Origin of the sequence: Massilia phyllostachyos, from assembly GCF_021044825.1 — a bacterium.
Lineage (GTDB): Bacteria > Pseudomonadota > Gammaproteobacteria > Burkholderiales > Burkholderiaceae_D > Telluria > Telluria phyllostachyos.
Genome location: NZ_JAJNOC010000010.1, coordinates 113448 through 219164, shown reverse-complemented (window position 1 = coordinate 219164; position 105717 = coordinate 113448). Strand labels below are relative to the sequence as shown.

At 68.5% G+C, this 105717-nt stretch carries 85 protein-coding genes and 1 pseudogene (1 of these 86 cut by a window edge); 53 read left to right on the top strand and 33 right to left on the bottom strand.

Annotated elements, in window-relative coordinates; translation table 11 throughout:
• The 3 genes from LQ564_RS22830 to LQ564_RS26060 form a co-directional block, all read right to left on the bottom strand.
• The coding region (locus LQ564_RS22830) for a helix-turn-helix domain-containing protein (protein WP_231060414.1) at positions 1–184 on the bottom strand (184 nt) is incomplete at its 3' end.
• Positions 178–801: an IS607 family transposase gene (locus tag LQ564_RS22825; RefSeq protein ID WP_231060413.1), complete on the bottom strand. Its 624-nt coding sequence runs from the start codon at positions 799–801 to the stop codon at positions 178–180. The genes LQ564_RS22830 and LQ564_RS22825, both read right to left, overlap by 7 nt.
• A gap of 36 nt (positions 802–837) precedes the next feature.
• Positions 838–1056, bottom strand: coding sequence for a hypothetical protein (locus tag LQ564_RS26060; protein WP_371873535.1), 219 nt, complete (start codon positions 1054–1056; stop codon positions 838–840).
• On the opposite strand from LQ564_RS26060, the gene LQ564_RS22815 reads away from it, so the two are divergent.
• The 7 genes from LQ564_RS22815 (at position 1055) to LQ564_RS22785 (ending at position 7017) form a co-directional block, all read left to right on the top strand.
• Positions 1055–1465 (top strand): secondary thiamine-phosphate synthase enzyme YjbQ, encoded by a 411-nt coding sequence (locus tag LQ564_RS22815; protein ID WP_231060412.1) that lies wholly within the window; start codon positions 1055–1057, stop codon positions 1463–1465. The two genes, LQ564_RS26060 and LQ564_RS22815, sit on opposite strands and share 2 nt — an antisense overlap.
• An 86-nt stretch (positions 1466–1551) precedes the next feature.
• The gene (locus tag LQ564_RS22810; RefSeq protein ID WP_231060411.1) at positions 1552–2169 is read left to right on the top strand and encodes an amidohydrolase family protein; all 618 of its coding nucleotides are present in this window, start codon (positions 1552–1554) and stop codon (positions 2167–2169) included.
• Positions 2170–2187: 18 nt separating this feature from the next.
• Positions 2188–3330 carry a DUF3616 domain-containing protein gene (locus tag LQ564_RS22805; protein WP_231060410.1) on the top strand — a complete coding sequence of 381 codons (1143 nt, stop codon included), beginning with the start codon at positions 2188–2190 and terminating at the stop codon, positions 3328–3330.
• Between the two features lie 150 nt (positions 3331–3480).
• Positions 3481–4146 carry a CPBP family intramembrane glutamic endopeptidase gene (locus LQ564_RS22800; RefSeq protein WP_231060409.1) on the top strand — a complete coding sequence of 222 codons (666 nt, stop codon included), beginning with the start codon at positions 3481–3483 and terminating at the stop codon, positions 4144–4146.
• A gap of 2 nt (positions 4147–4148) precedes the next feature.
• Positions 4149–4874, top strand: a complete 726-nt coding sequence (locus LQ564_RS22795; RefSeq protein WP_231060408.1) for an AAA family ATPase — start codon at positions 4149–4151, stop codon at positions 4872–4874.
• Between the two features lie 131 nt (positions 4875–5005).
• Complete coding sequence (locus LQ564_RS22790; protein ID WP_231060407.1) at positions 5006–5359, top strand: hypothetical protein; 354 nt, start codon at positions 5006–5008, stop codon at positions 5357–5359.
• Between the two features lie 290 nt (positions 5360–5649).
• Positions 5650–7017, top strand: a complete 1368-nt coding sequence (locus LQ564_RS22785; protein WP_231060406.1) for an amino acid permease — start codon at positions 5650–5652, stop codon at positions 7015–7017.
• On the opposite strand, the gene LQ564_RS22780 is transcribed toward LQ564_RS22785, so the two are convergent.
• Positions 6993–7229 (bottom strand): hypothetical protein, encoded by a 237-nt coding sequence (locus LQ564_RS22780; RefSeq protein WP_231060405.1) that lies wholly within the window; start codon positions 7227–7229, stop codon positions 6993–6995. The two genes, LQ564_RS22785 and LQ564_RS22780, sit on opposite strands and share 25 nt — an antisense overlap.
• A 254-nt stretch (positions 7230–7483) precedes the next feature.
• Between LQ564_RS22780 and LQ564_RS22775 the strand changes: the two genes are divergently transcribed.
• From LQ564_RS22775 to LQ564_RS22730, 10 genes are all read left to right on the top strand, one after another.
• Positions 7484–9376 (top strand): CocE/NonD family hydrolase, encoded by a 1893-nt coding sequence (locus LQ564_RS22775; protein ID WP_231060404.1) that lies wholly within the window; start codon positions 7484–7486, stop codon positions 9374–9376.
• A 261-nt stretch (positions 9377–9637) separates the two neighbouring features.
• Complete coding sequence (locus LQ564_RS22770; protein ID WP_231060403.1) at positions 9638–10501, top strand: PEP-CTERM sorting domain-containing protein; 864 nt, start codon at positions 9638–9640, stop codon at positions 10499–10501.
• 227 nt (positions 10502–10728) lie between these two features.
• The gene (locus tag LQ564_RS22765) at positions 10729–10944 is read left to right on the top strand and encodes a hypothetical protein (RefSeq protein WP_231060402.1); all 216 of its coding nucleotides are present in this window, start codon (positions 10729–10731) and stop codon (positions 10942–10944) included.
• Entirely contained in the window at positions 10941–11945 is a 1005-nt protein-coding gene (locus tag LQ564_RS22760; protein WP_231060401.1) for a Csu type fimbrial protein, read from the top strand. The genes LQ564_RS22765 and LQ564_RS22760 overlap by 4 nt, the downstream gene beginning before the upstream one ends.
• A 291-nt stretch (positions 11946–12236) precedes the next feature.
• Positions 12237–13469: a 3-methyl-2-oxobutanoate dehydrogenase (2-methylpropanoyl-transferring) subunit alpha gene (locus LQ564_RS22755; protein WP_231060400.1), complete on the top strand. Its 1233-nt coding sequence runs from the start codon at positions 12237–12239 to the stop codon at positions 13467–13469.
• A gap of 38 nt (positions 13470–13507) precedes the next feature.
• Positions 13508–14518, top strand: a complete 1011-nt coding sequence (locus LQ564_RS22750) for an alpha-ketoacid dehydrogenase subunit beta (protein ID WP_231060417.1) — start codon at positions 13508–13510, stop codon at positions 14516–14518.
• 4 nt (positions 14519–14522) lie between these two features.
• On the top strand, positions 14523–15854 hold the full coding sequence (locus LQ564_RS22745) for a dihydrolipoamide acetyltransferase family protein (protein WP_231060399.1): 1332 nt from the start codon (positions 14523–14525) through the stop codon (positions 15852–15854).
• A gap of 4 nt (positions 15855–15858) precedes the next feature.
• Positions 15859–17265 carry a dihydrolipoyl dehydrogenase gene (gene lpdA, locus LQ564_RS22740; protein ID WP_231060398.1) on the top strand — a complete coding sequence of 469 codons (1407 nt, stop codon included), beginning with the start codon at positions 15859–15861 and terminating at the stop codon, positions 17263–17265.
• Between the two features lie 229 nt (positions 17266–17494).
• Positions 17495–17989 carry an outer membrane beta-barrel protein gene (locus LQ564_RS22735; RefSeq protein WP_231060397.1) on the top strand — a complete coding sequence of 165 codons (495 nt, stop codon included), beginning with the start codon at positions 17495–17497 and terminating at the stop codon, positions 17987–17989.
• Positions 17990–18169: 180 nt separating this feature from the next.
• Positions 18170–18676: an outer membrane beta-barrel protein gene (locus LQ564_RS22730; RefSeq protein WP_231060396.1), complete on the top strand. Its 507-nt coding sequence runs from the start codon at positions 18170–18172 to the stop codon at positions 18674–18676.
• A 72-nt stretch (positions 18677–18748) separates the two neighbouring features.
• Here the strand turns inward: LQ564_RS22730 and LQ564_RS22725 are convergent, their stop codons facing one another.
• Positions 18749–19366, bottom strand: a complete 618-nt coding sequence (locus tag LQ564_RS22725) for a TetR/AcrR family transcriptional regulator (RefSeq protein WP_371873533.1) — start codon at positions 19364–19366, stop codon at positions 18749–18751.
• An 83-nt stretch (positions 19367–19449) separates the two neighbouring features.
• Here LQ564_RS22725 and LQ564_RS22720 point away from each other — a divergent pair, with 83 nt between their 5' ends.
• The 3 genes from LQ564_RS22720 to LQ564_RS22710 are packed head-to-tail and all read left to right on the top strand — an operon-like array spanning position 19450 to position 22783.
• On the top strand, positions 19450–20961 hold the full coding sequence (locus tag LQ564_RS22720; protein ID WP_231060394.1) for a flavin-containing monooxygenase: 1512 nt from the start codon (positions 19450–19452) through the stop codon (positions 20959–20961).
• Complete coding sequence (locus tag LQ564_RS22715) at positions 20958–21767, top strand: SDR family NAD(P)-dependent oxidoreductase (RefSeq protein ID WP_231060393.1); 810 nt, start codon at positions 20958–20960, stop codon at positions 21765–21767. The genes LQ564_RS22720 and LQ564_RS22715 overlap by 4 nt, the downstream gene beginning before the upstream one ends.
• A complete protein-coding gene (locus LQ564_RS22710) occupies positions 21764–22783 on the top strand; it encodes an alpha/beta fold hydrolase (RefSeq protein ID WP_231060392.1) in 1020 nt (339 codons plus the stop codon). Before LQ564_RS22715 ends, LQ564_RS22710 begins: the two co-directional genes overlap by 4 nt.
• Here the strand turns inward: LQ564_RS22710 and LQ564_RS22705 are convergent.
• Positions 22756–23163: a hypothetical protein gene (locus tag LQ564_RS22705; RefSeq protein WP_231060391.1), complete on the bottom strand. Its 408-nt coding sequence runs from the start codon at positions 23161–23163 to the stop codon at positions 22756–22758. The two genes, LQ564_RS22710 and LQ564_RS22705, sit on opposite strands and share 28 nt — an antisense overlap.
• Before the next feature lie 96 nt (positions 23164–23259).
• A complete protein-coding gene (locus LQ564_RS22700) occupies positions 23260–26499 on the bottom strand; it encodes a hybrid sensor histidine kinase/response regulator (protein ID WP_231060390.1) in 3240 nt (1079 codons plus the stop codon).
• Between the two features lie 147 nt (positions 26500–26646).
• Here LQ564_RS22700 and LQ564_RS22695 point away from each other — a divergent pair, with 147 nt between their 5' ends.
• From LQ564_RS22695 to LQ564_RS22685, 3 genes are all read left to right on the top strand, one after another.
• Positions 26647–27198, top strand: a complete 552-nt coding sequence (locus LQ564_RS22695) for an NAD(P)H-dependent oxidoreductase (RefSeq protein ID WP_231060389.1) — start codon at positions 26647–26649, stop codon at positions 27196–27198.
• Positions 27188–28996 (top strand): glutathione-regulated potassium-efflux system protein KefC, encoded by a 1809-nt coding sequence (gene kefC / locus LQ564_RS22690; protein WP_231060388.1) that lies wholly within the window; start codon positions 27188–27190, stop codon positions 28994–28996. Before LQ564_RS22695 ends, kefC begins: the two co-directional genes overlap by 11 nt.
• Positions 28997–29142: 146 nt before the next feature.
• Positions 29143–31950, top strand: coding sequence for a bifunctional diguanylate cyclase/phosphodiesterase (locus LQ564_RS22685; protein WP_231060387.1), 2808 nt, complete (start codon positions 29143–29145; stop codon positions 31948–31950).
• 194 nt (positions 31951–32144) lie between these two features.
• Here the strand turns inward: LQ564_RS22685 and LQ564_RS22680 are convergent, their stop codons facing one another.
• Positions 32145–33026 carry a GlxA family transcriptional regulator gene (locus tag LQ564_RS22680; RefSeq protein ID WP_231060386.1) on the bottom strand — a complete coding sequence of 294 codons (882 nt, stop codon included), beginning with the start codon at positions 33024–33026 and terminating at the stop codon, positions 32145–32147.
• A gap of 85 nt (positions 33027–33111) precedes the next feature.
• Here LQ564_RS22680 and LQ564_RS22675 point away from each other — a divergent pair, with 85 nt between their 5' ends.
• Positions 33112–33627 (top strand): serine hydrolase domain-containing protein, encoded by a 516-nt coding sequence (locus tag LQ564_RS22675; RefSeq protein ID WP_231060385.1) that lies wholly within the window; start codon positions 33112–33114, stop codon positions 33625–33627.
• Between the two features lie 3 nt (positions 33628–33630).
• Here the strand turns inward: LQ564_RS22675 and LQ564_RS22670 are convergent, their stop codons facing one another.
• On the bottom strand, positions 33631–34224 hold the full coding sequence (locus tag LQ564_RS22670) for a hypothetical protein (protein ID WP_231060384.1): 594 nt from the start codon (positions 34222–34224) through the stop codon (positions 33631–33633).
• Between the two features lie 241 nt (positions 34225–34465).
• On the opposite strand from LQ564_RS22670, the gene LQ564_RS22665 reads away from it, so the two are divergent.
• The gene (locus tag LQ564_RS22665) at positions 34466–35413 is read left to right on the top strand and encodes a 2-hydroxyacid dehydrogenase (RefSeq protein WP_231060383.1); all 948 of its coding nucleotides are present in this window, start codon (positions 34466–34468) and stop codon (positions 35411–35413) included.
• A 3-nt stretch (positions 35414–35416) separates the two neighbouring features.
• Positions 35417–36397 (top strand): alpha/beta hydrolase, encoded by a 981-nt coding sequence (locus tag LQ564_RS22660; RefSeq protein WP_231060382.1) that lies wholly within the window; start codon positions 35417–35419, stop codon positions 36395–36397.
• Here LQ564_RS22660 and LQ564_RS22655 read toward each other — a convergent pair.
• The 8 genes from LQ564_RS22655 to LQ564_RS22620 all read right to left on the bottom strand — a co-directional run bounded on the left by LQ564_RS22655 (position 36377) and on the right by LQ564_RS22620 (position 47469).
• Entirely contained in the window at positions 36377–37345 is a 969-nt protein-coding gene (locus tag LQ564_RS22655; RefSeq protein WP_231060381.1) for a glycoside hydrolase family 43 protein, read from the bottom strand. The two genes, LQ564_RS22660 and LQ564_RS22655, sit on opposite strands and share 21 nt — an antisense overlap.
• A gap of 11 nt (positions 37346–37356) precedes the next feature.
• Complete coding sequence (locus LQ564_RS22650; protein ID WP_231060380.1) at positions 37357–40182, bottom strand: TonB-dependent receptor; 2826 nt, start codon at positions 40180–40182, stop codon at positions 37357–37359.
• A gap of 148 nt (positions 40183–40330) precedes the next feature.
• Positions 40331–41338, bottom strand: coding sequence for a LacI family DNA-binding transcriptional regulator (locus LQ564_RS22645; RefSeq protein ID WP_231060379.1), 1008 nt, complete (start codon positions 41336–41338; stop codon positions 40331–40333).
• Between the two features lie 35 nt (positions 41339–41373).
• On the bottom strand, positions 41374–42480 hold the full coding sequence (locus LQ564_RS22640; RefSeq protein WP_231060378.1) for an ABC transporter ATP-binding protein: 1107 nt from the start codon (positions 42478–42480) through the stop codon (positions 41374–41376).
• A 34-nt stretch (positions 42481–42514) separates the two neighbouring features.
• Positions 42515–43348, bottom strand: coding sequence for a carbohydrate ABC transporter permease (locus LQ564_RS22635; RefSeq protein WP_231060377.1), 834 nt, complete (start codon positions 43346–43348; stop codon positions 42515–42517).
• Positions 43345–44205, bottom strand: coding sequence for a carbohydrate ABC transporter permease (locus tag LQ564_RS22630; protein WP_231060376.1), 861 nt, complete (start codon positions 44203–44205; stop codon positions 43345–43347). The genes LQ564_RS22635 and LQ564_RS22630 overlap by 4 nt, the downstream gene beginning before the upstream one ends.
• 30 nt (positions 44206–44235) lie before the next feature.
• Complete coding sequence (locus LQ564_RS22625; protein ID WP_231060375.1) at positions 44236–45537, bottom strand: extracellular solute-binding protein; 1302 nt, start codon at positions 45535–45537, stop codon at positions 44236–44238.
• A gap of 99 nt (positions 45538–45636) precedes the next feature.
• Entirely contained in the window at positions 45637–47469 is a 1833-nt protein-coding gene (locus tag LQ564_RS22620; RefSeq protein ID WP_231060374.1) for a family 43 glycosylhydrolase, read from the bottom strand.
• A 406-nt stretch (positions 47470–47875) separates the two neighbouring features.
• Between LQ564_RS22620 and LQ564_RS22615 the strand changes: the two genes are divergently transcribed.
• The 6 genes from LQ564_RS22615 (at position 47876) to LQ564_RS22590 (ending at position 60379) form a co-directional block, all read left to right on the top strand.
• Positions 47876–50059, top strand: coding sequence for a TonB-dependent receptor (locus LQ564_RS22615; RefSeq protein ID WP_231060373.1), 2184 nt, complete (start codon positions 47876–47878; stop codon positions 50057–50059).
• Positions 50060–50132: 73 nt separating this feature from the next.
• Positions 50133–51485, top strand: a complete 1353-nt coding sequence (locus LQ564_RS22610) for an oxygenase MpaB family protein (protein ID WP_231060372.1) — start codon at positions 50133–50135, stop codon at positions 51483–51485.
• Entirely contained in the window at positions 51482–54949 is a 3468-nt protein-coding gene (locus tag LQ564_RS22605; RefSeq protein WP_231060371.1) for a hybrid sensor histidine kinase/response regulator family protein, read from the top strand. The genes LQ564_RS22610 and LQ564_RS22605 overlap by 4 nt, the downstream gene beginning before the upstream one ends.
• Positions 54946–55860 carry a diguanylate cyclase domain-containing protein gene (locus LQ564_RS22600; RefSeq protein WP_231060370.1) on the top strand — a complete coding sequence of 305 codons (915 nt, stop codon included), beginning with the start codon at positions 54946–54948 and terminating at the stop codon, positions 55858–55860. Before LQ564_RS22605 ends, LQ564_RS22600 begins: the two co-directional genes overlap by 4 nt.
• 110 nt (positions 55861–55970) lie before the next feature.
• On the top strand, positions 55971–59471 hold the full coding sequence (locus LQ564_RS22595; RefSeq protein ID WP_231060369.1) for a hybrid sensor histidine kinase/response regulator: 3501 nt from the start codon (positions 55971–55973) through the stop codon (positions 59469–59471).
• Positions 59468–60379, top strand: coding sequence for a diguanylate cyclase domain-containing protein (locus LQ564_RS22590; RefSeq protein ID WP_231060368.1), 912 nt, complete (start codon positions 59468–59470; stop codon positions 60377–60379). The genes LQ564_RS22595 and LQ564_RS22590 overlap by 4 nt, the downstream gene beginning before the upstream one ends.
• Here the strand turns inward: LQ564_RS22590 and LQ564_RS22585 are convergent.
• The gene (locus LQ564_RS22585) at positions 60376–61362 is read right to left on the bottom strand and encodes a hypothetical protein (protein WP_231060367.1); all 987 of its coding nucleotides are present in this window, start codon (positions 61360–61362) and stop codon (positions 60376–60378) included. The genes LQ564_RS22590 and LQ564_RS22585 overlap by 4 nt on opposite strands.
• Before the next feature lie 98 nt (positions 61363–61460).
• A complete protein-coding gene (locus LQ564_RS22580) occupies positions 61461–62066 on the bottom strand; it encodes a DedA family protein (protein ID WP_231060366.1) in 606 nt (201 codons plus the stop codon).
• A gap of 142 nt (positions 62067–62208) precedes the next feature.
• On the opposite strand from LQ564_RS22580, the gene LQ564_RS22575 reads away from it, so the two are divergent.
• Positions 62209–63159, top strand: coding sequence for a LysR substrate-binding domain-containing protein (locus LQ564_RS22575; RefSeq protein ID WP_231060365.1), 951 nt, complete (start codon positions 62209–62211; stop codon positions 63157–63159).
• On the opposite strand, the gene LQ564_RS22570 is transcribed toward LQ564_RS22575, so the two are convergent.
• The 3 genes from LQ564_RS22570 to LQ564_RS22560 form a co-directional block, all read right to left on the bottom strand.
• Positions 63138–64088, bottom strand: coding sequence for a class I SAM-dependent methyltransferase (locus LQ564_RS22570; RefSeq protein ID WP_231060364.1), 951 nt, complete (start codon positions 64086–64088; stop codon positions 63138–63140). The two genes, LQ564_RS22575 and LQ564_RS22570, sit on opposite strands and share 22 nt — an antisense overlap.
• 112 nt (positions 64089–64200) lie before the next feature.
• Positions 64201–64584 carry an OsmC family protein gene (locus LQ564_RS22565; protein WP_231060363.1) on the bottom strand — a complete coding sequence of 128 codons (384 nt, stop codon included), beginning with the start codon at positions 64582–64584 and terminating at the stop codon, positions 64201–64203.
• 49 nt (positions 64585–64633) lie between these two features.
• Positions 64634–65335, bottom strand: coding sequence for a pirin family protein (locus tag LQ564_RS22560; RefSeq protein WP_231060362.1), 702 nt, complete (start codon positions 65333–65335; stop codon positions 64634–64636).
• Between the two features lie 212 nt (positions 65336–65547).
• Between LQ564_RS22560 and LQ564_RS22555 the strand changes: the two genes are divergently transcribed.
• The 3 genes from LQ564_RS22555 to LQ564_RS22545 all read left to right on the top strand — a co-directional run bounded on the left by LQ564_RS22555 (position 65548) and on the right by LQ564_RS22545 (position 68569).
• Complete coding sequence (locus tag LQ564_RS22555; protein ID WP_231060361.1) at positions 65548–66108, top strand: ankyrin repeat domain-containing protein; 561 nt, start codon at positions 65548–65550, stop codon at positions 66106–66108.
• Between the two features lie 98 nt (positions 66109–66206).
• Positions 66207–68108 carry a putative bifunctional diguanylate cyclase/phosphodiesterase gene (locus tag LQ564_RS22550; RefSeq protein ID WP_231060360.1) on the top strand — a complete coding sequence of 634 codons (1902 nt, stop codon included), beginning with the start codon at positions 66207–66209 and terminating at the stop codon, positions 68106–68108.
• Between the two features lie 32 nt (positions 68109–68140).
• Positions 68141–68569 carry a hypothetical protein gene (locus LQ564_RS22545; RefSeq protein ID WP_231060359.1) on the top strand — a complete coding sequence of 143 codons (429 nt, stop codon included), beginning with the start codon at positions 68141–68143 and terminating at the stop codon, positions 68567–68569.
• Positions 68570–68660: 91 nt separating this feature from the next.
• Here the strand turns inward: LQ564_RS22545 and LQ564_RS22540 are convergent, their stop codons facing one another.
• Positions 68661–69200, bottom strand: a complete 540-nt coding sequence (locus tag LQ564_RS22540) for a GNAT family N-acetyltransferase (RefSeq protein WP_231060358.1) — start codon at positions 69198–69200, stop codon at positions 68661–68663.
• A gap of 142 nt (positions 69201–69342) precedes the next feature.
• Between LQ564_RS22540 and LQ564_RS22535 the strand changes: the two genes are divergently transcribed.
• The 7 genes from LQ564_RS22535 to LQ564_RS22510 all read left to right on the top strand — a co-directional run bounded on the left by LQ564_RS22535 (position 69343) and on the right by LQ564_RS22510 (position 74410).
• Positions 69343–70569, top strand: coding sequence for a sensor histidine kinase (locus LQ564_RS22535; RefSeq protein WP_231060357.1), 1227 nt, complete (start codon positions 69343–69345; stop codon positions 70567–70569).
• Positions 70566–71312, top strand: coding sequence for a LytR/AlgR family response regulator transcription factor (locus tag LQ564_RS22530; RefSeq protein WP_231060356.1), 747 nt, complete (start codon positions 70566–70568; stop codon positions 71310–71312). The genes LQ564_RS22535 and LQ564_RS22530 overlap by 4 nt, the downstream gene beginning before the upstream one ends.
• Positions 71313–71317: 5 nt before the next feature.
• Positions 71318–71446 (top strand): hypothetical protein, encoded by a 129-nt coding sequence (locus LQ564_RS25875; RefSeq protein ID WP_269143650.1) that lies wholly within the window; start codon positions 71318–71320, stop codon positions 71444–71446.
• Between the two features lie 188 nt (positions 71447–71634).
• Entirely contained in the window at positions 71635–72528 is an 894-nt protein-coding gene (purU, locus tag LQ564_RS22525; RefSeq protein WP_231060355.1) for a formyltetrahydrofolate deformylase, read from the top strand.
• 127 nt (positions 72529–72655) lie between these two features.
• On the top strand, positions 72656–73051 hold the full coding sequence (locus LQ564_RS22520) for a hypothetical protein (RefSeq protein ID WP_231060354.1): 396 nt from the start codon (positions 72656–72658) through the stop codon (positions 73049–73051).
• Positions 73051–73839 (top strand): DUF2145 domain-containing protein, encoded by a 789-nt coding sequence (locus LQ564_RS22515; protein WP_231060353.1) that lies wholly within the window; start codon positions 73051–73053, stop codon positions 73837–73839. The genes LQ564_RS22520 and LQ564_RS22515 overlap by 1 nt, the downstream gene beginning before the upstream one ends.
• Positions 73840–73843: 4 nt before the next feature.
• Positions 73844–74410, top strand: a complete 567-nt coding sequence (locus tag LQ564_RS22510; RefSeq protein ID WP_231060418.1) for a hypothetical protein — start codon at positions 73844–73846, stop codon at positions 74408–74410.
• Positions 74411–74479: 69 nt separating this feature from the next.
• Here the strand turns inward: LQ564_RS22510 and LQ564_RS22505 are convergent.
• From LQ564_RS22505 to LQ564_RS22495, 3 genes and pseudogenes are all read right to left on the bottom strand, one after another.
• Positions 74480–74989 (bottom strand): annotated as a pseudogene (locus LQ564_RS22505) (DUF1294 domain-containing protein); the annotation flags it as partial.
• Between the two features lie 13 nt (positions 74990–75002).
• Complete coding sequence (locus tag LQ564_RS22500; protein ID WP_231060352.1) at positions 75003–77837, bottom strand: M16 family metallopeptidase; 2835 nt, start codon at positions 77835–77837, stop codon at positions 75003–75005.
• Between the two features lie 106 nt (positions 77838–77943).
• Positions 77944–79395 (bottom strand): ankyrin repeat domain-containing protein, encoded by a 1452-nt coding sequence (locus LQ564_RS22495; protein WP_231060351.1) that lies wholly within the window; start codon positions 79393–79395, stop codon positions 77944–77946.
• A gap of 170 nt (positions 79396–79565) precedes the next feature.
• Between LQ564_RS22495 and LQ564_RS22490 the strand changes: the two genes are divergently transcribed.
• From LQ564_RS22490 to LQ564_RS22480, 3 genes are read left to right on the top strand one after another with little or no spacing between them, the layout of a single operon-like run.
• Positions 79566–80099 (top strand): (2Fe-2S)-binding protein, encoded by a 534-nt coding sequence (locus tag LQ564_RS22490; protein WP_231060350.1) that lies wholly within the window; start codon positions 79566–79568, stop codon positions 80097–80099.
• Positions 80096–81103, top strand: coding sequence for an FAD binding domain-containing protein (locus LQ564_RS22485; RefSeq protein ID WP_231060349.1), 1008 nt, complete (start codon positions 80096–80098; stop codon positions 81101–81103). Before LQ564_RS22490 ends, LQ564_RS22485 begins: the two co-directional genes overlap by 4 nt.
• The gene (locus LQ564_RS22480; RefSeq protein WP_231060348.1) at positions 81100–83421 is read left to right on the top strand and encodes a xanthine dehydrogenase family protein molybdopterin-binding subunit; all 2322 of its coding nucleotides are present in this window, start codon (positions 81100–81102) and stop codon (positions 83419–83421) included. The genes LQ564_RS22485 and LQ564_RS22480 overlap by 4 nt, the downstream gene beginning before the upstream one ends.
• A gap of 118 nt (positions 83422–83539) precedes the next feature.
• Here the strand turns inward: LQ564_RS22480 and pbpC are convergent, their stop codons facing one another.
• Both pbpC and LQ564_RS22470 read right to left on the bottom strand, forming a co-directional pair.
• Entirely contained in the window at positions 83540–85618 is a 2079-nt protein-coding gene (gene pbpC, locus LQ564_RS22475; RefSeq protein ID WP_231060347.1) for a penicillin-binding protein 1C, read from the bottom strand.
• A complete protein-coding gene (locus LQ564_RS22470; RefSeq protein ID WP_231060346.1) occupies positions 85618–91197 on the bottom strand; it encodes an alpha-2-macroglobulin family protein in 5580 nt (1859 codons plus the stop codon). Before LQ564_RS22470 ends, pbpC begins: the two co-directional genes overlap by 1 nt.
• A 332-nt stretch (positions 91198–91529) precedes the next feature.
• Here LQ564_RS22470 and LQ564_RS22465 point away from each other — a divergent pair, with 332 nt between their 5' ends.
• From LQ564_RS22465 to LQ564_RS22435, 7 genes are all read left to right on the top strand, one after another.
• Positions 91530–92507 (top strand): tripartite tricarboxylate transporter substrate binding protein BugD, encoded by a 978-nt coding sequence (locus LQ564_RS22465; RefSeq protein WP_231060345.1) that lies wholly within the window; start codon positions 91530–91532, stop codon positions 92505–92507.
• An 87-nt stretch (positions 92508–92594) separates the two neighbouring features.
• Positions 92595–93059 (top strand): tripartite tricarboxylate transporter TctB family protein, encoded by a 465-nt coding sequence (locus tag LQ564_RS22460; RefSeq protein ID WP_231060344.1) that lies wholly within the window; start codon positions 92595–92597, stop codon positions 93057–93059.
• Positions 93060–93065: 6 nt separating this feature from the next.
• A complete protein-coding gene (locus tag LQ564_RS22455) occupies positions 93066–94568 on the top strand; it encodes a tripartite tricarboxylate transporter permease (RefSeq protein ID WP_231060343.1) in 1503 nt (500 codons plus the stop codon).
• A 272-nt stretch (positions 94569–94840) separates the two neighbouring features.
• Complete coding sequence (locus LQ564_RS22450; protein WP_231060342.1) at positions 94841–95476, top strand: response regulator; 636 nt, start codon at positions 94841–94843, stop codon at positions 95474–95476.
• 56 nt (positions 95477–95532) lie between these two features.
• Positions 95533–97080, top strand: a complete 1548-nt coding sequence (locus tag LQ564_RS22445) for a sensor histidine kinase (RefSeq protein ID WP_231060341.1) — start codon at positions 95533–95535, stop codon at positions 97078–97080.
• Positions 97077–97445, top strand: coding sequence for a response regulator (locus LQ564_RS22440; protein WP_231060340.1), 369 nt, complete (start codon positions 97077–97079; stop codon positions 97443–97445). Before LQ564_RS22445 ends, LQ564_RS22440 begins: the two co-directional genes overlap by 4 nt.
• Positions 97446–97745: 300 nt before the next feature.
• Entirely contained in the window at positions 97746–97997 is a 252-nt protein-coding gene (locus tag LQ564_RS22435) for a hypothetical protein (protein ID WP_231060339.1), read from the top strand.
• 82 nt (positions 97998–98079) lie between these two features.
• On the opposite strand, the gene LQ564_RS22430 is transcribed toward LQ564_RS22435, so the two are convergent.
• From LQ564_RS22430 to LQ564_RS22410, 5 genes are all read right to left on the bottom strand, one after another.
• A complete protein-coding gene (locus tag LQ564_RS22430) occupies positions 98080–100425 on the bottom strand; it encodes a fimbria/pilus outer membrane usher protein (RefSeq protein WP_231060338.1) in 2346 nt (781 codons plus the stop codon).
• A gap of 15 nt (positions 100426–100440) precedes the next feature.
• Entirely contained in the window at positions 100441–101187 is a 747-nt protein-coding gene (locus LQ564_RS22425; protein ID WP_231060337.1) for a fimbrial biogenesis chaperone, read from the bottom strand.
• Positions 101188–101198: 11 nt separating this feature from the next.
• Positions 101199–101720 (bottom strand): Csu type fimbrial protein, encoded by a 522-nt coding sequence (locus tag LQ564_RS22420; protein WP_231060336.1) that lies wholly within the window; start codon positions 101718–101720, stop codon positions 101199–101201.
• A 199-nt stretch (positions 101721–101919) separates the two neighbouring features.
• Positions 101920–104226 carry a sensor histidine kinase gene (locus LQ564_RS22415; protein ID WP_231060335.1) on the bottom strand — a complete coding sequence of 769 codons (2307 nt, stop codon included), beginning with the start codon at positions 104224–104226 and terminating at the stop codon, positions 101920–101922.
• Between the two features lie 120 nt (positions 104227–104346).
• Positions 104347–105717 carry the 3' portion of a DNA polymerase II gene (locus LQ564_RS22410; RefSeq protein ID WP_231060334.1) on the bottom strand. Its footprint extends 1020 nt past the window's final position, so the window shows 1371 of its 2391 coding nt (coding positions 1021–2391); its start codon lies off the right edge, out of view — the gene reads right to left on this strand; its stop codon occupies positions 104347–104349.

Below are 105717 nucleotides of genomic sequence, written 5' to 3'. Positions count from 1 at the left end.
GCTGACGCCGGAGCGCAGCTTCGTTCGGCGTCGGCAGTTTCGGGTCAAGCAGGTGCGCCTGATACTGGCGGGTCCATTCTTCCAGCGCCCAGTTATAGGCAAAGCGGGCAGTCCCCGCCGCTCGTGCTAAATACCTTGCCTGCACATTGTTCGGATCGAGCCGGATCTGGTGGGCAGTCAGCATTGCGCATCCTTTATTGAGGCTTTCACACCATCGATCAGCTTCTGATTCTTGTGTCTGCGGCTACCGTACAATCTGGCCGATAACACCTTGATGATCTTCAGGACGTCGGTGGCCAGTTCCTCTTCAAAACTCCGGTCTTCGCCCTGGTTGATGATCACGACCTCGACCTGTTTCGCCTGGCAGATGGCGAACACTAGTTCAGCCCCGAAACGCAGCAATCGGTCTTGATGGACAAGGACCAGGCGGCCAATGTTCCCGTCAAGGATCTCACCCAGCAGCTTTCTCAATCCTTTCTTGTGGTAGTTCATGCTCGAACCGAGATCGGTAATGATCTCGAAGGGCCAACCTTGGGCTGCGCAGTACAATTCCAGCACATGCTCCTGTCGCTCCAAGTCTCCTTTCTGGTCGTTACTGGAGACACGTGCATAGGCGACGGTCCTACGCGCTAGCGGTGCGCTGTGGTAGCGCTCAGGATGCATCGATGCGAGATCGTAGCGGCGTTGACCACCTTTGGTCCGGTTGGGGATGAGCTTGCCGGTCGCCTCCCAGCGTCTCAGCGTGCTGGCCGAAACGCCAAGCGCTTGCGCGGCAGCGGTGATGGACAAAAACTTGTTCATATGAGTATGACTACTTAAAAATGAATAAGTTCCAAACTAACTGTTAAAACCCTTCGCCAGCGAGGGCGGGCGCAACAGCCACTGGGTGGCGGTCGGGCGCGACATCACCGAGCGCCGCAACGCGGCCGGGCGATCCACCGCCTCGCCTTCCACGACGTGCTCACCGGCCTGCCCAACCGGCGCCTCCTGATGGAGCGCCTGGACGCCCTGGTCGCGGCGCGCGTGCTGGCGCAAACCTGCTAAGCTGCGCCGCATGGCACACCAGACCATCCTCGAATTTTCCACCCGCGGGCGCGGCACGCGCGACATCACGCTTGACGTCGCGCAGGCCGTGGCGGACGCCGGCGCGGGCGCCGGCCTGGCCCACGTCTTCGTCCAGCACACCAGCTGTTCGCTCATCATCACCGAGAACGCCGACGCCGACGTGCGGCGCGACCTCGACACCATCCTCGCGCGCCTGGCCCCGGACGGCGACCCGGCCTACCACCACGACGCCGAGGGCCCCGACGACATGGCCGCCCACGTGCGCAACATGCTCACCGGCTCCAGCGTGACGGTGCCGGTGGACGCTGGCCGCCTGCTGCTCGGCACCTGGCAGGGCATTTATTTGTACGAACACCGCACCACGCCGCACCGGCGCCGGGTGGTGGTGACTGTCCTCTAGCCGCGGCGTATGCATCGGCAATCCGTGGACAAGGAGTGCGTGCGGTCTGAGGCTGGCGTCACATTCCCATCGACGGAGGCGCCGCCATGTTCCGCCTGTTCCGCCGCCTGTGCCTGGCGGCCGCGCTGTCCCTTCCCCTTGCCGCGTCGGCGGTCGCGCCGGCCGCCGACCACCACCAGCACCTGTTCAGCCCCGCCATCATCGCCCTGCTGGACCCCAAACCGGGGCCGGACGCGCTGCGAGAATTGACAGCCGGGGAACTCATCGGCTACCTGGACGGCGCCGGGATCCGGCGCGCCACGGTGCTGTCGGTCGCCTACATGTTCGGCAGCCCTTCCCGTCAGGTGGAGGACGACTACGCGAAGGTGAAAGCGGAAAACGACTGGACCGCGGCGCAGGCGGCGAAGTATCCGGACCGGCTGCGCGCCTTGTGCGGCTTCAATCCGCTGAAAGACTATGCGCTGCGGGAGCTGGAGCGCTGCGCCGCCCACCCCGTCCTGCGCCACGGGATCAAGATGCACTTCGGGAATTCCGACGTCCAGCTCGAGAACCCGGCCCACATCGCGCGCCTGCAGGACGTGTTCCGCGCCGCCACGCCGGGTAGAATGAAACCCGCCGCGGCATGGGCGGCCTTGCGCGCCCTGCCCCTGACGCCCGCGGAAGTCGAGCGCATCGCCCGCAACGTCGCCCCCTATCTACGCTAGACCGGCATACACCCGACCATGCACCCATCGAACATCGTCCTGCTCGAATTCCACCCCGAACGCGACGACCTCAGCCCCGGCAAGGAATTGCGCGACGGCCTGTCGGTGGCCCTGCGCATGGGCCACACGCTGTGGCTGGCCAACGACGAATCGGTCAGCATCGAGCGCCTGACCGTGTGCGAGCCCGACGGCACCGGCCAGAGCAGCTTCGCGCGCGAACACCGCCAGTACGCGCTGCACGACTACCTGCCGCTGCCGCTGCCGGCGCATGGCGAGACGGTCGAGGACATCAACGAGGCCGACATCGAAGGCCTGGCCTGCGACGGCAAGTACCTGTGGATCGCCGGCTCGCACAGCCTGCGCCGGCGCCAGCCGAAGGGAGAGGACGGCGTGCGCAAGGCGCACAAGCGCCTGGCCAGCGTCAGCGCCGACGGCAACCGCTACCTGCTCGGGCGCATCCCGGTAGTCGAGGAGGACGGCGGCTACGGCCTGGCGCGCGAATACCAGGGCAAGAACAAGACCCGCCGCGCCGCCATGCTGCGCGGCGACGCCCACGGCAACGAGCTGACCGCGCTGCTGAAGGACGACCCCCACCTCGGCCCTTTTCTTGCCATCCCCGGCAAGGACAACGGCTTCGACATCGAGGGGCTGGCGGTGGCCGGCGACCATTTGCTGCTCGGCCTGCGCGGCCCCGTGCTGCGCGGCTGGGCGCTGGTGATCGAAGTCGCCCTGGCCGACGACGAAGAGCAAGCCCTCCTGCGCCTGGCGCCGCTCGACAAGGACGGCGCGCTGTACCGCAAGCATTTCCTCGACCTGCACGGCCTCGGCATCCGCGACCTGTGCGTGCAGGGCAAGGACATCCTGGTGCTGGCCGGGCCGACCATGGACCTGGACGGCCCGGTGCGGGTGCTGCGCTGGCGCGGCGCCGCGGCGCCAGCGGGCGAACGCGTGGTGCACGCGCAGGAACTCGAAACCGTGCTGGAACTGCCCTTTGGCCAAGGGGTCGATCATCCCGAAGGCATGAGTCTCTTCCCCGGCAAGGACGGCAAGGAAACCGAGCTGCTGATCGTGCACGACAGCGCCTCGCCCGGTCGCCAGATCGGCGACAGCACGCTGGTGGCGGACGTCTACACGATTCCGCGCAAGCGCAGGCGGGATTGACCGGGAGCGCAGCCGGCGCCGTCCGGCGGTGAGATTGCGCGCATTTTGGGGTACGTCAGCGCTGCTATGCTACGGCGTCGACATCCAACCATGCCCCATGCCAGTCAGTCCCGGTTCTCCCACATCACCGCGCCCGCTCGCCGGCATCCGATGAGCGCCAATCCCGACGAACTGGGCGCCGCGCCCCACGCGACGCCGCTCGAAGCCCTGACCATCGTCCTGATCTGCTTCGGCCTCTTCATCGCTGCCTCGCTCGACACCGCGTCCAGCTGGCGGCCGGGCGCAGCGAACGGTTTTTCGGATGCGGGTTTCGATCATCTCGTGCGCCTCGAACTGATCCTGGCGGCGATCGCCCTGTTCCTGCTGCGCGGCCGCGCGTATCCGCTGCGCACACTCGTCCCCCAGCCATCATTGCGCGGGATGGTCGAGGGCGCGCTGCTGTGCGCCGCCGTCTTCCTGCTGGACGGCGTGGTCGCACTCATGATGCCCTCTTTCGGCACCACCGCCATCGACGAGATGCTGGCCGCCACCATGGTCACCTGGTCGAGCACCATTCCCGCCATGGTCGTGAACGGCCTGTACGAGGAAGTGTTCCTGATGGGCTACCTGACGCGCGGCATGCGCCGCTACGGCGCCTCGACCGCGATCGGCGTCACGCTGTTCGTGCGCGTGCTGTACCATTCCTACCAGGGTCCGGTCGGGGTCGTGTCGGTGCTGCTGTGCGGCCTCCTGTTCGGGCTTTACTTCCAGCGTACCAACCGCCTGTTCCCGCTGGTGTTCGCCCACATCGTCATCGACCTGATCGCCTTTCTCTGACCATGAACCTGTTCGGCAAACCGTACCTGCGCTCGGTGTCGGTCGATCCGCGCGCCGACATCGACCTCGACACCTATCCCTTCACCATCCCCGCGGTCAGGGACATGGGCGTGATCGACATGCATCCGGACGTCACCTTTTTCGTCGGCGAGAACGGGGCCGGCAAGTCGACCGTGCTGGAAGCGATCGCCGTCGCCCTCGGCTTGCCGGCCGAAGGCGGGCCGCGCAGCGTGCACCGGCCGCAGCAGGAAGTCTCTCCGCTGGAGCGGCACCTGAAGCTGGTCAAGGGCGCGCGCCAGTCGCGCCATGCCTGGTTCCTGCGCGCGGAAAGCATGTTCAATGTGTTCAGCTACATGGACGAGGTAGGCGGCGAACGGCGCAACGGCGGCGGCCTGCACCGGCGCTCGCACGGCGAAGCCTTCGCCGAGCTGCTGCAAAACTTCCAGCCCGGCGGCCTCTACCTGCTCGATGAGCCGGAGGCGGCGCTGTCGCCGAACCGCCAGCTCGGCGCCCTGTGCATCATCGACGAGCTGGTCAAGAAGGATGCACAGTTCATCATCGCCACCCACTCGCCCATCCTGCTGGCCTATCCGCGCGCGGCCATCCTCAGCTTCGACGATACGGGCATCACGCCGGTCGCCTACCAGGACACCGAGCACTACGCGACCACGCGCGACTTCCTCAACCACTATCCGCGCCGCCTGCAGCAACTGTTCGACGACGAGTGAAGCGCCTGCATTACCCGCCGCGCATGAATCGCTGGATTTGCCGTTTTTGTGAGAATTGTTGAATTTCGTGGGTGATGCCCGGTGCTATTCTCGCGGCCTTTCGCAGTCCGGGTTTGTGCATGACACCAAAAATGATTCTGTGGGCGCTGCTGGCGCTCATGCTGGCCAGCGGCATGACTGAGGCGCAGTATGCCGCCGAACACATGGTGATACCTCCCTGGTGGGTCCTGCTGTCGGGATTTCTGTCAAATTTCCTCCCCTATTACTGGTACCGCCTGGACAGCGAGCGGCGCCAGTTCCTGCCGCCGGCATGGATGACCAGCGCCGTCGTGGTCTTCGCGCCGCTCGGGATTCCCGCCTACCTCGCGCGCAGTCGCCCGCCGCGGGCCCGGCTGCCGGCGATCGGCCGCATGTGCCTGCACGTCGGGAAAATGCTGCTGGCATTCGTTGCCGGTGTGTTCGCCTATCACGTGATGCCGGGCTGACCATGCTTGCGCCGCGTCGCCGGCGTTCTTGCTAAGCTGGCGGCATTCCCAACCCACCCATGAATGGAGCTTACGATGCGCAAGATGATCATGATGGCGATTGCCGGCCTGCTGTGGAAGAAATTCGGCGGCAAGTACGCGCGCCGCTCGGCCTATGGCCGCAACTACCGCGGCTTCTGAGCCCGCCGGGGGCGGCAGCGGCAGGCAATAATCGCGCCGCCGCCGTCCACGGCCGAGTTCCATGCAGTAGAATCGCTGGCTTTAAGGCAACCTTTTCCTTAAGGCCGACGATGGACAACCCGCAGCACCCGCCCGCGCACGAGCTCAAGCGCGGACTCAAGAACCGCCACATCCAGCTGATCGCCCTCGGCGGCGCCATCGGCACCGGCCTGTTCCTGGGCGTGGCCCAGACCATCCAGCAAGCCGGCCCCGCCGCCCTGCTCGGCTATGCGGTCGCCGGCCTGATCGCCTTCCTCATCATGCGCCAGATGGGCGAGATGATCGTCGACGAGCCCGTCGCCGGTTCCTTCGGCTACTTCGCCAGCAAGTACGGCAGCCCGCTGGCCGGCTTCGCCTCCGGCTGGAACTACTGGGTCATGTACATCCTCGTCAGCATGGCCGAACTGTCGGCGCTCGGCATCTACGTCCAGTACTGGTTCCCCGAGGTCCCGACCTGGGTCTCGGCGCTGGGCTTCTTCGTCGTCGTCAACGCCCTCAGCCTGCTCAATGTGCGCGCCTTCGGCGAACTGGAATTCTGGTTCTCGATCATCAAGGTGGCCGCCGTGGTCGGGATGATCGTGTTCGGCATCTACCTGCTGGCGAGCGACAGCGCCGGCCCGCAGGCGGGCGTGTCCAACCTGTGGCGCCACGGCGGCTTCTTCCCGAACGGCTTCACCGGCCTGGCCCTGTCGATGGCGGTGATCATGTTCTCCTTCGGCGGCCTGGAAATGATCGGCATCACCGCCGCCGAGGCGGACAACCCGGGCCGCACCATCCCGCGCGCCATCAACCAGGCAATCTGGCGCATCGCCATCTTCTACGTCGGCGCGCTGGCCGTGCTGCTGATGCTCTACCCGTGGTCCAAGGTCGCCCTCGGCGGCAGCCCCTTCGTCCTGATCTTCGCCGCGCTCGACAGCAATGCGGTCGCCAACGTCCTGAACCTGGTGGTCCTGACCGCCGCGCTGTCGGTCTACAACGGCTGCGTCTACGCCAACAGCCGCATGCTGTTCGGCCTGGCCGAACAGGGCAACGCGCCGCGCGCCCTGCTGAAGGTATCGAAACGCGGCGTGCCCTTGGCGGCGCTGGCCGTGTCGGCGGTGGCCACCGGGATCTGCATCTGCATCAATTACTTCCTGCCGAAGGAAGCCTTCGGCATGCTGATGGGGCTGGCCGTGTCGGCGCTGGTCATCAACTGGGGCATGATCTGCTGGAGCCACCTGCGCTTTCGTCGCCAGAAGACGGCCTCCAGCCAGGCCACCGCCTTCCGCAGCCCCCTCTTCCCGCTCACGAATTACCTGTGCCTGGTCTTCCTGGCCGGCATCATCGTCGTGATGTACCTGACCCCCGGCCTGCGGCTGTCGGTCTGGATGATCCCGGCCTGGCTGGCCCTGCTCGCCGTGGCCTATGGGCTGCGTCAGGCGCGCAGCGCCGTCGTGTAGCCGGGCTCCAGCGGAATCGCCAGCGTGACGGTGATGCCGCCGTCGTCGCTGTCGATGCGCAGTCTGGCGCCGATCCGGGCCGCGCGCGCATCCCTTGCTGGCCGAAGTGGCCGGGTTTGCCCCCGGCGAAACCCTCCAGACACCGGCCGCCGCGGCAGGCTGCAGGGAACGACGCTGCGCCCGACAAGCAGGAGACGTTGCACGATACGCATCTTCACATCGTGGCCCCGCTGCCGGCTTCGTCCAGATACCGATGCCACGCTTGGGGGGAGCATTTGCGGCTCATTCGGACGCTCGCAAATACCTTGTAAAGACGCCAATAAACATCACATCGCTCGCGATGGCGCCGACCGCGTTTAAAAAGTCATGGCGCGCTCGCCGCAGCCGGGCTTTATTGTTACAGTGTCCAGGTTGCAATAAATAGGGCCCAAGAGCCGACCTTTCACACTACACCAGGGGGAAGACTTTGAAGAAGATTACCGCCAGCCTCGTCGCACTTGCACTGTTCTCCGGCGACGCCGCCAGGTTCGCCGCCGCCCAGGATTACACCCGCTACAGCCCGGAAGCCCAGGACCGCGAGATCGCGCAGATCGCCACCTCGCGCCTGTCGGTCATGGTGCGCATGCGCGACGGCGTCTCGCTGTCGACCGACATCTACATGCCGAAGAACGTCAGCGGCAAGCTCCCCGTGATCCTGTGGAAGACGCCGTACAACGAAGGCAAGCTCAAGGGCGGCACGATGCGCTACGCGCTCGAATCGGTCAAGCGCGGCTACATTTTCATCGTCCAGAACGAACGCGGCCGCTATTTCTCCGAAGGTAAATGGGAAATCCTCGGCAATCCGCAGACCGACGGCTACGACACCCTGAGCTGGATCGCCGAGCAACCCTGGTCGAACGGCAAGGTCGGCACCCTGGGCTGCTCGTCCTCGGCCGAATGGCAGCTGGCCCTGGCCGGCCTGAACCACCCGGCCCACGCGGCGATGGTGCCGATGGCCTCCGGCGCCGGCATCGGCAAGGTCGGCCGCTTCCAGGAGCAGGGCAACTGGTACACCGGCGGCGTGCCGCGCAACCTGTTCTTCGTCTGGCTGTACGGCGTCGACAATCCGCTGCGCGCCCAGTTGCCGGCGATCGCCGACGAGAAGATGCGCGCCCGCATCCGGTCCTATGACGACCTCGACCCGGCCAAGCCGAAGGTGGACTGGAACAAGCAGATCAAGCACCTGCCGGTCGACCAGTTGCTGAGCTCGCTCGGCGAACCGGCCGGCACCTTCGAGGAACTCATTAAACGTTCCCCGGCCGACCCTGCCTGGAACAAGGGCGGCCTCTACCACGAAGGCATGGGCTGGGGCGTGCCGGCGCTGTGGTTCAACAGCTGGTACGACGTCTCCATCGGCCCCAACCTGGAACTGTTCAACCACGCACGCGCCGCCGGCACCGACAAGGAAGCCAGCAATAACCAGTATGCCGTGGTGGCGCCGGTGCCGCACTGCCAGTTCGCGCGCCTGGGCCCGAACACGGTGGTGGGCGAGCGCTCGATGGGCGACACCAGTTTCGACGTCGACGGCGCCGTCTATGGCTGGTTCGACCGCTGGCTGAAAGGTGACAGCAAAGCATTCCCCTCGACCACCCCGAAGGTGCGCTACTACGAGATGGGCGCCAACAAGTGGCAGAACGCCGGCGCCTGGCCGCCGGAGAACGTCAAGCCGATGCGCCTTTACCTGCGTTCCGGCGGCCGCGCGAATTCGCTGTACGGTGACGGCCGCCTGGCAAGCGAGGCGCCGGCCGCGAACGAGGCGGCGGACCGCTACCGCTACGACCCGATGAACCCGACCCAGACCGTGGGCGGCGGCGACTGCTGCAACGGCGGCATCGTGATCCCCGGCGCCTTCGACCAGCGTCCGGTCGAGGCGCGCAACGACGTGCTGGTCTACACCAGCGACCCGCTGCCCAAGCCGGTCAGCGTGGCCGGCTTCGTCGACGCGGTCCTGAAAGTGTCGTCGAACGCCAAGGACACCGACTTCGCGGTGAAACTGGTCGACGTGGCGCCGGACGGCACCGCCTGGATCATCGGCGACACCATCTTCCGCGCCCGCTACCGCAATGGCTACGACAAGCCGGAAATGCTCAAGAGCGGTGAAGTCGTGACGATCCGCCCGACCCCGATCGCCACCGCGATCCAGTTCGGCGCCGGCCACCGCATCCGCGTCGAAGTGAGCTCGTCGAACTTCCCGAAATTCGTGCGCAACCTGAACACCGGCGGCGCGAACGAGAGCGAGAAGACCGGCGTGATCGCGGACAACGCGGTGCACCACGACAGCGCGAACCAGAGCTACATCGAGCTGCCGGTAGTCCGGTGACATCGTAGGGTGGGCGATCCCTCGCCCACGCGTTCAACGAACGGGGGGTTGCCACGGAGCGGGCCACGAGACGTAATTTGAACGCGTGGGCGGAGGCCCGCGGGGCCGCCCAGGCTCACCCTACTGTCAGAAATCTTTACAGGCGGTCTGTAACGCATACCGCAAGTCACTGATTTCAAAGGTCCCGCTTGTCGTGGAATGGTTATTGCTGCTGCATGATCGCAGCACAAATAATTATCCAAAACATACAGGGAGCCTTTCATGAACGCGATTTCTACCGCCGCAGCATTGTCTCTCGCGGCCGTCCTCGCCGCGCCTGCCGCCCATGCCGGCGTCGTCACCGCCAACAACGCCGGCGGCGATGCCTACACCAATCCGACCTCCACCAACCAGGGCCAGGCCATCGGGACCAGCGGCTGGTACTACAACAACGTGAGGAATGACACCAGCGTCGGCATCGACGCCAGCCACCCGCGCTCGGGCAACGGTTCGGTCGCCTTCAACGCCCCGAACAACGGCAAGGCCGACATCGAATACCTGCCGGGCGCCATCGCACCGACTGGCAACTACGGTTCGACCGCTTCGCTCGGCCTGTTTTCCGACCTGGTCTCGATGTCCTACGACTGGTACCGCGACGCCTCCAGCCAGGCCACCGCCCACCTGCACCCTTCGCTGCGCGTCCTGCTCGACCGCGACGGCGACCTGTCGACCGTAAACGACCGCGGCGGCTTGGTGTTCGAACGCGTCTACAACGGCCTGCCGACCTCGGTCGACCAGTGGACCAGCGACATCGTCAACGGTAACAGCTTCGTCTGGAACTTCGGCCTCGGCCTCGGCAACGAGTACGACCTGGACGGCAACGGCTATGCCTACAACAGCACCCTGGCCGACTGGCAGTCCTTCCTGTCCGGCGCCGTCATCATCGGCTTCAGCTCGGGCGTTGGCAGCGGCTGGGCGCCGTTCAGCGGCGCGGTCGACAATATCGCCTGGAACATCGGCGGCGTCGGCACCAGCACCAACTTCGAACTGGCCGCCGCCGACGTGCCGGAACCGGCCACTCTCGGCCTGCTCGCCATCGGCGCCTTCGGGCTGGCCGCGCGCCGGCGCCGCAACGGCGCGCGCTGATCCACAGCCTCGGGCTCCACCCCTGCCGGGCCGGACGCAGTATCTGTCCGCGTCCGGCCGCACCGCTTTCCACGCTTGCGCACCAGCGAGGCGGAAGCCGACAGGGAGAATCGGCCAGATGTTTCTTGATAGAAATCGGCAAAAGTGATACCATGCGATGCGGTAAAACATGAGTTGACTCGATGACCGCATCGTCGCCCTGGCCAGCCCCCTCCCGGACAGGTTTCTTGGCCAAATTACTATTGATATCCAGCCTGTTCGCCGCCATCGGCGCGCAAGCGGCCTGCACCGCGACCGGCGCCTGCGTGTCGGCCGGTGCGCGCCCGCCCAGCGTCGACCCGACCCGGAGCGCCCTGCTCGGCGCCCGGCTGTCACTGAGCGCCGTCGGCTGGGACAATGGACGTGGTCGTCCAGTAACACCGAGGACACGAGGAACACCATGATCACCAAACACCTGCGCCCGTGGCGCCGCCTGCTGCTGCTGGCCCTGCCGCTGCTGGCCCTGTGGCTGGCGCCGGCCACGGCGCGCGCCAACACCTGCAGCGCCTCGATGACCGACGTCGTGTTCGACAAGGTCAGCCCGATCGCCGGCAGCGACTACTACGCGACCGGGACGCTGACCATCAACTGCACCTACTCGCCCGGTAGCGGCCTGGCCGGCCTGCTATTGCCCAACGTATCGGTCTGCGCCACCCTGGGCGGCAACGACTACGCCCTGCGCACCATGAAGAACGGCGGGAACGCCCTGCCCTTCAACCTGTACACCGATGCCAGTTATGCGGCCGCGAAGATCTGGGGCCAGGGCGCCGCCACCGGCACCGCCGCGTTCAACGCCTCACTGACCGCCCTGCTCTCGCTCGGGACCGCCACCGGCAGCGTCACCGTATACGGCCGCATTCCTGGCAACGCCATCGGCGCCGTGCCCACCAGCGGGGGCGCCAGCACCACCTATACCGCGAGTTTCGCGGGGCTCGGCATCCTGCGCTACGCCTTCGGCACCCTGGTCGATACCGGCTGCACGAACGGCAGCATCGCGACCTTCTCGTTCCAGGCGCGCGCCAGCGTGGTGAACGACTGCTACATCAACGCCAATCCGCTGACCTTCGGCGCCACCAACGTCCTGAGCGCGGCCGTGCGTGCGCGCACCACGATCAACGTCCAGTGCACCGCCGGCAGCCCCTACCAGGTCACGCTGAATGCCGGCGCCAACGGCGCCGGCGGCGTGCGCCGCATGAAGAACCCCGTGACCGGCGAGATGGTGCGCTACACGCTCTCGGCTACCCTGGACGGTGGCAACTGGGGCGACGGCACCGTCGGCCAGCCGCTGGGCGGCACCGGCACCGGCGCGGTGCAGGCGCTCGGGGTCTTCAGCCGGGTCGATCCGCAGACCACGCCGACGCCGGGCGACTACAAGGACACGGTGACGGCCACCGTCTCGTTCTAGGCAATTGCCACGATTTCCATGATTTTTGCGGCGCTGCCGCCGGCGCGCCGCATTGCATCGCACAAAGGCTGGAAAGCCAGCTTTTATTCTTCCATTCCCTGCGTTGCGGCATAGTTTCGCGGTCGTGCCCCATCGATACTGTCGCCTTTGCGCAGATGTGGCCCGGCGCCGGATTTTGCTGCACGGCGTATGCTGCATAGCAATATGAAAATAGTTCCGCGCGAGCCCCGTGGCGGGCGCCGTTGGTCTCATAATACTTGCCGCATTTCACCTTACAAAGGGGTAGCGTTTATGAGTCAGAGTAAGCCTCTGTCACTGCATGTACCGGAGCCTACCGGCCGTCCGGGATGCAAGACCGATTTTTCGTATTTGCAATTAAGCCCTGCCGGTTCCGTCCGGCGTCCGCCCGTCGATGTCGCTCCTTTGGAGACAAGCGATATCGCAACCGGCCTGATCCGCGTCCTGGACGAGAACGGCGACGCCGTCGGTCCCTGGGACCCGAAGGCCGATCCCGAACTGCTGCGCTTCGGCCTGCGCACCATGATGAAGACCCGCATTTTCGATGCGCGCATGGTGATCGCCCAGCGCCAGAAGAAGATGTCGTTCTACATGACCTCGCTCGGCGAGGAAGCCATCGGCACCGCCCAGGCCCTGGCCCTGCAGGACGGCGACATGCACTTCCCCACCTACCGCCAGCAGAGCCTCCTGATGGCGAAACAGATTCCGCTGGTCGAGATGATCTGCCAGCTGCTGTCCAACGAGCGCGATCCGCTCAAGGGCCGCCAGCTGCCGGTGATGTACTCGGTCCGCCGCGCCGGCTTCTTCACGATTTCCGGCAACCTCGCGACCCAGTACCCGCAAGCCGTGGGCTGGGCCATGGCGTCCGCCATCAAGGGCGACACGACGATTGCTTCGGCCTGGATCGGCGACGGCGCTACCGCCGAATCCGACTTCTCGACCGCCCTGACCTTCGCCCACGTCTACCGCGCGCCGGTGATCATGAACGTGGTGAACAACCAGTGGGCGATCTCGACCTTCCAGGCGATCGCCGGCGGCGAGAGCGTCACCTTCGCCACCCGCGGCATCGGCAGCGGCATCGCCTCGCTGCGCGTGGACGGCAACGACTTCCTGGCGGTGCTCTCCGCTTCGCGCTGGGCCGCCGAACGCGCCCGCTCGAACCTGGGCCCGACCCTGATCGAATGGGTCACCTACCGCGCCGGCCCGCACTCGACTTCGGACGATCCTTCGCGCTACCGCCCGGCCGACGACTTCCAGCACTTCCCGCTGGGCGACCCGGTCGCGCGCCTGCGCCAGCACCTGACGAAGAACGGCTGGTGGTCGGACGAAGAACACGACAAGGTCCAGGCCGAACTCGAGGCCGAGATCCTCGCGGCCCAGAAAGAGGCCGAATCCTACGGCATCCTGGGCGACGAGCGCGCCCCGAGCGCCGCGACGATGTTCGAGGACGTCTATAAAGAGATGCCGGAGCACCTGCGCCGGCAGCGACAGGAATTGGGAGTATGAGCATGGCTCGCGACGATCAACCGAAAGATACGGCGACGATGCCGATGACCATGATCCAGGCGCTGCGCTCGGCGATGGACGTGATGATGGAACGCGACGGCAACGTCGTGGTGTTCGGCCAGGACGTGGGCTTCTTCGGCGGCGTGTTCCGCGTCACCGACGGCCTGCAGGCCAAGTATGGCAAGTCGCGCGTGTTCGACGCGCCGATCTCGGAAGGCGGCATCGTCGGCACCGCCGTCGGCATGGCGGCCTATGGCCTGCGCCCGGTGGTCGAGATCCAGTTCGCCGACTACTTCTATCCGGCGACCGACCAGATCGTGTCCGAAGCGGCGCGCCTGCGCTACCGCTCGGCCGGCGAGTTCACCTCGTCGATGGTGATCCGCATGCCCTGCGGCGGCGGCATCTACGGCGGCCAGACCCACAGCCAGAGCCCGGAAGCCTTCTTCACCCACGTGTGCGGCCTGCGCACCGTGATGCCGTCCAATCCCTACGACGCGAAAGGCCTCTTGATTGCCTCGATCGAGAACGACGACCCGGTGATCTTCCTGGAGCCCAAGCGTTTATATAACGGCCCGTTCGACGGCCACCACGACCGTCCGGTCGTGCCATGGTCCGGCCATGCGCTGGGCAACGTCCCGACCGGCTACTACAAGGTCGACCTGGACAAGGCGGCCATCGTCCGCCCGGGCAACGACGTCACCGTGCTGGCCTACGGCACCATGGTCTGGGTTTCGGAAGCCGCGGCGCGTGAAAGCGGCGTCGACGCCGAGGTCATCGACCTGCGCAGCATCTGGCCGCTGGACCTCGAGACCATCGTCAATTCGGTCAAGAAGACCGGCCGCTGCGTGATCGTGCACGAAGCCACCCGCACCAGCGGCTTCGGCGCCGAACTGGCGGCTCTCGTGCAGGAACACTGCTTCTACCAGCTGGAGGCGCCGATCGAGCGCGTCACCGGCTGGGACACCCCGTATCCGCATGCGCAGGAATGGGCTTACTTCCCGGGCCCCGACCGTGTCGGCGCGGCCTTGAAACGCGCGATGGAGGGTTGAACGAATGGGTATTCACGTCATTAAAATGCCGGACCTGGGCGAAGGCATCGCCGAGGTCGAAGTCGTGGCCTGGCATGTGCAGCCGGGCGACACGGTCAAGGAAGACCAGGTGCTGGCCGATGTCATGACCGACAAGGCGACGGTCGAGATTCCCTCGCCCGTCGCCGGTGTGATCACGTCGCTGGGCGGCGCCGTCGGCCAGTCGCTGGCCGTGGGCGCGGAACTGATCCGCCTCGAAGTCGAAGGCGCCGGTAACTTCTCGGGCGAGAAGGCGAAGCAGGAGCCGGTGAAGTCGGCGGCGGCTACCGCGCCGGCCGAGGAAGTCGGCGATCCGCAGCTGGAAGCGGTGGCGGCGAGCGAAGCGAAAGCGCCGGCTCCGGCCAAGGCGCCAGCCAAGCCCGCGCCAGCTCCGGCAATGCGCGCACCGCAGCATGCCGCGCCGATGCGCGCCGAAGGCGACAAGCCGCTGGCGGCGCCGGCGGTGCGCAACCGCGCCTGGGACCTCGGCATCGAGCTGCAGTTCGTGCACGGCTCCGGCCCGGCCGGCCGCATCACCCACGCCGACCTCGACGCCCACGTGTCGGGCCACCGTTCCTCGAACGGCGCGGCGCGCGGCGACAGCCGCTACGCCAGGCGCGAAGGCGAACACGCGGCGCCGGTGATCGGCCTGCGCCGCAAGATCGCCGAGAAGATGCAGGAAGCCAAGCGCAACATCCCGCACTTCACCTATGTCGAAGAGATCGACGTCACCGAACTGGAAGCCCTGCGTGCCCAGCTCAATGCGCGCTACGGCGCCGAGCGCGGCAAACTGACCCTGCTGCCGCTGCTGATGCGCGCGGTCGTGCTGGCCCTGCGCGACTATCCGATGATGAATGCGCGCTTCGACGACGACAACAACCTGCTGACCCAGTACGAGCCGGTGCACCTGGGCATCGCCGCCCAGACCGACGCCGGGCTGATGGTGCCGGTGGTGCGCCATGCCGAGTCGCTCGACCCGTGGGCCTCGGCCGCCGAAGTGCTGCGCCTGGCGGAAGCCGCGCGTACCGGCAAGGCCACGCGCGACGAGCTGACCGGTTCCACCATCACCATCACCAGCCTCGGTCCGCTGGGCGGCATCGTCACCACCCCGGTCATCAACCGTCCGGAAGTGGCGATCATCGGCACCAACCGCATCGTCGACCGTCCGGTGATCCGCGACGGCGCCATGGTGGCGCGCAAGATGATGAACCTGTCGTCCTCGTTCGACCACCGCGTCATCGATGGCCAGGTGGCGGCCAAGTTCATCCAGACCATCCGCGGCTATCTCGAAGCCCCGGCCACCATCTTCGTGGAGTAAGCGCATGGAGACCATCAATACTACCCTCCTGATCATCGGCGGCGGTCCTGGCGGCTACGTGGCCGGCATCCGCGCCGGCCAGCTGAAGGTGCCGACCGTGCTGGTCGAAGGCGCCTCGCCCGGCGGCACCTGCCTGAACATCGGCTGCATTCCATCGAAGGCGCTGATCCACGCGGCCGAGGAATTCTGCAAGGCGCGCAGCTATGCGGCGGAGACCTCGCCGCTGGGGATTTCCAGCGCCGAGCCGCGCATCGACCTGGAAAAGACCGTGGCCTGGAAGGACGGCATCGTCAAGAAGCTGACCGGCGGCGTCGGTGCGCTGTTGAAGAAGAATGGCGTCAAGCTGGTGAACGGCTGGGCCACCATCCTGGACGGCAAGACCGTCGAGGTGCGCCCGGAAGGCTCCGAGGAAGCGACCGTGCGCATCCGCTGCGAGCACATGCTGCTGGCCAGCGGTTCGGACGCGGTCGAGCTGCCCTTCATGCCCTTCGGCGAGCGCGTGATTTCCTCGACCGAGGCGCTGTCGCCCGGCGAAATCCCGCAGCGCCTGGTGGTGGTCGGCGCCGGCTACATCGGCCTGGAGCTGGGCACCGCCTACCGCAAGCTGGGCAGCCAAGTCACGGTGGTGGAAGCCGCGGACCGCATCCTGCCGGCGTACGACGCGGACCTGGTTAAACCCGTGGCGGCCGCACTCGATCGCCTGGGCGTGGACGTGCGCCTGGCGACGTCCGTGCTCGGCATGGATGAGACGGGAACGCAGGTCCGCGTGCGCGATGCTTCCGGCGTGGAAGCGCTGCTGGAAGCCGACAAGGTGCTGGTAGCGGTCGGCCGCAAGCCGAAGACCGTCGGCTGGGGCCTGGAAAACCTGATGCTGGACATGAACGGGCGCGCGGTCAAGGTCGACGACCAGTGCCGCACTTCGATGCGCAACGTCTGGGCCATCGGCGACCTGACGGGCGAACCGATGCTGGCCCACCGCGCGATGGCGCAGGGCGAGATGGTGGCCGAGATCGTCTCCGGCAAGAAGCGCCACTTCGCGCCCGCCGCGATTCCGGCGGTGTGCTTCACCGACCCGGAAATCGTGGTGGTCGGCATGTCGCCGCTGGACGCCGACAAGGCCGGCATCGAAGTCATCACCGCCAGCTTCCCCTTCAGCGCCAACGGCCGCGCCATGACCGTCGAGAGCACCGACGGATTCGTGCGCGTGGTAGCCCGCAAGAACGACCACCGCATCATCGGCTGGCAAGCCGTGGGCGGCGCGGTGTCCGAACTGGCGGCCGGCTTCACCCAGTCGATCGAACTGGGCGCCCAGCTGGAAGACATCGGCGGCACCATCCACGCCCACCCGACCCTGGGCGAAGCGGTACAGGAAGCCGCGCTGCGCGCGCTGGGCCACGCCCTGCACATCTGAGCGACCCGATCCCCTATCCGAAGCCGCCTTTCGAGGCGGCTTTTTTTACGTCAGGCGCCCATGCATATGTACGTTAGTTTGCGCACATAGGCAAAGCTCCTATGCATACTTTGTTACATCTCCAAACAATATTTGCAATTGTGCGCATGGTGCTAAATGTGTCACATGTGCAATAATCCGCTCGTGCTCGGGAATCCGCCCCAGCGCCCAAGAGAATAAGGTCCACAAAATGATCAAGAAAATCGCAGCCGTCACCGCCCTCCTCGTCGCTTCCTCGGCCGCTTTTGCCGCCCAGCCGAACACCTTCTACGCGGGCGTCGACGCCGGCAAGACCCGCGTCAGCAACGGAGACTTCAAGGAAACCAGCTACGGCGCCTTCGCCGGCTACAACATCACCCAGGGCTTCGCCGTGGAAGCCGGCTACCGCCGCCTGGGCAAGGACGAGCGTCCCGGCTACAAGGCCAGCGCTGACGCCTACACCCTGTCGGGCCTGGGCACTCTGCCGGTCGGCGAGAGCTTCAATGTGTTCGGCCGCATCGGCCTCACCCAGCTCGACGCGCGTGCACGCGTGGCCAGCTTCAAGGAATTCGACAGCACCGTGCGCGCCGTGATTGGCGTCGGCGTCGGCTACTCCTTCAACCCGAAAGTCTCGGGCCGCCTGGAATTCCAGAAGACCGGCAGCGACATCCGCAACCTGAGCGCCGGCGTGGCCTACCAGTTCTGATGCAGCGATTCGGCCGTGTAGACTCCATTCTTTATGTATGATGCATAAATGAAGGGAAGGCCGAATAATATATGCATGCGCACGATAAACGCCGAATTTGCGCTTTATCGTGCTCCTGTGCAATAATCGCGCCCCCTGCGCATTGACGCAGGCAATAACCTTCAATAACAAGGCCTCATCATGATCAAGCACATCGCCGCAGCAGCCGCCCTGCTCGCCGCATCGTCCGCATTCGCCGCCCAGCCGGGCACCCTGTACGTCGGCGCCGACGTCGGCAAGACCAAGATCGACGACGTCTCCGGCCGCGCCACCAGCGCCGGCGCCTTCATCGGCTACAACTTCCACCAGAACCTGGCAGTCGAAGCCGGCTACCGCCGCATGGGCGACTACGACGTCTACGCCGCCGGCGCCTACGGCGAAGTCGACCTGGACGCAGCCTCGCTGTCGCTGGTCGGCACCCTGCCGCTGAGCGGCGGCTTCAGCCTGCTGGGCCGCGTCGGCTACAACCGCCTGGAAGCCGACGCCAAGGTGCGCGGCTACGGCAGCGGCAAGGCCCACGATTCGGGCGCCGTGCTCGGCGTCGGCGTCGGCTACGCCTTCACCCCGAACGTCTCGACCCGCCTCGAGCTGCAGCGTCCGGGCAGCGATGCGACCAACCTGAGCGTCGGCATCTCGTACCAGTTCTAAGCTTTACCGCTCGAAAACGACAAAGCCCGGCTCGCACCGGGCTTTGTTTTTTTGGTCTGTCGATACGGCGGACTACTTCGCCAGCACGGTCCCCAGCTTCAGCGCCGAGTCGACCACCTCGTCGATCGCGGGCCGGTAGCCATCCCCGATCCAGCGCAGCGCGATATGGATCACCCCGCCCACCACGCCCGCCTGCAGCAATTCGTCCTCCACCGCCCCCGGTGGCGCCACGATGCGCGCGACTTGCTTGCCGATCGCGCGCAGCGCGGCATCGAAGGCCTGGTCCACCGCCCGGCTCACGCCGCGGATCTCGACCAGGAACACGCGCGCCGACTGCGGCTCGCGCTGGAGCGCCGCGAAGTAGGCGTGCAGCATGGCGCGCGACTTGGCGGTGCGCGCCCGGCCCGCCTCGTTCGCCGCTTGGGTGATCTCGCCGACCACCTTGTACGTCACCGCATTGAAGGAATCGATCAGCAGCGCCTCGCTGTTGGCGAAGGACTCGTAGAAGTAGCGCTCGGTAAGGCCGGCCGCTTCGCACACGGCCTTCACGGTCGCCTGGTGGTAGCCGCGTTCGCCATAGACGGCGATGGCGGCCGCGATCAAACGGACGCGCCGCTCGGCGCGCCGCTCCTCCTGCGACAGGCCCCGGTAGGACCGGGTGGGGGTGAGCTCGGCTTTCATGACCAACATTCTACACAGAAACTTGCCACCAAGATTCTGACAATGTACAGTGTCAAGTGCAACGAGATTCGGAACAGGATTACGGAGACACCATGCACGCCCCCGCTTCACCCGCGGACGGGCCGGCCCCGGCGCCAGAGCCGGTGCTGGACGTCCTGATCGTCGGCGCCGGCCTGTCCGGCATCGGCGCCGCCGCCACCCTCGGCCGGCGCTGCCCCGGCAAACGCTATGCCATCCTCGAAGCGCGCGAGGCCATGGGCGGAACCTGGGACCTGTTCCGCTATCCCGGCATCCGTTCCGACTCCGACATGTACACCCTCGGCTATGGTTTCCGGCCCTGGCGCGACCCGCAGGCGATCGCCGGCGGCCCGGCGATCCGCGCCTACATCGAGGACACCGCGCGCGCATGCGGCATCGACGAGAACATCCGCTACGGCCACCGGGTCCTGGGCGCCAGCTGGTGCAGCCGCCAGGCCCTGTGGAGCGTCGAGGCGCGCCTGCCGGACGGTTCGACCCGCCTGTTCCGCACCCGCTTCCTCTACCTGTGCAGCGGCTACTACCGCTACGACCAGGCTTACCGCCCGCGCTTCGAGGGCGAGAAAGCTTTTCGCGGCCGCATCGTGCAGCCGCAGTTCTGGCCGCGCGATTTCGACTATACCGGCAAGCGCGTGGTGGTGATCGGCAGCGGCGCCACCGCCGTCACCGTGGTCCCGGCCATGAGCGAACGGGCCGCCCATGTCACCATGCTGCAGCGCTCACCTGGCTATGTGGTGGCGCGCCCCGGACGCTACCGCTTCGCCGAGCGCATGCGCGCCCTGCTACCGGAAAGCCTGGCCTGGCGCCTGGTGCGTACCCGCGTGATCGGCGAGAGCATGTTCCTGTACTGGCTGGCGCGCAGCAAGCCGGAACTGGTCAAGCGCAAGATCGTCGAGATGGCCGCGCACGGGCTGGGCTCGAGCGAGGCCGCCGCGCAGCACTTCACGCCGCGCTACAAGCCCTGGGACCAGCGGGTCTGCGTGGCGCCCGACGGCGACCTGTTCGAGGCGGTGCGCGCGGGACGCGCGTCGGTGGTCACCGACCACATCGACCGCTTCACCCCGAACGGCATCCTGCTCCAGTCGGGCCGTGAGCTGGAAGCCGACGTGGTCGTGATGGCCACCGGCCTGACCCTGCAGCTGTTCGGCGGCGCGACGCTGGTGGTCGACGGACGCGTGGTCGACCCGAGCCGCGCGATGTCGTACAAGGGCATGATGCTGAGCGACGTCCCGAACTGCGCCCTCGCCTTCGGCTACACCAACGCATCCTGGACCCTGAAGGCCGACCTGACCGCCGAATGGGTGTGCCGCCTGCTGCGCCACATGGATGCGCGCGGCCAGGCCATGGCGGTGGCGCCGCGCGACCCGGGCGTGCCTGAAACGCCCTTCCTCGACTTCGATTCCGGCTACGTCGAGCGCGCCCGCCACCTGCTGCCGCAACAGGGCGCCGTCAAGCCCTGGCGGGTTTACCAGAACTACCTGCGCGACCTGCTCACGATCCGCTTCGGACGCATCGAGGACGGCGTGCTGCGCTTGAAGCGCCTTGATTCAGAAGGAACCCCTGCATGAACCTTGCCAATCGTGTCGCCGTGGTCACCGGCGCCGGCGGCGGCATCGGCCGCGCCACCGCGCTCGCGCTGGCGCGGCGCGGCTGCCACCTGGCCCTGGCCGACATCGACGCCGCCGCCGTCGCAGCCGTCGCCGAAGAAGCGCGTCGCCTGGGCGTACGCGCCTCGCACCACCACCTCGACGTCGCCGACCGCGGCGCCGTGCGCGCCTTCCCGGCGCAGGTGGACGCCGCCCACGGCCGCGTCGACCTGCTGGTCAACAATGCCGGCGTCGCGCTGGGCGGCACCTTCGAGCAGGTCCACGAGGACGATTTCGACTGGCTCATGGAGATCAACTTCCACGCCGTGGTGCGCATGACGCGCGCCTTTCTCCCGCGCCTGCGCGCAAGCGACGAGGCGCGGGTGGTGAACGTGTCGAGCATCTATGGCATCATCTCGCCGCCGGGCCAGAGCGCCTACGCGGCCAGCAAGTTCGCGGTGCGCGGCTTCAGCAACGCGCTGCGCCATGAGCTGGAGGGCAGCACGGTGGGCGTGAGCGTGGTGCATCCGGGCGGCGTGGCAACCGCGATCGCGAAAAATGCGCGGGTGCCGAAAGACGCACCGCAGGAGGACATCGCGCGCGGCCGCGCCATCGCCCAGCGCCTGCTGCGCATGGCGCCGCACGAAGCCGGGGAAACCATCGTGCGCGGCATCGAAGGGCGCCGCGCACGCATCCTGGTGGGAAGCGACGCGAAGATCGTGTCGGTGCTCGAGCGCCTGAGCCCCGTCCATTACTGGACACTGTTGAAGCGAGCGACCGGACGATGAACCTTGCCGCCACCCTGCTGTACGCCCTCGGCGCCATCGTGCTGCTGCTGGTCCTGCTGTACCAGTTCAGCCTACGCACCACGCGCCGCATCGAGGATGCACTGCCGCCCGCCCACCTGTTCGTCGAAGCCGACGGCGTGCGCCTGCACGTGCGCGACGAAGGCGAAGGCCCGGTCCTGCTGCTGATCCACGGCCTGAACGGCCAGCTGAACCACTTCAACTACGGCGCCGTGCGCGACCTGGCGCGGCGCTACCGCGTGGTCGCGCTCGACCGCCCCGGCGCCGGCTACTCCTCGCGTCCCGCCGGCGTGGCGGCCGACCTGTCGACCCAGGCGCGCACCATCGCGCGCCTGATCGAACGCCTGGATCTGGGCCGGCCGACCGTGGTCGGCCATTCGCTGGGCGGCGCCACCGCGCTCACCCTGGCGCTCGAGCACCCGGACAAGGTCGGCGCCCTGGCCCTGATCGCGCCGCTGACGCATACCGACGGCGCCGTGCCACCGGCCTTCCGCGCCCTGACCATCGCCTCGCCGCGGCTGCGCAGCCTGTTCGCCTGGACGCTGGCGGTCCCGCTCGGCATCCTGGGCAGCAAGTCGGTGCTGAAGCAGGTCTTCGCGCCTGAGACTCCGCCGCGCGACTTCGCCACCCGCGGCGGCGGGCTGCTCAGCCTGCGGCCGCGCCAGTTCCTCGCCGCGTCAAGCGACGTGCTGGCCCTGCGCGAGCACATGCCGCGCCTGGAGGCGCGCTACGGCGAATTGGAGACATCGGGAATTCCGGTCCACGTCCTGTTCGGCCGCGGCGACCGCCTGCTCGACTGGCGCGACAACGGTCAGGCGTTGGCCGACAAGGTAGCGGGATGCAGGCTGGAAGTCGTCGAGGGGGGCCATATGCTGCCGGTAACCCAGCCGGAGCTAACCGCCCGCTTCATCGAAGAGGCGGCCACAACGACTCGTAGGGTGGGCGGTGGACCGCCCACCCTACGAGGGCATCAGCGTTCGCGGTCCGCCGTGCCCTGATCGTACTGCGTCGGGTCGGTCTCGGCCGGATCCTGCAGATTCGCCCCCTGGCGGTTGCCACCGCCCTGCTGCTCCACCGACTGCCGGCTCGCGCCCGATTCCCCGCGGCGGGTATTGATCCCTTCCATGCCGGTCTGGATCTGGCCGCCGTCGCTGCCGCCCTGGAAGGCCTCGTCGGCCTCCTCGTGGGTGGTGCTGCCGGCGAGCAGGTCGTCGCTGCGGCTCTCGCGCTGCCGGCCGTCCTGGCCGGCGCCGCCGCCCATCGATCCGATATCGCCGGTGCCGCCGGTCCCGACGCTGGCTGCGCTGCCGGTGCCGTCCTTGGTGCTCTGGTGATAGTTGCGCCCTTTGGCGTCATTTCCTTCCGCTTGCATCGACATATGGCCTCCTGGTGTGCTGGATTCAGGCAACCATCATAGACCCGGCGCGGGCCCGCACGAATAGGCGCAGGCCCGCGCCGCCTGTAGGAGCGCGCCTCAGGCGGCCAGGACCTGCTGGCCCAGCGCCTTCACCAGGCTGGCAAGGTCGTAGGGCTTGCGCAGCACGATGGCGTCCGGCCAGTTCGCCACCTCGCCGTTGCCGGTCGCAAATACGATGCGCATGCCCGGCACCTTGCTGCGCGCCTGGGCCGCCAGGGTGTCGCCCGACATGCCGGGCAGCTGGACGTCGGTGATCAGGATGTCGGTGTCGGCCGTGATCATCGGCAGCGCTGTCTCGGCGTCGCCGGCCGCCTGCACCCGGTGGCCGAGATGCTCGAGCAGGGCCGCGGTGTTCGCGCGGATCGCGTCCTCGTCCTCGACCAGCACGATCGACAGGCCGCCAGCCTTCACGCTGGCCGCTGGCGCGGCGGCCACGGTCTCCGGCTGGCTCTTCTGCTTGGCCAGCACCTGGCGAATCCTGCGCGCCAGGCGCTCGCGCGTGTAGGGCTTGCCCAGCAGTTCCACGCCCGGATCGAGCCGCCCGCCGTGCACGATGGCGTTCTCGGTATAGCCCGAGGTGAACAGCACGGCGAGGTTCGGCAGCCGCTCGCGCGCGATGCGCGCCAGTTCCGGGCTGCGCAGGGTGCCGGGCATGACCACGTCGGTGAACAGCACGTCGATCGGCACCCCGCTTTCGATCACGGCCAGCGCGCTGGCCGCGTCCGAGGCCTTCAGCACGCGGTAGCCGAGCTGGGTCAGCATCTCGACGACCGTCGCGCGCACCGCCTCGTCGTCCTCGGCCACCAGGATGGTTTCGCTCCCGCCCACCGCGCCCTGCTGCTCCACGGGGCCGATCGGCTCTTCCGCCGCCGTGCTGCGCGGCAGGTAGATCTTGACCGAGGTGCCCTGGCCTATCTCGCTGTAGATCTTGACGTGGCCGCCCGACTGCTTGACGAAGCCGTAGACCATCGACAGGCCCAGGCCCGTGCCCTTGCCTTCTTCCTTGGTCGAGAAGAAGGGTTCGAAGGCGCGGCCCGCCACTTCGGGCGCCATGCCGGAGCCGGTGTCGGTCACGGCCAGCATCACGTACTGGCCCGGCATCACGTCGCCGTGGGCGCGGCAGTACATCTCGTCCAGCACCGCGTTGGTGGCCTCGATCGTCATGCGGCCGCTGCCATCCATGGCGTCGCGCGCGTTGATCGCCAGGTTCAGGATCGCGTTCTCGACCTGGCCGACGTCGACCGCCGTGTTCCACAGGCCGCCCGAGATCACCATCTCGATCTCGATCTCCTCGCCCAGCGCGCGGCGCAGCATGTCTTCCATGTTCGACACCAGGCGGCCGATCTTGATCACCTTCGGTTCGAGCGGCTGTCGGCGGCCGAAGGCCAGCAGGTAGCTGGCCAGCTTGGCGCCCTTTTCCACCGCCGAGCGCGCGTTCTCGATATAGCGCGCGCCGCCCTGGCGCGGATCCGGGTCGGCGTGCGCCATCTGCAGCAGCTGCAGGTTGCCGGAGATGATCTGCAGCAGGTTGTTGAAATCGTGCGCCACGCCGCCGGTCAGCTTGCCGATGGTCTCCATTTTCTGCGACTGCTGCAGCGCCAGCTCGGTGCGGCGGATCGCGTCCTGCTGCTCGCGTTCGGCGGTGATGTCGCGCCCGATCGCGTGCACGAAGCGCTCGTCCGGCGCCGCGGTCCACGACAGCAGGCACCAGCTGCCGTCCTTGCGGCGGTAGCGGTTCTCGAACTTGTTGACGTAGCCGCCCTGGCCGAGGGAGGCCATCTGGGCGATGGTGGCGCCGCGGTCGTCCGCATGCACCAGCTCCATGAAGTTGCGGCCCAGGATGTCGGTCTCGGACCAGCCCAGCAGCGCCCCGAAGGACGGGCTGACCGCCTCCACGCTGCCGTCGAAGCGCGCCACCAGCAGGATGTCCTTCGACAGGCGCCACATGCGGTCGCGCTCGGCCGTGCGCTGCGCCACCTGGCCTTGCAGGTCGTCGTTCAGGGCCGCGTAGCGCTGCGCGGTGTTCTTCTGTTCTTCGATGTCGGTATTGGTGCCGACCCAGCCGATCACTTCGCCACCCTCGCCCCCATCTGCGCGCAGCGGCACCGCGCGGTTCAGGTGCCAGCGGTAGGCGCCGTCGGCGCGGCGCAGCCGCACTTCCGACTCGAAGGGCTGGCCGGTGGCCACCGATTCGGTCCAGCGCGCGCGGATCGCCTGCAGGTCGCCGGGGTGGATCATGCGTCCCCAGCCGTCTCCCAGCAGGGCGGCGTGGTCGTAGCCGCTGTAGGCGAAGATGACATCGTTGAACCAGTTCAGGCTGCCCCTGGCGTCGGCCGACCAGACCTGGTTCGGCATCGCCTGGGCGAAGGTGCGGAAGCGCGTTTCGCTGTCGCGCAGCGCGCGTTCGGCCAGCACCCGTTCGGTGACGTCGTTCCCCTGCACGAAGATGCCGATCACGGCGCCGTCCTCGCCGCGCACCGGCTGGAACACGAAGTCGAGGTAGTGCAGGCGGCTCTCGCCATCTGCGGCCATGAGCCAGATCGCGGTGGCGACGCCGCTGTGCGGGCGCCCGCTGGCGTAGACCTCGTCGAGCAGGCGCAGGAAGCCCTGGGAAGCGACTTCGGGCAGCACCTCGCCCACCGTGCGGCCGGTGATGTCGCGCCGTTCGACCAGGCCGAGATAAGCCTCGTTGACCAGTTCGTAGCGGTGTTCGGGGCCGACCAGGGTGGCGGTGAAGCCCGGCGCCTGGGCGAACATCGCGCGCAGGCGGTCCTGTTCGCCGGCCAGGTAGCGCTTCGCGCGCACCTTGTCGGTGGTCTCGGTCACCAGGGCCAGCACGCCCACGATGGCGCCGTCGTCGCCGACGATCGGCGAATAGTCCAGGTTCAGCCAGACCTGCTCGGGCACGCCGTGGCGGCGCAGGTCGAGTTCGGCGTCGCGGTAGGACAGCGTGCCGCCGGCCAGCACCACCTTCATCACATTGTCGTTGAAGGCGGCTTCGTCGGGCCAGCTGGCGCGTACCGCGACCCCGAGCTGGGCCGGATGGCGTTCCGCCGCGATCCGGGCGTAGCCGTCGTTGTAGATCATGACGCCATCGAGGCCCCACATCGTCACCATCGGCGCCGGCGAACGCAGGATCAGTTCGACCGTGTTGCGCAGCACCGGCGACCAGCCGTCGATGGGACCGAGACTGGTGGCGCCCCAGTCGAATGCGTCGATGATCTTGCCAAGCTCACTGCCGCCCTGAGCGAAGGAGCGGGCCGGAGCCCGGTTGGTTTCCACTGCCTGTTGCGCCATGCTGGATGAATGGTTCTTTGTGAAAGCAACAATTGTAATAGCTCGCTGCCAATCCTGAAACCGGAATGTGACGGTACGTACGCCGCGAAGACACAACAGCGCCGGCCCGCGCACGGTACAATTCCTGATCCTTCCGACAACATTGACATGACCATGGAACCGCGCGCCCTCGTCGTCTTCGCCGACCCGTCGCTGCACCGCTCGCGCATCAGCCGGCGGGTGGCCGACGCCGCCGCCGGCCTGCCCGGCGTCCAGGTCCAGGACCTGTACCAGCTGTATCCCGACTTTTATATCGACGTGCGGCGCGAACGCACCCTGCTGCGCGAGGCGCCGCTGTTGGTGTTCGTGTTCCAGCTGGCCTGGTACGCGATGCCGGCCCTGCTGAAGGAGTGGTGCGATACGGTGCTCAAGCCCGAGTGGGCCGCACCCGGCGGCCGCCTGGCCGGCAAGCGCGCCTTCGCCGCCGTCGCCTGCAACAGCCGCCTGGACGACTACCGCCCGGGCGGCGCCCACGGCCGGCCGCTGGAAGACTTCCTGCTGCCGCTGGAGCAGACCGCGCGCGCCTGCGGCATGGCGTGGCTGGCGCCGCACGTGTTCTACGGCGCCGACCATCCGGACCAGGCGGCGGCCGACCGCCACGCCGACGCGCTGCGTGAGCTGCTGGCCGCGCACGCCACCGGAGACGCGCATGGAGCATGATGTCCTCGTCAACGCCCTGGTTTACCTCGGCGCCGCCGTGGTCGCGGTGCCGCTCGCCAAGCGCCTGGGCCTGGGCGCGGTGCTCGGCTACCTGCTGGCGGGGATCGCCATCGGGCCCTGGGGCCTGGGCCTGATCCGCGAGGTCGAGACCATCCTGCACTTCGCCGAGTTCGGCGTGGTGCTGCTGCTGTTCGTGATCGGGCTGGAACTCGAACCGCGCCGCCTGTGGTCGCTGCGGCGCTCGATCTTCGGCTGGGGCAGCGCCCAGGTCGCGGGGGTATCCTGTGTGCTGGCCCTTGCCGCCGTGCTGCTGGGCGTGGCCTGGCAGACCGCGCTGATCGCGGCGCTCGGCCTGTCGCTGTCCTCGACCGCGATCGCGCTCACCACCATGCAGGAGCGGAACCTGATCCCGACCCCGGCCGGCCAGGCCGGCTTCGCCATCCTGCTGTTCCAGGACATCGCCGCGATCCCGATGATCGCGCTGGTGCCGCTGCTGGGCGTGCCGGACAGCCATGCGGGCGGCGGCTGGAGCGGCGCCGTGACCGCGGTCGCGGTGATCGCTGGCCTGGTGCTGGCCGGGCGCTTCCTGGTGCGCCCGCTGCTGCGCTTCATCGCCGGTACCGGGATGCGGGAAATCTTCACCGCCTTCGCCCTGCTGCTGGTGATCTCGATTTCCCTCCTGATGTCCTACGCCGGCATGTCGATGGCGCTGGGCGCCTTCATGGCCGGGGTGCTGCTGGCCGATTCCGAATACCGGCACGCCCTGGAAACCGACATCGAGCCCTTCAAGGGCCTGCTGCTCGGCCTGTTCTTCATCGCGGTCGGGATGTCGGTCGACTTCGGCGTGTTCCTGGCGCAGCCGCTGCGCATCCTGCTGCTCGCCGCCGGCTTCCTGGCGCTGAAACTGCTGGTGCTGTGGCTGCTGGCGCGCGGCTTCGGCATGGCCGGGCGCCAGCGCGTGCTGTTCGCCTTCCTGCTGTCGCAAGGCGGGGAGTTCGCCTTCGTGGTGTTCGGCGCGGCCGCCGCGGCGCGCGTATTCGATGCAGCCACCGCCAACGTGCTGGTGCTGGTGGTGGCGCTGTCGATGGTGGCCACGCCGCTCCTGCTGATCCTCTACGACCGGGTGCTGGAGCCGCGCTGGCAAAGCCGCAAGGCCCGCGCCGCCGATGCGATCGACGGCAACGCCGGCCACGTGATCATCGCCGGCTTCGGCCGCTTCGGCCAGATCGTCGGACGCCTGCTGCACGCCAACCAGGTGCCGCTCACGATGCTCGATCACGATCCGGACAACGTCGACACCCTGCGCCGCTTCGGCTTCAAGGTGTTCTATGGCGACGCCACCCGCACCGACCTGCTGCACGCGGCCGGCGCCGGCCAGGCGCGCGCGCTGGTGCTGTCGGTCGACGGCATCGAGGACAGCCTCAAGCTGGCCGAAGCGGTGCGCGCCGAATTTCCCGACCTGCCGATCCTGGCGCGCGCCCGCAACGTCACGCATTACTACCAGCTGATGGACCTGGGCGTCACCGTGATCGAGCGCGAGACCTTCGATTCGGCCCTGATGCTGGGCCGGCGCGTGATGGAGGAACTCGGCTTCGGCGCCTATCTCGCGCGCCAGGCGGCGATGCGGTTCCGCGAACACAATATCAAGAGCGTGCTCGAGGTCTACCCGTATTACAAGGACCGCGAACAGTACGTGTCGATGGCGCGGCGCGCGCGCGAAGAGCTGCATGCGATGTTCGAACGCGACTTCGTGGCCATGCGCGGCGATCCGGACGAGGGCGACGAGGCGGGGCGCTGACGCTCGCTTGTGCAGACAAGTGTCGCAATTTCGCCTCAGATTACTGTCGAGCAGGGTTTAGTTGCCGCAAGGAAATGGATATACTTGCGGCGCACTGGCGGCCGGCCCGGCCGCCTCCACCTGCCGCGGCCGTTGCCGCCCGATTCGTGACAGATTTCGATAGTACCGACAGCACCGACAGCAACCGCGGCGCCCTGCTCGCCGACGAAAACGCCGCCCTGATCGACAATGCACTCGACCTGATGGCCGTGGTCGACGCCAGCGGCGCCATCCTGCGCGTGAACGCCGCCGCCCACGCCCTGCTCGGCTTCCGGCCCGAGGAGCTGGCCGGCCGCCATTACGAAATACTGCTCGATCCGCAGCAGCACGGCGAGGCGCGCAACATGCGCCTCAGCCTGCAGCGGGAATCGCCCGACCGCTCCGACCTGCAGCTGCGGGTGCGGCGCAAGGACGGGCGCGTGATCTCGATGTCGGTGGCGGCGCGCTGGTCCGAGGCCCACCGCCGCTTCTTCGTCACCGCGCGCGACGTCACCTCCCAGCTGCAGGCGCGCGAAGCGCTGCGGCGCTCGGAGAGCGCGCTGGGCGGCATGCTGGAGAGTATCGGCGACGCCTTTTTCGCGGTCGACGCCGAGTGGCGGCTCACCTATGCCAACACCAGGGCCGCCGCCTTCGTCGGCGTCGCGCCGGGGACCACGATCGGCAGTCCCCTGCTCGAGGCCGTGCCCGACCTGCGGCATTCGTCCTTCCTGCAGCGCTACCGTCAAGTGATGGAAACCCGCGTCGCCGCCACCTTCGAGGCCTTCTGGGAACCGCGCCAAGTCTGGGTCGAGGCGCGCGTCTATCCGGCCGGCGACGGCATCTCGGTCTACTTCCACGAGATCACCGCCCGCCGCGCGGCCGAGCAGGCGCTCAGGAAGAGCGAGCAGCGCTTCCGCAAGCTGTTCAACCAGGCCGGCGACAGCATCATGATCGTCGACGGCCAGCTGAACATCGTGTCGGTCAACGACCAGGCCTGCGCCCGCTTCGGCTACACGCGCGAGGAATTCCTGGGCCTGCGCGCCACGGACGTGAATTTCGGCCTGGCCGGCGCCGGCGCGCTGCTTTCAAGCCTGCGCGCCGGCCAGGCGCAGCTGCTTCGCATGCAGAAGCACTGCAAGGACGGCAGCAGCTTCCCGGCCGAGGTGCAGATCTCGCGCTTCGACGACGAAGGCGAGGAATTCTTCCTGGCCGTGATCCGCGACCTGAGCGCGCGCGAGGAAGCCGAACACCAGCTGCGCGAGAGCGAGCGGCGCTTCCGCGAGATCATCGAACTGACTCCGAGCGGCTACCTGCTGCTGGACGGCGACGGCGCTCTGCTGGACGTGAATCCCTCGCTGTGCCGCCTGTCCGGCCACCCGCGCGAGGCGCTGGTCGGCTCGCGCCTGGAAGCGCTGTTCCACTGCTTCAACTGGACCATCCTGGAGGACGGCCCGCCCGGCCAGACCGCGGTGCAGGGCGTGGAAGCGGTGCTGCGCCACCGCGAGGACTACCACATCCACGTGCTCTTCAACGGCAGCATCAAGCGCGGGCTCGATGGGCGCACGGTCTCGCTGACCGGCCTGATGACCGACATCACCGGCCGCAAGGCCGCCGAGCGCCGCCTGCAGGAACTGGCCACCCACGACACCCTGACCGGCCTGCCGAACCGCGCGCGGCTTGCCGAAAGGGTCCAGCAGATGCTCGACGGCTGCGGCAGCGGCGCGCTGGCGGTGATGTTCCTGGACCTCGACCGCTTCAAGGAGGTCAACGATTCCTTCGGCCACGAGATGGGCGACGTGCTGCTGTGCGAAGTCGCCGGGCGCCTGCGCAGCGTGGTCCGGCCGGGCGATGTCATCGCGCGCCTGGGCGGCGACGAATTCGTGGTGGCCGCGAGCTGCGCCGGCGGCCGGGCGGCGGCCGAGCGCATCGCGGCCCAGCTGCTCGAGGTGCTCACCGCGCCGGTGACCGTGGGCGGCATCGACGTCATCGTCGGCGCCTCGATCGGCATCAGCATGTATCCGCAGGACGCGCGCACCCGCGAGACCCTGTTCCAGACCGCCGACACCGCGATGTACCGCGCCAAGAACGCGGGCCGCAACCGCTACCGCTTCTTCGAGCCGGAGATGACGGTCGCGACCCAGGTCCGGATGGCGCTCGAAGTGTCCCTGCGCCCGGCGCTGGCGCGCGGCGAGTTCGAGCTGCACTACCAGCCGCGCATCGACCTGGCGCGCATGGCGCCGGTCGGCATGGAAGCCCTGATCCGCTGGAACCACCCGGAGCGTGGCCGCGTGCCGCCGCAGCAGTTCATCGGCATCGCCGAGGAGACCGGCCTGATCGTCCCGATCGGGCGCTGGGTGCTGCAGGAAGCCTGCGCCCGCACCCGCGCCCTGATCGACGAGTTCGGGCGCAAGATGGTGGTATCGGTGAACGTCTCGGCGCGCCAGCTCGGCAATGCGCACTTTGTGGACGAGGTGCGCGCGGTGTTATTAGAGACCGGCCTGGCGCCCGATTGCCTGGAACTGGAACTGACCGAGAGCGCGCTGATCGAGGACATCGAGCGCACCGCCGCGATGCTGAAGGACCTCAAGCGCCTCGGCGTCGCGCTTGCCGTGGACGACTTCGGCACCGGCTATTCAAGCCTGGCCTACCTGCGCCGCTTCCCGATCGACGTGCTGAAGCTGGATCGCTCCTTCCTGCTGCAGGAGGACGGGAACGTGACGACCTCCGATTTCGTCAAGGCCTTTGTCGAGATGGCGCATGCGCTGAACATGGCGGTGGTGGCGGAAGGCGTCGAGACCGAGGAGATGCTGGAGCTGCTGCGTGCAGCGCGCTGCGACCAGGCGCAAGGCTACCTGCTCGCAAAGCCGATGCCGCTCGATACATTGAGGATCGTAGGGTGGACGGCTTCGCCGTCCGCGCATTCAACTCCCGGGTGAAGCGAGGCGAACGGATTATCCCAGCACTGTTCAAACGCGCGGACGGGAAACCCGCCTCCCGTGGCCCGGTCCGCCCTACCGCCGGGTTCAGGCGAAGCGCGCCTGATACTCGCTGGGCAGCACGCCCAGCTGCGTGCTGAACGCCCGCCGCAGGTTGTATTCGCTGCCATACCCGCACTCGCGCGCCGCCTGCTTCAGCTGGCGCCCGGCCGCTCCAGCAGCCGGCAGGCGCTCTCCATCCGCAGCTGCGCCAGGACCTGCGCCGGCGTCAGGTCGACCTCCTCGCGCAAGCGCCGGTGCAGGGTGCGCACCGACAGCGCGCAGGCTTCGGCCATGTCCTCGGTCCGCACTGCGTGGCGCAGGCGCGGCCGCAGCCAGGCGGTCAGGCGCGCATGCACCCCATCGTCCTGCGACTGCGCCAGCAGCTCGGCGCTGAACTGGCGCTGTCCGCCGGGACGCTTGAGGAACAGCACCAGGCGCCGCGCCACGGCCAGCGCGCGCTTCCGGCCCAGGTCTTCCTCGACCAGGCTCAGGGCCAGGTCCATGCCGGCGCTGATGCCGGCCGAGGTGTAGAACTTGCCGTCGTGGACGTGGATCGCATTGTCCTGCACCTGCAGCGACGGGTGCTCGGCCTGCAGCGCCGCGACGTCCTGCCAGTGCGTCACCACGCGCCGCCCGTCCAGCAGGCCGGCGCGCGCCAGCACGAAGGCCCCGGTGCAGACCGCGCAGCAGCGCGATACGGCCGCGCTGGCGCCACGCACCCAGGCCAGCGCCGCGCGTCCCGCTTCGTCACCGACCGAGGGCAGGTCGCGCACCCGGCCGCCCGAGACGATCACCGTCGCGTGTTCGAGTCCCGCTTGCGGCAGCGGCTCGTCCAGCAGGCTCACGCCGGAAGACGACAGCACCGCGCCGCCGCCGGGCGCCGCGATGCGGATGCGGTACGGCGCCGGCAGGCCGGCGTCGACCGCCTCGTCGTTCGCGCTGGAGAAGACCTGCACCGGGCCGGTGGCGTCGAGCAGCAGGAAGTTGGGGAAGACGACGATCCAGACGTCGATCGGGTGGGCGGCATGTGTCATGGTGGCAGATATTCAACGATCGATGGCATTCCTGTCAATCCGCGCCTCGCTACACTGGCGGTCCCGTGAACCATCCTGAAACCGCATGCGTCCTCTTCTCCTGTTATCGGCCCTCCTCCTGGCCTGCAGCGCCCGCGCCGACCAGCTCGACGACGCCATCGAACGCGAGATGGCGCGCCGCCACGTCCCCGGCGGCGCCGTCGTCGTCCTCCAGCACGGCAAGATCGTGCGCGAGCGCGGCTACGGCCTGGCCAACGTCGAGCATGGCGTCGCGGCCACGCCGCACACGATGTTCCAGTCCGGCTCGATCGGCAAGACCTTCACCGCCGCCCTGATCCTGCTGCTGGCCGAGGATGGCAAGCTGGGGCTCGACGACCCGGTCTCGCGCCACCTGCCCGAGGCACCGCGCTGGATCGGCATCGTCGCCGAGGAAATCGGCGACGCCGGGCCACTGCAGGCCGTGGAATTGCTGGAACGGAGGGAGGATGGTGTGCTCCGCCTCGCCCGTTACCGTTTCCGCTATCGCGACGAGACCATGATCGTCTCAATGACGCTCAGCGCGGCCGGCACGATCGAGCGGCTCGGCATCGGACTGGAGTGAGTGTCAGCGAATCGGCGGCGGCGACGCCGTCGTTGGTCCGACGTAGAACAGGCCATCGAACTGCGCGGACGGTGGCGTCAGGGAGAACGGGCCGGCCGGCGCCGGTGTGATCCGGTTGACGTCCCACTGCGCCTCGCCGCAGGTAGCCGGCGTGTTGCCTCGACAAATCCAGGCGCTGCCGCCCGCGGTGCCGACCGTCAAGGAGAGCGGCTTGCGCGCGGAAAGCAGGTAGATCGCCGACTCGTACTGCGGGTCGAAGCGCTTGCCTTTCTCGCGGATCGCGTGCAGTCCGCCCACCAGGGCGACGACCTGCCGGCCTGCATTCCCATCGAGCACCGCGGCCAGATTCGCCGCCAGCAGCGCTTCGCGGGCCTTCGGCGCCCCCTCGCCGTCGATGGCCACGACCCGAATGTCCATCCCCGTGGCGCGCAGCGTCCGGATGCGGCCGAAGAGCTCGAGCATCGCGGCGCTGCTGCGCCCGTCCTGCATTGGCCGGCGCCACAGTGCCGCGTCCGTGAAGCGTGCGACGTCCTCGGTCGCGCCGCGGCTGGCGAGGAAAGCGTCGATCGCATCCTGCGCGACTGCCGGGAGCTCCATGGCAAGCGTGATGCGACGGCCCTCCTTCGCCGCTGCGCACAGGTAGCCGGCGACGAATGCAGGGACCTCGCGCGACATCGAGTCACCTGTATTGATCGAAAGCGCACAGTATAGGTAAGCGGCGCCTGCGCAATCTCACCGATCCTCACGCCTGCCTGAAGCCTGGCTTAAGCCACCGTCCATACAGGCATACGGGCGAATCGTTGTACGATGAGATTTTCTGCATGGACGGATTGGATCGATGAAACCAGAGATCGCGGTATTGGGCAGCGTGTGGACGAACGACGTCCTGGGCGCGCTGGATGGACAGTTCACCTGCCACTTCCCGGCGCGCATGGCGCAAGAAGAACGCGCGGCTTTCGAGCGCGACATCGCGCCGCGCATCCGCGCCGTGCTCACCACCGGCACCGTGGGCCTCGATGCGTCGGGGGCCGCCGTCTACCCATCGCTGGAAATCGTCTCGGTCCACGGCGTGGGCGTCGATGCCGTCGACCTCGAGGCGATGGCGGCGCGCGGCATCGTCGTCACCAACACCCCGGACGTACTGACCGAAGACGTGGCCGACCTCGCGGTCTCGCTGCTGCTGGCCGGCTCGCGCCGCATCCCACTGCTGGACCGCTACGTGCGCGCCGGCGCCTGGGAAGAAAAGCGCCCCCTGACCCCGGCGCGCAGCCTGCGCGGCAAGGTCGTGGGCATCTATGGCTACGGCCGCATCGGCCAGGCGGTGGCGCTGCGCCTGCGCGCCTTCGGCATGGAGATCCGCTATTACCAGCGCAGCGAAGGGCCGGAACCGGCGCTGCGCTGCGCCTCGCTGCTCGACCTGGCGGCGGCCAGCGACTTCCTGGTCCTGGCCACGCCGGGCGGCGCAGCGACCCGGCGCGCCGTGGATGCGGCGGTGCTCGACGCGCTCGGCCCGGAAGGCACGCTGGTGAACATCGCGCGCGGTTCGGTGGTCGACGAAGCGGCCCTGGTCGCGGCGCTGGGCGAAGGCCGGCTCGGCGCCGCCGCGCTCGACGTGTTCGAGGACGAGCCGCGCGTGCCGGGCGCCCTGCGCGCCATGGACAATGTGGTCCTCACGCCCCACGTCGGCAGCTTCACGGTGGAGACCCGGCGCGCGATGGCGCGGCTCGCGGTCGGCAACCTGGAGGCGCACTTCGCCGGACGTCCCGCCCTGACGCCGGTAGGCTGAGCCATGCCCATGCACGTCGACGCGGCGATGCTCGACGACCTGCGCCGCTTCAACCACAAACTGGCGCGCGCGCCCCGGGTACGCTACCGCGGCCCATTCGTCCCCATGCTCGGCCAGGCTCTGCTCCGCCTGTCGCAACTGGGCGCCGACGCCAGGCTGCGCCGCAAGGGCTTGCAGGTGGAGCGCCGCTTGCTCGAGCGCGACGGCGACCGCGTGCCGGTGCGCGTGCTGCGGCCTGCGGGCGCGCTGCGGGGCCTGGTGCTCGACATCCACGGCGGCGGCTGGGTGATCGGCAATCCCGAGATGAACGACGCCTTCAACGCGCCGATGGCGCGCGAATGCGGCGTCGCCGTGGTCTCGGTCGACTACGGCCTGGCGCCGCGCACGACGATCGAAGCGATGATGGACCAGTGCCTGCTGGCCGCGCGCTGGCTGCTGGAAGACGGCCTGCCAGGCGCGCAGGGACTGCCGGTGATCGTGGTGGGCGAATCCGCCGGCGGCCAGCTGGCCGCGGCCACGCTGCTGCGCCTGAAAACCTGGCCGGCGCTGTTCGAGCGGATCGCGGGCGCGGTGCTGTACTACGGCGTCTACGACATGGCCGGCAGCGACAGCGTGCGCCAGGCGGGCCCGGCGACCCTGGTGCTGGACGGACCGGCCATGCTCCCCGGCCTGCGCCTGCTCACGCCCGGCCTGGACGACGAGGGGCGCAGGCGCGCCCCGCTCTCGCCGTTGCACGGTGATCTGGACGGCATGCCCCCGGGCCTGTTGTATACCGGCCGGCGCGACCCGCTGCGCGACGATACCTTGCAGATGGCCCGGCGCTGGGGCGCCGAGGTCGAACTCAACGACCTGCCGGAAGCCCCGCACGGCTTCATCCACTTCAAGGTGGCGATGGGCCGCGCCGCCTGCGCCCACACGCGCGCCTGGATCACGGCGCGGCTGGCGCAGGCCTGCGAACCGGTGCTACGCCAGGTCGAGCCCTGACGGCGCCGCCTGGCGCGTGAAGGTCGGCCCGACGGTGGTCGGCCGGCCGTGCTCCCACACCAGCCGGTCGATGCACATGCGGCGACCGGTCATGGCCGCGTCCCACGCGTGATAGACGATCCAGTCCTGGCTTCCGTCCGGCGAGGTGGTGAACGAGTTGTGGCCGGGGCCGATCACGTTCGGCGCCCGCGAGCGCATCAGCAAGGCTTCCTCGCTGCCCTCGGGCCGCGTGAACGGCCCGAGCGGGTGATCCGCCACCACGTAGCTGACCCCGTAGTTCTCCTTTTCCCAGGCGCCGCCGCTGTAGAAGCAGTAATACTTGCCGCCGTGCGGCAGCACGAAGGCGCCTTCCACCGTGTGCCAGTCGTAGACCGCGTCGTACATGGCGCGCTGCTTCTTGAACAGGTGCCAGTCCGCGTGCGGCCGCGCGACCGTGCGCGGCTTGCCCTCCAGGCGGTCCATGCCCAGCAAGCGGTCGACCACGATGCCGGTGCCGATGCGGTGGTCGTCCTCGAACTCGAGGAAGTCGACGCAGTAGTACAGGTACCACTGGCCGTCGGCGTCGCGGAAAGGATGGGCGTCGATCGAGAACGGCTGGTCCGGCACCAGGAGCACGCCGCAGTCCTGGAACGGGCCGACCGGATCGTTCGATACCGCGACGCGCAGCTTGTGGGTCTTGCCCTCGGCGTCGCCGCGCGAGTAGTACAGCCAGAACCTGCCCTCGCTGCAGGCCACTTCCGGCGCCCAGAAGTGGTCGTCGCCCGGCTCCAGCAGCGCATAGCCGCCAGGGTGCCAGTCGACCATATCGTTCGACACCAGCACCGGGAAGCGTCCGCCGCCCGGTCCGTCGGGCGCGGTGCCGTAGGCGAAATAGCGCCCCTCGTGCCGCAGCACGAAGGGGTCCGCCATGATCTCCGGGTAGACCGGATTGCAGTAAGTCTTCTGCATTGACTATCCCCTTACATCTGGTAGCGCAGGCTGATGCCGTAGGTGGTCGGGTTGTAGCGGATGTCGCGTGGACGCTCCGGGTTGCCCAGGTAGCTCTCGTAGCGCTCCTTGGTCAGGTTGATGGCGTCGAAGTTGAGCGACAGGTTTGGCGTGAGCGCATAGCCGACGCTCAGGTCGACGTAGGTCGAGGCCTTGACCCAGCGGTCCTGGCCGTAGCGCGGCTCGGCGATCTGCTCGACGTACTTGCCGCGCCGGGTGGCGGCCAGGCGGCCGGTCCAGCCGCCGTATTCGTACAGCAGCGTGAAGTTGTAGCTCTGCTTGGCCACTTCCACCAGCGCGGTCTTGCGATACTCGCCGCTGTTGAAGTCGGTGCGGGTCTCGTTGTCGCCGTCGGTCCAGGTGTAGTTGAACTGCGCGCCCAGGCCGCTCCAGGCGCCCGGCAAGAAGTCGAAGAACTTCTGGATGCCGAATTCGGCGCCGCGCAAGGTGCCCTTGCCGGAGTTCTGCGGCCGGCTCACGCGGTAGTTCTGGCCGTTGATGACTTCGGCCAGCTCGAAGTTCTGCAGGTAGCCGTCGATATCGCGGTGGAACAGCGCCAGCTGGGCGAAGCCGTTCTTCTGGAAGTAGTACTCGATGGTGGCGTCGGTATTCACCGACTTGGTCGGCGCCAGGTTCGGGTTGCCGGCCGAGCCGGTGCCGGGTGCGTTGACGGTCGGCGGCACCAGCGACAGTGCCGGGTTCAGGCGCGAGAACTCGGGCCGGGTGATGGTCTTGCCGACGCTGACGTGCGACTGCAGGCGATCGGTCCAGTTGACCAGGGCCGAGAAGTTCGGCAGGAAGTTGGTTTCGTCGCTGTCGACGTCGATCGGGGAAATCACATTGCCGATCTGGGCCTGGCCGGAGAGCTGGCGGTCGACCTTGATCAGGCGCCCGCCGACGTTGCCGGTCACGCCGATATTGCCCAGCGCAGCCTTCCAGCGCGCGCCCAGGTGCAGGGTCGCGGTGCGTTCGCGCTGGTCGAACATGCGGTTCGGGTCTTCCGGCAGGCGCCCCGGCGCCAGGCCGTAGAAGGCGCGCACCTGGTCCGACTGGTGGAGCAGGAAGTCGCGCGAAGGCGTCATCCAGGGGCCGCCGAGGCGGTCCATGCCGGGTACCAGGGTCTGGAAGGAAGGGCCGAAGGCGGCCACCGGCGAGGGCCGCACGGCGCCCTGCAGGTCGGTCGGGCGGTCGGCGCCGTGGAATTCGACGTCGCGGCTCGACAGGCGGATGCCGCCGGTGATCGCCGTGATGAAGCCGTCGCCGAGGCGGTACACCGCATCCGTGCGGAACTGCGTCTGCTCGCCGCGCGACTCGCCCCAGTTCTGGACCAGGCCGCGCAGCACGAACTGGTTCGGGTCCTGCAACGGGTTGCTGCTGGTCGGCGTGATAATGTTGTTGAAGCCGCCGTGGCCGTCGTTGCCGTAGGTGTAGACCGAGGAGCTGGCGCCCGGGATCTGCTGGTCGACGATCACGCCGTCGCTAATGAAGTCCGAGCGGGTAAACGCCAGGTTGCTGTCGACCGACAGCGGGCCCTCGCGGTACTTCAGCGCGAAGTTCAGGTAGTGGGTGTCGGTGCTTTCCTTGAAGGCCTGGGTGCTGGTCGCGGTGTAGGGGTCCCAGTCGTAGGGGCCGCCGAACTGCGCGGCCGGGGCGCTCGCGGCGCGGATCAGGCAGATCGAGCCGTTCGGGGTCTGGCAGGCCGCCGAATCGGGCGCCAGCTGGACGTTGGTCAGGCGCGGCGCCCAGGTCGCGATGTTCATGATGTAGTCGGTCTCGCGCGTGCCGCGATACGAGGTGCCCAGGTACTGGGTCATGAATTCGGTGGACGGATTGATCTTCCACTGGAAGGCCGCGTGGATGCTGCCGCGCTCGCGGTCGCCCGCGTTGTAGACGCCGCCGATATTCGGCAGCTCGCCCAGGCGGTCGCCGGGACGCAGCGGCGCGATCGGCTGGTCGTCGTTCAGGCGGATCGCCGTGCCGTCCTGGCCGACCGAGAAGATGCGGTCCGGGCGGTCGACCCACTGGGTCGGGAAGGCCCAGTTTTCCTTGTTGTAGGCGACGTCCACCAGGAAGCCCATCTCGCCGCGGCCGGTGTTCCAGCGGTTGGTCATCAGGATGCTGCCGCCCGGGTTGGTGTCCAGGCTGGTGGCGTCGCTGCCCTCGACGTAGTTGCGGCGCGCCTCCACCTGGCCGGTGACGGTATAGCCCTTGAAGTCGAAGGGCGCGCGCAGGCGCACGTTGACGCCGCCCGCGATGCCGCCCTCGAGCTGGTTGGCGGTGGCCGATTTGTAGACGTCCAGGCCCGCGATCGACTGCACCGGCAAGTCCTGGTAGGACAGGCGCCGGCCGGTGCCGGTGAAGATCTCGTTGCCCTCGAAGGAAGTGATGACGTCGGGCAGGCCGCGGATGATCACGCTGTTGGTCTCGCCCAGGTTGCGGCCGACCTGCACCCCGGCCACGCGCTGCAGGGCGTCGCCGGCGGCGCGGTCGGGGAACTTGCCGATGTCGTCGGCGTTGATCGAATCGACCACCTGTTCGCTATCGCGCTTGATCTGCTCGGCCGAGCGGATGCTGGCGCGCAGGCCGGTCACCTGCACGGTCTGGATCGCGCCGCCGGCGGGCGCGGGGGCGGCCTGGGCGTCCGGGCCGGCCGCGGCGCGCACCGCGTCTTCGGCGGTCGGCGCGGATTGCTGGTCGGTGGATTGCGGGGCAGGGGCGGTCTGGGCTGCCGCGAAGCCGATATGGGCGCACAGCAGCATGGCTGCCGCGCAGACCGGGCGGACTTTCAAGGTCGTCATCGAGTGTCTCCTGAAAACGGTGAACGGGCCGGCGACCGCTGCGCGCGGCCGGGCCTGCCGATATTGGAATCCTTATTAGTCATAATTTATGACCAATATGACAAAAGCTAGCTGAAATTGCGCCGGGGTGGCGCACTCAAGGAAGGGGTCAGTCGGCCTTCGGGGCGGCCACGGAATCGCGTTCCACCATAGGGCAATCCATCTTCATGGAGGTGCGCCGCACCACGCCGCCGTTGACCTGGGCGATCAAACTTTCGGCAGCCCATCTGCCCATTTCGTAGTTTGGCAACAACACCGTGCTCAGCGGTGGCTGGGTATAGCGGGCGATGTCCTGGTCGTCGTAGCCGACCACCGACACGTCGCCGGGGACGTCCAGGCCAAGTTCGCGCACCGCTTCCAGCGCGCCGACCGCCATCAGGTCGTTGGCGCAGAACAGGGCCGTGGGCGGGTCCGGCAATCGCAGCAGGTGCAAGGCGTGTTCGTGGCCGCTGCTGACCTGCCAGTCGCCCTCGCGCACCAGCGCCGGCTCGAACGGGATGTCGCGCGTGGACAGCGCCTGCCGATAGCCCTTGAGGCGCTCCGCGGCCGCCTCGATCCAGCCCTCGCCGTTCACCAGGCCGATGCGGCGGTGCCCGCGCTCGAGCAGGTGCATGGTGGCCGCATAACCGCCCAGCACCTCGCTCGGCACCACCGAGGAATACAGGCGGTCGCGCGTGTGGCAGTTGAGCAGCACCGTCGGCACGTTTGCCAGCAGCGCCGGCACCGTCACCGCGCGCGTGAAGATGGTCGCGTAGACCACGCCCAGCAGGGCCGGATTTCCGAGCACGCGGCCCAGCACCGCGGTCTCGTATTCCGGGTCGCTGCGGGTGGCGAACACGGACAGCAGGCAATCGTGCTCCCAGGCCGCGTCACGGGCGCCGTCGATGGTCTGCATCGCGTGCGGGCTGGTGGACAGTTCGTCGGTGAGGTAGACGATCAGGTTGCGCCGGGCGGCGTCGACGCCGTGTCCATGGCGCTCGACCGGATAGCCGATTTCGTGGGCGATGCGCAGCACGCGCTTGCGGGTCTCGCTGGAGACCTTGGCGCCGCTCATCTGGTTGATCACCAGCGACACGGTGGACTGCGACACCCCTGCCAGCTTGGCGATGTCGGTCATGGTTGGCCGCCGCGCGCGGCCCCCGGCCCCGCCGCTCACCGCATCTGCGGCACGCGCGGCAAGGCGGCGCCGTCCGCATCGAACAGATGGCCGTCGCCGGCGTCGAAGCCGAGCCGTACTTGCGCGCCCGCAGCCACGCCGCCGCCGGCGCGGCACTTCACGGAGATCATCTCCGGCACGCCGTCGACCTGGGCATGCACGATCACGGCGTCGCCCAGGTATTCGACCAGGGCGACGGTGGCGGGAATGCCGCCGCCCTCCCCGTCCGCCAGCACCCGCAGGTGTTCCGGCCGCACGCCGAGCGTCACCGCGGCGCCCGGCGCGGCGCGCGATGCGTCGACGGCGACGTCGACCTGGACGCCACCGGCCAGGCGCACGTGGGCAACGACATCCTGCTCGCCCGCCAGCGCGCCGGGCAGGAAGTTCATGCGCGGCGAGCCGAGGAAGCCCGCCACGAAGGTATTCGCGGGGCGCTCGTACAATTGCGCCGGGGTGCCGACCTGCTCGATGTGGCCGCCGTTGAGCACCACGATCTTCTGGCCCAGGGTCATGGCCTCGACCTGGTCGTGGGTCACGTAGATCATGGTCGCCTTCAGGTCGGCATGCAGGCGCGCCAGCTCGACCCGGGTCTGGCCGCGCAGCGCGGCATCGAGGTTCGAGAGCGGCTCGTCGAACAGGAAGACCTGGGGCTTCCTCACGATCGCGCGGCCGATCGCCACCCGCTGGCGCTGGCCGCCCGACAGCGCCTTGGGACGGCGCTCGAGCAGGTGGCCGATCTGCAGGATCTCGGCGGCGCGCGCCACCCGTTCCGCGATTTCCGCGCGCGGCACGCCCGCAAGCTTGAGGGCGAATCCCATGTTCTCGGCCACCGTCATGTGCGGGTACAGTGCATAGCTCTGGAACACCATCGCGATGCCGCGCTTGGCCGGCTCGACGCCCTGGCAGGCCACGCCGCCGATCTCCACGCTGCCCGCGCTGACGTCTTCCAGGCCGGCGACGATGCGCAGCAGGGTCGACTTGCCGCAGCCCGAAGGGCCGACCAGCACGACGAACTCGCCGTCCGCGATGTCGAGGTCGATGCCCTTGAGGACCGGGTTGTCCTCGTACTGCTTGGTGATGCCGGTCAGGCGTACGGATGCCATGGGGTCTCCAGGGTGGTGCGAATCATCCTCTCGTTCATCCTTTCAGTCCGGTTGCGGCCAGGAAGCCGTGGGTCACGCGGCGCTGGAACACGACGTAGGCCAGCGCCACCGGCAGCGCGCCGATCAGGGCGGCCGCCATCAGCTGGGCGTAGCGCACGCCGAAGGCGTCGTAGGTCTGGGTCAGGCCGAGCGGGATGGTCATCATGTCGTTCGAGGTCACGATGATGAAGGGCCACAGGAAGTTATTCCAGGCGCCGATAAAGGTGACGATGGCCATCGCCCACACGATGTTGCCCGACACCGGCAGGTACACGCTCCACAGGATGCGCAGCGGCCCCGCGCCATCCATCACGGCGGCCTCGCGGAAGTCCGCCGGGATCGCGTCAAAAAACTGCTTGAACACGTAGATGACGACCGGCGCCACCACCTGCGGCAGCACGATGCCGGCATAGCTGTTGATCAGGCCGAGCTGGTTCATCATGCGAAACAGCGGCACCAGCAGCGCCTCGAAGGGCACCAGGAAGGCCAGCATGGTGATGGCGAACACCAGGCCGCGGCCGCGGAAGCGCAGCTGGGAAAAGGCGTAGGCGGCCGTCAAGCTGAGCGCCATGGTGACGACGGTGACCAGCAAGGCGACCAGCGCGCTGTTGAACAACCAGCGTCCCACGTTCCCGGCGGCCAGCACCTTGCTGAAGGCCGCCAGCGTCCAGTCCTGGGGCAGCCAGTGAAACACGGCGGACACGGTCTCGTGTTCCGGCCGCAGCGCGGTGCTCATCGCCCACAATAGCGGCGCCACCCACATGGCGGCCAACAGCAGCGCGGCGATCGCGCCGATGACGGTCCAGGCAAGGTTAGCTTGCCGCTTCATGCGTCCCTCCTCGCCAGCCAGGCCACGAACCCCGCCTGCGCCAGCGACAGCGCGATCACGATCGCGACGAAGGCCATGGCGATCGCCGCCGCATATCCGGCGTCGCTCTGGGTGAACGCGGTTTCGTACATATAGTGCAGGGTGACGCGGGTGGTGTTGAAGGGCCCGCCGGTGGTCATGATGTAGGTCTGGCCGAAGATCTTCATCGAGGCAATCAGCTGCAGCACCAGGGCCATGCCAGCCACCGGGCGCAGCGCCGGCCAGGTGATGGTGCGGAACAGCGTGAAGCCGCGCGCGCCGTCGAGCGCCGCCGCCTCGTACAGCTCGGCCGGGATGTTGCGCAGGCCCGCCAGGAACATCAGCATGTTGAAGCCGACCGTCCACCAGATGGTGCCGATCGCCACCATCGGCATGGCCCAGGTGAGGTCGGCGAACCAGGCGCGCTGCATGCCCAGCACGTAGTTCACCACGCCCGACGAAGGCTGCAGCATCCAGTCCGCGATCAGGGTCATCACCGAGATCGGCAGCACGAAGGGCAGGAAGAAGGCGCCCTGCAGCCAGCTGCTGGCGCGCGTGAAGTGGTTCACCAGCAGCGCCATCACCAGGCCGAGCACGGTGAGCGGCACCACGGTGAGCAGGGCGAAATAAAAGGTGTTGCCGACCGCGGCCCAGAACGACGGATCCTGCACCAGTGTCAGGTAGTTGTCCAGGCCGATGAAGGCGTTGGTGCGGGTCAGGCTGCTCTCCGTGAGGCTCATGTAGAAGGTGTCGAGCGCCGGGAGGAAGAAGAACAGGACGAAGGTCAGCGCGAACGGCGCCAGCAGCAGCGCCGCAGGCAGCGCATCGCCTCTCTTCACGGTGGGTCGGGTCGCGGGCATCGGCTGTACTCAATAACGCGGCGGGCGCTTCTTGATCAGGCGCGCAGCTTCGGTCTCGAACATGCGCAACGCCTGGGCCGGCGAAAGCTGGGAGGACAGCGCCGCCGGCAGGTATTTGGAGGCCATCGCCTCGAGCGGCCCGGCCGCGCCCATATACCAGGCGTCCGGGTCGTAGATCACGTGCTGCGGCACGCCGGCATAGGCGCTGTTGGGCTGCAGGGCGCGCGCCGCGTCCGATTCGGCCACGGGGCGGTAGGCCAGCACATGGCCGCCCTCGGCCCAGCCGAAGGAATTCTTGCTCACGAATGCGACGAAACGCATCACGGCGCGCGCCTTTTCCTGCGACATCGGCCGGCCCTCGTTGGCGGGAATCGCGAAGGCGTGCGAGTCGGCCCAGACGCTGTCGTTGCCGAACATGCGCGGCAGCGGCACGATGCCGTAGTCGAAGCCGAGCGTGCCCTGGCGGGTGGCGCGCACCATCTCGGGCACTTCCCACACCCCGTTGATCATGAAGCCGGCGTTCCCGCCCATGAACTGGCTGGTCGAGGCGGGATAGTCGAGGCCCGGCTGGGCATAGCCGGCCTTGAACCAGCCGGCGATGCGCGCCAGCGAGTCGACCCCGGCCTGGCCGTAGGCGAAGCGGCCGTTCTCGATCAGCGGCGCATTGCGCTGGGCCAGCATCGAGATCCACAGGCGCCAGATGGCGTAGGAGGACTGGCTGCTCTCCATCGTCATCCCGGGCCGGCCTGTGGCCTGGCGCACGGCGCGGAAGGCATTGGTGAGCGCGTCGAAGCCCTCGATGGGCAGCAAGCCGCCGGATGCATCGAGCAGGCCGGCTTTACCCACGAGCGACTTGTTGTAATACAGGACCAGCGGGTGCAGGTCGAGCGGGATCGCATAGGTCTGGCCGGCGTGCTGGGATTTCTGCCACTGGCGCGGGTAGAAATCGTTCGGGTTCAGGCCCGCGTCCTGCAGCTCGTGCGGCGCGATCGGGCGCAGCACGCCGCCGCCGGCGAGATTGGTCATGCGCGACAGGTGGACGGTGGCGATGTCAGGGCCGGCGCCGACCACCGACGAGGTGATCAGCTTGGTGTAGAAGGGTTCGCCCCATTTCAGGGTGGTGCTGACCACCCTCACCTCGCGCTGGCTGGCATTGAAGCGCTGCACCAGCTCCGCCATGCGCGCGCCGTCGCCGCCGCTGAGCAGCGTCCACATGCGGACTTCGGTTTGCGCGCGCGCGGCGATCGGTGCGCTGAGCAGCACCGACAGCAGCAGCGCCGCGCCGCCGGGACGCAATGCCAAACGGGTCAATCCTGTCTCCTGGCTGTGTTGGAATCGCGTGGATTCAATTTTATGAGGAAATACTAGCAAATAATTATTAGCCAGGGTCGTCCGGCTGAACCGGACAATCTAGCGCCCTAGCCGCATGACGCGCACCTCGCCAAAGGTGACGGCATGGCCGGCGCCGCCCATCGCCACCAGGCCCAGCTTCGCGCCGCTGCCGAGCGTATGGGTCCAGGCGCCGCCGCGCACCCAGTCCTTGCCGTCCTGGCTCGACCAGGCGGTGTAGCGCTCCTCCTGGCCCCCCGGGCCGAAGCCGCGCTCGATATCGATGCGCAGCCAGGTCCACTCGCCCGGCGTGCCCACCACGGTGTTGCCGTAGCGCGGATAGCCCTTGGCCACCGGCGCCAGCTCCTTGCCGAATTCGACCTGGCGCAGGCCCTCGTGGGCCAGCTCCACCAGCTTGAGGTAATTGTCGTCGTCGCGCATCACGACCAGGCCGGCCTGCACCGGCGTCACGCAGCATTCGAGCGGCGCGTCCAGGCGCATGCGCGCTTCGATGCGCAGGTCGCCGCCTGGCAGCGCAGAAGCCAGCACCGCGGCGCTATTGGTGTCGACGTGCAGGTCGGTGGCCTGGGTCGACATGCGCAGGCCCGGCTGGCCGCTGGCCCAGCTGCCGGCCGCCTGCGGGCGCACCCAACTCCAGCGAGAGTCGAGCTTGCCTCCCTCGAAGCGGTCAAGCCAGAGTGGGGTCGTCGACGGCGCCGTTTTGACAGGGGCCATGGCAGTCGTGCGCGCTCCGGCCTTGACCGCCGGCCGCGCCTGCGGCGTATCGGACGGGCCCTGGTCGCGGTTGGCGACCGGCCAGCCGTCGATCCAGTCGATGCGGTCCAGCAGCAGCGGACGGCGGGTCAGCTTGTCCTTCACGCTGAAGTAGCCCTGGTTGCGGTCAATCGCATGGTAGAAGGTCCACCACTGGCCGGCCGGGTCCTGGAACACCGAGTTGTGGCCGGCGCCGATCCAGCGGTTGCCGTTCTGCTGCAGCAGCGGCGTGCCGCCCACCCGGCTGGCCGCCATGTCGTTGCCCTGGCGGTCGAGGAACGGACCTTCCGGGCTCCTGGCGCGACCGACGTAGAGCGCGTAGCCGGTCAGCGGCCCGCGGCAGCAGTCGGTGCTGGAGGCGAACAGGTACCAGTAGCCGCCGTGGCGCACGACTTCGGCGCCTTCGTAGCGCTTGTCGGCGGCGATACGCACGGCGTCGCCCTCAGTCTTCAAGCCATCGCGCGCCAGGCGCTGCACATAGATGCCGCCGCCGTAGCTGCCGTAGTAGAGGAAGCGGTCGCCCTGGGCGTCCTCGACCACGTCGGGGTCGAAGGTCCAGTGGAAGTTGCAGCCGGCGCCGGCGCGGCGCGGCGGCACCACCAACTCCCTGGCGGGGGTCCAGGGACCGGAGGGCGAGGCGCTGGTGGCGACCGCGATGCCGCTGTCGGATTCGCAGCCCTTTTCCGGACTGTGGGCGTCGGCGACGTCGGTCACGGTGAAGTAGAGGTAATAGCTGCCGTTCTGGTAGACCGGCTCCGGCGCCCACAGGCCGGCCTTGGGCCCGGCAAGGCCGGCAGGGCGGGTGTCGAAGGTGTCGCGCACGAAGTACCAGTTGACCAGGTCCACCGAGCGGTACACCGGCATCATGCGGAATTTCCAGCCCTTGCCGTCGCGCTCCTTGTGGCTGACGGGGTCCATGGTGCAATACATGTACCAGACCGTGGGCGAGGTGGTGCGGTCGCGCAGCAGCGAGGGATCGGCGCAGCTTTCGGCCAGGCTGCCGTCGGCCAGGCGCAGTGGCAGCGGATTGCTGTAGGTGGCTTTACTGGCGGCTTTACTGGTGTCGTCCTCGGCCGAGGCCGTCGCCAGCGCGGCACAGGACAGGATCGTGGCCAGGCCGGCGCGTCGGAATGGCATCATGCGGTCTCCTTCATCGCGCCGCCGTGCGGCGCTCTTTATTGCGCGAAACATAAGCGAATTGTCCTGGCGGCGGCGCACGCAAGTGGTCATGCCGGGGTCACATCGACGTGCCATTATGACAAGTGCAGTGCCACCACATGTATAGACCGAATGGACAGAATGCACAAGGAACGTTGTAGCAAAGTCGGATTATTGTTCAATTACTTCAAATAGCTATTTCCTCCGATCACTACCTGCTAGACTTCGTCTCCTCAGCGTCCCACACATTTCAATACCGATAAGCACTGTGGCCGCCTACCCTACGGGGTGATGTTACAAGAACAAAATCAGGGAGTTGTTTTAGATGAAAGCAAAGCAGGTCCGACCGGCGCACTCGCTGCTGGCCGTCGCAGTCTCGAGCATGTGCATGAACCTCGTGCATGCCCAGGAACAGAATTCGCAGGACAACGCGGTACCGGAAGTCCTCGTCACCGCCCAGCGCACCACCTCCGTGGCCTCGCGCACGCCCGTCGCAATCAGCGTTGTGAGTGGCGAACAGCTGCGCGAGCTCGGGGCCGACAATCCCGCCGCCCTCGGCGCCCGCCTGCCGAACGTGCACATCGACCAGGCCTTCTCGGGCCTGCGCGTTACCATCCGCGGCATCAGCAACAACGATACCACCGACAAGGGCGACCCCTCGGCCGCCTTCATGCTGGACGGCGTCTACATCGCGCGGCCGGCCGGCCAGACCGCCAACTTCCTCGACGTCGACCGCATCGAAGTGCTGCGCGGCCCGCAAGGCACGCTGTACGGCCGCAATACCACGGCGGGCCTGGTCAACGTGATCTCGAACGCTCCAACCCGCCAGCGGGAAGGCCGCGTTACGGTCGAAGCGGGCACTTACCAGAACCGCAAGGTCGAGGGCATGGTCAACCTGCCGGTCAACGATGCGCTGGCCCTGCGCGCCGCCGTCAGCGTTCGCCGCCAGGATCCGTTCCTGAAGAACGGTCAGGGAACTTCCTTCCGTCCCGGCATGGACCGCGACGACCGCGATGCGCGCCTGAGCGCGAAACTCGCGATCGGCGGCGACGCCTCACTTCTGCTGCGTTACGACCACAGCGAAGTCAGCGACAACAACGACCGTATCGTTCCCGACACCAACTTCTACAGCGGCGTCTCCGACCGCAATCCGGTCTGGCGCGGCGCGTCGACCGGCGAGCGCCTGACCATGGCGTTCCGTCCGGCGAACATCGCCCCGGTGCAGGGCGAGCAGGAACGCCGCGCGCGCGGCCTGTCGGCAGACATGAGCTGGAACCTCGGCGCCACCACGGTCTACTATCTTGGCTCGCACCGCGAGCTCGACCAGCAGATGGTCAACAACTACTATTACCGCATCTCGCTGGCGCCCCCGGTCGCCCTCGGCGTGATCAACAGCTACGACGGCGCCAACCGCCAGGACTCGCACGAGCTGCGAATTGCCACGAATGGCGGTGGGCCGCTCGGAATCCAGGCCGGCCTGTATCACTTCGAAGAAGAGTCGGACACGAGCTACGCTTTCCAGGGCCTGCGTCCGGTCGGCCTGCCGCCCTATTATTCGTTTCCGCTGGTGACCAATGCGCGCAGCAAGGCCGTCTTCGGCCAGCTGAGCTGGCGCCTGCGCGACGACCTGCGCCTCTCGGCCGGTGCACGCCGCACTCTCGACCACAAGTGGCGCGTCGGATCCACCGACTTCCAGCAGGGCCCCGTGTTCAACCCGGCGACCGACCGCCGCCTGCTGAACGCGGCCGACCTGTCGACCGCGCGCACCACCTGGCGCCTGGGCGTGGAAGCCGACCTCGCGCCGGGCACCCTGGCCTACGCCAGCCTGGCCACCGGCTACAAGGCCGGCGCCTTCAACGACGGCTGCGTCACCGGCACCAGCGCCCTCGGCATTCCCTGCCCGGCCGCCGCCGCGGTCTCTTCCGACTTCCTCTACTACCAGCCGGAAGAGTTGCGCGCATGGGAAGCCGGCCTGAAGTCGCGCCTGCTGGGCGGGCGACTGACGGTCAATGCCTCGGCCTTCCACTACGATTACACCAACCTGCAGCTGACCGGCAACGCCATCGTCGCCGGCGCTCCGCGCCTGCTCACCACCAATGCCGGCCAGGCACGCTCGCGCGGCCTCGAGCTTGATGGCGAGCTGCGGGTCGGCAGCGGCGGCCGACTGAACTACGGCGTGACCCTGCTGGATGCGCGCTATGTCAGCTACATGCCCGCCCCGGCGGTGTCCTGGGCCGGCCGCAAGCTGGATCGCGCGCCCAGCCATGTCTACACGCTCGGCTACCAGCAGCGCGTGGCGCTTGGCGGCGGCCAGCTGACCGGCGGCGTGTTCGCGCGCGCCAGCGGCAGCTACGTGCTGGCGGTGCCGAGCCAGCTCCTGACGTACCGAGTGCCGTCGTACACCAGCACCGACGCCACCCTGTCCTGGCAACCCGACGGGGCGCGCTGGAGCGTGCTGGCCCGGGTGCGCAATATCGAGGACAAGGTGCGGCCGTCGATCATCGACAGCTTCGGCATGACCACGCCGACCGCCCCGCGCACCGCCGACCTCCGTCTCGACGTGCGCTTCTGACGCCGATCCAAGGAACCGTGCCGGGAGCGGACTCCCGGCGTTTGTGTAGACCGACCAGCTGCCAGGAGACCGTATGAAGCGCGACGCCATCCATCCGATACCATCCGTGATGCGGGCCGACCCGCCGGCCGACGACGCCGTCGCCCGCATGCTGGCAGGCGCCGACGGTCCGCATGCGATCGCCGAGCGCATCGCGGCGGTCAACCGCGAGCTCGTGCGCTGGGAAAGCAACGGCGGCCTCGCGCAGTGGCGGCCGGAACCGGGACTCGATCCGCGCGCGGCGCAAGCGCTGAAGGACTACCTGGCGATCTGCCAGGCCCTGCCCGATTGGGCCAACCCGGAGAAAATTGCCCGCGCGGAACAGCTGTTCATGGACATGAGCATGCTCTCCTGCACGCTGCTGTTCTGCGCCAGCCTTCCCGAGTGCTACGTGCTGCCCGACCTTTCCGCGGTGCTGCATGCTGCCGGCCAGCTCGAACAGCACACCGATTACCGGATCCGTTCCACAGCCGCCATGATCTTCCCGGTCATGATGCGCGGCGGCCTGACCTCGTCCGAAGGCGGCGGCGTGGCCCAGGCGCTCAAGGTGCGCCTGATCCACGCCACCATCCGCCACCTCATCCTGCGCGGGTCGCCGCCCGCGGGCGATCCGGCGGCGCTGCCGACGCTGCCGGCGATGAACCCGGCGGGGGGCGGCATGTACCACCAACTCTACGCCTACGGCTGGGACAGCGCGCGCGACGGCCTGCCCTGCAACCAGGAAGAATTGGCCTACACCCTCTTGACCTTCAACTATGTGTTCCTGCGCGGTCTGCGCCAGCTCGGCCTGGGCCTCGCGCAGGCCGACGAGGACGCCTATCTGCACGCCTGGAACGTGCTGGGCCACCTGCTTGGCATCGAACGCGGTTTGATGGCCTGGAGCATGGATGAAGCGCAACAGCAGTTCGCCGCGTTCCAGGAGCGCGGCCGGCGCCGGCTGGTGCAGCCGGATCCGCGCCCGCCGCTGGCGGCGAGCCTGATGCGGGCGATGGAGAACGAGATCCCGGTTCGTTTGCTGAAACCCTTCCCAAGGCTGCTGACCCGCTTCCTGTGCGGGCAGGACGCCGCCCGCGACCTCGGCCTGACGCAGTCCGTGCCGCTCCTGTCGCGCATGCTGTTCGCCAACGGCTTCGCCCTGGTGCGCGCCTTCGACACCGGGGTGCGCGCCTTCGTGCCCGGCTTTTCCATTACCCGCATGCTCACCCGCGTAGCCGGCTACCGCCTGGTGACGCGTTTCCTGCTGGACCAGACCCGACCACTGCGCCTGCCGCCGGCCCTCCTGGAACAGGTGAGCGAGACGGCCGCATCGTGGCGCGTCGACCCGAACGCCCCACGCTGGGTACGGCGCCTGGAAAATCGGCTGGCCGGGAAGGCGGGCCGCGCATGACACTCGCATCCTCCCTGCGCCTGCTCATCGCCGCGCCTTTGCTGGCGCTGTCCTTCTTTTGCAGCAGCGCGCTGGCTGGCAACGAGCGCCCGCTCGAGCTGACGCGCGCGGCGCGCAGCGTGGACGCCTGGCAGGCCTTGACCATCCTGCAGGACCCGCAAGCGGCGCTCGACGCACGCGGCGCCCTCGCTGCCTCCAGCCGCTTCGCCGCGCCCGAGCTGGCAGCCGGCACATTGGGCGTGCAGCAGCACCCGACCTGGATCCGCATCCCGCTGCGCACCGCGGCCGACGCGCCGCGCGACTGGGTACTACAGGTCGACTTCGCCCTGCTCGACCGCTTCGACATCTGGATCGTGGAAAACGGCGCGCTGCGCAAGCTGGCCAGCGCCGGGCGCCACCAGGACGGCGCCGGCGCCCTCGGCGGCCGGGTGCCGGCCGTGGCGCTGATCCTCGAGCCGGGGCGCGAGTACACCGTGCTGGCGCGGGTATTCGCGCGCGGCCCGCGCCTGGCGCCGGTCGCCATCATGCAGCCGGCCGCCTTCCATCATGCTTCCCTGGCGGAGCAGATGCTGCAGGGTCTGCTGTTCGGCGTGGCCGCCTGCCTGATCCTGTACAGCTTGGCGCAGAGCGTGACCCTGCGCGACACCCTGTATGCCAAGTACGCGATGTTCATCGGCGGCCTGTCGCTGTATTCGGTGTGCTGGTTCGGCCTGGGTGAGCAGTTCCTGTGGGGCGGCAATCCCTGGTTCAGCAAGCACATGATGGGCCTGTCCTCGCAGCTGGCCTCGACCGGCGCCTACCTGTTCGTCGAGCACATCCTGGCCCGTCCCGGCAAGGACCGGCGCTTCAGCCGCGTCATGCGCGGGATCGCCGCCTTCGAGGCCATGGTGGGCTTGGCCTGGGCGCTCGACCTGATCGACCACCGCCTCCTGATCCTGATCGTCGCCACCCTCGGCAACGCGCCGATGCTGCTCGGCCTGCCCGGGGCCTGGCGCAAGGTGCGCGAAGGCGATGCGATCGGCGTCTACTTCTTCCTCAGCTGGGCCTGTAGCGTGCTGGGCGCCGTGGTGCAGACCCTGGTCATCGCCGGCAAGATCCCGGCCACCTTCTGGACCGTGCACTCGCTGCAGTTCGGCGTGACGCTCGACATGCTGATGTTCATCCGCATGATCAGCCTGCGCCATAAGGCGACCCAGGAAGCCATGCTGCGCGCCGAAGCGGAGGCGCGCATGAAGACCGAGTTCCTGGCCAACATGAGCCACGAAATCCGCACCCCGATGAACGCCATCATCGGCATGAGCCGCCTGGCCCTGATGGGCGAGGCGCCGCCGAAGACCCGCAACTATGTGTCCAAGATCCTGGGCGCGGGCGAACACCTGCTCGGCCTGATCAACGACATCCTCGACCATTCGAAGATGGAAGCCGGCAAGCTGACGATCGAGCAGGTACCGTTCGACCTGAACGAGATGCTCGAACATTTGTCGAGCGTGACCAGCGTGAAGAGCGACGCCAAGGGTGTGGAGCTGATCTTCCGGGTCGGCAACCGGGTCCCGCAGCGCCTGGTGGGCGATCCGCTGCGCCTGGGCCAGGTGCTGGTCAATCTGACCGGCAATGCCGTGAAATTCACCGAGCAGGGCGAGATCGTGGTCGCGGTCGATGTGGTCGGTGGCCCCGCCGAGGACGGCCGCCTGAGCGTCGAATTCTCGGTCAGCGACACCGGCATCGGCATGAACGAAGAGCAGATCGGCCGCCTGTTCCAGTCCTTCACCCAGGCAGACAGCTCGACCACCCGCATGTACGGCGGCACCGGCCTGGGCCTGTCGATTTCGCGCCAGCTGGTTGAGCTGATGGAAGGCGGCATCGTCGCCAGCAGCAGCGCGGGCGCGGGCAGCCGCTTCGCCTTCACGGTCCCCCTCGGGGTGGCCGACGCCGACTCCGCCCCCTTCCACCGGTCCACCCTGCGCGACATGCGCGCCCTGGTGGTCGACGACAGCGCCAGCGCGCGCGTCGCGCTGGCCGAGATGCTGGACAGCCTGGGCGTGCGCGCCGAGATCGTGGCCTCGGGCGAGGAATGCCTGCGCGCGATGGCCGGCGCCCAGGCGGTCGGCAAGCCCTACGACGTCGTCCTGATGGACTACCTGATGCCGGGCTTGGACGGGGTCGAGACGATCCGCCGCATCCGCCGCGCGGCCGCCACCGGCCAGGAGGACACGCCGCCGGCGATCCTGATGGTCTCGGTCTGTACGCGCGACACCGTGCTCGAACAGGAAGGCGAACTGCCGGTCGACGCCTTCCTGCACAAGCCGGTCGGGCCAGCGCTGCTGTACCACAGCCTGCTGCAGGCCCTGCATCCGCAGCTCGGGCTGCAAGCCGCGGACGGGGCCGCGCCGCCGGCGCTGGTTGCGATGGCCGACATCCCGCGCCTGGACGGCGCGCGCATTCTGCTGGCCGAGGACAATGCCAACAACCGCGAGGTGGCGCTGGACTTCATGGCCGCCGCCCGCATGCAGGTGGACGTCGCCTTCAACGGCGTCGAGGCGGTGCGCATGGCGAAGGATGGCGACTATGACCTGGTGCTGATGGACGTCCAGATGCCGGGGATGGACGGCCTGGACGCCGCCCGCGCCATCCTGCGCGAGCCGCGCCTGCGCGCGCTGCCAATCGTGGCGATGACGGCGCACGCGCTGCCGAGCGACCGCGCCATGAGCCTGGACGCCGGGATGGTCGACCACGTGACCAAGCCGATCGATCCGGATCTGCTGTTCTGCACGCTGCTCAAGTGGATCGACCCGGCGCGCCTGCAGGGGCGGCCGCTGCCGCGGGTTGCCGGCGAGCCCGCGCCGGATCGGTCCGGCGCTACGGCGGCCCTGCCGGCGGCGCCCGGCATGGACTGGCGCCTGGCCCTCGACAAGGTCGACGGCCAGCGCGCGCGCCTCGAAAAGCGCGCCAGCAGTTTTCTGCGCGAGTATGCGGACGCGCCGCGCGTGCTGCGCGAAGCGCTGGGCGGCGGCGACCATCCGCGCCTGCAATCGCTGGCCCACAACCTCAAGTCGAGCGCGGCCTACGTCGGCGCCTTCGAGCTGTCGGCGGCGGCGCACCGCCTCGAGCAAGACCTGCGCAATGGCCAGGCCACCCACCTGGCGGCCCAGGTGCCGGCCCTGGTGACGGCCGCCGAGAACGTGCTGGCGGCCCTGTCGCAGCTGGCCGAGGCGGCGCATCCGCGCCCGTACGACCCGCGCGATCTGGGAGCCCTGCTGGCGCGCCTGCAGGGCTACCTTTGCGCCGATGACGCCCGCGCCGAGGACGCCCTGGCCGAGCTCGAAACGCTGCTGGCCGGCGGTCCGCCCCGCGCCGAGCTGGACGCACTGCGGCGCGCGGTCCGCGATGTCGAGTATGCGGCCGCCCTTGCGCCGCTGGCGCGCCTGTCCGCCGCGCTCGAAGCCGGCGTGGAAAGGGCTGCATGATCGGCGTGGAGATGCAGAAGGTGCTGGTCGCCGACGACGACGCCGTCAACCGCGACGTGCTGGGCGAGCTGATGAAACCCGAGTACACCGTGCTGCTGGCGAAAAACGGCGCCCAGACCCTGGAACGCGCCGCGCGCCACCAGCCCGACCTGATCCTGCTGGATGTGTTGATGCCGGACATGGACGGCTACGAGGTGCTGCGGCGCCTGCGCGCCGACCCGGCCACCGAGCACATCGCCGTGATCTTCATCTCGGGTCTGGACCGTCCCGAGGACGAAGCCACCGGTTTGAAAATGGGCGCCGCCGACTACATCACCAAGCCTTTCAACCAGACCGTGGTGATGGCGCGCGTCGCCCTGCACCTGCAGGTGGTGCGCCAGCGCAGGATGCTCGAACGCCTGGCCAACGTCGACGGCCTGACCGAGCTGGCCAACCGGCGCCGCTTCGACGAGGTGTACGAGATGGAGTACCAGCGTGCGCGCCGCAGCGGGCGGCCGCTGTCGCTGGCCATGCTCGACATCGACGCCTTCAAGCAGTACAACGACCGCTACGGCCACCCGGCCGGCGACCGCGCCCTGCGCTCGGTGGCGCGCGCCGCGGCCAAGGCCATGCGCCGCCCGGGCGACCTGGCGGCGCGCTACGGCGGCGAGGAGATCGTCCTGCTGCTGCCCGAGACCGATGCCGTGGACGCGGGCGAGGTGGTGGCGCAGCTGCGCGCCAGCGTGGCCGCCCTCGGCATCGCCCACGAGGCCTCGCACGTGGCGCCCGTTTTGACGGTCAGCGCCGGCGGCGCCACCCTCGACCCGGGCAAGCCGGAAAGCCCGGCGGCCCTGTTCGAGGCCGCGGACGCGGCGCTGTACCGCGCCAAGCAGGCCGGCCGCAACCGCACTAGCTGGTGCGCCACGCGGTAGTCTCCTTTGAAGAGCGGGCGCGCCCTGTGCCCGCCGTCCGTTACAATCCGCACCCAGAACATGCTCAACCGCGAGCCGCGCCGCAAGCGCGCCGCCAGCACACCGATCCGATGACGTCGACCCCGCACCATTCCTCCCTTGCCGCCCTCGCCCGCCTGGCGGCCCTGCTGTTCCTTCTGCTTGCCTGCGCCGGCGCCAGCGCCACACCGCTGCAGCTGCAGCTGACGCGCGGCGCCGAGACCGTCGAAGCCTGGCCCGCCGTCACCATCCTGCGCGATCCCGACAGCCGCCTCGATGCGGCGACCGTCATGGCGCGCGGCGCCGACTTCGCGCAGCCGCGCACGGCCTACGCCACCCTCGGCATGCAGCCCGGGACCACCTGGGTGCGCATTCCGGTGAAGGTGGCGCCGGACGCGCCGGGCGGCTGGGTGATGCAGATCGACTTCGCCCTGCTCGACGAGGTCGACGTCCATCTCGCATCGGATGCCGGCCTGCGCCACGTGGCGAGCCTGGGCCGCATGCAGCATCCGAGCGGCGACAACCTGCGCGGCCGAGTGCCGGGCACGGTGCTGCGCCTGGCGCCTGGGCAGAACTACACGGTGCTGCTGCGGGTGCGCTCGGTCGGCCCGAAGATCCTGCCGATCAACTTCATGCAGCCGCAGGCGGTGCTGCCCGCGGCGCTGGGCGAGCAGATCATCCAGGGCCTGCTGCTGGGCCTGCGCCTCACCCTGTTCCTGTACGCGGTCGCGCAGTGGCTGACCCTGCGCGAGCCGCTGTTCGGCAAGTATGCGCTGCTGGCGGCCGGCGTCACCGTCTATTCCGCGGCCTGGTTCGGCAGCGCAGGCCAGTACCTGTGGCCGGGCAATGCCTGGCTGCTCGAGCACGGCGCCGGCGTCGCCTCGATCATGGCTTCCTGTGGCGCCTACCTGTTCGTCGAGCAGTCGCTGGCGCGGCCGGGACGCGACCGCATCTTCAGCATCCTGATGAAGACCCTGGCCGGCCTGTGCCTGGCCACGGCGATCGGCTTCGGCACGGGCCTGATCGGCCACGAGAAGCTGGTGCTGCTGGTCGGCACCCTGGGCATCCTGCCGATGCTGCTCGGCCTGCCGGGCGCCTGGCGCCGCGCGCGCGGCGGCGACGTGGTCGGCACCTATTTCCTGGTCGGCTGGGCGGTGGCATTCGGCTGCTCGGTGGTGACGGCCCAGCTCATCAACGGCAAGCAGCCGGCCAATTTCTGGACCATGCACGCGCTGGTATTCGGCAGCACCTTCGACATGCTGATCTTCATGCGCATCCTCGGCCTGCGTACCAAGGCGATGCAGGCGGCCATGCTGCAGGCCGAAGCCAGCACCCGCATGAAGTCGGAGTTTTTGGCGAATATGAGCCATGAAATCCGCACCCCGATGAACGCCATCATCGGCATGAGCCGCCTGGCCCTGATGCGCGAGCCGGCGCCGGCCCAGCGCAACTACCTGAGCAAGATCCTGGGCGCGAGCGAGCACCTGATGGGCATCATCAACGACATCCTCGACTTCTCGCGCATCGAGGCCGGCAAGCTGCAGATCGAATCGGTGCCGTTCCAGCTCGACGAGCTGCTCGAGCAGCTATCCAGCCTGCTCGACGTGAAAAGCGAGGCCAAGGGCATCGAACTGGTGTTCCGCGTCGGGCCCGGGGTGCCGCAGCAGCTGGTGGGCGACCCGCTGCGCCTCGGCCAGGTCCTGATCAACCTCACCAGCAATGCCGTCAAGTTCACCGAGCGCGGCGAGATCGTGGTCGCAGTCGAGCTGCGCAAGACCCGGCCCGACGGCGTGGTACTGGCGTTCTCGGTCAGCGACACCGGCATCGGCATGAGCCAGGAGCAGATCGGGCGCCTGTTCCAGTCCTTTACCCAGGCCGACAGCTCGACCACCCGCAAGTACGGCGGCACCGGCCTGGGCCTGTCGATCTCGCGCCAGCTGGTCGAGCTGATGGGCGGCGAGATCGGCGTCACCAGCACCCTGGGCAGCGGCAGCCGCTTCAGCTTCACGGCGCCGCTCGGCGTGCCCGCGCAGCAGCCGGCCGCGAACGAACTGCGCAAGGCCCAGCTGGAAGACCTGCGCGCCCTGGTGGTCGACGACAGCGCCAGCGCGCGCCTGGCGCTGGCCGAGATGCTGGGCGCGCTCGGCCTGCGCGCCGACACCGCGGCCTCGGGAGAGGAATGCCTGGCCCTGCTCGAGCGCGCCGAGCGCCTGGGCAAACCCTACCAGCTGATCCTGATGGATTACCTGATGCCGGGGCTGGACGGGGTCGAGACCATCCGCCGCATCCGCCTGCGCGCCCAGGACGGGTCGGCGCCGGGCGCGCTGCCGGCGATCCTGATGATCTCGGCCTGCAGCCGCGACACGGTGATGGCGGAACAGGGCGAGCTGCCGGTCGACGCCTTCCTGCACAAGCCGGTCGGCCCAACGCTGCTCTACCACAGCCTGCTGCAGGCGCTGCATCCGCAGGGCGCGGGCGCCGGCCTGGCCGAGCCCTACCCGAACGTCACGCCCGAGCTGCCGCGCCTGGACGGCGCGCGCATCCTGCTGGTCGAGGACAACGCCAACAACCGCGAGGTGGCGCTCGACTTCATGGCCGCCGCGCGCATGCAGGTCGACACCGCCCTGAACGGCCTGGAAGCGGTGCGCATGGCGTCCGCGGGCGACTACGACCTGGTGCTGATGGACATCCAGATGCCGGAGATGGACGGCCTCACGGCCACCCGCGAGATCCGCAACGATCCGCGCCTGCGCAACTTGCCGATCGTGGCGATGACGGCGCACGCGCTGGCGAGCGACCGCGCCATGAGCCGCCAGGCCGGCATGAACGACCACGTGACCAAGCCGATCGACCCCGACCTCCTGTTCTGCACCCTGCTCAAGTGGATCGATCCGGCGCGCCTGGCGGGCCGTCCGCTGCCCGCGGTCGACGCGGCGCGTCCGGCGCAGCCCGACGGCGCCGAGGATGCCGCGGCACTGGCCCCACTTCCCGCCGTTCCCGGCATCGACTGGCGCCTGGCCCTGGACAACGTCGACGGCCAGCGCGCGCGCCTGCAGAAGCGCGCCGGCAGCTTCGTGCGCGAGTACGCACCTGCGCCGCGCCAGCTGCGCGAGGCGCTCGGGGTGGGCGACCTGCCGCGCCTGCAGACGCTGGCGCACAACCTGAAGTCGAGCGCCGGCTACGTCGGCGCCTTCGAGCTGGCCGGCGCCGCCGGACGCCTCGAGCAGATCCTGCGCGAAGGCCAGCTGGAACGGGTCGGCGTCGAGGTGGCCGCGGTGGTGAGCTCGCTCGACACGGTGCTGGCGGGCCTGGGCCGCCTCGCTGCGGACGTGCTGCCGGGCCAGGCCGACCCCGCCGCGCTGGCGGCCGTGCTGGCGCGCCTGGACCACTACCTGCGCGCCGACGATGCGCGCGCCGAGGATGCGCTGGTCCAGCTCGAGGCCCTGCTGGCCGGCGCGGGTTACGACGCCCAGCTGGCGGCCGTGCGGCGCGCGGTCGCCGACATCGAATACGGCGCCGCGCTGGAGCCGCTGGCGCAGTTAAGGGGCGAGCTGAGAGCGCAGCTGGCGCTCGGACAGGAGGTGGACGCATGAAGATCGCCGACGTACAAAAGGTCCTGGTGGCCGACGACGACGCCGTCAACCGCGAGGTGCTGGGCGAACTGCTCAAGCCCGAGTACACCGTGCTGCTGGCGAAGAACGGCGCCCAGGCGCTCGAACGCGCCGCGCGCCACCAGCCGGACCTGATCCTGCTGGACGTGATGATGCCGGACATGGACGGCTACGAGGTACTGCGGCGCCTGCGCGCCGACCCGCAGCTGGCGCACATCGCCGTGATCTTCATCTCGGGCCTCGACCACCCCGAGGACGAAGCCGCCGGTTTGAAAATGGGCGCCGCCGACTACATCACCAAGCCCTTCAACCAGACCGTGGTGATGGCACGCGTGGCCCTGCACCTGCAGGTGGTGCGCCAGCGCCGCATGCTGGAGCGCCTGGCGAACGTGGACGGCCTGACGGAACTCGCCAACCGGCGCCGCTTCGACGAGGTCTACGAGATGGAGTGGCAGCGCGCGCGCCGCAACGGCACTGCGCTGTCGCTGGCCCTGCTCGACGTCGACGCCTTCAAGCAGTACAACGACCGCTACGGCCACCCGGCCGGCGACCGCGCCCTGCGCTCGGTCGCGCGCGCCGCCGCCAATGCGATGCGCCGCCCGGGCGACCTGGCGGCGCGCTACGGCGGCGAGGAACTGGTGCTCCTGATGCCGGAAACCGACGCGTTCGAGGCGCGCATGGTGGTCGAGGGCATCTGCGAAGCGATCGCCGCGCTGGCGATCCCGCACGAGTCCTCCGGCGTTGCGCCGATGCTCACCGTCAGCGTCGGCGGCGCCACCCTGGCGGCAGACGGCCGCGAAGAATCGGCGGCCCTGTTCGAAGCCGCCGACACCCACCTCTACCGCGCCAAGAAGGCTGGCCGCAACCGCATCGTCTGGCGTACGGCCTAGCCTTTGCAGACCAGGCCGAAGCGGGTCGCTGCGCAGCCACGTTTCATGCAGGCGCTGGCGTGATAGCCGGCGGCGCGGCACAGGCGCAGGGTTTCCGACAGCGGGCCCGATGCTTCCTCGGCTGCGTTCGGGCGCGCCAGGCTCTCCTGGCGGCTGCGCTGGGCGTCGGCCAGGGCGCGCGCCAGCACGCGCTCGGACGGCCCTTTCGGCGGCGCAGGCTTTCTGGCGGCCGGCTTGTCGCGCTTCACCGGCGCGGCGGCGACGCGGCGCTGCGGCGTGGGCCTGGCCGCCGGTTTTTTCGCAGCGGGACGAGGAGCCGGCGGCGCCACGGCGGGCTCCACGATCCTGGCGGGCGGCGCCGGTTCCGGCGCGGCCACCACCAGGGCTTCGGGCGGCAGCATCCTGAGCGGGGGCGGCTCGTAGGGCAGCGGCCTAGGGAGCGCGGGCGCAGCCGGCTGCACCGGCGCCGGGCTGTGGCCGGCGACGACCGCCAGGCTCGATTCGACCTGGGTTTCGCGCACCATCCAGGCCCCGGCCCCGGCCAGCGCCACCACGCCGGCGAGCGCCACGCTCCAGCCCAGCGCCTTGCGGCCCCAGCGCTCGGTCCAGGGGATGGTGTCGCGTTCCAGCGGGGCGGCCCAGTCCGGGGTACGGCTGGAGAAGGAGGCGATGTCGGGCTCGGCCAGCGAAGGCTCGGGATTACGTAGTGTCGTGTCCGCAAACAGCGGGTCCGGCTGCGGCTCGGCCGGCACCGCTTGCTGCGCCGGCGGCCGCGGCCGCGGCCGCCACAGGGAGCTGGATTGCGGCGCACGCGCCCGCCAGACGCCGGCGCGTGCACGCGCGTCCGCACCCTGCACCGGTGGAGCGGGCGGGACGGGCGGCGGCGGCGCTGCCGGTGTGGCGGCCGGGCCGCGGCGGCGGTTCAGGGGTGTCGACAGACTGGACTGGCTGTCGACCATATCTTCCAACAACTGGCTCTTCATGGGCTGGGGCCTGCTTTCGAACACGTCGAGTGTAGCCCAAACCCCGCCCGCGTGCCTGTTGCCTGCGGCATGCCTGCCACAGGCCCCCCTTCACACCATCACTGCGCCTTGGCCGGGCGGTGCGTGATCACGCGGTAGATGTACCAGGCCAGCAGGATGCCGAAGATGCCTTTCGAGACCGGATCGACATACTTGCCTACCTGCTCGTAATTACTTTCCAGCACGAAGCCGGCGCCCGTCAGGATGCCGGTCCAGGCCAGCGAACCGATCGTGCTGTACAGCAGGAACTGGCCCAGCGACATGCAGGCCAGGCCGGCCGGCACCGAGATCAGGGTGCGGATCGCCGGAATCAGGCGGCCGAACAGCACCACCGAGCGGCCGTGGCGGTCGAAGGCGCCGATCGCATTGTCGATGTCCTCAGCGGTGACCGTCATCCAGCGCGCATGGCGGTCCGCGAATTTCTTGAGGCGTTCCTTGCCGTAGATGCGCGCGCCGTAATACCAGGGCAAGGCCCCCGCGATCGAGCCGGCGGTGCCGGCGATCAGAACCCCGGCCAAATTCAGGTCGCCGCGCGCGACAACGAAGCCGGCGAAGGGCATGATGAGTTCGGAGGGGATCGGCGGGAAGATGTTCTCCAGCGCCATCAGGGCGAACACGCCCAGGTAGCCGCTGGATTCGAGAAAGTCGGTGATGAACTTGAACATGGCATGGTGCTCGCAATCGGGAATATGACAGGACGATAGCATCTTGTCATTGTCGGCCGCGCCCGCCTGACGGCCGGCCGGCCGGGGATGGCGGCGGCCGGGAGTTTTCGCTACCATGCGGGATTGTCATGGAGGAAAGCAATTGCTGAAACTGAGCCTGGATGCACTCGAGATCGTCGACACCATCGCCCGCAAGGGGTCCTTCGCCGGCGCCGCCAAGGAATTGTTTCGCGTGCCCTCCACGATCTCCTACACCGTGTCCAAGCTAGAGGACGACCTCGGCGTGCGCCTGTTCGACCGCTTCGGCCCGCGGGTGGCGCTGACCGAGGCCGGCAAGGAGCTGCTGCGCGAAGGCCGCTACCTGTTGAAAGCCGCCGGCGACCTGGAATCGCGCGTGCGCCGGGTCGCCTCCGGCTGGGAGACCGAGATCGCGATCGGCATGGATTCGATGCTGTCACCCGCCGGGCTGCAGGACGACATCGCCGCCTTTTACGCGGTAGCCGACCAGACCCGCCTGCGCCTGGTGCGCGAAGTGCTGTCCGGCACCTGGGACGCCCTGCTCGACCGCCGCGTCGACCTTCTGGTGGGCGCGGCCGGCGAAGGCCCCTCGGGCGGCGGCTATACCGCCGAGCCGATCGGCAGCAGCCGTTTCGTGTTCGCGGTGGCGCCCGCGCATCCGCTGGCCGGCATCGACCGCGCCCTCGACAAGGCCGACCTGCTGCCCTACCGCGCGGTGGCGGTGTCGGATTCGGCGCGCCAGCTCGGCCCGCGCACCGTCGGCCTGCTGTTCGGCCAGGACATGCTGGCGGTGCCGGACATGGAGACCAAGTACACCTTCCAGCTGCGCGGCATCGGCTTCGGCTTCCTGCCCGAAGCCTGGGCGCGCCCGGCGATCGAGGCCGGCCTGCTGGTCGAAAAGGAGGTGGTCGAGCCCAAGCCCGACGAAACCTTCTACCTCGCCTGGCGCAGCGGCGAAGAAGGCGCGGCGCTGGCCTGGTGGCTGCGGCGCGTGCGCGAAACGGCGCCGTTCGGGCGCATGATGGCGCGCCACTGCCACGAAGCCGAACGGGGTCAAGCGGGCCGCGTGAAGTAGACGAAGGTGCTTTTTGGGTAGAGGTGGCGGTAGATCGGCCGCGCCAGGGTCTTCAGGCAAGACCTGGGCGCCAGCCAGCCCGAGCTGGCGTTGTACAGCTTGCGCAGCGACGGCCGGACCGGCGCCAGCCCCGCTTCGCGGCCCAGCGCGGCCAGGGATTCATACGTAAAGGCGTTGATATGCTCGAACGGGGCGATTGGCATGATGTCGCTGTGGCTCAGGCGGGCGAAATCGCCGCCGGCGGCCAGCTTGCGGATCGCCTTGCCGGCATCCGGCACGCTGATCTTCAGCAGGCCGCCGGGGCGCAGCGCGCGGCCCAGCCGATTCAGCATCGCGCCCGGCTCCAGCAGGTGCTCGAAGACCTGTTCGGTATTGATGAAGTGGAACTCGCCGTCCGGCAGCCGGGCGGCGTCGCCGACGGGGATGCCGACCGAACGCGCATAGTCGATGCGCACCCGGGACAGCTCGGCGCCGCACACGTCCACGCCGTAGGCGCCGGCCATCTTCGCCCATTCGGCCCAGCCGAAGCCGAAGTCGAGCGCGCGGATGCTGTCGGGGCGCTGGCCGAAATGCTCGAGCATGAATTCGACCTGGCCGGCCAGGTAGCGGTAGTCCTCGAGGCCCCAGCGCGCCGCCACGGCGGCGCGTTCGGTCGCGGGCAGCCAGCGGTCGTAGATCTCTTCCAGCAGCGGCTCGGTCGGCACCTCGCGCTGGTAGGCCAGCGCGCAGTGCTCGCACTGGGCCAGCTCGTAGGCGTTGCCGGCGAAGTCGCGCTCGACCCGGCCCTCGTAGTGCTCGCGCATGTAGCGCCGGATGCCGGGGCTGTCGAAGGCTTCCCGGTGCAGGGTGCGCGCCGCGCCGTGGCCGCAGCCCGGACAGCGCTCGCGCCTGGCCAGCAGCGGCGGCGAAAAAAAGGACGATTCAAGCATGGCGGCCTCCGAGGCGTGCGCTACCTTGAGTTCATCTTCGTGCGCTACCGATGGTATGCCACATGCCCACCTCGCGCTCATCCGGACGGCAACCGTGCGCGGCCCCCGCGCTCTAGAACGCCTCGGTCTCGATCCGGATCGTGCCGGACAGCGTCTTGTGCACCGGGCACTTGTTGGCGATATCGGTCAGGCGCGCCCTGTCCTCCGCACTCAGGTCGCCGACGTATTCGATGTGGCGCTGGAACAGGTAGGCCCCATCCTGCTGGGCGTGGCCGATGCGCACGCGTACGTCTTCCAGCGGCATACCCTTGCGGCGCGCGTACATCGTCACCGTGAGCGCGGTGCAGGCGGCCAGGGCGGCGGCCAGCAGGTCGTGCGGTTCCGGGCCGCTGTCCTCGCCGCCGAAGGCTGCCGGAGCGTCGCTCAGCAGCTGGTGCCGGCCGATGCCCAGGACTTGCTGCAGGGGCCCGGTCCCCTTGTGTGCGGTCACTTCCATGTTCGTCTCCTTGTCAGGGGCGGCGCAGCGTGCGCGCCGCCGGGTCATCTTATTGTGGCAGGTCGAACACCAGGATCTCGGCCGCCTCGGCCTTCTCCAGCCGCACCGCGTCCTCAAGGCTGATCTTGAGCGCGTCGCCACCGCCCAGTTGCACCCCGTTCACGGTCGCGCTGCCGCGGATCATGTGGACGTAGGCCAGGCGGCCCGCTTCGAGCGGATGCGACAGCACGTCATCGCCGTTCATGATGGTCGCGTAGATCGACGCATCCTGGCGCATCGAGACCGAGCCTTCGCGGCCGTCGTGCGAGGCGATCAGGCGCAGGCGGCCCTGTTTCGAGGCGGCGTCGAAGTGCTTTTCCTCGTAGCCGGGCGCTTCGTTCACGGTGTTCGGTTCGATCCAGATCTGCAGGAAGTGCACGCCTTCGTCCTTCGAGTGGTTGTACTCGCTGTGCACCACGCCGCTGCCCGCACTCATGCGCTGCACGTCGCCGTAGCGCAGGACCGAGCCGTTGCCCATGCTGTCCTTGTGCTCCAGCGCGCCCTCCAGCACGTAGGAGATGATTTCCATGTTGCGGTGGCCGTGGGAATCGAAACCGCGGCCCGGCGACACATGGTCTTCATTGATCACCCGCAGCGGACCGAAACCCATGTGCTTCGAATCCTGGTAGTGGCCGAACGAGAAGCTGTGCTTGGAATTGAGCCAGCCGAAGCTGGCGGCGCCGCGTTCATTCGCTTTACGTACGTTCAACATGGTGTTCTCCTTTTCTGTGATGGACCATCGAACCGGTCGATTGACTCCGGGGCTGCCTTGCCGCCCGTTGTTCGATGCGATGGAGACATTATGCGCGCCGCCGTCACGATCGAAAAACGGATAGTTTGGGGCCCTACGATCGAAATTTTCGATTGAGCTTTGCACAACCCACCGTGCGCCGCCCCTCCGCGACCGCATGTTCTAATCGGGGCATGACGAACACGATGGAGCAAATAGTGGAGCAGAACGTGGAGCAAGCCAGTCCCGCAGCCAACCAGCTCGACGACGCTACCCTGGCCTTCGTGCGCCGGGTCTTCCAGGCCGCGCGCAGCGGCGACACCCCCACCATGGCCGAACTGCTGGCCCAGGGCCTGCCGCCGAACCTGCGCAACGAGCGCGGCGACAGCCTCCTGATGCTGGCCTGCTACCACGGCCACGCCGACACCGCACGCATCCTGCTGGCGCACGGCGCCGACCCGGAACTCATGAACGACGCCGGCCAGACCCCGCTCGCGGGCGCCGCGTTCAAGGGCGACGCCGAGGTGGCGACCGTGCTGCTCGACGGCGGCGCCAATCCGGATACGGCCGGGCCGAACGGCAAGACGGCGCTGATGTTCGCCGCCATGTTCAACCGCGAGGACATCGCGCGCCTGCTGCTGTCGCGCGGCGCCGACCCGGCGCTGCGCGACGCGGACGGCGTGAGCCCCCTGGCGGCGGCGATGCGCATGGCCGCGGCCGACACCGCCGCCCTGCTGTCGAAGACGCCGGCCTGACTCGGCCGTACGTTTGCATCTGGCAAGATTGCAAATTTTCTGTGGCTCTGGCGTAATACACGCAAGGAGCGCAGCATGCTCCGTCATGGAAGGAAAGCATGGAACGAGCACGCATCCCGCCTGATGAAGCGCAGCGCCTCGCGGCGCTGCAAGCAACCGGACTCCTCGGCAGCGCGCCCGAAGAATCGTTCGACCGCATCACCCGCGTCGCGGCGCGCCTGCTGGACGTGCCGATCGCCCTGGTTTCGCTGATCGACCGCGAGCGCCAGTGGTTCAAGTCGCGCACCGGGCTCGACGCCTGCGAAACACCGCGCGACATCTCGCTCTGCGGCCACGCCATCCTCGACGACGTCCCTCTGGTGGTGCCGGATGCGACCCGGGACGTCCGCTTCCACGACAATCCGCTGGTCACCGGTTCGCCCCACCTGCGCTTCTACGCCGGCGTGCAGCTGCATTCGATCGACCACAAGAAGATCGGCACCTTGTGCGTGATCGACCGCCGTCCGCGCCAGCTGACAAACGCCGACCTGGACGCGCTGCGCGACCTGGCCGGCATCATCGAGCAGCTGGTGTATTCGCGCCAGCTCGCCACCGCGGCGCGCTCCCTCGGCGACGAACTGCGCGCCGAGCGCGCCAGGCACGGCATGGACGCACCGATGCCCGGCCGCCCGCCCGGCGACCTCGAATGGCTGGTCGCGCACGACGTCCTCACCGGCCTGCCGAACCGCCAGGAGATGGTGCGTGCGATCGGAGAGAGCATCGTGCACAGCCGCGAGCATGGCCGTCCGGCCCTGGTGGCCTGCCTGAACATCGACCGCTTCAAGCGCTTCAACGAGCTGCTGGGCCACCGCGTGGCGGACCAGATCCTGGTGAACATCGCCCGCAGCGTGCAGTCGCTGCTGCGCGAAGGCGACCTGCTGGCGCGCTCGGGCAGCGACGAATTCCTGATCCTCCTGCATGCGCGCGGCGACCATCCGGAGCCGGAAAAGGCGCTCGAGCGCATCATGACCGTGGCCAACCGCGCGATCCCCGCGCCGGGCGGCGAGATCGCCCTCACCTTCAGCATCGGCACCGCCCTGATGCCGATGGATGGCGACGACGCCGACGCCCTGCTCAACAACGCCGTCACCGCGATGCGCCACGCCAAGGCCCAGGGCCGCGGCGAGATCCAGCCCTATTCCGCCTCGCTGCGCACCGAGTCCGGGCGCCGCCTGACCCTGGAAAGCCATCTGCGGCGCGCGCTCGCCCAGGACGAGCTGTTCCTCGACTACCAGCCGAAGGTCGACCTGAGGAGCGGCCACCTGGCCGGCTTCGAAGCGCTGGTGCGCTGGCGCCACCCGGAATTCGGCGTGATCCGCCCCGACGAATTCATCCCGATCGCCGAGGAGACCGGCCTGATCGTGCCGATCAGCGACTGGGTGCTGCGCACCGCCGTGGCGCAGCTGGGGGCGTGGCGCGCGCAGGGACTGGCCGTGGTTCCGGTGGCGGTCAACCTATCGGCGCGCCAGTTCCTGCAGTCCGACGTGGTCGCCTCGGTCGCCGCCCTGCTGGAGGCGTCCGGCGTGCCGTCCGATCTGCTCGAACTGGAGCTGACCGAAAGCGTGTCGATGGCCGATCCGGAGCGCAGCGTGGTCGTGATGCGCGGCCTCGGCGAACTGGGCGTGACGCTCAGCATCGACGACTTCGGCACCGGCTATTCGAGCTTCGCCTACCTCAAGCGCCTGCCGCTGGACAAGCTCAAGATCGACAAGTCCTTCGTGCAGGACATGGGCCACAGCACCGAATCGCTCGCCATCGTGCAGGCGATCGTGGCGATGGCGCACCGCCTGCAGCTGTCCGTCATCGCCGAGGGCGGCGAAACCGCCGACCAGGTCGCGGCGCTGCGCAAGGCCGAGTGCGACCAGCTGCAGGGCTACTATTATTCGAAGCCGCTGCCGGCGGCCGAATGCGCCGATTTCATCCGCGCCAACGCGGCGGCGGCGCCGGTCGGGGCCCTATAATCGTTCTTCCTTCACTACATGGAAAGAGGACGATGAACGCCTTGCCTTTGCTCGCGGGTTTGCTGCTGGCCGGCGCCGCCCATGCCGACGACGCCATCCTGAAATGCCGCACCCTGGCTGACGCTGGCGCCCGGTTGGCCTGCTATGACGCGATCGAGGTGAAGGCCGGGGCGGCGCCCGACCGGCAGGCGAGCTTTGGCCTGCGTCCGACGCCGCAGCCGAAGGCCGAGGAAGCGCCGCGTTCCGTGAGCAGCACCATCGCCGGCAGCTTCGACGGCTGGCGTCCCGGCAGCCGGATCCGCCTGGCGAACGGCCAGGTCTGGCGCGTGCTCGACGGCGCCGAAGTGGTGCTGGCGCCGATGACGAACCCGAAGGCGACCGTCGAACGCGGCGTGCTGGGCGCCCTGTTCCTGAAAGTCGAGGGCACCAATCACAGCGCGCGCGTCAGTCGGGTCGAGTAGAGGGTGTGAAAAAACGGCTATGGCAAGGCGCCGAGTCGAAGACAGTACACTCGTACGGCGAGACGAGGCAACGCAGCCATGGACGAATTTTTCACACCCTCGTAGCGAGGGTGCGCGTCATGTAGCGCGCCGTTCCCGGATAGGTGGCCAGGGCGGCGCGCGCCTGCGGGCAGTCCAGCGCCACTTCGCAGTAGCCGAGCGCGGTCCAGAAGGCGGCCGTGTCCTGCACCGACACCAGGCTGGAGGCCGCGATGCCCTGTCCGTGATTCTGCGACAGCAGCTTGCTTACCAGCGCACGCGCCAGGCCGCGGCCATGCGCGCGCGGCGCGATCGCCAGGTCGTGCAGGTACAGCGTGTCGGGTTCGCGCGCCGGGTCGAAGGCGGCGCCCAGCGGCGTCACCATGCCCAGCAGGCTCGGATAGGCGAACAGGTAGCCGCACACGCCGGCGCCGTCGACCGCCACCAGGCAGCTGCCGGGAGCGGTGTCCAGCCGCGCCAGCACAATATCGGCCGGCTCCTGCATCGATGGCGGGTAGCAGGCCGCCTGCACGGCCAACATGGCTTCCAGGTCGTCCGCGCCCATGGCGCGCAGGTGGGTCAGGTATTCGTGCCGCATGAATCGGAAGCGCAAAGTCCACCATCCTAGCATGCGGCGGCGGGGCTGCCGTCGTTCGTCGCGCGCCCTTCGTCGTTCGTCGCCTCCCGGTTCCCGCCTCCGTTCAGCTTCCCTACACTGTCACCATTGCCTTATATTGATGGGCTGGAGGGACGGTATGTTGCGCAGGCTGATTGACTGGTACGACGAGGTGGAGCGCGAGCAGATTGCCGTGCTGGAGGATCCGGCGCTGGCGGCGCAGGTCAGGCCGGGGCTGCGCCGCTATTTCGTGTGCAAGCTGGCGAAGATGACGCCACTGGAGCGCAAGGAGCTGCGCGATTTCTGCGTCACCTACCAGGGCCGCCGGCTGTGGATGGCGATCGGCAAGCTGGCGCTGGGCTTCTCCCTCGTGGGCGTGGTATTGCACCTGTCGTTTGATAAATTCAGCTGGCTCGGCGCCATCCTGACCGCCAACGTCATCGGCTTCACCCTGCTCAGCGGCGGCCTTGCGGCCTGGTTCGACGCGCGCTATGTCACCGCCACCAAGCGCAAGCTCGCCCTCTACTCATTCGCCGGGATCGTCGCCGGCGGCCTGGGCGCCGCCCTGGCCAGTATGCTGGTCCAGTCGACGCCGCTGGCCGACGTGATCCAGCGCCTGCCGCGCATGTTCGGCTCGGCGGCGGCCGGCTGCGCGATGGGCCTGGCGCCGGTGCTGATCGTCGGGCGCTACCGCCGCCGCAAGCTCGAAGCCCTGACCGAGCAGCTGCAGCGCGACGCCGAGGCCGAGCGCCTGGCGCGCGAACTGAGCGAATCGAAGCTGCGCATGCTGCGCGCCCAGATCGAGCCGCATTTCCTGTTCAATACCCTGGGCGCGGTGCAGCAGCTGGCCACGGACGGCGCGCCGCGCGCGGCGGCGCTGACGGCCGACCTGATCGCCTTCCTGCGCGCCAGCTTCAGCGACATGCGGCGCGAGCAGGTCACGCTCGCCAACGAATTCGCCACCATCGCCGCCTACCTGCGCGTGATGCAGGCGCGCATGGGCAAGCGCCTCGACTTCTCGCTCGACCTGCCCGACGACCTGGCGGAGCTGCAGGTGCCCAGCATGCTGGTGCTGACCCTGGTCGAGAACGCGATCAAGCACGGCATCGAGCCTTCGCTGCGCGGCGGCGCGATCCTGGTCGGCGCCCTGGTCGAAGACGGCAAGCCCGTGATCCGGGTGCGCGACACCGGCGTCGGCATGAGCGACACGCACGGCGACGGCGCGGGCCTCGACAATGTGCGGCGGCGCCTGGCGCTGGCGTATGGCGAGGTCGCGCGGCTCGCTCTCCACGATGCCGACCCGGGCGTGGCTGCGGAAGTCGTGCTGCCACCTGGCGGCAACGGTTCGCTGCAGGAGGCCGCATGACCACCGTCCTGATCGCGGAAGACGAACCGCTGATGCGCGAGCGCCTGGTCGCCATGTTGGCGGCCCTGTGGCCGGAAGCGCGCATCGTGCTGGAAGCCGAGAACGGCAACGATGCCTGGGACGGCTACCTGGAGCACGAACCGGAAGTGGTGTTCCTCGACATCCGCATGCCTGGCCTGTCCGGCCTGGAAGTGGCCGAGCGCATCGGCGACGGCGCCCACGTGGTGTTCGTCACCGCTTACGACCAGTACGCGGTCGAAGCGTTCGATGCCGGTGCGGTCGACTACCTGCTGAAACCCGTGCAGGCCGACCGCCTGGAGCGCGCGGTGGCGCGCTTGCGCGCCAAGGTCAGCCAGCCGCCGGCGGACCTGGGCGACCTGCTGCGCCACCTGAAGACCACGCTGCCCGGCGCGCGCAGCGAAAAACTGAAATGGCTGAAGGCGACGGTGGGACGCCAGATCCGCCTGATCGACGTCGACGAGGTACTGTTCTTCCAGTCCGACACCAAGTACACCCGGGTGGTGCTGCCGGACTCCGAGGCGCTGGTGCGCACGCCGCTGAAGGACCTGCTGGGCGGGCTCGATCGCGACCGCTTCTGGCAAATCCACCGCGGCCCCCTGGTCAACGTCGGCGCGATCGCCGCGGTCGAGCGTATCGACGCCGAACGCATGCAGGTGCTGCTGCGCGGCTGCGCCGAAAAGCTGGCGGTCAGCCGCACCTTCACCCACCTGTTCCGGGATTGAGCAGCATGCCGCCTCCAAACAACGTCAAACCCGCCGCCAGGCGCGAGTTGCGCCCGCTGGTCGCCGCCTTCATCGGCACGCTGACCGGTGCGGCCATCTCGACCGCCGTCATCCTGCTGGCCCAGCTGGGCTGAATCCACCCAGCGCACCTATCGTGCGCGCCTTGACGGCGTCGGCGGCATCGGCCATGATAATTGAATGACAACGTCTGCTTTGTCCACAAGGCTTGCGCGGCGGCGCCGGCGGCATCCGGCCATCCGCCGTGCCTGCCCCGGCGCCACGCGCGATCACGCAGGCGGCCCACCTATCACAGGAAGACCGCATGACCCCGATTGAATCCGCCAGGCCTCCGCACGCCCCCGAATACATCCTCAACGCCACCTGCCGCGCCGGCATCGGCATCGTCGCCGCCGTCGCCACCTTCCTGGCCGAGCGCGACTGCTACATCTGCGCGCTGGAACAGTTCGACGACGACTCGACCGAGCGCTTCTTCATGCGCGCCGTGTTCCGGCGCCAGGCGAACTCGCCGTCGATCGAGGACATCCGCGAGGAATTCGGCAACGGCGTCGCCACCCGCCTCGACATGCAGTGGAAGCTGCACGACGCGGCCGAGCCGGTCAAGACCGTGCTGATGGTGTCCAAGGACGACCACTGTCTCGATGACCTGCTGTACCGCCGCCGCAACGGCGAACTGAATATGCAGATCACGGCGGTGGTCTCGAACCACCTCGACCTGCGCCCGATGGTCGAGCGCGAAGGCATCCGCTTCATCTTCCTGCCGGTGACGAAAGAGAACAAGGCCCTGCAGGAAGCGCGGCTGCTGGAAGTGGTCGAGGAGACCCGCGCCGAACTCGTGATCCTGGCGCGCTACATGCAGATCCTGTCGGACGAGCTGGCGCGCCGCCTGGCGGGCCGCTGCATCAACATCCACCACTCCTTCCTGCCCGGCTTCAAGGGCGCCAAGCCCTACCACCAGGCCTTCGAGCGCGGCGTCAAGCTGATCGGCGCCACCGCCCACTACGTGACACCGGACCTCGACGAAGGCCCGATCATCGAGCAGATGGTCACGCGCGTGGACCACAACTTCAAGCCCGAGCAGCTGGTGCGCGTGGGCCGCGACAACGAGTGCATGGCGCTGGCGGCGGCCGTCAAGTTCCACATCGAGCGGCGCGTATTCGTCCACGGGAACAAGACCATCGTGTTCCGCGGCAGCTGATATTGCAGCTTGGCGGGTATCGCCAAGCGATACCCGCCGCGCAAGGGTGCGATACCTCGCCGCCATTGCTTGCTTCCTTTCCCGTGCATGACGATCATGCCCTCACGTTCAACACGGAGGACATCATATGAAACGCACCCTGCTCGCCACCCTGCTCCTATTCGCCTGCGCATCAAGCCAGGCCGCGGGCCAGTCGAACCCCTCGCAGGCCAGCGCCAACCTGTCCGGCGTCGTCGTGGTCGGCTCGATCCTGAGCGTGGCCGGGGCCGGCAGCGTGGTGGTCGCCAGCGTCCGCACCGTCGGCGAAGGGCTGGAAGTGGTGGTGGAAAGCGTCGTCGACGGCAGCCGCGCCACGCTGCGCCTCTCTGGCAAGGCGCTGGGCGGCCTGTCGCTGGCGGCCGGCACGGCGGTGGAGGTCGTGACCGCCTCCACCGGCTACGTGCTGGTGGCCTCGGGCAAGGCGATCGCCTTCCTGCCGAACGAAGCGGGCAAGGCCCTGCTGCATTCGTCGCGGGCGATCTGATGCGCCGCGCGCTCGTCCCTGTCCTGGCGGCGTTGACGCTGGCGGCGCCGCTGGCCGCCACGGCCGGCCAGGCCTGCGAGAACAAGTCGCTGGCGCCGCACGAGATCGTGCTGCAGATGGACCTGGCCCAGCGCACCGTCGCCGCGCTCGACGCCAGCGGCGCCCGGGTCGCCCTGGTCGCGCGCGCCGGCCAGGACCTCAGCAGATACCGGCTGCGCTATTCGCACATGGGGATCGCGGTGCGCGACCATCCGGCCGGCCGCTGGACCGTCGTGCACGAGCTGAACGAGTGCGGCACCGCATCGTCCAACCTGTACAACGAAGGCATGGGCAACTTCTTCCTGACCGACCTGTACCGGACGGAGGCGCAGCTGGTGATCCCGGGTCCGGAGGCCCAGGACAAGCTGGCGAAGCTTGCCGCGACCCGCACGCCGCTCCGCATGCACGAGCCTCACTACAATATGCTGGCCTACGTGTATTCGACGCAGTACCAGAATTCGAACCAGTGGGTGCTCGAGACCCTCGCCGCCGCGCTGGCGCCGAGCGGCCAGGTCGAGACGCGGGCCGAGGCCCAGGCCTGGATGCGCTCGAAAGGCTTCCAGCCGCCGACCATCGAGGTGCCGGCCGCGGTGCGCCTGGGCGCGCGTATGTTCCGCACCAACGTCGCTTTCGATGACCATCCTTTTGACAGGCGCATGGCCGGGCAGATCGACACCGTCTCGACCGACGCGGTGCTGCGCCTGCTGCGCATGGTCGATCCGGGTGCGAAGACGCACACGGTCGAGTGAGGCCATGACCAGACTCTTTGCCGCCGCCATCCTCCTCGCCCTCGTGACCGGATGCGCCGGCCTGGCGCCGACGGTGCCGGGATCCGCCCCGCCGGACCCGCAGGCGGGCTACGTCGCCGGCCTGTTCAACCGCCAGGGCATGAGTTTCGCCATGGTGCTGCGCGCCGTCGACGGTGGCGGCAGCTATATCCTGCCGATGGGGGAAGACACGCGGTGGCCGGGCGACCTCGAACGCAGCAGCGTCGCCGTCGCGGTCAAGCCCGGGACGTATACCGTTGCCGAATGGTTCACCTATGGGACGGTCAACAAGGAAGTGATCTCACGCCGGCCCAATACCATCGCGGCGCTGCAGGCGCCGTTCGTGGTCAAGGCCGGCGCCGTGCTGCACCTGGGCGAAATCAGCGTGGCGTCGCTCCCCGTCCCGGGTCCGAACGGCTACACGGCCGGCATCGAACTGCGCGTCAGTCCCCGGGCCACACCGTGGCGGGAAGTGCGTGGCGCCTTCGAGCGCGCTTACCCGATGCTGGCGTCCCAGCCAGCGAGCTGCATCCTCTGCGGCGCCGGACCCTGACAGCAACCAGGCGAGCACGCCGCAGTTGACGGCGACGGTCACCCAGAACCCCACGCGGAAGGAGGTCTTGCTGGACTTGTGGCGCAGCACCTGCTGCGCCACAAGCGCGCCGGGCCAGCCGCCGAACAGTGCAAACAGGTGCAGGGTACTCTCCTGCGTGCGCCAGGCCCCCTTGCGCGCGGCCGACTTGTCGAGCGCATAGGCGAAGAAGGCGACGACGCTTGCGCCGCAATACAGTCCAAGGATCATCGGCGGCAGCATCCCACCGAGTACGCAGGCGGCGACGACGCCGAGGAAGCCGGCCGCCGCCAGCAGGGCCGCCGTCCGCCCCTTGGGCGTGGCCAGGCGCATGGCTTGTGCCCGCACGAAGGCGACCTGCTGCGCGCACGGCCCCCTGTCGTTGGCGCCCAGGTGGTAGGTGACGATGTCGTCGACATTCGGGCGCCGTCCCCTGCCGCCGAACGCGCTGATGTGCACGAACAGCGGCGGACCGCCGCCGTTCGGGCTGATGAAGCCGAACCCCTGCTCGTCTTTCCAGGAGCTGATTCTGCCTTGGTAGCGGGGTGCGGTCCGGCTCATCGTCGTGGTGCGCTTATTTGCCGATCAGGACCGGTTCGCCGAAGCCCAGCTCCTTCATGCGCGGCAGCTGGGTCTTGGCGTCGCCCACCACCAGCCACACCATCTTCGACGGATCCAGGTAGTTCTTCGACAGCGCCTGCACCTGTTGCAAGGTCATGCCCTTGACGATGGCTTCGCGCTCCTTGACGTACCCCGGGCTCCAGCCGAACTTGCTGATATTGTCCAGCATGCCCAGCTTGGCGGTGGCGGTCTCGAAGGCGCGCGCATTGCTCTTGACCAGGAAGTTCTTGGTGGTCTCGAGGTCGGCCGCAGAGAAGGTCGGCGCATAGTCCTGCAGCACCTGCTTGACCAGCTGGGTCGATTCGAGCGTGACGTTGCTGCGCACGCCGCTGGCGATGGTGAACGGGCCGGCGCTCTGGCTGCCCGAGAAGCTCGAGTTGATGCCGTAGGTGTAGCCCTTGCCTTCGCGCAGTTGCTGGGTCAGGCGCGAGGCGAAGCCGCCGCCGCCCAGGATGTAGTTGGCGACGCTGGCCGGGTAGTAGTCGGCATCGGTGGCCGCCAGCGCGCGGTAGCCGATGCGCAGCACCGACTGCTTGGCGTCCGGCACGTCGACGAAGTAGACCCTGGCCGCCACTGGTGCGCCCGCCGGCACCGGCGCGGGCAGCGCCACCGGTTTCGCCTTCCAGTCGCGCGCCAGGTCGCCCAGCGAACGCGTGATCGACGCTTTCGGCAAGGCGCCGACCACGTGCATGCGCGCCACCGACGGCGACAGGTTGGCGCGGTAGTAGGCCTTCAGGTCGTCCATCGTGATCGCATTGACCGTCTCGGCGGTGCCGAGGATGTTGCGCGAGCGCAGGTCGTCCTTGGCGTAGACCAGCTTGTTGAAGTTGATCGCGGCCAGCGCGTTCGGATCGGCGTCCTGCTGGCGGATCTGGCTCAGCACGCTCTGCTTGATCAGGGCGAATTCCTTCTCGTCCCAGCGCGGCTGCAGCAGGATTTCCTCGACCAGGTCCAGGGTCGCGTCGAAGTTGCGCGCCAGGGTGGTGACGCTGATGCGCACGTCCTCGGCCCTGGCCGAGACATTGATCGCCGCGCCCAGCTGCTGGATCGCCTCTTCCAGCTGCTCCGGGGTCTTCTTCGCCGTGCCTTGCGTGAGCATGCGCGCCATCAGGTTGGCCACGCCGACCTTGTCCGGATTGTCCAGCAGCAGGCCGCCGTCGATGGCGATGTCGAACTGCACCAGCGGCACTTCCTTGTTCTCGATGCCGACCACGCGCATGCCGTTGGCCAGTTTCGCGTCCCACACCTGCGGCACCTTCACGGCCGGGGTCTTGCCGTAGGCCGGCTCCACGCCGCGGTCGATCTTCGACGGGGTGCGGGTGTATTCGGCGTTCCGGCTCGGGTCGACCGCGCTCTCGGCGCCCTGCACCACTTTTTCCTCGACCACGTCGGCCTGGGAAGAGCCGCTCAGGGCCAGCGCCAGCTTGCCTTTCGGGACGAAGCTGGTGGCAACGAAGGGCTTGCCCTTGATATAGGTGTCGTAGACGCGGCGCACGTCGGCCGGGGTGACGGCCATGGTCTTGCGCACGCCCTCTTCGATGCGGCCCGGGTTGCCGGTCAGGTAATTGTATTCGGCCAGCAGCGCCGATTTGCCCAGCACGCTCGACACCGAGTTATAGAAACGGGTTTCCAGGCCGGCCTTGATGCGGTTCAGGTCGCGCTCGGAAATGCCTTCGCGCTCGAACTTGGCGAAGGCCTGGTCCACGGCGGCGGCGACCTGGTCCAGCGGCTTGCCCTCGAAGGCGCGCACGCGCAGCATGAACTGGCCGGCCAGTTCCGCGGTCTGGTTGCCCATCTGGACGTTCGGGGCCAGCTTGGCGTCTTCCACCAGCACCTGGTAGAACGGCGCGCGCTTGGTCTCGGACAGGTAGTCGGCCAGCACTTCCAGCGCATACGCATCCGGATGCAGGTCCTCGACCGTCGGCCAGGTCATGGTCAGCTCGGGCAGCTTGGCGAAGTTGTCTTCGTGGGCCAGCTTCACGGTCTGCTGCAGCTTGCCCGGGCGCTTGGTCAGCGCCGGAATCGCCGCGCCGCGCTTGATCTCGGAGAAGTACTTCTCGACCCACTTGCGCGCCTGGGCCGGGTCGAAGTCGCCCGCGATCACCAGGGTCACGTTGTTCGGCACGTACCACAGGCGGAAGAATTCCTTGACGTCGTCCAGGGTCGCGTTCTGCAGGTCTTCCAGCGAACCGATCACCTGCCAGTTGTACGGGTGGTCGGCCGGGTACAGCGCCTTGTTGATCACGTAGCGGGTATGGCCGTAGGGGGCGTTGTCGACGCCCTGGCGCTTCTCGTTCTTGACGACCTGCTTTTCCTTGGCCAGCACCGGGTCGGTGACGGTATTGATGAACCAGCCCAGCTTGTCGGCCTCGGCCCAGATCATCTTTTCCAGCGCGTCGTTGGGCACGGTCTGCAGGTAGTTGGTGCGGTCCTGCGAGGTCGAGCCGTTGGCGCCGGAGCCGCCGATGCGCGCGGTCATCTTGTCGAGTCCGCCCTTGCCCAGGTTTTCCGACTCCAGGAACAGCAGGTGCTCGAACAGGTGGGCGAAGCCGGTGCGGCCGACTTTTTCACGCGCGGAACCGACGTGGGCGGTCAGGTTGACGGCGACCACCGGGTCGGAACGGTCGATGTGGAAGATTACGTCCAGGCCATTGGGCAAGGTGAACTTCTGGTAATCCACTTTCAGGCCAGCCTGGGCCGCCTTGGCGGGCGCGGCGGCGAGCGCCGGGGTGGAACAGGCGGAGGCCAGGCAGGCGGCCAGCAATACGGCCTTGGGAAGGGTCTTCATGCAATCATGTCCTTACAGGGAACGGGGGCGGGCGCAGTGCGCCCATCAAGGTTCTGGATGGTATTGCAATTTCCTGATTGCTACAACGTCCTCGGACTGCAGCGGTTCAGTACGACGCCGCGGCGGTAGACGGCGCCCCGATCACGAACGGCCCGGCGTGCGCGATCTGCGGCTGGGGCATGCCCAGAACACGGAAGGGATTGAAGGTATGGGTGGGGTCGGGTCGGCCGTGATAGGCTTGCAGGGCGTAGCTGACCTCACCCGCGGCCCAGTTTTCCCTGAAAAGGAATTGGCAGTCGGAAGGTTGGCCGTAAAAGACCGGGCGCGCGGGATCGAAGCTGAGTTGGTCCACGCCCGGCCCCCTGCCCGGTTCCAACCGCAGCACCATCACCCCGAGGACCTGCGCTCCCTTCGCGCTGCGAATGTGCCAGTGCGTGCGCACCCCGCGCGTGTTGAGCAGGGCCAGCAACTGCGGCCTTGCGGTCTTGCCGACCACTACGTCGACGTCGACCATGGAGCCCTTGTCCGCTGCGGACGAACGCGGCTGCGTATGGACGAGCATGCGCAATTCCGCGTCCGGATAGGCGCCCATTTCCGGGAAAGAGCACGCCCGCCGAACCGGACTGAACCTGGCCGGCACGTCGGCCGGCCTTGCCGGCTTTCCGGGCACGATACCGGGGCTCATCCTTACGACAACCGAGAGCCGCTCGACCAGGTCGACAACGTGCGGATAATCCGAGCTGCCCTTGCGAAAGTCGAGCATCTGCAGCAAGCCGTATTCGAACTGGGTGCCGCGAAAATCGAAGGATTCACCGGCCGCCAGTGCGGCTACGGCGCGCCATCGCGACTCCACGATGCCCCCGCCGGGGTCGCGCGCTGCGAGCGCCAGTTTCTGGAAGGCGGCTGGCGTGACTTTCGCGCCGAGCTCCTTGAGGACCGGATACATCGTGGTAATGAGGCAGCCGGTTCCCGGCTCGAGCGGATCCGGATCGTTGACGTCGGCGCCGCGTGCGATCAGCATGCGGTAGGCCTGGATCTGGCGCACACGCACCTGCTTGTCAGACACGCCGTCGGGCCGCGCGTAGATGCGGCCGGGCAGGCCGCATCGGGAAAAGATCGACCTCTTGAGGGCGGATCGGGAGAACGCCGCAGGTTCCATGCCATGGTCGAGCAGCCAGCGCACCGCTTCGAGGTTACCGTTGGCGACCGCGTAGTCGAGCGGGAATTCGCCGTGGCTGCACCCCAGAGGTTCGAGCATCCTCTGGCGTCGGTAGTCGGCCTGCCAGGCCTGCACCGCCAGCGCACGTTCGGGCGCCGGCTGTCGGTTCTTCTTCAGCCATGCCAGCCTTGCCGCCCCTTGGGCCGCGATGTGGGCCTCGATCTCGGATACCGCTCCGAAGGCCAGCACTCGCGCATAGTCCTGCTCATAGGTGCAACTGCCGGCCCCGGCGACAGCGAGCACATCGCCGCTACCGGCCGCGAGCGCGGTCGCGAAGACGCTCCGCAGCAAGAGCGCGCGGGACACTGACTGCAGAACAGGTCTGATTCGCAGGTCCATGCTTATCCCATAACAGTCGACGAGGCAATATGTACAAGTGTATCGAGATAATTTCTTCGGAGCAAGTCAATGACATTCCGAGCCCTTGCTGTCGTTCGTACGTGTGTGAACTAACCGAAGCCCTGCTGTCGTCCAGTTAAGGTGGCAGCTTCACCACTGAAAGGACGGCCATGGAACAGCTCCAGCAACACCCCATTCGGCTGCGCATCAACGGACAGGAACGGGAATTCACCGTCCAGCCCTGGGTGACGCTGCTCGACCTGCTGCGCGAGCGCGCGGAACTTACCGGCACCAAGAAGGGGTGCGATCACGGCCAATGCGGCGCCTGCACCGTCCTGCTGGACGGCAAGCGGGTGAACTCCTGCCTGACCCTGGCCGTCATGCACGATGGCCGCGAAGTAACCACGGTCGAGGGCCTGGCACAGGGCGAAGAGCTGCACGCGCTGCAGCAGGCCTTCATCGACTGCGACGCCTTCCAGTGCGGCTACTGTACCCCCGGCCAGTTGTGTTCGGCCGCCGGCCTGATCGCCGAGGGCGAGGCCAAGAGCATCGACGACGTGCGCGAACTCATGAGCGGTAACGTCTGTCGCTGCGGCGCCTACCCGCAGATCACCGAAGCGGTGGTGCGGGTAATGGGCCTCGACGGCAAGGAGCGCGCCGGCGAGGGTGAAAAGCCCTTCACGACTGGAGCGGTACTCGCATGAACCCATTTACCTTTACCCAATCCGGTGACGTCGACGCCGCGCTCGCACATCTCGCAGCCGGCGCCCGTCCAATCGCGGGCGGCACCAACCTCATCGACCTGATGAAGGAAGGCGTGATGCGCCCCGGAGAACTGGTCGACATCAATGGTCTCAACCTCGAAAAAATCGAGGACGGCCCGGACAAGGGCATGCGCCTCGGCGCCCTCGCCCGCAACGCCGACACCGCCTACCACGAGACCGTGCGCCGCCGCTACCCGCTGCTGAGCAGCGCGATCCTGGCCGGCGCCTCGCCGCAGCTGCGCAATATGGCGACCAATGGCGGCAATCTGCTGCAGCGGACCCGCTGCTATTACTTTTACGACGTCGGCACGCCCTGCAACAAGCGCGAGCCGGGCAGCGGCTGCCCGGCCAAGGACGGCCTGAACCGCCAGCTCGCCATCCTGGGAACCAGCGAGCAGTGCATCGCGACCCACCCGTCCGACATGTGCGTGGCCCTGCGCGCCCTCGACGCGGTGGTGCACGTACGTTCTTCGAAGGGAGAGCGTGATATCCCCTTCGCCGACTTCCACCGCCTGCCGGGCGACCGTCCGGACCTCGACACCACCCTCCAGCCAGGCGAACTGATCACTTACATCGACCTGCCGGACGCCGACCGCTTCATGGCGCACAGCGCCTACATCAAGGTGCGCGACCGCCTGTCCTATGCCTTCGCGCTGGTCTCGGTGGCGGCCGCGCTGGACCTGGACGGCAAGACCATCCGCGCCGCCCGCATCGCGATGGGCGGCGTCGCCCACAAACCCTGGCGCGTCGAGGAAGCGGAAGCCGCGCTGGAAGGCAAGCAGGCCGACGAAGCGGCCTTCGGCGCCGCCGCCGACATCCTGCTGCGCGGCGCGCGCGGCTACGGCCAGAACGACTTCAAGCTGACCCTGGCGCGCAACGCCATCGTCCAGGCCTTGACCACCGCGGCACGCGGCACCGACTACGCGAAGGGAGAACAACGATGACCGACCTGATTCCAGCACTGCGCACCCCGACCGCGCCCGAAGGCACCGGCCTGGTGAAAGGCGGCATGCAGGTCTCGCGCGTGGACGGCCGCGCCAAGGTGACCGGCCAGGCGCGCTATGCCGCCGAGGAGCAGGCACCGGATCTGCTTTACGGCGTGGTGGTCAGCGGCACCATCGCCAAGGGCCGCATCAAGTCCCTCGACCTCGCCGCGGCCAATGCCGTGCCGGGCGTGATCGATATCCTGCACCACGAGAAGCGTCCCAAGATGCGTTCCTGGGACATCGCCTACAAGGACATGACGGCGCCCGGCGGCTCGCCCTTCCGTCCCTTCTTCAGCGACCGCATCTTCTACAGCGGCCAGCCGGTCGCCCTGATCGTGGCCCGGACTTTCGAGGCGGCGCGCTATGCCGCCCAGCTGGTCAAGGTCGAGTACGAGGAAGAGGCGCATGAGACCAATCTGCTGGACACCCTTGATCAGGCGTATAAACCGCGTCCGATGAAGGCCGGCTTTACGCCGCCCTCGTCCAAGGGCGATGCCGACAAGGCGTTCGACGAGGCGCCGGTGAAAATCGAATCGCAGTTCTACCACGGCGTCGAACACCACAACCCGATGGAGATGTTCGCCACCACCGTGATCCGCGGCGACGACGGCCACCTGACCATCTACGACAAGACCCAGAGTTCGCAGAACAGCCGCTGGTACGTCTCGCACGCCTTCGGCCTGTCGAAGGACAAGGTCACGGTGCGCAACCCCTATGTGGGCGGCGCCTTCGGCTCCGGCCTGCGTCCGCAATACCAGCTGACCCTGGCCGTGATGGCGGCGCTGCACCTCAAGGCCTCGGTGCGCGTGGTGCTGACGCGCCAGCAGATGTTCAGCTTCGGCCACCGGCCCGAGACCTGGCAGAAGGTCTCGCTGGCCGCGAACCAGGACGGCAAGCTGCAGGCGATCAAGCACGAAGCCATCCACGAGACTTCGCGCCTGGAAGACTACGTCGAGGTCGTGGTCAACTGGTCGGGGCAGCTCTACGCCTGCGACAACATCAAGCTGGGCTACAAGCTGGTGGCGCACGACCGCCACTCGCCGATCGACATGCGCGCACCGGGCGCCGCCCACGGCGTGCACGCGCTGGAAGTCGCGATGGACGAACTGGCCTACAAGCTGAAGATCGACCCGCTCGAATTCAGGCGCATCAACTACGCCAACGTGAACCCGCTCGACGACAAGCCCTACTCCACCAAGGAGCTGCACCAGTGCTACGACAAGGGCGCGGCGCGCTTCGGCTGGGACAAGCGCCCGCTCGAGCCGCGCTCGATGCAGGATGGCGAGGAGCTGGTCGGCTGGGGCATGGCGACCGGCCAGTGGGATTCGCTGGTGATGGTGGCGCGCGTCAGCGCGGTGCTGCATGCGGACGGCCGCCTGGTCGTCAGCAGTGCGGCCACCGACATCGGCACCGGCACCTATACCGTGATGTCGATGATCGCGGCCGAGGCCATGGGCCTGCCGCTGGAAAAAGTGACCTTCCAGCTGGGCGACTCGACCCTGCCGATGGCGCCGATCGAGGGCGGTTCCTCGCACGTCACCACGGTCGGCGGCGGCGTGCACGGGGCCTGCGAGAAGCTGCAGAAGACCCTGATCAAGATGGCGAAATCGATGCCGGATTCGCCGCTGGCCAAGGCCAGGCCGATGGACATCGAGTTCATCGACGGCGCCATCCGCCTGCGCAACCGCGCCGACGTCTCGCTGCGCCTGTCGGACGTGCTGGCGGCGCAAGGCGTCGAACGGGTCGAGGAAAAATTCTTCATGACGCCGCAGATGCTCAAGCAGCGCAAGTTCACCCGCGCGGTGCACTCGGCGGTGTTCTGCGAGGTGCGCGTGAACGAAAAACTCGGCATGGTGCGGGTGACGCGGGTGGTCAGCGCGGTGGCGGCGGGCCGCATCATCAGCGGCAAGACCGCACACAGCCAGGTCACCGGCGCCGTCGTGTGGGGCATCAGCCAGGCGCTGCACGAGGAAAGCTTCACCGACCACAAGCTGGGCCGCTTCATGAACCACAACTACGCCGAGTACCACGTGGCGGTGAATGCCGACATCCACGACATCGATGTCATCTTCGCGCAGGAGGATGACCGGATCGTCAGCAAGCAGCTCGGGGCGAAGGGCGTGGGCGAGATCGGCATCGTGGGCGTGTCGGCGGCGATCAGCAATGCGATCTTCCACGCGACCGGCAAGCGCCTGCGCAGCACGCCGATCACGCCGGACAAGGTGTTGCTGGGGGATCGCGAGATTCCGGTCGCGGAGCCGCCGCAGGCATCGTGATCTTGACCACCAGCCCCAAGACCGTCGCGCCGGCGCAGGCCGGCGCCCAAGATTGCAAGCACCGTCGACACGCATGCAACCTTGGGTTCCGGCCTTCGCCGGAACGACGGGGCATGGGCTAGTTCCCGCGCACCTCGAAGCGGCTCGTCGACACGGCCTTGCCACCGGCATCCACCAGTTCCAGCCGGTGCTCTCCCGGCGCCGGCTTCCAGGCCAGCGGCGCCGATGCCGCACCCAGTTCCGTCCCATCCAGTCGCCAGCGATGACCCTGCGCGCCCTGCGCCTGGAACAGCACCCGCTCCACGCTGTCCGGAATATCCGGATCGACCGCCAGGATGGCGCCGTCCACCGGATACACGATCTTCGGCGCGCGCCGTGCCGGCGGCACCGCCTCGATCAGTGCGGTCTCGGTCCCCGCCAGGAAATACTCGTCGCGCACCGGCTCGTGTGCCGGCGCATACGTCACCCGGCGTTTCACGACGCCTCCCGGCGCCTGCCCCTGCCGCCCCGGCCGGTCGCGGTGCAGGAAATCCATCACGTCGCGCCACACCGGCGCCGCGCCCGACACCCCGGACACGTCCCACATCGGCTGGCCGTTGAAGTTGCCGACCCAGACCCCGACGGTAAAGCGGTCGCTGTAGCCGACGCACCAGTTGTCGCGCATGTCCTTGCTGGTGCCGGTCTTGACCGCGCTCCAGTAGGCGGTGGCGAGGTCGTTGCGCATGCCGAAGGTCGGACTGCGCGCGCCGCGGTCGGACAGGATGTCGCCGATGACCCAGCTCGCTGCCGGGTCGAGCACCCGCGCCGGCGTTCGCGGCGGCGCGGCGCGCAGGGTGACCGGTGCGTGGCGACCGCCGTTCGCCAGCGTGCGGTAGGCGTTCGTCAATTCCAGCAGCGTCACTTCGGCCGAGCCGAGGGCCAACGAGGGGCCGTAGAACTCCGCATCCTCGGTCAGGGTAGTCAAGCCGAGCGCCTGCAGCCGCGCGTGAAATGGCTCCCCTCCCACGGTGAGCAGGGTGCGCACGGCGGGCACATTCAGGGAGCTGGCCAGGCTGGTGCGCACGCTGGCATAGCCCTTGTAGGCGCGATCGTAGTTCTGCGGAACGTAGCTGCCGCTGCCGGCGGCGACGTCGAGCGGGCTGTCGTCGAGCAGCGAGGCCGCGGTTAACAGCTTTCTCTCGATCGCGAGTTCGTAGAGGAAGGGCTTGAGGGTGGAGCCGGCCTGGCGCGGCGCCAGCACGCCGTCCACTTCGCTCGTGCCCAGATTGGCCACATAGGCCAGCAGCGCGCCACTGGCGTTGTCGATCACGACCACGGCGCCGTCGCCGACGTTGCGTTCGGCCAGTTCGCGCACGTGGCGGCGCAGCGCTTCGCGCGCGGCGTCCTGCATCGCGGCGTCGAGCGTGGTGCGCACGTTGACGCCGGCCTTGCCGAGCAGCGCGCGCCAGGCTTGCGGCACTTTTTGCGCCGCCGGCGCCGCGGGGCGGGCCAATGCGACGGCGGCGCGCCAGGCGATGGCCTGGCAGCCGGTTGCGGACTTGAGTTCCGCCGCCAGCTGGCAGGCGCGCTGCGCGACCTGCTTCTGCGGCGCGGACGGCGCGCGCAGCAGCGCCGCCAGGATCGTCGCTTCGGCCACGTCGAGCCCCGACGGCGCCTTGCCGAACAGCGCCTTCGAGGCCGCGCCGACGCCCTGCAGCTCGCCGCGGAAGCTGACCAGGTTCAGGTAAGCCTCCAGGATCTGGGCCTTGCTCCACCCGGCTTCCAGCTCGCGCGCCCCCATGACCTGGTCGAATTTCTGACGCCAGCTGCGCCCATCCTTCGCGGCCCGCAGCTCCGCATCGAGCAAGCCAGCCAACTGCATGGTGATGGTCGAAGCCCCGCGCGGACGTGCCCGGAACAGGTTGTCCCAGGCCGCCTGGCCGGCCGCGCGCAGGTCGATGCCGCCATGCTGCATGAAACGCTGGTCCTCGGCCTGCAGCACCGCCGCGCCCAGCGCCAGCGAGATGTCCGCCAGCTCCACCCAGGCGCCGCGGCGGCCGCGCAGGTCGACCCGCACCGATTCGAGCGGCACGCCGTTGCGGTCGAGCAGGCGCGCCTCGGACGGTTGCCAGGCCGCGCGCGCCTGCTCCGGCGTCGGCATCGCGCACCAGGCCCACGCGGGCAAGGCCAGCAGCAGCATGGCAAGCCAATACCGCATCACTGCCCCACGACCACCGGCGCGTTCGGCGCTGCGCCGAACATCTCGGGGTTGTACATGGCTTCCACCCGCGTCGGCGGCAGGCTGAAGCGGCCGTCGTTGTTCAGGCGGACCGTATATTCGACGCGCCACTTGCCCTTCGGGACCCAGGAATAATAGGCGCGGAAAGCGCCCGCGGCGCGCTCCTCGAATTCGGGATAGACCCAGCCGCCCTGCCGCTCGCCGCTCGTCGCCAGCTGCGAGTCGCCGCCCAGGCCGGTGCCGAGAATGCTGGCGCTGGCCGGGATCGGGTCGTCGACCACCACCCAGTTCATGTCGGCCTGGGCCTCGAGATCGAGGCGCACGCGATACACGTCGCCGCGCGTCCAGCGGCCGGGGTTGGCCTGGCTGACCGGCGTGATGGTGCGCCGGATCTGGTAACCCGAGGACAGCGGCGCCTTCAGCGGCACCGCCGCCAGGCTTTGCACCGTGGCCCAGGGCTTGCCGGTTCCGTCGTGGCGCAGGCCGAGCGTGGCGGCGCCGGCCGGCCAGGCTTGCAGCACGGTGGATGGTGTTGCTCCTTCCGCGCGCTTGCCGCCCAGGTCGATGACGGTCTTGCCGGTGACCGGCGTGGCCTCAAAGGCCTCCGAGAATTTTTTCATGGCGAGCACGCCCCAGGCGTTGGCCAGGGTCGTGTTCCAGCGTCCACGCTGCTGGCGGCCCAGCGTTCCGCGCGCCAGGCGGCCGATGTCGGGACGCCATTGCAGGTTGTCGAGCATGGCCAGCAGCAGGCGGTTGGCGTTGACGTCCGCCGTCGCCATCAGCCACCACCAGTCGTCGCTTTTCTCGGTCGAGAAGCCCATGGTCGTACCCTGCAGGTTCAGGCGCGTGCGCAGGACGGTCTGGGCCTGGGCCAGCAGCGCATCGCGCCGCGCAAGTTCCGGTGAACGCCGCAGCACCAGGTACCAGTCGATCACGGCGGAGGTCGGCCACAGGCCGGGCTCGATGCGGAAGGACTGCAGCCAGCTCTCGCGCACCGGCTGGCGCCGCGACAGCGCTTCCAGCGCGGCGATCTTGCGCACCGCCAGCTCCCCGGTGCGCAGGCGCGATCCGCGCACGATGCGCCCCTCCACGAAGCCGAGCAGCGCGGCTTCCATGCGTTCGCGCGCTTCGTCCGGAATCGCGTAGCCCGCTTCCGCCGTCACCGACAGCACATAGGCCGTCAGGGCATCGTCGCCGCGGCCCATGTTGGCAAAGTATTTCAGCATGCCGTCGCCGTCCAGGTGAGCCGGCAGGGTCGCCGCCACCTTCTGCCACATGGCCGCGTCGCCAAGCGCCACCGCCTTCGAGGTGCGCTGCTCGACGCAGGAATACGGATACTGCGTCATGTAGTCGCGCACGCCCTGCAGGCTGCCGGCCAGGCGCGGGCTCAAGGTGGTGCGCACTCCGCCCTTGCCGGGAACCGCGTCCTGCGGGCGCTGGACCGTCATCTGCTTCGGCCCGTCCAGCTGGACCAGGGTCGCCTGCAAGGTGCGCACGGGCACCGCTTCCGCCACGTTCTGCGTCACGTGGATGCTGTCCCTGGCGTTGCCCGCGAGCGCATCGACCTGCCAGCGCAGCGTGCGCGCCACCGGCACGGTGACGTCCCAGAACACTTCGCGCGCCGCGCCCGGGTCCAGCCTGACCAGCTGCGCAGGCAGCGCCTGGGCGGCGGCGCCATCGGCCGCCATGCCGGCGCCGAGGCGCACGTCCAGCGCCGCCCCGGAGGCATTGCGCACGGTGAAACCGGCGCGCAGCCGGTCGCCCTCGCGCACCAGGGTCGGCAGGCCGGACAGCAGCATCAGGTCCTGGGTGCTCCGAATGTCGCTCGAGCCGGTGCCGAACAGGCCAGCGCCGGCGCTGGCGATCGCCACGATGCGAAAACCCGTGAGCGAATCGTTCAGCGGAACCGGCACTTCGGCCTCGCCGTTCGCGTCGAGCACGACCTTGCCCTTCCACAGCAGCAGGGTGTCGAACAGTTCGCGGGCGGCGCCACGCCCGCCGCCGCCGCCGTGCGCCACCGACTTGCGCCCGAAGTGGCGCTTGCCGACCACCTGCATCTGCGCGGTCGAGGTCTCGACCTGCTGGCTGCGCGGCCGCATCATCGCGTCCAGCAGCTTCCAGGAATCGTTGGGCATGAGTTCGAGCAGGCCGGTGTCGACCGCCGCCAGCGCGATCTCGGCGCCGGCCGGCAGCGGCTTGCCGTCGGCGCGCGCGACTTTCACGCGCACGGTGGCGCGCTCGCGCACCTTATAGGTATCCCGCTCTGGTCGCACCGATACCTTCAGCTCGTGCGCGCCCCAGCCCACCTTCACCGGCGCGATGCCGAGTTTATAGGCCGGCTTGCCCAGGTCGACCAGCGCGGCCGGCTTCACGCCGGCCACGCGCCCGCGTACCGCCAGCGCCGAAACGTAGACGTTCGGCGCATAGTTCGGCTTGACCGGGATGGTGATGGTGGGGTCGGCCGCCGTCACCCGGCGCACGTAGCTGTCCAGCACCCCTTCGCGCTCGACGGTGACCAGCACGGTCGCCTCGCGGAAGGGTGAACGCAGCTGGAAACTGGCCTGCTCGCCCGGTTCGAAGCGCGGCTTGGCCGGGAGCAGGTCGATGCGGTCGTTGTCGGAGACGTCGAACCAGTCGTCGCGCTTGCCGGCCACGTAAATTTCCTGCTGCGCCAGCGCGGTGCGTCCCTCGGCGTCAACGCTGCTGGCGCGCAGGATGATGTTGCCCTCGGCCGGCGCCGGCAGGTCGCAGGCCAGCAGGCCGCGCGCATCGGTGCGGCCGCGGCAGCTGCCCGCCACGCGCTTGATCTCGCTGCTCGATTCGTAGGCGTAGAAGCCGCCCACCAGGCGCCGGCGGTGCGAATGGGTCTCGCGCTGGAAGAAGTCCACCGCCGCTTCGCTGTTCGCCGCCGGCGTGCCGTCCACCTTGAGCACCGCCACCTGGAAGCGGATGCGCTCGCGATTCATCCATTCGCCGGACTTGATCCCGACCGCCACCGCCGCCGGCCACAGAGGCACGCGGGTCGAGGCGCTCAGGGTCTCGCCATTGGCGTCCTGCCAGCTCAGTTCCGCCAGCAGCGTGCGCGGGCGGTCGCTCAGGGGCGGCGCGTCCAGCAGGATGCGCGCGGCGCCGTTGCGGTCCAGCGTCAGTTTGCGCACCGCGGGCGCCTCGCCCTGGCGCGCGCCTTCCGTGGGCGCTTCCTCATCCGGCTCCTCGTCGGCATACTCGTCGTTCCCCAGCTGCTCGATGCCCTCCTTGACGTCGCCGCCACCGAAGCTGAAACCTTCATAGCCATCGAACGAGACGCCGCGTTCCTCCACCGTGCTGCGCAGCGTGACCGGCGCCTGCCCGGCCGGCCCGCCGTTCAGGTAGTTGACCTGGGCGTCGATGGTGACCTTCTGCGCACCCACGGGTGGCTGCGCGGGCGGCTTCAGGATCGCCTTCATGGTCGGCACGCGGAACTGCTCGACCCGGAATTCGCCCGCCACCTGGCCGCCGACGAGCACCTGGTAGCTGCCCAGCTTCGCCTGCGCCGGGATGGTCCATTCGTTATGCGCCTGGCCGGCCGCATCCCAGCCCAGGGGCAGCGTGACCTTGTCGCCGCTGCCCTCGTGATTGATTACGGCCTCCGGCGCCGCCGCGCCGCGAGCCGCCAGGGACAGGCCGGTGTTCCCGCCATGGCGGCGCAGGAAGTGCTTCATGTGCACCGTCTCGCCGGCGCGCAGCAGGGTGCGGTCGAATACGGTCGCGACGATGCGCGGGTCGTCGTCCAGGCTTCCCTGCGGCAGCTGGAAGCGCCAGGGCTCGATGCCTTTCTGCCAGCTCGACAGGGTGAAGGTGAAATCCTCGCCGCTGCGGGCGCTGACGAACAAGTTGTCGCCGCACTTGGCGCGCGCCAGCTCCTGCGGGATACGCGCGATGCCGTCCGCGCCGGTCACGCCGGTCCACAGCGGCTTCCCGGCGCAATCGCGCACCGCCACCTGGGCCTTCGCCACCGGCCGCCCCTTGTCGAGCGAAGTGACCCACACCAGCGAAGACTCGGCGCCGCGCTTCAGGTGCGCCGCCAGGTTGGTGACCAGGGCGGCGCTGCGCACATAGGCGGTGCGCGGCTTGTCGTTCAGGGCGCGGCCCAGTTGCGGGCTGCTCAGCTCGACCACGTAGAAGCCGGGCTTGCGCAGCGGGATGCCGATCACCTCGAAGGCGCGGCGGCCGTTCGGCTTCGGCAAGGCGAAGCGCTCGACCTGGCCGTCCGCCTTGCGGTTCAGGATCGAGACGTCGAGACTGTGGCCGGATTGTTCGTATTGATTCCACGGATCGCTGCCGCCGACGTTCAGCTGCCCAAGCCAGCGCATCACGTCCTGTTCGCGCTCGATGCGCACGCTGGCGCCGCTGCTACGCACTGCGGCGGCAATCGCCGGCTCGACGTTGCGCACGGTGACCGGCAGCAGGCGATCTCCTTTCGCCTCGATGATGCCGAAGGGCGCGGCAAACTTGATCAGGGGCGGCTGGCGGTCGACCTTCACGCTCGGGCGCTTCAAGGGCGCGGCCAGCGTCCGCCCGGCGTCGTCGCGCAGCGCCAAGGGCACGCGCAGGGTCAGGGTAGACAGTTCCGCGAAGGGGCCGGGGAAACGCACCGAATCGGCGAAGCCGCTCTTCGCCTCGTCGCCGAATTCCGGCGCGTGGCGTTTGACGGCGCCTTTGGCATTGCGTTCTTCCAGCACGAGCTGCCGCAGGTGCTCGGCAGGCACCGGCGCGCTGAATTCGGCGCGCACCGGCAGGAAGGGAATGCAGCCCGCGCGGGTATTGGTGCGCTCGCAGCGCAGCGCCGCGTGGAATGCGCGCTGGACGCTGAAGGACAGCTCCTGGTCCTCGGCCACCGCCACGCCGTTCGGCGCCGCGATGCCCTTGCCCCACACCAGGGCCATGTCGGCGCCGGCCGGCAAGGTGCGGCGGCACTGGAGCGCCACCACCGCCGCATGGCGCTTGACGAAGTCCTTGCGCGCTTCCAGCAGGGTCTTGCGCGGTTCTCCTTCAATGATACGCACGCCGATCTTCTCATTGACGCCGTCCGCCCGGCACCAGGCGTGCTGCACGACCGAGGCCGGCGTGGCCGCCGCGTCCAGGCCGAGCAGGAAGATCTGCCCCTCGTCGATGCGCTCGCCCTCGCGCGGCTCGCTGCGCAGCACGGCCGGGCCGCCGGTGCTGAACACGAACTCGCGCCGCCCGCCGAGCGGCCTGCCGGCCAGGTCGCGTGCGTCCGCGCGCAGGCGGAAGCGGCAGGAACTGGCGCCCGGGAGGTCCTTGTCGAAATCCCAGCTCCAGTTGCGGTCGTCGATCCAGCGCCCGGCGCCGGGGCGGTCGCAAACGACCTCGAAGGGCATTGGCGCGCGCGGGTCGCCGAAGGCGGCCATCGGCGTGGCGAAGCGCGCCGTCACCTGGCGCACCGCCTTGGCCTGGCCCAGGGGATTGAAGTGTTCCACCGCGGGCTCCTGCGCCACCGCCTGCGCCGCACAGGCAAGCATGAGCAGGGCCGCGGCCCACCGATTCACAACACGCATTTTCCCTCCCGGCCGTTCGACAAGATTGCCAACCTAAGGCCGTGCGCGCGCTGCGCGCTTGGCGAAGGTCAAGCTCATCGGGAGTGTGTCGTGTCCTGTATCTTTCTGTCAACAACCCGTCAATACCCGTGCGCGTCCATCCACTGCGCATGAGCCGAGCGCGAGAGCCTGTTTCATTTCATCCTTGGCAAGCATGCAATACGGGTTTCCACGTAGTTGCAAATCAAACTTTTTGCCGGTATAACAAGCCCTGCGTATGCACACGGTCCAGGTAGCGGCCGACATCGCCCCCTATTACAAAATCGTAGCCAACGAGTTAGAGGATGACACCGATGAAAACCACCTTCCTGCGCTCCGTCGCAGCCATTGCCCTGGCCTGCGCCGCGGTCGGCGCCCATGCCCAGAACTACCCGACGAAAACCATCACGATGATCGTGCCCTTCGCCGCCGGCGGACCGACCGACACCGTGGCGCGCCTGGTCGCCCAGTCGATGGGCACGACCCTGAAGCAGCAGATCATCGTGGAAAACGTCGGCGGCGCCGGCGGCACCATCGGCGCCGCGCGCGTGGCCAAGGCCGCGCCGGACGGCTACACCATCTTCCTGCACCACATCGGCCACTCGACCGCCCCGGCCCTGTACCGCAAGCTGAGCTACAACGCGATCGACAGCTTCGAGCCGATCGGCCTGGTCACCGACGTGCCGATGACCCTGATCGCGCGCGCCAACTTCCCGGCCAAGGACTTCAAGGAACTGCTCGCCTACGTCAAGGCGAACAAGGACAAGGTCACCTACGCCAACGCCGGCCTGGGCTCGGCCTCGCACCTGTGCGGCATGCTGTTCCAGACCGCGATCGGCGTCGACCTCACCACCGTCCCCTATAAAGGCACCGGCCCGGCGATGAACGACATGCTGGGCGGCCAGGTCGACATCATGTGCGACCAGACCACCAACACCACCAGCCAGATCAAGGGCGGCAAGGTCAAGGTCTACGGCGTCACCACCAAGACCCGCCTGGCCTCGATGCCGAACGTGCCGACCATGAACGAAGCCGGCCTGCCGGGCTTCGAAGTCGCCGTCTGGCACGGCATGTACGCGCCGAAGGGCACGCCGAAGCCGATCGTCGACCAGCTCTCGAACGCGCTGCGCACGGCGCTGAAGGACCCGACCGTCAAGCAGCGCTTCGCCGACCTCGGCACCGAACCGGTGGCGGACAACCGCGCCCGTCCGGAAGCCCTGCGCGCCCACGTGAAGGCGGAAATCGACCGCTGGGGTCCGATCATCACCAAGGCCGGCCAGTACGCCGACTGATCCTCCGCTCTTGCACAGCACGTCCGCTGCGCAGCGCCCTCGATGGCCTGCGCAGCGTTTTCACACACAGGTAACAAGGGGTTCGCAGTGACTTCCATCGTCCGCCATCCGAAGAATTTCTGGATCGGCATCATCTTCATGTTCTTCGGCCTGGCCGCCGTGTATCTCGGCTGGGAGCTCGAAATGGGCACCGCCGGCCGCATGGGCCCGGCCTACTTCCCGGTCGCCCTCGGCTGGCTGCTGGCGCTGGTCGGCCTGGTCGGCGTGGTCCGTTCCTTCATCGGCCACGGCGAAGGCGTCGGCCGCATCCACGTCAAGGACATCGCCATCATCCTCGGCGCCGTGCTGCTGTTCGGCTTCCTGATGCGCGGCGCCGGCCTGGCAGTCGCCGCCTTCGTGCTGATCATGCTGAGCGCCTGGGCCAGCCCGAAGTTCAAGCTGGTCCCGACCCTGCTGCTGGCGATCGGCCTGACCGCCTTCTCGGTCGGCCTGTTCGTCAAGCTGCTCAACCTGCCGATGCCGATCGTCGGCCCCTGGCTCACCGGAGGCTGACCCAGCATGGAAATCTTCGCCAACCTGGGACTGGGCCTGGAAACGGCCTTCACCCTGACTAACCTGTTCTACTGCCTGGTCGGCGTCTTCGTCGGCACGGCGGTGGGCGTGCTGCCGGGCCTGGGCCCGATCGCGACGATCGCGATGCTGCTGCCGGCCACCTTCGGCCTGCCGCCGATCTCGGCCCTCATCATGCTGGCCGGTATCTACTACGGCGCGCAGTACGGCGGCTCCACCACCGCGATCCTGGTCAACCTGCCGGGCGAATCCTCGTCCGTGGTGACGGCGCTGGACGGCTACAAGATGGCGCGCAACGGCCAGGCCGGCAAGGCGCTGGCCACCGCCGCCCTCGGCTCCTTCTTCGCCGGCACGGTCGCCACCGTGCTGCTGGCGCTGTTCGCGCCGCCGCTGGCCGACCTGGCGTTGAAGTTCGGCCCGGCCGAATACTTCTCGCTGATGGTGCTCGGGCTGGTAGCTTCGGTGGTGCTGGCCAGCGGCTCGCTGCTCAATGCCATCGGCATGGTGCTGCTGGGCCTGCTGCTCGGCCTGATCGGCACCGACGTCAACTCCGGCGCCCAGCGCTATACCTTCGACCTGCCGGAGCTGGCCGACGGGATCAACTTCGTGATCGTCGCGATGGGCATGTTCGGCATCGGCGAAATCATCCGCAATCTCGAGCACGACGAGGACCGCAGCCTCATGATGGGCAAGGTCAAGGGCCTGATGCTGAACAAGGAAGACTTCAAGCGCATCATCGCGCCGGTCCTGCGCGGCACCGCGCTCGGCTCGGCCCTCGGCATCCTGCCGGGTGGCGGCGCCATGCTGGCGTCGTTCGCCTCCTACTCGATCGAGAAGAAGGTCTCGCCCAATGCGAAGAACTTCGGCAAGGGCGCGATCGAAGGCGTGGCGGCGCCGGAAGCGGCGAACAACGCCGGCGCCCAGACCTCCTTCATCCCGATGCTGACCCTGGGTATTCCCTCCAACCCGGTGATGGCGCTGATGATCGGCGCGATGATCATCCAGGGCATCCAGCCGGGTCCGGCCGTGATGACCGAGCAGCCGGCCCTGTTCTGGGGCCTGATCGTGTCGATGTGGTTCGGTAACCTGTTCCTGGTGGTGCTGAATTTGCCGATGATCGGCCTGTGGATCAAGATGATCATGGTGCCCTACCACCGCCTGTTCCCGGCGATCCTGATGTTCTGCGCGATCGGCGTGTTCAGCCTGAACAACAACGAGTTCGACGTCTACCTGATGGCGCTGTTCGGCCTGTTCGGCTACATCTGCGCCAAGCTGGGCGCGGAACCGGCGCCGATGCTGCTCGGTTACATCATCGGCCCGATGATGGAAGAATACCTGCGCCGCGCGCTGCTGCTCTCGCACAGCGACCCGACGGTGTTCGTGACCCGCCCGATCAGCGCCGTGATGCTGGCGATGGCGGCTTTGGCCCTGATCGTCGTGCTGCTGCCTTCGCTGCGCAAGAAGCGCGAAGAAGCGTTCCAGGAAGAGTAATCGTCCTCCGGCGGCGTGGCCTGCGCCACGCCGTTGTAGGGTGGGCAAAGGATTGCCCACCCTACGAGGGTGTGAAAATTCCGCCATGGTGGCGTTGCGCCGTCTCGCCGTACAAGTGTACTGTCTTCGACGGCGCGCCTTGCCCTGGCGGTTTTTTCACACCCCCTACCAAACCCCTTCCGTGGCGAATTTGCCGACCGTTTATGGAGTTTCACTTATTTATTTCTGAATAGCACTTGACTCGAGCGGGTGAAACAGTAAAATCGATAAATATGAAACCTATCGATGACCAAGCCCTCGCCGACGCGCCCATTGACCCCAGCGCCTTCTGCTCCACGCGGCAGGCGGCCGACCTCATCGGGGTATCCCATCGCACCATCCAGCTCTGGGTCGAAAACGGCACCTTGCAGGCCTGGAAGACCGCCGGCGGGCACCGCCGCATCGTCATGGCGTCGATCCAGCGGGTGCTCGACCAGCGCCGCGCCGCGGTCGCGCCTCCGCCCGCCGCCGCGACGGCGGCGCCGGCCGGACGCCGGCGCGTGCTGATCGTCGACGACGAAGCGACCCTGCTGCGCCTGTACGAACTCGAAATGGCGAGCTGGGACCTCGACCTCGACGTGGTCAAGGCCGCCAACGGTTTCGAAGCCCTGATCCGCATCGGCGAGCAGCGCCCCGACATCCTGGTGAGCGACCTCTCGATGCCGGGGATGGACGGTTTCCGCATGATCCGCACCCTGCGCGCCGACCCCGCCTACGCCGACATGGCGATCATCGTCGTCAGCGGCCTGGACCGCGCGACCGTGCACACCATGGGCCTGCCGGAGGACGTGCCCTTCTTCCCCAAGCCGGCGCCGTTCGCCGAACTGCGGCGCGCGGTCGAAGGCGTCCTCGCGCCCGCCGCAGCCTGACAACCTTTCGCAGGCCGTCCGCTGTGACCTGCGCGACACCAAGCCCTTACACGATCATGTCGTCCACTCTCGATGAAGCGCGGCGCCTGCGGGTGCTGCTCGACCTGAACATCCTCGATACCGCTACCGAGGAACGCTTCGACCGCATCACCCGCATGGCCGCGCGCCTGTTTAACGTCCCGATGGCCTTCGTCAGCCTGGTCGACGCCAACCGCCTGTGGTTCAAGTCGCAGGTCGGCTTCCCCTTCAGCGAAACGCCGTCCGACAAATCCTTCTGCACCCACGCGATCCGCCAGGACGAGATGATGGTGGTGCAGGACGCGATGAGCGACCCGCGCTTCGCCGCTAGCCACTACGTGACCGGATTTCCCCAGGTGCGCTTCTATGCCGGCCTGCCGATCGCCCACAATGGCGCCTATATCGGCACCTTCTGCCTGATCGATTCGCTGCCGCGCGAATTCGGCGAGGCGGACCGCGTAATCCTGCGCGACCTCGCCGCCATGGTCGCCAACGAAGTCGCGGCCGGCGCCCTGGCCGAGGCGCAGGCGGCGCAGCGCCGCAGCGAAGCCTCGCTGCGCGCCCTGCTCGAGCACCTGCCCGACAGCGTGCTGCTGCTCGACGACGCCGGCGCCGTGGTGTCCTGCAATCCGGCCACCGAACGCCTGTTCGGGCGCGCCGCGGCGGAGCTGTCCGGCCAGCCGGCGGCCGCCCTGCTGGGGGTTGACGACAGCCGCCTGGCGCCGGCGCCCGGCACCCAGCTGCGTTTCGAAACACGGCTGGCCCGGCCCGGCGCGACGATCGATGTGGAAGTGGCGCTGAGCGCCGTCGAGATCGACGGCCTCCCGCACCGGGTCGCCAGCCTCCACGACGTCACCGCCCACCGGGCCGCGCTGGAAGCGGAGCGCGGCGCCGAACAGCGCCGCCTGGCCTACTTCCGCACCGCGACCCATGAGCTGCGCACGCCGATGGCCAGCATCCTCGGCTTTTCCGAACTCCTGACCAAGCGCGACTACGAGCGCGACATGGCGCGCGAGCTGCTCGACATCATCCACAAGCAATCGACGCGACTGCTGTCGCTGATCAACCAGATGCTCGACCTGGCGCGCCTAGAAGCCGGCGGTCCGGACGAGGCGATCCGCGCCGCCGTCAGCCCTGTCGCCCTGGCCACCGCCGCCATCGAAGAGACCGTGCCGGCAGCACGCAAGGGCGACGTCACCCTCGATTGCGGCAGCGCCGTTCCCTTCATCAGCGTGAACCCTGGCCGGATCCAGCAGGCGCTCGGCCATGTGCTCGACAACGCCGTGCACTATTCGACGCCCGGGACCCCGGTGGCGGTCGTCGTCGCGCCGGCGGCGCGCGACGGCCGGCGCGGCGTCGGCGTGACGGTCCGCGACCAGGGCATCGGCATGACGCCGGAGCAGCAGGCGCGCATGTTCGACGCCTTCTACCGCGCCGGCGAGCGCTCCGACGTCGAGGGCCATGGCCTGGGGCTGCGGTTGGTGAAGGAAATCCTGGACATCCACGGGGGCGCCGCCGACGTCATGTCGCAGCGCGGCGCAGGCGCCACCGTCACGCTCTGGCTGCCGGCCGGGGATGCGCTATGACGAAGCGCATCCTGGTGGTCGACGACCAGCCCGACCTGCGCCTCCTGATCCGCCTCAGCCTGCGCACGCTGGGCGAGGTGCGCCAGGCCGAATCGGCGGAACAGGCATTGGCCATGATGGCGGCCGATCCGCCCGACCTGGTGGTGCTCGACGTCTGGCTCGGTCACGGCCAGAGCGGCATCGACTTGTGCCGTATCCTGCGCCTCGATCCGCGCAACGACAAGCTCGGCATCATCCTGCTGTCGGCGAACGGCCAGCAGTCCGACATCGCGGCCGGCCTGGCGGCGGGGGCGGACGACTACATCGTCAAACCCTTCAGTCCCGAAGGCCTGGTGGCGGCGGCCAGCCGGTTGCTGGCGCGCTGACTGTCTCGAACGCGCAACTTCGTCCACTTTAGAGGCTGCCCTCTACGGTTTTTCTGCTTGAGACGTTTTGAAAAAAACGAAACCGGAATAGCACCACATCCTCATTTCCCTACCTCCCGCGCTGGTTGGAACGCCGGTTCACCGCCGCGGAACCGGCGAAACCGGCAATGCACTTGTCACCCCTACATGTTCCACGTATAAAAGCTGGAGCCGGCCTCGGTACGGCGCTTAGTTTATTTACGGCAACTATCTTGTATGATGTGTCATCGACGATCACATTAGACGGGAAAGGAGCGGGCAATGAAGAAATGGACGATGGCAGCCCTGCTGCTGGCAAGTACCGTCGGCGCGGCCCAGGCCGGCGGCTCCGCCAGCGCGACCATGGATGTCACCTTCGTGATCCGCACCTCCTGCATCGTGCAGGCCGACGGCAGCGCGCCCCAGGTCGACTGCTCCAAGGGCACCGGCTACCAGATCGTGCGGCCGGAAGCCGTCACCGCGGCCCCGTCGAGCGCCTCCCGCTCGGGCGACGCCTGGCAGATCGTTTTCTGACTCCCGCCGACAGCTCATGAATTCATAGGGTGGGACCGCCCACCCTACATTGTTTGCGCGTCCCAGACGCCTAATCACGGGTCTACTTCACCGGCAGGCAGCGCAGCGGGCCGATGGTCGGTATGTCGGCGCCGCCAATCGCATAGTCGAAGCCCGCCTCGCAGGTCCCGGCCGCCGTCTCCATCCGCAGGCGGGTGCGGCCGGATAATCCCTCCACGAACACCACGCCGTCGTAGCCGGCGATCGTCTCCGCCGCCTTGCCGTCCGCCCCCACCACGGCCACGCGCGTGCCGGGCGGCACCGGATTGCCATCGCGGTCGTGCAGGATCACCGTGGCGGCGCGGTAGCGCTCGACCGGGAAGCGCGCCTCCACGCCCGCCATCGCGCGCGGCACCACCTGCATGCTGGTGCTGCGCACCCGCACGTCGGCGGGCAGCGCGGCGGTGTCGATCGAGATCAGGTTGGCGGTATAGGGAATCAGGTTCGGCAGCAGGATGTGGCCGCCGCCGTCGGTGACGCCGATCGGCCGGTTCTCCTGCAACACCGGCACACCCGGCACGCCGGTCGAGACCAGCGCGAAGGCCGCGCCTACCTGGCGCGCCGGCAGCAGCGCGCCATCCATCGCCACCAGGGCGCCGGTGAAGCCGGCGCTGGCGGCCGTGGCGCCGGCGCCGCCGCCGGTGCGGCTGGCGCTGGCGTTGAACAGGCCGTGCGCGCCCAGGTACTGGAGCTGGGCCTGGCCGAAGCGCTCGCCGGCGTTGTCGCCCGACTGCAGGCCCCAGCCGAAGCCGCCGGCGAAATCCGGCGCGCGCGACAGGGTCGCGATCCGGCTGGTGGCGCCGTTCTGGCGCGCACTGCTGGCACTGCCCGACACCCGGGAACCCAAGGCGAAGCTGAACGACAGGTTCAGGCCGCGCGCGCGCGGCCGGTCGAGGTCGCGAAAGGCGTTCACGCTCAGGTAAACGCCCAGGCCGAGGGTGCGCGACCAGGCCACCGAGACCAGGCGCGCATCCTGGCCGTCGCCGCTGTCCGCGCCCTGGGCCAGCGCGTAGCGGATGTAGCTGGCGCTGACGCTGCCCAGCCAGGGCTGCGACCAGGCCAGGCTGGCGCGGTCCGAGGCGCGGTTCACCGGCTGGCGCTCCAGGCTCCCCAGATCGCCATAGCCCTTGCTGGCGCGCGTGCTCTGGACGTCGACGGCGACGCGTTGCGAGATGAACTGGTAGCCCAGCTGCACTTGCTGGCCGCGATAGCGCCCGGCGCTGCCTGACACCGACCCGGTCACCACGCCGAGCATCCCCAGGCGCGCCAGCGCCCCCACGCCGGCGGCGACCTGCGAGCGCCCGCCTTCGGCATGGGCCTCGATGGTGAATGCATCAATGACGCCGTGGCGCAGCGAGGCGCTGGCCACCGGCGACGAGCCATAGCGGAAGGATTCCAGACCGTAGTCGCGCCGCAGCACGCCGGCCGAGACGGCGAAGTCGGACAGGCCGCGCGCCATCAGGCGGGTGTCGACATACAGCGGCACCGAGCGTTCCACGGTGCGCCCGAGCGCGTCCTGGGTGACCAGCGTGGCCTGGCCGGCCCCGTTCAGGCCGGTGATGCCGTCGACCAGGAAGGGCCCGCCCGGCACCTCGCGCGCCATCTGCTGGACCCCGTTCACGTACAGGCTGACCTTGCTCGGCACCACGGCCGAACCGGCAATCGCCGCCACCGGATAGGTCAGCAGGTCGGGACGCAGGTCGAAGTTCTTGCGCCACTCGACGCCGGCCATGCGGTAGGAACGCGACCAGTTCAACGAGGGCGTGACGAAGTCGCCGAGCTGCAGGGTCGAGAGCGTCGCCGGGTCGGAACGGGTCCAGGAACTGTCGTAGCGCACGTAGCGGCGCCGGCCGCCCGCCAGCACCGCATTGCCGCTGGTGGCGACCACGCCGTGCCCGCCGAACCAGCGCAGCTCGTTCAGGGTCGACAGGCCGCGCTGTTCGCCGAAGCGCGCATACAGGTCGTAGTTGAGGACAAAGCCGGGGCTGACGCTGCCCGCCTCGGCGCGCCGTTCGCGCCGGGTGCGCAGCACCTGCGCGTCGCGCAGGCTGTCGTCCAGGCGCAGGTCGACGCTCTGGGCGGCGGCGTCGAAGGCGAAGCGCAGGCCGTCGACGGAACCAAGGTCGACGTCGCCGGTCTCCGGCAGCTTGAGGCGGGCGGTGTCCAGGCCCGCTTCGCGCAGCGCGGCGGCGTCGCTGGAGAGGCGTCCGTCGGCGTGGCGGCGGAACGGCAGCACCGCGCCGGTGGCGCGGCCGTCGATGCTGAGCTCGAGATAGAGCTCAACAGGCGCGTCGGGTGCGCCGGGCGCGGCCTGGGCGAACGCCGCCGCGACCGCCAGCGCCAGCACTGGCGCGGCCAGCCAGCGCCCGCTCCTTCCCCGTCCGGCCATGCCGCCGCAAGCGCCCTAGTCCAGGCGCGCGACCGCCTGGGCCGCCTGCGCGTTCACCGTGGTGTGCACCGATACGGCGCCGGCGCCGAACAGCACGGTGGCGCCGTCCGGCAGGCGCCAGCGGCGGGTGCGGCCCGGCAGCGCGTAGCCGAGCAGGCCTTTGCTGAGCTGGAATTCCTTGCCATTCTGGGTGCGCAGGGTGGTGGCGCCCAGCTGGGCGTGCAGCGCGCCGTCGTTGCGCGCTTCCAGGAACCAGGCGCCGTCCTGGCGCTTGATCGACCAGGCCAGTTGCGGCGCGGCCGCTTCGTCGGCCGGCGGCACGAACACCGGCACCGAGTACTGGAGCCGGATCGCCACGCCGCTGGCGGCGGCGTCGCCTTTCGGGATCTCGTCGATCAGGATGCGGTAGGTCTGTTCGCCGCGCGCCGGCGCCGGGTTGCGGCGCACCAGGCGCACGGTCTGCGTGCTGTTGGGGGCGACTTCCATGATCGGCGGGCTGGCCACGACGTCGGTGGCGGGCGCCAGCACGTCTTCGCCATCCTTCTGGTCCCACACGAACACCCGCACCTGGCCGTGCAGCGGCTGCTCGCCCAGGTTCTGCAGGGTCACGCCGGCCGCCGTCTGGCCGGCCCTGAAGCTGATCGAGACCGGCGAGATCTGCAGGTTGGCGGCACTCGCCGTGCCCATGGCGAGGCTGGCCAGCAGCAGGATCAGCAGTGCGGGGACGAGGGTGGCGGCAAGACGGCGGACGCGGTCGATCATCAGGTTCGGTATCAGAAGTAGACGGTGGCGGTGATGGTGGATTTGTAGGCGTCCGGGGCCGGGGTGTCCTGGACCGGGATCTCGCCGTAGACGGTGATGTTCTGGGCCTGGCCCGAGCCGGTGCCGCCGACGGTGTCGCTGCCCTGGGTATTGCCCCACAGGCCGCCGCCCGAGCTCTGGTACAGGTTGAACTTGACGGTGCCGGTGTTGGCGCCGGTGCCCGCCATGTAGCGCGTGGTGCCGCTCGAGCCGGCGCCGGTGCCCTGGTTCAGGCCGATGTTGTACGGGGTGGTGTTGGAGCAGGTCACCTTGATGTTCGCGGTGCCGGACACGGCCTGGGTCAGCAGGCCCTGGTTCTGGCCGAAATCGATGCCGGTCGCCGAGATGGTGCAGTCGGCGACGATGCGCATGGTCACGTCGAATGCCGCCGTCTTCGGGATGCCCGTGGTGTAGACGTTGGCGGCGCCGGCCATCGAAGGCAGCAGGGCTGCGGCGAGGATGGTGGTGACGAAGTGACGAGTACGCGATTTCATTGTTCAGCTCCTGTTATCGAAAAAGCGGCTGCATTGCCGTAACGCAATAATCGCACAAGTCAGCAAAATCAGTAAAGCGCTTTTATCGATATTTTCGATTTAACAGGAATTTTTGATGCCCAACCGCAACAAAATCGTCAATTCATGCATTCGGCATGGTGCGCACCGACGGATTTGCTGAATCCGGCTCTTCTCCGCTTCACGCGACCGTCAGTGTCGCCTGGGTCAGCGGCAGGTCGACGTGGAACACCGTGCCGCCGCCGAAGCGGTCCTCGAAGCCCAGTTGGCCGCCGTGCTCGACCACGATCTGGCGGCTGATCGCCAGGCCCAGGCCAGTGCTGGTCTTCTGGTTGGCGCCCGGATCTGCCTGGGCGAAGCGCTGGAAGATGCGGTCGCGGAAGGCCTCGGGAATGCCGGCGCCGCGGTCCGCCACGCTGATGCGCACCTGGTCGCCGCCGTTCTCGAGGTTCACGTCCACGCTGCTGCCGCGCGGCGCGAACTTGACCGCGTTCGACAGCAGGTTCAGCAAGACCTGGGTGATGCGATCGCGATCGACCTCGACCACCAGGCCTTCCAGCTCGGGCGACCAGTGCGGCGCCAGGGCGACCCCGGCGTCCGCGGCCTGGACCCGGATCGCGGCCAGCGCATCGAGCACCACCGGCAGGAAGCGTTCGGGGCGCGGCTGCACCGCCACCTTGCCGGAGGCGACCTTCTCGATGTCGAGCATGTCGCTCACCAGGCGCACCAGGCGCTCGCAGTGGCGGTGCGCGATGCCGACCAGTTCCTGGGCTTCGCTGTCGAGGTGGCCGGCGGCGCCCGACTGCAGCAGCGACAGCGAAGCGCGCATCGAGGTAAGCGGCGTGCGCAGCTCGTGCGAGACGGTCGCCACCAGTTCGTTCTTCATCTCGTCGACCCGCTTGCGCTGCGCGATGTCGCGCACGAACAGGCTGAAGAAGCCGCGCTCGCCCTGCCCCGCGCTGCCGATCGACAGTTCGACCGGCAGCTCGTTGCCGTGGCGGTCGACCAGGGTGCGCTCGATCCGTCCGCTGAGGTCGCGCGCGACCCCGGTGTTGCGGTAGTCCTGCAGGGCGCGCTCGAAGCCGGCCTGGAAGCGGCGCGGCAGCGCCAGCGCGCCCAGCGAGCGGCCCACCGCCTCGTCGCGGGTCCAGCCCAGCATCAGCTCGGCCTGGGAATTCCAGTCGGTGACGATGCCGCTGCGGTCCATGCCGATGAAAGCGTCCTGCGCACTTTCGACGATGGTCTGGATGCGCTGGGCGGTCTGCGCTACCCGTGCCAGTGCCCCGGCCAGTTCGCGGGTGCGCTCGTCGACCCGCTGTTCCAGGTTCTGGTTGAGCGATTCGAGCTGGCGGCTGCGCCGCAGCAGGTCGTCCAGCAGCGTGTTCAGCGCGCCCGACAGGCTCTGCACCTCGTCGTAGGAACGCCCGGTCGGCGTGATGGTGGCCGCCTCGCCCTGGCGGATGCGGTCGGCGTCCTGCTGCAGCTGCTTGATCGGCTGGGTGATCCAGTTGGCCACCAGGCCGCCCGCCAGCGAGAACAGGACCGCCAGGCTGACCCCGGTCCACAAGGCATACTGGCTCAGCTTGCGCACCGGCGCATAGGCGTTGACCGCCTCCTGGCGCAGCAGGACGGTCCAGCCCAGGCCCGGGTAGTCGGCGTAGCCGCGGGTCTGGCTGTAGCCGACCAGGTAATCCTTCCCGTCGGGCCAGGTCTCGAGGTGGTAGCCGACGCCCTTGTCGTTGCGCGCCTGCTCCAGGGCGCGCAGGTCGAGCTTCTCGCCCAGCAGTTCGGGCGGCCCGAGCAGCACGGTGCCGTCGCTGCTGGCGATCAGGGCCTGCACCTGGCGGCTGGCCTGGATCGGCAGGATCACCGAACGCTCGACGTCGCGCGCCCACTGCCAGGACAGGTGGGCGCCCAGCACCCCGGCCGGGCTGCCGCCGGCCCCGAGCACCGGGAAGGCGACGTCGACGAAGCGCAGCGGCTGGCCGTCGTCCGACGGCAGCAGCTTGGCCAGCTTGACCGCTTCGTGCACGTCGCCGATGTGGATATTCTTCAGCGCATTCGAGAACCACGGACGCTGCGCCACGTTGGCGCCTTCCAGCAGGCCGCGCGCCGCCGCATGCACGGTGCCGTCCAGGCCGGCGAAGCCGAGCCAGCTGTAGTAGCCATAGGTCTCGACCGCATCGTCGAGCATGCGGCGGCGCCGGTCCTTCTCCGCCACCGGGTCGAGTTCGGCCAGGCGCTTGGCGACCAGCCGGATCTCGCGGTAGCGTTCGTACATTCCGCGGTCGAGCTTGTCCGCGGTCTGCTGGGCCAGCTCACCGAGGCCGTTGCCGATGTTTTCCTTGAAATGTTCCGTCGCTTGCCGGTGCACCAGGGCCACCAGGACCACGGTGAGGATGATCGACAGGATCGATGAGGCCAGGGCCATGTAGCCGGACAGGCCGCTGGGCAGGAATCCCTTGAGCGAAGTCTTGATGGTGGTCATGGACGTGTAGTTTCTCTGCATCTTTTGGGGGAGAGTCTACACAAAGTTGCGCCGTTTCGGGCCGTGATTAATGCCAGAATTGATTCTTCGTGGCAACTTTCTCAACGGTATGTCGCAGAATTAAAACAGATCGCCCTGCGGACTTGTCAGCCGTGCAAAGCTGTCGCCGACAAAGGGCAGGATCGCGTCGGCGATCGGTTCGAGTTGTTTCGTCAAATAGTGCTCGTAGTCGATCGGCGCCCGCCGCATCTCCAGCGGTTCGGGCCCGGCGGTGCTCATCACGTAGCGGATCCAGCCGCCGCGGCGGAACTGGGGCGCGCGGCCCTGGGCCACGTGCCAGTCGTCCAGCATGCGCGCCGCGCGCGCGTGCGGCGGCACGTTGCGCTCATACTCCTCGAGCGGGCGGCGCAGGCGCTTCCGATAAATCAGCAGCTCGTCGTGCTCCCCGCGCAGGGTCGCCGCCACATAGTTGGCGACCCAGTCGGCGTAGGGTTCGCCCTTGAAGATTCGGTAATAGAGCTCCTGCTGGAAGCGCTGGGCCAGCGGCGACCAGTCGGTGCGCACCGTCTCCAGGCCTTTGTAGACCACGTCTTCGCCGCCGTCCGGCAGGCTCACCAGGCCGGCGTAGCGCTTCTTGCTGCCCTCGTCCGAGCCGCGCACGGTCGGCATCAGGAAGCGCCGGTAATGGGTGTCGAATTCCAGCTCGAGCGCGCTGTCGATGCCGTACTCCTCCCGCAGGTGCGTGCGCCACCAGCCGTTGACGTGCTCCACCAGGGCGCGGCCGATGGCCTGCGCCTCTTCCTCGCCGCGGGCGCGGCCGAGCCAGACGAAGGTGGAATCGGTGTCGCCGTAGATCACGCCGTAGCCCCGCTCCTCGATCAGGGCGCGGGTGCGGTGCATGATCTCGTGGCCGCGCATCGTGATCGACGAGGCCAGGCGCGGGTCGAAGAAGCGGCAGGCGGTGGTGCCCAGCACGCCGTAGAAGGCGTTCATGATGATCTTCAGCGCCTGCGACAGCGGCGCGTTCCTCTCGCGCTTGGCGGCTTCGCGTCCTTCCCAGACCTGGCGCACGATGCCGGGCAGGCAGTGGCGCGTGCGCGAGAAACGGCCGCCGCGAAAACCCGGGATGGTCTCGGCTTCGTCTTCCTCCAGCCCGGCGACCAGCCCGACCGGGTCGATCAGGAAGGTGCGGATGATCGAGGGGTACAGGCTCTTATAGTCCAGCACCACCACCGAATCGTAGAGCCCCGAGCGCGAATCCATCACGAAGCCGCCCGGGCTGTCGGCGGCCGGCACGTCGCCGATGTTCGGCGCCACGAACCCCTGGCGGTGCATCAGCGGCAGGTAGCGGTGCTCGAAGGCCGCCACCGAGCCGCCCATGCGGTCCAGCGCCAGCCCGGTGACGCTGGCGCGCTCGAGAAGAAAAGGAATCAAGCCGGTCTTCTCGAAGATGCGGGTGACGAGGACGCAATCCTTGAGGTTGTACCAGGC

Coding starts and splice junctions, on each gene's coding strand:
- LQ564_RS22825 (WP_231060413.1), bottom strand. CDS start 801: ATGAACAAGTTTTTGTCCATCACCGCTGCCGCGCAAGCGCTTGGCGTT.
- LQ564_RS22815 (WP_231060412.1), top strand. CDS start 1,055: ATGGCACACCAGACCATCCTCGAATTTTCCACCCGCGGGCGCGGCACG.
- LQ564_RS26060 (WP_371873535.1), bottom strand. CDS start 1,056: ATGCGGCGCAGCTTAGCAGGTTTGCGCCAGCACGCGCGCCGCGACCAG.
- LQ564_RS22810 (WP_231060411.1), top strand. CDS start 1,552: ATGTTCCGCCTGTTCCGCCGCCTGTGCCTGGCGGCCGCGCTGTCCCTT.
- LQ564_RS22805 (WP_231060410.1), top strand. CDS start 2,188: ATGCACCCATCGAACATCGTCCTGCTCGAATTCCACCCCGAACGCGAC.
- LQ564_RS22800 (WP_231060409.1), top strand. CDS start 3,481: ATGAGCGCCAATCCCGACGAACTGGGCGCCGCGCCCCACGCGACGCCG.
- LQ564_RS22795 (WP_231060408.1), top strand. CDS start 4,149: ATGAACCTGTTCGGCAAACCGTACCTGCGCTCGGTGTCGGTCGATCCG.
- LQ564_RS22790 (WP_231060407.1), top strand. CDS start 5,006: ATGATTCTGTGGGCGCTGCTGGCGCTCATGCTGGCCAGCGGCATGACT.
- LQ564_RS22785 (WP_231060406.1), top strand. CDS start 5,650: ATGGACAACCCGCAGCACCCGCCCGCGCACGAGCTCAAGCGCGGACTC.
- LQ564_RS22780 (WP_231060405.1), bottom strand. CDS start 7,229: ATGCGTATCGTGCAACGTCTCCTGCTTGTCGGGCGCAGCGTCGTTCCC.
- LQ564_RS22770 (WP_231060403.1), top strand. CDS start 9,638: ATGAACGCGATTTCTACCGCCGCAGCATTGTCTCTCGCGGCCGTCCTC.
- LQ564_RS22760 (WP_231060401.1), top strand. CDS start 10,941: ATGATCACCAAACACCTGCGCCCGTGGCGCCGCCTGCTGCTGCTGGCC.
- LQ564_RS22755 (WP_231060400.1), top strand. CDS start 12,237: ATGAGTCAGAGTAAGCCTCTGTCACTGCATGTACCGGAGCCTACCGGC.
- LQ564_RS22750 (WP_231060417.1), top strand. CDS start 13,508: ATGCCGATGACCATGATCCAGGCGCTGCGCTCGGCGATGGACGTGATG.
- LQ564_RS22745 (WP_231060399.1), top strand. CDS start 14,523: ATGGGTATTCACGTCATTAAAATGCCGGACCTGGGCGAAGGCATCGCC.
- lpdA (WP_231060398.1), top strand. CDS start 15,859: ATGGAGACCATCAATACTACCCTCCTGATCATCGGCGGCGGTCCTGGC.
- LQ564_RS22735 (WP_231060397.1), top strand. CDS start 17,495: ATGATCAAGAAAATCGCAGCCGTCACCGCCCTCCTCGTCGCTTCCTCG.
- LQ564_RS22730 (WP_231060396.1), top strand. CDS start 18,170: ATGATCAAGCACATCGCCGCAGCAGCCGCCCTGCTCGCCGCATCGTCC.
- LQ564_RS22725 (WP_371873533.1), bottom strand. CDS start 19,366: ATGTTGGTCATGAAAGCCGAGCTCACCCCCACCCGGTCCTACCGGGGC.
- LQ564_RS22720 (WP_231060394.1), top strand. CDS start 19,450: ATGCACGCCCCCGCTTCACCCGCGGACGGGCCGGCCCCGGCGCCAGAG.
- LQ564_RS22715 (WP_231060393.1), top strand. CDS start 20,958: ATGAACCTTGCCAATCGTGTCGCCGTGGTCACCGGCGCCGGCGGCGGC.
- LQ564_RS22710 (WP_231060392.1), top strand. CDS start 21,764: ATGAACCTTGCCGCCACCCTGCTGTACGCCCTCGGCGCCATCGTGCTG.
- LQ564_RS22705 (WP_231060391.1), bottom strand. CDS start 23,163: ATGTCGATGCAAGCGGAAGGAAATGACGCCAAAGGGCGCAACTATCAC.
- LQ564_RS22700 (WP_231060390.1), bottom strand. CDS start 26,499: ATGGCGCAACAGGCAGTGGAAACCAACCGGGCTCCGGCCCGCTCCTTC.
- LQ564_RS22695 (WP_231060389.1), top strand. CDS start 26,647: ATGACCATGGAACCGCGCGCCCTCGTCGTCTTCGCCGACCCGTCGCTG.
- kefC (WP_231060388.1), top strand. CDS start 27,188: ATGGAGCATGATGTCCTCGTCAACGCCCTGGTTTACCTCGGCGCCGCC.
- LQ564_RS22680 (WP_231060386.1), bottom strand. CDS start 33,026: ATGACACATGCCGCCCACCCGATCGACGTCTGGATCGTCGTCTTCCCC.
- LQ564_RS22675 (WP_231060385.1), top strand. CDS start 33,112: ATGCGTCCTCTTCTCCTGTTATCGGCCCTCCTCCTGGCCTGCAGCGCC.
- LQ564_RS22670 (WP_231060384.1), bottom strand. CDS start 34,224: ATGGAGCTCCCGGCAGTCGCGCAGGATGCGATCGACGCTTTCCTCGCC.
- LQ564_RS22665 (WP_231060383.1), top strand. CDS start 34,466: ATGAAACCAGAGATCGCGGTATTGGGCAGCGTGTGGACGAACGACGTC.
- LQ564_RS22660 (WP_231060382.1), top strand. CDS start 35,417: ATGCCCATGCACGTCGACGCGGCGATGCTCGACGACCTGCGCCGCTTC.
- LQ564_RS22655 (WP_231060381.1), bottom strand. CDS start 37,345: ATGCAGAAGACTTACTGCAATCCGGTCTACCCGGAGATCATGGCGGAC.
- LQ564_RS22650 (WP_231060380.1), bottom strand. CDS start 40,182: ATGACGACCTTGAAAGTCCGCCCGGTCTGCGCGGCAGCCATGCTGCTG.
- LQ564_RS22645 (WP_231060379.1), bottom strand. CDS start 41,338: ATGACCGACATCGCCAAGCTGGCAGGGGTGTCGCAGTCCACCGTGTCG.
- LQ564_RS22640 (WP_231060378.1), bottom strand. CDS start 42,480: ATGGCATCCGTACGCCTGACCGGCATCACCAAGCAGTACGAGGACAAC.
- LQ564_RS22635 (WP_231060377.1), bottom strand. CDS start 43,348: ATGAAGCGGCAAGCTAACCTTGCCTGGACCGTCATCGGCGCGATCGCC.
- LQ564_RS22620 (WP_231060374.1), bottom strand. CDS start 47,469: ATGATGCCATTCCGACGCGCCGGCCTGGCCACGATCCTGTCCTGTGCC.
- LQ564_RS22615 (WP_231060373.1), top strand. CDS start 47,876: ATGAACCTCGTGCATGCCCAGGAACAGAATTCGCAGGACAACGCGGTA.
- LQ564_RS22610 (WP_231060372.1), top strand. CDS start 50,133: ATGAAGCGCGACGCCATCCATCCGATACCATCCGTGATGCGGGCCGAC.
- LQ564_RS22605 (WP_231060371.1), top strand. CDS start 51,482: ATGACACTCGCATCCTCCCTGCGCCTGCTCATCGCCGCGCCTTTGCTG.
- LQ564_RS22600 (WP_231060370.1), top strand. CDS start 54,946: ATGATCGGCGTGGAGATGCAGAAGGTGCTGGTCGCCGACGACGACGCC.
- LQ564_RS22595 (WP_231060369.1), top strand. CDS start 55,971: ATGACGTCGACCCCGCACCATTCCTCCCTTGCCGCCCTCGCCCGCCTG.
- LQ564_RS22590 (WP_231060368.1), top strand. CDS start 59,468: ATGAAGATCGCCGACGTACAAAAGGTCCTGGTGGCCGACGACGACGCC.
- LQ564_RS22585 (WP_231060367.1), bottom strand. CDS start 61,362: ATGAAGAGCCAGTTGTTGGAAGATATGGTCGACAGCCAGTCCAGTCTG.
- LQ564_RS22580 (WP_231060366.1), bottom strand. CDS start 62,066: ATGTTCAAGTTCATCACCGACTTTCTCGAATCCAGCGGCTACCTGGGC.
- LQ564_RS22570 (WP_231060364.1), bottom strand. CDS start 64,088: ATGCTTGAATCGTCCTTTTTTTCGCCGCCGCTGCTGGCCAGGCGCGAG.
- LQ564_RS22565 (WP_231060363.1), bottom strand. CDS start 64,584: ATGGAAGTGACCGCACACAAGGGGACCGGGCCCCTGCAGCAAGTCCTG.
- LQ564_RS22560 (WP_231060362.1), bottom strand. CDS start 65,335: ATGTTGAACGTACGTAAAGCGAATGAACGCGGCGCCGCCAGCTTCGGC.
- LQ564_RS22555 (WP_231060361.1), top strand. CDS start 65,548: ATGACGAACACGATGGAGCAAATAGTGGAGCAGAACGTGGAGCAAGCC.
- LQ564_RS22550 (WP_231060360.1), top strand. CDS start 66,207: ATGGAACGAGCACGCATCCCGCCTGATGAAGCGCAGCGCCTCGCGGCG.
- LQ564_RS22545 (WP_231060359.1), top strand. CDS start 68,141: ATGAACGCCTTGCCTTTGCTCGCGGGTTTGCTGCTGGCCGGCGCCGCC.
- LQ564_RS22535 (WP_231060357.1), top strand. CDS start 69,343: ATGTTGCGCAGGCTGATTGACTGGTACGACGAGGTGGAGCGCGAGCAG.
- LQ564_RS22530 (WP_231060356.1), top strand. CDS start 70,566: ATGACCACCGTCCTGATCGCGGAAGACGAACCGCTGATGCGCGAGCGC.
- LQ564_RS25875 (WP_269143650.1), top strand. CDS start 71,318: ATGCCGCCTCCAAACAACGTCAAACCCGCCGCCAGGCGCGAGTTGCGC.
- purU (WP_231060355.1), top strand. CDS start 71,635: ATGACCCCGATTGAATCCGCCAGGCCTCCGCACGCCCCCGAATACATC.
- LQ564_RS22520 (WP_231060354.1), top strand. CDS start 72,656: ATGAAACGCACCCTGCTCGCCACCCTGCTCCTATTCGCCTGCGCATCA.
- LQ564_RS22515 (WP_231060353.1), top strand. CDS start 73,051: ATGCGCCGCGCGCTCGTCCCTGTCCTGGCGGCGTTGACGCTGGCGGCG.
- LQ564_RS22510 (WP_231060418.1), top strand. CDS start 73,844: ATGACCAGACTCTTTGCCGCCGCCATCCTCCTCGCCCTCGTGACCGGA.
- LQ564_RS22500 (WP_231060352.1), bottom strand. CDS start 77,837: ATGAAGACCCTTCCCAAGGCCGTATTGCTGGCCGCCTGCCTGGCCTCC.
- LQ564_RS22495 (WP_231060351.1), bottom strand. CDS start 79,395: ATGGACCTGCGAATCAGACCTGTTCTGCAGTCAGTGTCCCGCGCGCTC.
- LQ564_RS22490 (WP_231060350.1), top strand. CDS start 79,566: ATGGAACAGCTCCAGCAACACCCCATTCGGCTGCGCATCAACGGACAG.
- LQ564_RS22485 (WP_231060349.1), top strand. CDS start 80,096: ATGAACCCATTTACCTTTACCCAATCCGGTGACGTCGACGCCGCGCTC.
- LQ564_RS22480 (WP_231060348.1), top strand. CDS start 81,100: ATGACCGACCTGATTCCAGCACTGCGCACCCCGACCGCGCCCGAAGGC.
- pbpC (WP_231060347.1), bottom strand. CDS start 85,618: ATGCGGTATTGGCTTGCCATGCTGCTGCTGGCCTTGCCCGCGTGGGCC.
- LQ564_RS22470 (WP_231060346.1), bottom strand. CDS start 91,197: ATGCGTGTTGTGAATCGGTGGGCCGCGGCCCTGCTCATGCTTGCCTGT.
- LQ564_RS22465 (WP_231060345.1), top strand. CDS start 91,530: ATGAAAACCACCTTCCTGCGCTCCGTCGCAGCCATTGCCCTGGCCTGC.
- LQ564_RS22455 (WP_231060343.1), top strand. CDS start 93,066: ATGGAAATCTTCGCCAACCTGGGACTGGGCCTGGAAACGGCCTTCACC.
- LQ564_RS22450 (WP_231060342.1), top strand. CDS start 94,841: ATGAAACCTATCGATGACCAAGCCCTCGCCGACGCGCCCATTGACCCC.
- LQ564_RS22445 (WP_231060341.1), top strand. CDS start 95,533: ATGTCGTCCACTCTCGATGAAGCGCGGCGCCTGCGGGTGCTGCTCGAC.
- LQ564_RS22440 (WP_231060340.1), top strand. CDS start 97,077: ATGACGAAGCGCATCCTGGTGGTCGACGACCAGCCCGACCTGCGCCTC.
- LQ564_RS22435 (WP_231060339.1), top strand. CDS start 97,746: ATGAAGAAATGGACGATGGCAGCCCTGCTGCTGGCAAGTACCGTCGGC.
- LQ564_RS22430 (WP_231060338.1), bottom strand. CDS start 100,425: ATGGCCGGACGGGGAAGGAGCGGGCGCTGGCTGGCCGCGCCAGTGCTG.
- LQ564_RS22425 (WP_231060337.1), bottom strand. CDS start 101,187: ATGATCGACCGCGTCCGCCGTCTTGCCGCCACCCTCGTCCCCGCACTG.
- LQ564_RS22420 (WP_231060336.1), bottom strand. CDS start 101,720: ATGAAATCGCGTACTCGTCACTTCGTCACCACCATCCTCGCCGCAGCC.
- LQ564_RS22415 (WP_231060335.1), bottom strand. CDS start 104,226: ATGACCACCATCAAGACTTCGCTCAAGGGATTCCTGCCCAGCGGCCTG.